This is a genomic window from Rhodococcus sp. IEGM1339 (assembly GCF_050321925.1).
Taxonomy (GTDB): domain Bacteria; phylum Actinomycetota; class Actinomycetes; order Mycobacteriales; family Mycobacteriaceae; genus Rhodococcus; species Rhodococcus pyridinivorans.
Genome location: NZ_JBNQFT010000001.1, coordinates 114,279 through 228,578 on the forward strand (window position 1 = coordinate 114,279; position 114,300 = coordinate 228,578).

Below are 114,300 nucleotides of genomic sequence, written 5' to 3' on the forward strand. Positions count from 1 at the left end.
TTCGACGGTGGCGGCGAGGGTTCCGCCGGTCGCAAGGACGTCGTCGACGACGAGCACCTTGCGGCCCTGCAGGGCCATCCAGTCGCCCGGGATCTCGATCGCGGCGGTGCCGTATTCGAGGCTGTATTCACAGGTCTGGACGGGCGGCGGGAGTTTGCCCGCCTTGCGGACGGCGAGCACGCCCACCCCCAGGGTGCGGGCGATGCCGCCGCCGAGGAGGAAGCCGCGCGCATCGATACCGGCGACGAGTTCGGCGTCGGGTGCCGCGGAGGCCAGCGCCGCGATCACGGCCGAGAAGGACGGTCCGTCGGCGAAGACGGGCGTCAGGTCGGCGAAACGGACACCCGCGGTCGGGAAATCGTCGACCCATCGGGTGTGTTCGGCCACGGCCACGGCAGCTTCTTCGACGAGCCGCGTATCGCCGATCCGTTGAGCGCTCATCCTCCGAGTATCCACCGGTCCATGTTCCAGCCCGCACCCGCGGTCGTCGGGTTGGGCACCCCTGCATGCATTCCCGCCGCGAACCCGATCGTGCGGGGCTGCGCGAACAGGGGCAGGGTGGGGACGTCGCCCCACAGGATGCGTTCGGCCTCGGTCGCGAGTCCCGCGATGGCTGCGTTGTCCTTCGCCACGAGCAGGCCGTCGAGCAGTTCGTCGACGCGCCCGATCGAATAACCGCCGACGTTGCTGCCGGCCCCGGAGTGCAGTGCGTCGCGGGCGTGCTCCATGTCGGCGGCGCCACCGGCACCGGCGGCCGTGGCCGTCCCGACGAGGATCGCGTCGACCTCCCCCGCCGTCAGCTGCGACGGCGTGAAGGTGTCGGAGCCGGCGTCGACGATCTCGATGCCCGCCTCGCGGCAGGATTCGCCGATCAACTCGACGGTGCGCGCGCGGCGCTCGTCCGGTCCGAGATAGCCGATGCGGACCTGCATGCGGTCCTGACCGGAGGCCTCACGTTCGGAACGCGCGGCGTCGATGTCGACCTCGGCGTAGCCTTCGGCGGTCGGCACGGTCTGCGGGTACAGCGGCGAGTCGGGCGCCAGGAGCCGCGAGGTGATCGGGCCCGTGACGCCGTTCGACTCGTCGGACACGCCGAGTTCGTCGAACAGCTGTGTGCGAGGCGTGCACAGGGCGACGGCGCGGCGCGCCGCCGGGTCCTGGAAGACACCGCTCGTGGCGAACACCAGTTGTTCGAGGTTGCGTGAGACGACGGTGGAGACGTCGGCGCCGTCGCCGAGGTTGCTGTGGCCGACGGATCCCTCGGCCACGTCGACGACGTGGATGCGGCCGTCCTCCGCGGCCGCGGACGTGTCGGTGCCGCGCGGCCAGACGACGATGCGGTCGGTGCCCGGGGCGTTCCCCCACCACCGCTCGTTCGCGACGAGCGTCAGGCCGTCCTCGGCGGTGTACGACTCGAGGCGGTACGGGCCCGCGGACGGGAACAGCGCCGGATCGATCTCACCCGGGGTGAGGGTCCAGCCGGTGTTCCAGAACTCCGCGATGCGCCGGACGGCCTCGGTGTCGTTCGCCGTGATCGCTCCGACCAGGTCGGACACACCCGACCTTCCTGCCGCCACGTGGGCCGGCATCAGCTCGGTGGCCCCGAACAGCGCCTTCCAGTTCGTGTCCTCGCGGCCGGGTCGGAAGACGACGGTGGCCTCCTTCGACCCGGGCTGACAGTCGACCCGGTCGATGTCGGCGTAACCACCACGATGGGCAGCGTCGAACAGCGGGACCTGCTCGCCGGACTCGTCGGGAGCGGTGAAGCGTCCGCTCGACGCAGCCCAGGCCAGGACGAGGTCGTCGCAGGACATGGGCACACCGTCGGAGTAGACCGCGTCCGGCGACAGGCGGTACTGCACGGTGAGCCCCTCACCGGGCACGACCGAGGCAGTGCCGATGTCGGTGTCCGCGATCACCCGGCCCTGCGGACCGACGTAGCCGAAGCCCGGCAGCACCCGGGCGAACGCCTGGCGCGCGCCCGAGGCCGCACCGTCGACGGTGTTCGCGTTGTAGGTCGTCACCGTGTTGTCGATCGCGTACCCGATCGAGTGCACCGGTTCCTCGTCCGTGCCGCACGCGACGGTGGAGAACGCGAGTGTCGAGGCCACCGCCGCGCACGCGAGGAGCGTGCCGCGGCGCCTCGGCGACCGCCTCGTCGTCGGGTCGTTCCGCTCGCTCACCGCCATGTCAGGACCTTCTCTTGCCGCGCTTTCCGGTGGGTCGTGCCCCGGGGGCAGGGCCGCGACGGACCGTCGCCCGGTCGGGCAGGGGTCCGGCGCCCTGCACCGTCGGCACCACCTTTGCGTCGACCGCGTCGGCCGACTGTGATCCGGCCGTCGTCCCGGCCTTCGCCGCGCGGGCGGCGGCCTCCTCCCGCTTGGCGAGCACCTTGCGGGTGTGCTTCGCGACCGGACCACGCCATTCCTCGAGCGTAACCAGCAACGGGGTCGCGAAGAAGATCGACGAGAAGGTACCGACGACGATGCCGACCAACTGGACGAGGGCGAGGTCCTTGAGCGTGCCCACACCGAGGAGCCACACCGCGATGACCATCAGCGCCAGCACCGGCAACACCGAGATGATCGTGGTGTTGATCGAGCGCATGAGCGTCTGGTTGACGGCGAGGTTGGCCTGCTCGGCGTAGGTGCGGCGGTGCAGGTGCAGGATGCCGCGGGTGTTCTCCTCGACCTTGTCGAAGACGACGACCGTGTCGTAGAGCGAGAAACCGAGGATCGTGAGCAGACCGATGACGGTCGCAGGACTGACCTCGAAGCCGACGAGGGCGTAGACACCCGCTGTCACGATGATGTCGAAGAACAGGGCGGTGATCGCTGCGATCGCCATGTTCCGCTGGTATCGGATCGTGATGTAGATGCTGACGATGACGAGGAAGACCACCAGCGCGATGAGCGCCTTGTTGGTGATCTGGCTTCCCCACGTCTCGCTGACGTCGGCGACGCTGATCGAGTTGCGGGACGGCTCACCGTCCGGCCCGGCGGGCTGGAACTCCTCGAACAGCGCGGTCTGCAGCTCGGCGACCTGCTCGCCGTCGAGGGTCTCCGACCGGATCTGGACGGTCGCTCCGTCGCCGGCGCCGACAGTCTGCACCGCCTCGGGTTCGAAGCCGATGGTGTCGCTGAAGACGGTCTCGACTTCCTCGACGGAGACGCCCGGCACGGCCGGCATCTGGATGCGGGTGCCGCCCTCGAAGTCGATACCCCAGCTGAATCCGCGCAGCAGCATGCTGAGCAGGGCGATCAACACGATCACCGCGGTGACGATGTACCACCGCTTGCGGCGTCCGACGATCTCGAAGGCGCCCGTGCCGGTGTACAGACGGGACAGTCGGCTGTGCTGCGGCGCGGCCGTCGTCGTGGTCGTGTCGGTCATCGTCACGCCTCCTTCGCAGCGGTCGCGGCGACGAGACGACGCTCGTCGGCCACCTGCTGGATCGCGCCCAGACCGTTCACGCTCGGCTTGGACCAGAACTTCGACTTCGAGGCCAGGAACACCAGCGGCCAGGTCACCAGGAACACGACGACGACGTCGAGGATCGTGGTGAGGCCGAGGGTGAACGCGAAGCCGCGGACCTGACCGACGGCCAGGACGTAGAGCACGGCGGCGGCGATGAAGCTGACCGCGTTACCGGAGAGAATCGTGCGGCGGGCCCGTGCCCAGCCGCGCGGCACCGCGGAACGGAAACTCCGCCCCTCGCGGATCTCGTCCTTGATCCGTTCGAAGAACACGACGAACGAGTCGGCGGTCATGCCGATACCGATGATCAGACCGGCGACGCCGGCGAGGTCGAGCGTGAACCCGATGTATCTGCCGAGCAGCACCATGACCGCGTAGACCGCCATTCCCGAGAGAACGAGCGACAGCGCGGTGAGCAGTCCGAGCATCCGGTAGTACGCGAGGCAGAACAGGAGCACCAGCGCCAGACCCACCGCACCGGCGATCAGCCCGGCCTCGAGCGAAGCCAGACCCAGAGTGGCGGAGACGGTCTCGGCTTCGGATGCCACGAACGACAGCGGCAACGACCCGTACTTGAGGGTGTTCGCCAGCTCTGCGGCCTGCGTATTCGTGAACTGGCCGGTGATCGAGGTGGCGCTGCCGGCGGGGGTGGCGCCCTGGATCACGGGCGCGCTGACGACCTTCGAGTCGAGCACGAAGGCGACCTGCTGACCGATGTTCGCGGCGGTGAACTGCGCCCACGTATTGCTGCCCTCGCTGTCGAAGGTCAGGCTGACCTCGTAGCGCGACTGCTGCTGATTGAAACCGGAGGTCGCGTCCTCGATCTGCTGGCCGTCGATGATGCTCGGGCCCAGCAGGTAGATCGCGGTGCCGTCGGTCGAGCACGCGACCAGCGGAAGCGCCGGGTCGTCGTTGCCGGCGAGCGGGTCGGCCGCGGAGCAGTCGAGGGCGAGAGCCGCCGCCTGCTGCACGGCGGGGTCCTCGCTCTGACGGGTGGCCTTGGCCGTGGCGATGTCTGCAGCCGCCTGTTCCTGCGGCGTGAGCGAGCCGTCGTTCTCGGGAGCGTCGGGTGCTCCGGAGGGCTCGGCCGGAGCCTGGGGCGCCTCGACGGGGGCCTCGGGCGTCTCGGCCGGTGCCGGGGCATCGGTGGGCGCGGTGGGATCCTGCGCCGGGAACGGACGTCCCTGCGGTTCGGGTGCGTCGGCGGGCGGAGCCTGGTCGGCCGGCGCGGGTTCACCGGGTGCCGGTTCGGCAGGGGCCGGTTCTGCGGGCAGCCCGCCCTCGGGGGTACCGGCACCGGGCTGCTCGGCGAGATCCTCGGCGGTCATGTTCGCGTCGATCGGTCCCCCGATCACCGGCCTGATGTACAGCCGGGCGGTCTGGCCCAGCGTCCTGGCCTGGGCGCTGTCCTCACCCGGGACGGTGATCACGAGGTTGTCGCCCTCGACGATCACCTCCGAACCCGACACACCGAGCCCGTTGACGCGGGTCTCGATGATCTGCTGGGCCTGGCGGAGGCTGTCCGGACTCGGGCTGCTCCCGTCGGGGGTTCGCGCGGTGAGGGTGACGCGGGTGCCACCCTGCAGGTCGATGCCCAGCTTCGGGGTGGGCGACTTGTCCCCGGTGAAGAAGACCAGTGCATACAACGCGGCGAGAATCACCCCGAACAGGGCGAGAGCGCGCACGGGATGCACCGATCCGTTGGAAGGTGCCACGGTCTGTCAGTCTCCTCGATGCGAGTGAGTGGTGGTCGGGTGCAGTCGCGCGGCGCTCGGCACCGGCACCGGAGACTCCGGTGCCGAAACCGTGCGTCGCGAATCGGCTGTCAGTACTCGGTCGGACGTCCCTCCGGCGGGTTCGCATCGTCGTCCTTGCGGAGCAGATCCGGATCCTGCGGGGTCTCGGTCTCGACGCGCTCCCGGATGACCAGACGCGACCAGGTCGTGACGACACCCGGCGCGATCTCGAGATCGACGGTGTCGTCGGCGAGGGCGGCCACCGTGGCGTGCAGACCCGCGGTGGTCATCACGCGGTCGCCGATGCGCAGGGAGTCCTGCAGCGCCGTCACCTTCTGCATCTCCTTCTTCTGACGCCGCACGCCCAGAAAGGTCGGGACGAGCAGTGCCAGGATCAGGAGAGGGAAGAGCAGTTCCATCGTTGAAGTCAGTCCTCGGTCGTTGTCGGTGGGTGGTGACGCGAGCGACACCAGCGGGTCGTGGTGACGCATGCGGCACCACGACGTCGGGATCGGCCTCCACGGACCGACGCAGTAGACCAGTGTGCCATTCCCCGGGCGAGGGCCCTACCTCCGTACGTCCGGATCGTCCGGGTCGGACGGATCGACACCGCCCTCGAGGGTCGTGTCCGGGTCGTCCTCGAACAGCTCGAGCTGTGGTTCGCGCGCACGCACCTCGATGCCCCCGGTGGCGGCCTCCGGCGGCGGGGTGAGGCCGAGCTGCAACCAAGCGGCCTGCGTGGCCACACGTCCGCGCGGAGTGCGCGCGACCATGCCGGCACGGACCAGGAACGGCTCGCACACCTCCTCGACGGTGGCGGGCTCCTCCCCCACGGCCACCGCGAGTGTCGACACGCCGACCGGGCCACCACCGAAACTGCGGACGAGTGCGCCGAGAACGGCGCGATCGAGACGATCGAGACCGATCGGGTCGACGTCGTACACCTCGAGCGCGGCCTGGGCCACGGCCCGGGTCACGACACCGTCGGCGCGCACGTCGGCGTAGTCGCGGACGCGGCGCAGCAACCGGTTGGCGATACGCGGCGTGCCGCGGGAGCGACCGGCGATCTCCGCGGCGGCGTCGTCGCGGAGAGCGATCCCGAGGATCGATGCGGAGCGGTGCAGGATGCGCTGCAGCTCGGGGGGCTCGTAGAAGTCCATGTGCGCAGTGAAACCGAACCGGTCGCGCAGCGGGCCGGTGAGGGCACCGGAACGGGTGGTCGCGCCGACGAGGGTGAAGGGTGCGACCTCGAGCGGGATGGACGTCGCGCCGGGCCCCTTGCCCACCACGACGTCGACGCGGAAGTCCTCCATCGCCAGATACAGCATCTCCTCGGCCGGTCGGGCGATGCGGTGGATCTCGTCGATGAACAGCACGTCGCCCTCCGCGAGGTTCGACAGCATCGCAGCGAGATCACCGGCGCGTTCGAGCGCGGGACCGGAGGTCAGTCTCAGTGACGTGCCGAGTTCGGCGGCGATGATCATCGCCATCGACGTCTTGCCGAGACCGGGCGGACCGGACAGGAGGATGTGATCGGGAGTGCCGCCGCGCAGCTTCGCTCCTCGCAGAACGAGCTGCAGCTGTTCGCGGACCCGCGGTTGCCCGATGAAGTCGTCGAGACTGGTCGGGCGCAGACTGGTCTCGATGTCGCTGTCGGAGGGCAGATGCTCCGCCGTGACCGGCGACCGCTCGCGGTCGGCCGATGCAGCATCGAATTCGCGGGCCGCTCCTGAGGCCTCGAACTCACGGTACTCGTCGGTCACCGCGACCTACCCAGCAGCTTGAGCGCCGAGCGCAGTGCCGTCGAGACGTCGGCGCCCGGCTCCTCGGCAAGGACCTTGTCGGCGGCCGGTTCGGCCTGACGCGGCGTGAATCCGAGGCCGACCAGCGCCTCGACGATCTGGTCGCGCAGCGGCGAGGCACCGGCCGCGACAGGCGACGATCCCGTGGCGCCGAAGGCCGCGACCTTGTCGCGCAGTTCGACGATCATGCGTTCGGCGCCACGCTTGCCGATCCCGGGTACCCGCGTCAGCGCTGCGGTGTTGCCGTCGGCGAGAGCCGCACGCAGCGCATCGGGTTCGAGGACGGCGAGCGTGGCCATGGCGAGCCGGGGCCCGACGCCGCTGACCGTCTGCAGCAGGCCGAACAGTTCGCGCGCCTCGGCGTCCACGAAGCCGTACAGCGTCATGGAGTCCTCGCGCACGATCATCGCGGTGGCGAGTCTGGCCTGCTCGCCGCGCCGGAGACCGGCGAGGGTCGCAGGTGTGGTGTTGATCCGATAGCCGATCCCACCCGCCTCGATCACCACGTGGTCGAGGGCTATGTCGAGTACCTCGCCGTGTACCGAGGCGATCACCGGATACCTGCCTTCCGTGCGGCCGACTGTTCGCGCAGCCGCTCCTCGTAGCGTTTCTTCTGCTGGGCGGCCGCAGCTTCGGCGGCCGCGAGTCTGGCGATCAGCGGGGCCCGCCAACAGTGTGCGACGGCCAGCGCGAGCGCGTCGGCGGCGTCGGCGGGCTTCGGCGCGGCGTCGAGCTTGAGGATGCGGGTGATCATCGTGGTCACCTGCTTCTTGTCGGCCGTGCCACTGCCGGTGACCGCGGCCTTCACCTCGCTCGGCGTGTGGAACACGACCGGGATCGAGCGACGCGCCGCAGCCAGGGCGACGACGCCGCCGGCCTGCGCGGTGCCCATCGCGGTGCGCACGTTGTGCTGGGAGAACACGCGCTCGATCGCGACGACGTCGGGCTTGTAGCGGTCCATCCACTCCTCGACCGAGTCGGAGACCTTGAGGAGCCGGTGCTCGAGGTCGAGTTCGGGCGAGGTGCGGATGACACCGACGGCGACGGGGATCACGTCGCGTCCGCGTCCCGTGTCGACCATCCCCAGACCACATCGGGTCAGACCGGGGTCGACACCCATCACGCGCACCCGACTCACCTCTCGACACCCGAATACGGCCGGGTTTCCGACGCCTTCGACGGACCCGACCTTGCTTCGCACGATTGCGAACGCCTGTTCGAGAGCATAGCGGCCGGGATCGGGTGCCGGGAGACCGACACGCGACCCCGGCCGCTGTGACAAGTACGACGAGCGTCGCTCGTGGACGACTACGACGAGAGCGTCGCTCAGGCGTCGAGTTCGGCGAGGACGTCGTCGGAGATGTCGACGTTCGTGTAGACGTTCTGCACGTCGTCGCAGTCTTCGAGCGCGTCGACCAGCTTCATGACCTTGCGTGCACCCTCGGCGTCGACCGGCACCTCGACGGACGCCCGGAAATCGGGGTCGGCCGAGTCGTAGTCGATGCCGGCGTCGACGAGAGCCGTACGCACGGCGATCAGGTCGGACGCCTCGGAGACGATCTCGAAGGAGTCGCCGAGATCGTTGATCTCCTCGGCACCCGCTTCGAGGACGACCTCGAGGATCTCGTCCTCGGAGCGGCCGTTCTTCTCGAGCACGACGACGCCCTTGCGGGTGAACAGGTAGGCGACCGAACCCGGATCGGCCATGTTGCCGCCGTTGCGGGTCATCGCCGTGCGGACCTCGCCCGCGGCGCGGTTGCGGTTGTCGGTCAGACACTCGATGAGCAGCGCGACACCGTTGGGGCCGTAGCCCTCGTAGGTGATGGTCTGCCAGTCGGCACCGCCGGCTTCCTCACCGCCGCCACGCTTGCGGGCACGCTCGATGTTGTCGTTCGGGACCGAGCTCTTCTTCGCCTTCTGGATGGCGTCGAACAGGGTCGGGTTACCCGCCGGGTCGCCACCACCGGTCCGAGCCGCCACCTCGATGTTCTTGATGAGCTTCGCGAACATCTTGCCGCGCTTGGCATCGATGACCGCCTTCTTGTGCTTGGTGGTGGCCCATTTGGAGTGGCCGCTCATTCGCTTCGAGCCCCTTCCGGAGAAGTGTGGTCGGCGTCAACCGACAGGTCGGAGAGTCGATTCTACTCGCTCCCGGTGTGGGCCACCGGCACGGTGGCCGTGTCGTCATGTCGCCGAGGCCGTCGGGCGCACCCGAGGTCGGGTCGCGGAGCGCACGGTCTCCACGAACAGCCGATGCACGCGATGGTCACCGGTGATCTCGGGGTGGAAGGACGTCGCGATCACAGCGCCCTGCCGCACTGCGACCACCCGACCCGCCGCCGGCCCGTCCGGAACCGTGGCCAGGACCTCCACGTCGGGCCCGATCTCCTCCACCCACGGGGCTCGGATGAACACCGCGCGCACCGGCCCGTCGCCGAGACCCGTCATCGGCAGGTCGGTCTCGAACGAGTCGACCTGCCGGCCGAAGGCGTTGCGGCGCACCGCGATGTCGAGGGCGTCGAGGTGTTCGGCGTCCTCGGTGGTGTCGAGCACCCGGGAGGCGAGCAGGATCATGCCGGCACACGAACCGTAGGCGGGCAGCCCGGCCTCCAACCGGGCCCGCAGCGGTTCGAGCAGATCGAACACACGCAGCAGACGGCTGACCGTAGTGGATTCGCCTCCCGGAAGGACGATGCCGTCGACCTCGTCGAGTTCGCGTTCGCGACGCACCGCGATCGTCCGCGCGCCTGCCTCCTCGAGAGCGCTGCGATGTTCGCGGACGTCGCCCTGCAATGCCAGGACGCCGATCGTGGGAGAGGAAATGGTCACCGTTGCCTGCCTGTCCGTTCGGGGTCGCCGATGCGCAGGCACTTTGTAGGGACGTCTTCGTCGGGGACGCCCTCGTTCAGGACTCGCGCAGGTACCGCGTGAGTCCTTCCTGCACCACCGCCGCGACCATGTTGCCGTTGCGATCGAAGATCCGCCCCTGGGTCAGTGCGCGCCCCAGCCCGGCGGAGGGTGACGTCTGGTCGTAAAGCAGCCAGTCGTCGGCGCGGAACGGCCGCAGGAACCACATCGCGTGGTCCAGCGATGCACCCTGCGTCCGTTCGTCGTCGTGGCCGACACTCGCCGAGCCGAGCAACGTCATGTCGCTCATGTACGCGAGCGTGCACACGTGGAAGACCGGGTCGTCGGGGAGGATCTCGCGGGACTTGAACCACAGCTGCTGCTGTGCAGCCATCCTGCTCGACGAGTCCATCCGGTCGCGGGGAACGAACCGGAAATCCCATTCGGCCCATTCCTTCTTCGCCCACAGCAGGGTCGCGTCGTCGACCACAGTCTCCGGATCGGGCAGTTCCTCCGGAGCCGGCACCCGCGGAATCGTGTCCTGGTGCTCGATCCCCTCGTCGCGTACGTGGAACGACGCCGACATCGTGAAGATCGCCTTGCCGTCCTGGACGGCCGTCACGCGCCGGGTGCAGAAGGAGCGGCCGTCGCGGATCCGGTCGACGAGGTAGACGATCTGCATCGTCGGGTTCCCCGGCCGGAGGAAGTAGCCGTGCAGCGAGTGGACCCCGAATGCGGGATCGACGGTGCGGACCGCCGACACGAGCGCCTGACCGGCCACCTGACCACCGAACGTCCGCGGCAGCAACGTCTCCGTCGCTATGCCCCGGAAGATGTCGTTCTCGATCTGTTCGAGCGCCAGGATCTGCTCGATCTTCGCCATGGGAACTCCTTCTGTGCACCGTACGCAAGAAGGCTAGCTGCACGGAGGTGTGCCGAACGCCGTGTCCCCGGAAGGTGGCGAGAGAACCGGGATCGCTATCGAGTAGCGAATATGACACCCTCGGGAGAACGGAGGGGGTGCAATGCGACAAGTCACCGATATGGTGCGCAGGAACAGCGTGACGATCACGGGCAACCGACAGGGCCCGGTGGTCGTCCTCGCGCACGGTTTCGGCTGCGACCAGCACCTGTGGCGCCTGATGATCCCGCTGCTCGAACCCGACGTCACCGTGGTGCGGTTCGACCACGTCGGCTCCGGGCGTTCCGATGCGACCGCCTGGGACTCCCAGCGCTACTCGCGGATGGAGACCTACGCCGAGGACGTCGTGGACCTGTGCCGGAGCCTGGAGCTCGGGCAGGTGCTCTTCGTCGGCCACTCGGTGAGCGCATCGATCGGTGTCCTCGCGGCGGCCGCTGCCCCGGAGGTCTTCTCCGGTCTCGTGCTGCTCGCGCCGTCCCCGCGCTTCATCGACGATCCGGCCAGCGGATACCGAGGTGGGTTCAGCACCGGCGACATCGACGAGCTGCTCGAATCCCTCGAGGCGAACTATCTGGGCTGGACCGAGTCGATGGCGCAGGTCATCATGGGCAATCCCGAGCGACCGGAGCTCGGCGACGAACTCGCCGAGATTTTCTGCCGCACGGATCCCGAGGTGGCGCGCGTCTTCGCCCGGGTGACCTTCCTGTCCGACAACCGCTCCGACCTGGCCGCGGTGTCGGTGCCCACGCTCGTCGCCCAGTGCGCCCACGATGCGATCGCTCCGCGCGAGGTCGGTGCCTTCGTTCACGAGCAGATCCCCGGGAGCGAACTCGTGACCCTGAACGCGACCGGCCACTGCCCGCAGCTCAGCGCACCCGAAGAGACAGCAGCCGCGATCGCGGCGTTCGCGCGCCGATCGGGGTGACGGCGACGACCGATCGAACCCTCGATCCCCGTATCCGACACGGCGATGCGCTGTACGACAACGCGCCGTGCGGATTCCTGACGACGCTCCCGGACGGCCGGATCACGGAGATCAACCGGACCTTGACGGACCGGCTCGGGTTCACGAGCGACGAACTGGTCGGCAAGCGGTACTTCTCGGACCTTCTCAGCGTGGGCGGCCGCATCTACCACGAGACCCACTACGCGCCGCTCCTCCTCATGCACGGACAGATCAACGGGATCGCCCTCGAACTCGTCCGTGCCGACCGGACCCGGCTGCCGGTCCTGGCCGCCTCGGTGGTCGAGCCGGACGCCGAGGGCAGGCCCACGCTGATCCGCACGATGCTGTTCGATGCCCGCGAGCGCCGCGCCTACGAGACGGAACTGCTCCGTGCCCGTCGCGAGGCCGAACTCGAGCGTGAGCGGCTCCGCACGATCAACGCCACACTCCAGGCGACCCTTCTTCCGCCGAGCCTGCCCGCGGTACCGGGACTCGAGGTCGACGCGTACTACCACATCGCGTCCCCCGACGAGGTCGGCGGCGACTTCTACGACCTGTTCCCCGCGCGCGCCGGCACGTGGGGGCTGTTCCTCGGCGATGTGCGCGGAAAGGGCGCTCGCGCAGCGGCGGTGACGTCGATCGTCCGCTACACGCTGCGCGCCGCGGCGGTCCACGAGACGGTCCCGTCCGCGGCGCTCAGGACGCTCAACACCACCCTGCTCGACGAACGCGACAGCGAAACGCGAGCCCCCTTCTGCACGCTCACCTTCGGCACGGTCGCGCCCGATCCGGACACCGGACGGGTCGACATCCGTCTCGCCTCGGGTGGGCATCCGCCGCCGCTCCTCGTGCGCGCGAACGGCAACGTCGACTATCTCCCCACGATCGGCGGACAGCTGATCGGAATGCTGCCCACGCCGCGGCTCGTCGAGCACACCTTCGCGCTGCGCCCCGGCGACACGCTGCTGCTGTACACCGACGGGGTGACCGAGGCTCTCGTCTCCGGTGAGACCCGTGAACGCTTCGGGGAGGACCGACTCCTCGAGCACGTCCTCGCATCGAAACCGACGAGCGCGGCGGAAGCGGTCGGGGCCGTCCGCGAGGCGCTCGCGACGCTCGGGGCGGGCGTGCAGGACGACGTCGCCCTGCTCGCCCTGCACGCGCCCCGGTAGAACGATCACCAGCCGCGTTCGGCGAGCCGGTGGGGCTGCGGGATCTCGTCGACGTTGATACCGACCATCGCCTCGCCGAGGCCCCGCGAGACCTTCGCGAGCACGTCGGGATCGTCGTGGAAGGTGGTGGCCTTGACGATCGCGGCCGCACGCTGGGCGGGGTTGCCCGACTTGAAGATTCCGGATCCGACGAACACGCCCTCGGCCCCGAGCTGCATCATCATCGCGGCGTCGGCGGGGGTGGCGATGCCACCGGCGGTGAAGAGGGTGACGGGCAGCTTGCCGGCGCGGGCGACCTCGACGACGAGGTCGTAGGGGGCCTGCAATTCCTTGGCGGCGACGTAGAGCTCGTCCTCGGGAAGCGAGCTCAGGCGCCGGATCTCCTGGCGGATCCGGCGCATGTGGGTCGTGGCGTTCGAGACGTCGCCGGTGCCGGCCTCGCCCTTGGAGCGGATCATCGCCGCGCCTTCGTTGATACGGCGCAGTGCCTCACCGAGATTCGTTGCGCCGCACACGAACGGCACGGTGAACGCGAACTTGTCGATGTGGTTCTCGTAGTCGGCGGGGGTGAGCACCTCCGACTCGTCGATGTAGTCGACCCCGAGGGCCTGCAGGACCTGCGCTTCGACGAAGTGGCCGATGCGCGCCTTGGCCATGACTGGGATCGAGACGGCCTCGATGATGCCGTCGATCATGTCGGGATCGCTCATGCGCGACACGCCGCCCTGCGCGCGGATGTCGGCGGGCACGCGTTCGAGGGCCATGACCGCCACCGCGCCGGCGTCCTCGGCGATCTTAGCCTGTTCGGGGGTCACCACGTCCATGATCACCCCGCCCTTGAGCATCTCGGCCATGCCACGCTTGACGCGGGCGGTACCGGTGACGGGGGCGGTGTCGGGGCTGGTCACGATGGGAGTCCTCCTCGGTGGACGGATCGGCGAAAGCTGCCGGCGCACGGGCGACGGGCAGCGGAACCGAGCCTAGGGGCGCAGCCGAACCGGTCCTATAGCCAGTTCGGAACAACTGGACTGCCGCACACCGGTCCACTCCTCGGACGGGGACTGAAGATCCTGCGCATTCCCGAAAGGTACCGTCCAGTTTCGCGAACTGGATCTCTACGTGAGAGGCCCTGCGGCCGGACCGAAAGGGTTCAAAATTTCACCGGATCGCGCGGATCTCCGGCTCCAGCCGCCGCGTCGCGACCTGCCTCGCCTCATCGAGGAGCTCGGGCAGATCGTGCGGGTAGACCGGGTTCCCGGACCGCACCAGCGCCTGCAGTTCGACGTCGTCGAACCAGCGATGGTCGAGGCGCATGCTCCGTTCGAGATCGGTGAAGCCGTCTGCAGCGGGTTCGAAGGACGGCACCCGCACCGAGAAGAACAGCTCCTCCGAGTGCAGGACCTCACCGTTGAACGGGAAGACGGCCACGCGCCGCCACATCGGCCCGCACAGGAGGTCGCGCTCGACCCGCAGACCGGTCTCCTCGGCGAGCTCCCGGAGCGCGGCCGTCGCCAGGTCCTCGCCGGGCTCGACGGCGCCACCGATCGTGAACCAGAAGTGCCGCTCGGGCACCGCGGGGTCGTGTCCGCGCAGCAGCAGGACCCGGCCGTCCTCGTCGAGCACGACGACGCGAGCCGACGTGCGTGCCCGATCCGGCACCGAGGTGGTCCGCGAAGCGGGAGCAGGGGCCGCTCCTGAGGAAGGGGACGTGCCGGGAACGGCCGGAGGCGCGGTGGCGACCGCACCCGCCCGCTCGGCAATCTCGAAATAGGTGGGCAGCGGCGCGGTTCCCCCGAGGTGCAACCAGCGGACCGGCCGTCGGGTGCGCAACGCCAGGGTGTCGCGCACCGCGTCGTTGTGGAAACGACGGGCGATGAGCACCCGCGCCTCCGCGTCGGCGAGCTCGGCCACGAGTTGGGGGCGCAGCCGGCCGGTCTCGAGCCGTGCCAAGGAGGCCGACAACGCGTTCTCGGCCTCCTCGCGCCGGGCGCGGTCCGCACGTTCGGCAGTATCGGCGAGCAGGGCGAGAGTGCGTCCCTCCGGGACCGGGATCGACGCCACGATGCTCCGCACGACCGCCGCGCGACGCGCCAGGGCCGCATCGAGTGCCTGCCAGGACAGATCCGAGCGCATATGGAGGCGGTCGAGTCGGTTGGCGGTGGAATAGGCCCACACACCGATCGCCACGACCACGGCGGCGATCAGCGACAGGACGAGGATCGTCACCGCGCTGACGGTCACGACCGGACCTCCCGCACCGGGCCGGCACCGACGGTGACGGTCTCGTAGACCCGCAGGATCTGATCTGCGACCACCGGCCAGTCGTACGCTTCGACCACCGTGGATCCGAAGTCGACCAATGCCTGCCGGCGGTCGTCGTCGTCGAGGACCTCGAGGAGTCCACGCGCGAGCGCATCGGCATCGGCGACCGGGACGAGGACCCCGGCCTGCCCGTCGCGCAGTACCCGGCGGAAGGCGTCGAGCTGGGAGGCGACGACCGCCGTCCCCGCGGCCATGGCCTCGACGAGCACGATGCCGAAGCTCTCACCACCGAGGTTCGGCGCGCAGTACACGTCGGCGCTGCGCATCGCGGACGCCTTCTCGTCGTCGTCGACCTGCCCGAGCAGCCGCAAGTGTCGGAAGTAGCGTCCCGCTTCCTTCCGCAAGCGGTCCTCGTCACCGCGCCCGACCACGAGGATCTCGATGTCGGGATGTCGGGCGACGAGCGCCGGCAACGCGCCGAGCAGGATCTCCATGCCCTTGCGAGGTTCGTCGTACCGGCCGAGGAAGAGCACCGTGCGGCCCGCTCGCGGGTAGCCCGGCAGCAGCGGGGCGTGCCGGAAGAACGGCACGTCCACACCGTTGGGGATCTCGACCGCATCGGCACCGAGAGAGGTGACCTGCCACCGCCGGGCCAGCTCGGACACCGCGATCCGGCCGCTGATCTTCTCGAGATAGGGCTGCAGGACACCCTGGAAGGTGCTGAGCACCAGCGATCTCGTCGTCGACGTGTGGAAGGTCGCGACGATCGGTCCTTCCGCCACCTTGAGCGCGAGCATCGACAGGCTCGGCGCGTTCGGTTCGTGGATGTGGAGGACGTCGAAATCGTTGTCGTTGATCCAGCGGCGGACCCGGGCATAGGAGACCGGACCGAAACTCAGGCGCGCGACGGACCCGTTGTACGGGATCGCGACGGCGCGACCGGCGGAGACGACGAAGTCGGGCAGGGGCGTCGTCTCCGACGCGGGTGCCAGCACACTCACCTCGTGCCCGCGGCCGATGAGGACCTCCGCGAGATCCACGACGTGTGCCTGTACTCCACCGGGAACGTCGAAGGAGTACGGGCAGACCATCCCGATCCTCACCTACGCCTCCATCCGGGCGCGGCGAGCCTCCGACAAGTCGTCGAGCCACAACGGCTGCAGCATGTGCCAGTCCTCGGGGTGGGCGGCGATGTTGGCGGCGAACCGGTCGGCGAGGGCCTGTGTGGCAGCGTCGATCCCGACACTCACGTCGAGCTCCGGATCCACGCGGAACCCCCAGCCGTCCTCGGTGAACCAGCAGTGCACCGGCAACAGTGCCGCACCGGTGTCGATGGCCAGTTTCGCCGGTCCGGCGGGCATGCGGGTGGGTTCGCCGAAGAAGGTGACCGGCACTCCCTTGCGGGCGAGGTCGCGTTCGCCGAGCAGGCACACGATCCGGTTGTCGCGCAACCGCGCGGCAAGCTTCCCGAACGGCGGCGTCTCCCCGCCGCTCGAGGGGAAGATCTCGAAACCGAGACCCTCGCGGTAGTCCACGAAACGGCGGTAGAGGGACTCCGGACGCAGGCGCTCGGCGACCGTGGTCAATCCGCCGAAGTAGCGGACGCACCACACGCCGGCGAGATCCCAGTTCCCACTGTGGGGCAGCGCCAGGATCGCGCCGCGACCGGCGGCGAGCGCCGCCTCGATGTGCTCACGGCCCTCGATGGACGAATCGATCGACTTCGCGGTCGCGTCGAGATCCATCGACGGCAGGCGGAACGCCTCGCGCCAGTAGCGCGCGTAGGACCGGACCGACCGGCGGATCAGATCGTCGGGCACCTCGTGCGGCTGCACCCCGAGCACCCGCGCGAGGTTGCGGCGCAGTTGCTGCGGTCCGCCGCCACGGCGCGCCGCATGGTCGGCGCCGGCGTCGAACAACCGTCGCGCGACGCCGTCGGGCAGTGCCCGGACCAGGCGCCAGCCACCCGCGTACGCGAGATCGGACGCCTTCTCGCCGACACTCACTGTGCTCCCCCGTCGTCCCGGGTCTCCGTCGTCCCCCCGGCCGGGGGCGTGATGGGAAGCAGTTCGCGCGCACCCGCGGAGTTGCGGACGGCGAGCACCCGCTGGAAGACGGTGATCACCGATCCGACGACGAGCAGCCACATGGCGATGTGGATCGCCCAGTCGAGTCCGAGGCCGGTGAGACCGGCGCCGACGAGCACGATCACGAGCCGGTCGGGTCGTTCGATCAGACCGCCGTCGGCGGACAGTCCACTCGCTTCGGCCCGCGCCTTCGCGTACGAGATGACCTGCGAGGTCACCAGACAGAGCAGGGTGGCGACGAACAGCGGACGGCTCTGCTCGTGGTAGACGGCCCACCACGCGAGACCGGCGAAGATCGCGCCGTCGGCGACCCGGTCGCAGGTCGCGTCGAGAACCGCGCCGAAGCGCGTTCCGCCACCGCGGGCCCGGGCCATGGCTCCGTCGAGCATGTCGAACATGACGAAGAGCCAGATGACCATCGCACCCCAGAACAGGTGTCCCATGGGGAACAGGGTCACGGCGGCGGCGATCGTGGCGACGGTGCCGACGAGTGTGACGGCGTCCGGAGTCAGGCCGGTACGGATCAGCGCCTTGCCGAGCGGCGCGGTGACCTTCGACACCGACGCACGCCCGAAGAAGCTCAGCATCCCGCGACCCCTGTCTTCCTGTCCGACCGTTGTGTCCGGAATCCGATCCTGCCACGAGTAGGGCCGGAAATGCGCAGTCGGCCCGCAGCGGATCGACACGCGAACGGCACCACGGCCGTACGATGCGATCGCGACGACTCGGGGAAGGCTGTCACTCGTCCCATGCCGAGGCGAGCAGTGCACGGGTGTCGCGCAGCAACTGCACCATGACCTTCGACCCACCGAGGACGGTGATGAAGTTGGCGTCGCCGCCCCAGCGCGGCACGACGTGCAGGTGGAGATGCTCGGCCAGCGAGCCTCCCGCCGCGGCACCGAGGTTGAGGCCGACGTTGAAGCCGTGCGGACGCGAGACGCGCTTGATGACGCGGAGCGCCCGCTGCGCGAACTGCATGAGTTCGGTGCTCTCCTCGGGCGTCAGGTCCTCGAGGTTGGCCACCCGGCGATACGGTACGACCATCAGGTGCCCCGGGTTGTACGGGTACAGGTTGAGCACCGCGTACACCGTTTCACCGCGAGCGACGACGAGACCTTCCTCGTCGGACATCTTCGGGATATCGGTAAAGGGTTCGTACGGCTCGTCGCGACCTCGCGGGGACTCGGTGATGTACGACATCCGGTGCGGCGACCACAGGCGCTGCAGGTGGTCGGACTCCCCCACACCGCGATCGACCATCGACGCGGGACTGTCGTCGGTCGCGGGGATGTCGGCCGGCCCCGGAGTGCGATCGCCCGTCACGACGGGCTGCCTTCCCCACCGGAACCGACGAGCTCGGCGGTGGGCGAGGCGTTCTCGCGGCGACGGACCCATTCGGTCACGATCCGCACGGCCTCGTCGACCGGCACGCCGTTGACCTGCGTGCCGTCGCGGAAACGGAAACTGACCGCGCCCGCCGCGACGTCGCGCTCACCGGCGAGCAGCATGAACGGCACCTTCTGCGTGGTGTGGGTGCGGATCTTCTTCTGCATACGGTCGTCGGAGACGTCGACCTCGGCCCGGATCCCCTGAGCCTTCAGCTTGCCCACGACGTCGAACAAGTGGTCCTCGAAGTCCGCGGCCACAGGAATGCCCACGACCTGGACGGGCGAGAGCCACGCCGGGAAGGCACCGGCGTAGTGCTCGGTGAGCACGCCGAAGAACCTCTCGATCGACCCGAAGAGCGCCCGGTGGATCATGACGGGCCGGTGTTTCGCCCCGTCGGTGCCGGTGTACTCGAGCTCGAATCGCTCCGGCAGATTGAAGTCGAGCTGGATCGTCGACATCTGCCAGCTGCGGCCCAGGGCGTCCTTGACCTGCACCGAGATTTTCGGACCGTAGAAGGCCGCACCGCCCGGATCCGGGACGAGGTGCAGACCCGAGGCCTCGGCGACCTCACGCAGGGTGTCGGTCGCGACGTCCCACAGCTCGTCGCTGCCGACGAACTTCTTGGGATTCTTCGTCGACAGTTCGAGGTAGTAGTCGTCGAGCCCGTAATCCTTCAGCAGGTCGAGGATGAACTTCAGGACGCTGGTGAGCTCGTCGCGCATCTGCTCCGGGGTGCAGAAGATGTGCGCGTCGTCCTGCGTCATGCCGCGCACACGGGTGAGCCCGTGGATCACACCGGACTTCTCGTAGCGGTAGACGGATCCGAACTCGAACATGCGAAGCGGCAGCTCGCGGTACGAGCGGCCTCGCGACCGGAAGATCAGGTCGTGCATCGGGCAGTTCATCGGCTTGAGGTAGTAGTCCTGACCCGGCTTGCGAACCGTGCCGTCCTCGTTGAGCTCCTCGTCGATGTGCATCGCCGGGAACATGCCGTCGCGGTACCAGTCGAGGTGACCGGAGACCTCGTAGAGGTGGCCCTTGGTGATGTGCGGCGAGTACACGAACTCGTAGCCGGCCTCGACGTGCCGCTGACGCGAGTAGTTCTCCATCTCCTGGCGGATGATGCCGCCCTTCGGATGGAAGACCGGCAGTCCCGAGCCGAGCTCGTCGGGAAACGAGAACAGGTCGAGTTCGGTGCCGAGCTTGCGGTGGTCGCGGCGCTCGGCCTCGGCGAGGAGTTCGAGGTGCGCGTCGAGCGCCTCGGTGGACTCCCAGGCCGTGCCGTAGATGCGCTGCAGGCCGGCGTTGTCCTGGTCGCCGCGCCAGTAGGCCGCGGAACTGCGCGTGAGCTTGAATGCCGGGATGAACTTGGTGGTGGGCACGTGCGGGCCGCGGCACAGGTCCTTCCAGACGAGCTCACCCGTGCGGGGGTTGAGGTTGTCGTAGATGGTCAGTTCCTTGCCGCCGACCTCCATCACCTCGGGGTCCGGCTCGAAGTCACTGCTTCCTGCCTTGTCGTCGATGAGTTCGAGTTTGAACGGTTCGTCCTTCAATTCCTCGCGGGCGTCCTCGAGGCTGTCGACGACGCGACGCGAGAAGCGCTGGGCATCCTTGACGATCTTCTTCATCCGCTTCTCGAGCTTCGCGAGATCTTCGGGCGTGAAGGGACGCTCGACCTGGAAGTCGTAGTAGAAGCCGTCGCAGATGGGCGGGCCGATGCCGAGCTTCGCCTCTGGAAACTCCTGCTGCACGGCCTGTGCGAGCACGTGGGCGGCCGAGTGGCGGATGACGCTGCGACCGTCCTCGGTGTCGGCGCCGACGGCCTCGACCTCGACGTCCGATTCCGGCGTCCACGAAAGATCGTGCAGCGTGCCTTCGGAGTCGCGGACGACCACGATCGTCTCGGGTCCCTTGGTGGGCAGACCCGCGTCACGGACCGCCGCGCCCGCAGTGGTCCCCGCGGGCACCCGGACGATCGTGGCTGGTTTCGCGGATGCGGGCGTGGTCACTGTGACGGACTCCTCGGCTCGATGCCTGATACGTGGTCGTCGCCGGACGCGTGCTGCGGTCGACGATCGCGAGCACACGGCAACTTCATCATGCTATCGACATCCGCCCGGGCAGCGAACACAGGGAGCCGAGCGGAGAAACTCAGAGGTGGTTGAGACCCGTGAGCACCCGTTCGAGCAGTTCGACGTTCGGTCCCACCTTGTCGGCCGTGCGGTGCACGGTGATCTCGCCGGTCGCCGCGAGATCCCCGACGAGCACGCGCGCGACACCGAGCGGGATCTGCGCGAGGGCCGCGATCTCCATGATCGATCTCGGCTGGGCGCACAACGCCAGCACGAGGCGATGCTCGTCCATCGCCGGACCGGACTCACTGCCCATCGCGGAGGGGACGGCCGACACGAGCACTTCGAGAGGCAGCTCCACCTCGGCTCGGGTGCGTCCCCCGCTCCGCACGAACGGGCGCACGAACGACGACGTCTCTGGCTGGTTCATGTCCTCGATTCCCACACTGGTCCCGGTGCCCGCATTCCGGCCGGCCGGCTGCGCTGCACCGCCCGACAACACTCTGTCGACCGGCTGCGCTGTGTCGACCGGCTGCGCTGCGGGACGGTACATCTCGGCTGCCGTGACCTCGTCCACGACGGGGCCCGGCTCGCGGTGATTCCGTACCGGCACGGCGTGATCCGCCGGCCGCCGACGTCGACGGGACCGACCGGATCCGAATCTCGCTCCGGTCGCCCCCACGACCGGCCATTCGCTGTCCGCAACGCTCATCCGGACGTGCCCTCCTCGACGACCACGATCCTGCCATCACTACGCGCACTTCGGCCACAAGCACCACAGCTGTGCCCACACGACACGCGTGGTCGGGCCCGAGGGGGCCGTTGCGGTTCGAAGGAAACAAGCGCTCGCGGGCGACCACCCGACCGGGCGCCACGCACGCTCAACGATTTCATCAAGGTACGAAAAAAGGCACCCCTGCGGGGGTGCCTTTCGTCACTGCCGATCTCGGTGGTCCCGGCTGGGATCGAACCAGCGACCTCCCCGGTGTGAACGGGACGCTCTTCCACTGAGCCACGGGACCGGGCCGCTCCGCAGCGGCTCGAACGAGATGGAACACTAACACGCTCCCGCCATGAAGACGAATCGCCTGGTCCCAGCGTTTCGACGCGGATGTTCCGTGTAGCGCGTTCGGGTGGCGCCTCTCGCGCGCGTACGCGAGCGGGCAGGAGACCGTGCTCGTAGAGACGAGAAGGCGCACCCGGAGCCCCGGGACGTGGACGGCCCTCGACTCGGGAGGACCGGGGAACGCAAGTGTCGGCCGGAGCGACACGAGCGGGGGACGCGGGCTCGGCCTCCGAAGCCCTATTCGTCGCCTCCCGCAGGGGTCATCAGCCCGTCACCTTCGCGAAATCTGCCGGTTTTCTGCCGTTGACCTGCGGATTTGTGCGTTTCGTAGATGCTCGGCTACTGTTTTGAACCGCACCACGGAGAGCACGACGCCGAACGGTGCGAATGCGGATGTAGCGCAGCTGGTAGCGCATCACCTTGCCAAGGTGAGGGTCGCGGGTTCGAATCCCGTCATCCGCTCGAGAGGTTGGACTCGACCTTTTACGGTGGAGTGGCCGAGTGGTGAGGCAACGGCCTGCAAAGCCGTGCACACGGGTTCGATTCCCGTCTCCACCTCGCGCGATTAGCTCAGCGGGAGAGCGCTTCCCTGACACGGAAGAGGTCACTGGTTCAATCCCAGTATCGCGCACCAGGTTCGACCAGCACGTGGGCCGAGCCGGTTCACCGAAAGAACGTGCACATGCGGATGTAGCGCAGCTGGTAGCGCATCACCTTGCCAAGGTGAGGGTCGCGGGTTCGAATCCCGTCATCCGCTCCATTCCGGCGATCACCATGCCGGCGCGATTAGCTCAGCGGGAGAGCGCTTCCCTGACACGGAAGAGGTCACTGGTTCAATCCCAGTATCGCGCACAGAAGATGAAGGCTCCCTTCGAATTTCGAAGGGAGCCTTCATTCGTTCGTGGAGACGCATTCGTTCGTGGAGACCGCCGATCGTCCGGGCCACCCGGTGAGAATCCGGCAACGGGTGATCCGGTGCGGAGGTATTCCCCCGCACCGGACCGGCGCGTCACGCGCCGAGCGTGTTGATCCCCGCGATCATCGCCCGCAGCGACGACTCGTTGCCGGTCTCGCCCGTGCCCATCACCCAGGTCGTGCGCTCGCCGGAGCGGCACAGCAGGAAGGTCGCGGACATCTCACCGAGGTCGTGGCGGTGGAACGACAGGATCTCGATGTTCAGCCCGAGGTCGTACAGCATCGCGGTCATCGCGGCGATCGGTCCGCAGGTCGTGGCGGATGCCGTATGGATCGTGTCGCCGATCGCGATCGTCGCCTCGAAGGCGCTGCGTCCCGCACCCAGGGCCGTCGCGGTCCAGCCACCGAGGCGGACCGGGCCGTGCTGCGCACCGTAGGTGGATTCGAACTCCGTCCAACTCATGCCGGAGGCTTCCTCGCGCAATCCCCGAGGAAGGCCGCGTCCGTAGCGGGCGAAGAACGGATCGGCATCAGGGGTGCCAGAGGGGAACATCGGAGCGAAACCCGAGAAGGAGGTGAAGGCGTTCATCGTTCGTAGTGGTCTTCCACGAGAAGGAAGGACCGACGCGTAGCTCAACGACCCGCAGCGAGGGGTCGGTCCGAATCAGACCCCGCTACGGCGGTGAACTACGAGTACGCGCTTCATAGCCGCGACGGTACAACGCACCGACATTTCGTGCAAGTCGCATCCACGGGACCGTGTGACGCAACCGTGACCACGGTCGCTGGAACCTGAGGGATCCCTCATGTAGCGTGGATGTTGCCATCCCCCCGATGGTGTCGAACCCCAGCCATGACCCCCCATCCAAGGCTGGGGTTCAGCCATATCCGGACCCTTCTCCGTCTCGCGTCCGGGCTCGTGTCTCCGTCTCGCATCGACACGCGGGGCACCTGCCGTATCGTCCCGTCCGAGTGCTTCACTGGTGTGCATGTCCATGCCACCACTCGAAGAAGCAGTCTCCGTCGACGAGGCGGGCATCTGGGACGCCGAGGCGATCGCTCAGGTCGCCGCCGCGACCTTCCCGCTCGCCTGCCCTCAGGACGCCGCCGAGGACGACATCGCCGACTTCATCGAGCGCACCCTCAGCGCGGAGAAGTTCGCCGAGTACCTGTCCTCCCCCGAACGCATCGTTCTCGAGGCGCGCGCGGGTGAGGAGATCGTCGGTTATCTGATGGCAGTGGACGCCGCTCCCGAGGATCCGGCGATCGACGCGATGATCACGGCGCGGCCGGCGATCGAGATCAGCAAGCTGTACGTGATGCCGGGCCATCACGGTTCCGGAATCTCTGCGGCGCTCATGGATGCGATCGTCGCGCGGGCCCACACACTCGGGCGTGTGGGCCTGTGGCTCGGCGTCAACCAGGAGAACACCCGCGCCCGGCGCTTCTACGAGAAGCAGGGCTTCGAGGTGGTGGGCACGCGCACGTTCGTCGTGGGGGCGCAGACGCACGACGATTTCGTCATGCAGCGCACCCTCCGAAGGGATGCCGGCCGGTGAGCCGGTGATGGGGTGAAGGTCGACCCGGCGCGCATGAGCGCCGGGTATCCGATCAGCCCGCGGCAACCTCGAATCGGGACAGCGCCAGCAGACGGGACGTCGCGCGCAGGTACTTCTTGCGGTAGCCGCCCGCGAGCATCTCGGGCGTGAAGATCTCGTCGAGCTTGGCGCCGGAGACCGTCACGGGGATGCTCGCGTCGTACATGCGGTCGGCGAGGACCACCAGACGCAGGGCCACCGACTGGTCCTTCGCCGGGTGCACACCCTCGAGGAAGACGGCGGGGACACCCTCGACGAGCTTGCCGTAACGGGACGGGTGCAGCGTGCTCAGGTGCGCGCACAGCTCGTCGAAGTCGTCGAGCGTCGCACCCGGGATCGCGTCGGCGCGCTCGGTGAGCTCTGCCGAGTCGACCGGATCGGGTGCAGGCGGCAGGTCGCGGTGACGGTAGTCGGGGCCGTCGACGCGGATGGTCTCGAAGATCGACGCGAGCTTCTTGATCTCGCGCAGGAAGTCCTGTGCCGCGAACCGTCCCTCACCCAGCTGGCCGGGGAGCGTATTGGAGGTCGCGACGATCGAGACGCCGCGGGCCGACAGTTCGGTCAGCAGGCGCGAGACGAGCATGGTGTCGCCCGGATCGTCGAGTTCGAACTCGTCGATGCACAGCACGCTGTGGTTCGACAGCTCCTCGACGGCCTTGTTGAACCCGAGGGCGCCGACGACGTGGGTGAGCTCGACGAACGTGCCGAAGGCCTTGGGCGCGGGTGCGCTGTGGAAGATCGAGGCGAGCAGGTGGGTCTTGCCCACGCCGAAGCCGCCGTCGAGGTAGAGGCCGGCCCCCTGCGGCTGGGAGCGGCGGCCGAACAGGCCGCGCTTGCCGCCGCGGATCTTCCCGATCTTGCCGACGAACTCCGCAGCGGTCGTCACCGCGGCCGCCTGGCTCGGCTCGTTCGGATCCGGAATGTACGACTCGAAGCTCACCTCGTCGAACATCGCGGGGGGCACCATCTGCGCCACCAACTGGTCTGCAGGCACCACCGGATTGCGGTCGACGAGACGTTCGTGCATCAGCCCAGGGTACGACCGCATCATGCTCGGATCCTCACTCGAATCCGGAATGCGACCTACTTCACACGGCGTTCACCTCCGCGTCATGCACCGGGAGGACACTTCGGATCGGCCGCTCGACCACCGGTTGCGCGCGGCCGCCGGTGAACCTGGCAGGCTGTGCGCATGCGCAGATCGGGAGTGATCGCCGCGATGTTGATCACGGTTGCCGCGGCGTCGACCGCGTGCGGAGCAGGACCGTCGATACGTCCCGACGTCGCCGTGGTGCGCGACGATCCCGGTGTCGCCGTCGACGGGACCCCGCAGGACGAGACCGAGGTACCCGAACTTCCGGTGCCGTCGGCCGAACCGGCGTGGCGGAACTGCACGGACGAGACGCTCTCCTCGTTCGACGCACCGCCGGGTGCCCAGGGCCTCGTTCTCGAGTGCGCGGAGGTCGTCGCCCCGATCGATGCGGCCGGCACCGTGACGGGCACCTTCCCGCTGGCAGTCATGCGCGCACGACTGCCCGACACCCCCACCGACGTGGCGCCGCTGGTTCTCACGACCGGCGCCGACGTCGCGTCGACGCGCGCACTGACCGCCATGGCGACCGGCGCGATGTCGGGTGCACTGGCGATGCGTCCGATCGTCGCGGTGGATCGGCGCGGGATCGGCAACTCGCTCGCGATCGACTGCATCTTTCCTGCTGATCGTCGCGGTCTCGGCGATCTCGGACAATTCGGCCGCACCGGCGATGCACCCGAACGCGTCGCCGATCTGGGTCGTCAGGCGACCGTCTCGTGCACCGACTACCTGCAGCCGCAGCAGCTGATGTTCGGCGCATCACACGCCGCCGACGACATCGAACGCCTCCGGCAGGCATGGGGCGTGGACCGGATCGGTCTCCTCGGGGTGGGGAACGGTGCGACGGTCGCGCTCGCCTACGCCGCCGCCTATCCGGGCGCGGTCGGCCGTCTCGTCCTCGACTCCCCCGCCGCGGCCACCGCCGACGCCGAACTCATGGCCGAGTCGCAGGCCCGCGGCGCGGAGGCCGCCGTCGATGCCTTCGCCCGGCAGTGCACCGCCCTCGACTGCGCCCTGGGCGACGATCCGCGCGCGGCGATCGAGGATCTGCACGAGCAGGCCACCGAGGGTGAACTCGCGCCGGTCTCGGCCAATTCCTTCCTCACGGCGCTGACGGGTGTCCTCGGCACGCCGCGCGCCGATCTGCAGGCCCGCGTCCGTGAGGTGGCGGACGTCCTCGCAGCCGCGCGGGACGGCGATGTCATGCCGCTCATCGAACTGGTCGGTGTGGCCGAGGAGAGGCTCTCGACGGACGGTCAGTTCGTCGCCCGGTGCAGCGACGGACAGCGCTGGCCGACCCCGACCCACGCGGGCGATCTCGCCCGGAGTTGGTCCACCCTCTATCCGCTGTACGGCGCGGATCTGGCGACGGGCCTGACGGCATGTGCGGCGTGGCCGAGCCTGCCTCCCCCGCCGCTGCCGGCGGCGCTCGACGTGCCCGTGCTCGTCTCCTCGGGGGCCGCGGACCCGGTCGTGGGCAATGCCGGCGTGGAGTCGGTGACCGGTGTGCTCACCGCAGGCGGTATCGCCTGGGCGTCACTGTCGTGGCAAGGTGCCGGTTACTCGGCGGTCCTGCACTCGGGATGCGTGCAGGCGCGGGTGGAGACCTATCTGTCCGACGGAGAACTTCCACCCAACGGGAGCCTGTGCCCCGCGTGACGTTCCCCGGTCGGGGGCAGGGCGTGTGCACGGGTCCGCAGGCCCGCGGTGTACCGTGCCGTAGTGTTCCTCAGAAGTCTCGAACCCCGGACCGCACGCACGACCGCCGAGGTGGTCAAGGCTGTGGTGTGGCCCCTGGCCATACTGACGGTTCTGCACCGGGTCGTAATCAAAGCGGTCAACGGGTTCCGGACGGACGACTTCACCCCGGTCTACAACGCCGCGCTGGCCTTCCTCAACCGCCGGCCGGTGTACACCGCCGAGTTCCAGTGGGTCGATCCCCACTACCTCTATCCGCCTTCCGGCACGTTGTTGATCGCCCCGATCGCGGTGATCGACCCCGAGCGGTCGCGGTGGTTGTTCATCCTCGCCAATGCGATCGCGATCCTCGTCGCGCTCTACCTGTTGCTGCGCATGTTCGGTCTGCGACTCGATTCGCCGATCGCGCCGGTGCTGGTCTTCGCCGCGTTCGCGTCCGAGACGGTGACGAACACGCTCGTCTTCACGAACATCAACGGTCTCGTCCTGCTCGGCGAGATCGCGTTCCTGACGCTGCTGCTCAAACGACGTGATCTGTGGGCGGGGGCTGCGCTCGGCCTGACCTTCGCCGTCAAACCGATCCTCGCTCCCCTGCTGTTGCTCCCGCTCGTGCGCGGACAGTGGAAGGTCTTCATCACCGCCGCGGGTGTCCCGATCGCGCTGACGATCATCGCGTGGCCCCTGTCGGTCGACGCGTGGCAGTTCGTCGAGCACACCGTGCCGTACCTGCTCGAGTCCCGCGACTACTTCAACAGCGCGATCGTCGGCAACGGCATGTACTACGGGCTCCCGGCCTGGCTGATCTTCGGTCTGCGGGCGGTGCTCGCGGTGATGGTCGCGGTGTCGGTGTGGTTGCTCTACCGCTACTGCCGCCACGACGAGGTGTTCTTCGTGTGCACCGCCGGCGGTGTGTTGCTCGCGGCTTCGTTCCTGCTCGGATCGCTCGGCCAGATGTACTACTCGATGATGCTGTTCCCTCTGCTGATGACGGTGCTGCTGCCGAACTCCGTGATGCGGAACTGGCCCGCCTGGCTCGCCGTCTACGGCTTCCTGAGCTACGACTCGTGGCTGTCGAACCGGTGGGTGGAGGCCGGGCGCGCGGCGGAGTACATGAAGACAACCTTCGGCTGGTCGCTGCTGCTCATCGTCGTCTTCGCCGTCCTGCTCGACCGTTACCTCGTCGCGAAGCGCGAAGGGCGCCTGGCGGACGGCATCGAGCCGTCGCACCTGCTCGAGGAGAAGCAGCCCGCACGGACGTGATCGTCCGTGCCGGTGCAGACGTGACGCGCGCGCCGAGCGCGGTTAGCGTGGAGATCATGACGTCTGCTCCTCGATCCGAACCCGCACCCAAGGTCGTCCACACCGACGAGGAATGGCGCGCGAAGCTCACTCCCGCCGAATTCGCCGTGTTGCGTCAGGCCGGCACCGAGCGCCCCTTCGTCGGCGAGTACACCGACACCGAGACCGAGGGCATCTACGAATGCCGCGCGTGCGGTGCCGAACTGTTCCGCAGCACCGAGAAGTTCCACTCCCACTGCGGGTGGCCGTCGTTCTTCGACCCCGCCGACTCCGACGCCGTGATCCTGCGCGAGGACAACTCGCTGGGCATGCGGCGCATCGAGGTGGTGTGCGCGACGTGCCACAGCCATCTCGGGCACGTCTTCGAGGGCGAGGGTTACCCGACGCCCACCGACAAGCGGTACTGCATCAACTCGATCTCCCTGCGCCTGGTTCGGTCGGAGTGATCCCGGCCGCGGCCAGCGCGGTCCACAGTGCGTCGTGCCGCTCGGTGGTCGGTGTCGGTTCGACGAGTTCGAACGCGCATCCGATCGACCGGGCGGCACCGTCCGCCTTCTCGCTGTCGCCGATCATCAGCGTCCGTCGCGGGTCGACACCGAGTCTGTCGACGGCGTGGCGGAAGATCTCCGGTTCGGGCTTGACGGCGCCCACCTCGAAGGACAGCGCGAACACCGACACGAGGTCGTCGATACCGAGCCGCGCGAAGGCCGGCCGCAGGTCGAAGGCGATGTTGCTCACCACGCCGACGGCGATCCCGTCTCCAGCGAGCGCCTCGATGACGGGGACGGTGTCGGGATAGACGGTCCAGCAGTCGGGGTCGGTCACCTTCTCGTAGAGCGCCTGTGCCTGTTCGGGATCGGCCACGCCCGATCTGCGCAGCACCGTCAGGTAGGCCTCGCGGTGCCAGCGCGGTTCGCGGTCGCGGTTGGTCCACGCGTGGTGCTCGTCGGCGTCCATCTCGACGGGCTGCCCGACGGGTTGCGTCAGCCGCCGCATGAGTTCGGCCTGCCAGTGCACGTCGAAGGGTCTGCCCTCGTGGTCGGTGACGTCCGCGAGCCAGCTCTCGTCCTCCTCGAGCCGGAACAGGGTGCCGGAGAAGTCGAACAGGACGGCATCGAAGGGGGTCTCGGCCATGTCCCGAGGCTAACGGCTGAGCGACAGTGGCAGGTCGGCTCGGCTCGATCTCCTCGAGCAGTCGCATCGCCGCCATCGCGGCGGGCCGGCCGCTCGCAGGGAATGTCCCGATGCGGACCGAGTCATGTGGCGCGAGGCTACCGACCGAGGGGCCGGTTTGCCACAATGTCTCGCATGGCTGAGACGGGTACGAGAATCCGGCGACACACGAAGCTGTCCGTCGTCGGCGCCGGGAGCGTCGGTACCGCGGTGGCGTATGCATGTCTACTCAGGGGTTCGGCAGACGCGATCGCGCTGTTCGACACGAACTCCGCGAAGGTGCGCGCGGAGGTCCTGGACCTGAACCACGGCACGCAGTTCGCGCCGTCGTGCCGGATCGAGGGCAGCGACGACATCGCGGTCACCGCCGGTTCCGATCTGATCGTCGTGACCGCGGGGGCCAAGCAGCATCCCGGCCAGTCGCGTCTGGATCTCGCGGCGGCGAACGTCGCCCTGACACGGGACCTGACTCCCGGCCTGCTGTCCGTCTCCCCCGATGCAGTGATCGTCTTCGTCAGTAATCCGGTCGACATCGTCACCCGCGCCGCGATCGCGGCGACCGGCGTCTCGGACGGCCGGATCTTCGGGTCGGGCACGGTGCTCGATTCCGGCCGGCTGCGGTATCTGCTCGCCCACCGCGCCGACGTCGCGGTCGAGAACGTTCACGCGTTCGTCGTGGGGGAACACGGCGACTCGGAGGTCGCCCTGTGGTCGAGTGCGACGATCGGCGGCGTGCCGGTGGAGTCCTTCGCCGTCGACGGACGACCCGTCTTCGGACCGGACACCCGCGCCGAACTCTTCGAGGAGGTCGTGCGCAGCGCCTACGAGATCATCCGCGGCAAGGGCGCCACGAATCTCGCGATCGGACTGTCGAGTGCCCGCATCGTGGAGGCCGTGCTGCGGAACCAGCGCCGGGTGCTCGCGGTGTCGACGCTGCAAACCGGGCGGCACGGCCTGCAGGACGTCTGCCTCTCGCTTCCCACCGTCGTCGACGCGCGCGGCGCGCACACCGTGCTCGATGTGCCGTTGTCGTCGGAGGAGGAAGCGGGGCTGGCCGCCTCCGCGGCCACCCTGCGTGAGGTCCAGTCGTCACTCGGACTGTGACCGCTCAGCGCTGCCGGACGACCGGCGGATCGTAGGCCCGGATGGGCGGCAACTCGCCGTCGAACCGCTCGACGTCGACGAGCACGTGCTGCCCCGTGCATCCGTGCGACAGCGACGACGTGCCGACGTCGGGGGTGAGCACGTTCGCGTTCCCGTGCACGCACATCGATCCGGGATCGGACGGATCCAGCGGGTCGTACCAGGCTCCCGTCGCGAGCTGGACGACGTTCGGCAGCAGACCGTCGTCGAGGACCACCCCGGCGAGGCACGAACCACGATCGTTGAAGACGCGGACGATGTCGCCGGCTTCCAGACCTCGCGCGACAGCGTCGTCGGGACGCATCCGGATCGGTTCACGGCCACGGATCTTCGACGCCTGGCTCACCGGGCCGTGATCGAGCTGCCCGTGCAGGCGCGTGGCCGGCTGATTGGCGATCAGGTGCAGCGGGAACCGCTCGACCCGCGGGGAGCCGAGCCATTCGTCGGGTTCGTACCAGGTGGGGTGCCCGGCGCAGTCGTCGTAGCCGAACGAGTCGATATCGGCGGAGAAGATCTCGAGCAGTCCGCTGGGAGTCCGCAGCGGGTTCGCCGCGGGATCGGACCGGAAGTCCTCGAAGAGGGTCAGATCGTCCTCGGTCCGCATCCGGACCGGTCCGCCGTACCAGAAGTCGTCGAAGGGCGGCGGGTCCTCGATGCGCCGGTCGTCGGCGAGGACGAAACCGCGCCACTGCTCGTAGAGGTGTTCGAGCCACTCCCGGGAGGTCCGGCCCTCGGTGAACTGCTCGCCGAAGCCGAGGCGGTGGGCGAGAGCGGTGTAGGTGTCGTAGTCGTCGCGGGCGTCGGCGAAGCGTGGGACGGCAGCCTGCATCGCGACGAGCAGCGGATCGTTGCGCGTGCACGTCAGGTCGTCGCGCTCGAGCGCCGTGGTCGACGGCACGACGATGTCGGCGTGCTTGGCCATCGGCGTCCAGTACGGGTCGTGGACGACGATCGTGTCGGGCCGCTGCAGGGCGCGGCGGAGCCGGCCGATGTCCTGGTGGTGGTGGAAGGGATTGCCACCCGCCCAGTACACGAGCCGGATGTCCGGGAAGGTCAGGCGACGGCCGTCGTAGTCGAACTGCTCCCCCGGTCGCAACAGCAGGTCGGAGATCGCGGCGACGGGGATGAAGTCCTCGACGTCGTTGTTGCCCTGGAACAGGGTGGGCAGCGGATACGGGACGGGCGCGAGACCGGGTTCGTTCATCGAACCGTAGCCGTGGCCGAAACCGCCCCCGGGAACGCCGAGTTGGCCGAGCATCGCGGCGAGGGTCACGCCCGCCCAGGGCGCCTGCTCGCCGTGCCGCACGCGTTGCAGCGACCATGTGACCGACACCAGGGTGCGGCCACGGGCCATGCGTCGCGCGAGGTCGACGAGGGTTCCGGCCGGGATGCCCGACAGTCCGGCGGCCCACTCGGGGGTCTTCGGGACGCCGTCGGTGCGGCCGAGCAGGTACTCCTCGAAGCGGTCGTAACCGGTGCAGTAGCGGTCGAGGAACTCACGGTCGGCCAGACCCTCGGTGGCCAGGACATAACCGAGGGCGAGCATGATCGCGACGTCGGTGCCCGGCCGGGGCGCGAGCCACTCGTGCTCACCGTACACGTCGCTGCGGATCGGGCTGAACGAGACGATCCGTCCGCCGCGGGCCCGCATCCGGTCGAGGGCGTCGCGGGTGGGGTGATCGCTCGTGCCGCCGTCGTTGACGGCGGTGTTCTTCAGCGGGATCCCGCCGCAGCACACCATCAGATCGGTCTCGCGGGCGATGACCCCCCAGGAGGTCGAGCGCGCGAACAGTTTCCAGTGGGTGCCTACGACGTGCGGCATGATCACGCCGGTCGCGCCGAGCGAGTAGGAGTGCACCGAGCGGGTGTAGCCGCCGAACATCTTCAGGAAGCGGTGCACCTGGCTCTGTGCGTGGTGGAACCGGCCCGGGGCGGACCAGCCGTAGGAGCCACCGAAGATCGCCCGGTTGCCGTGCCGGTCCTTTACGCGCTGCAGGTCGCCCGCGAGGATCTCGGTGAGTTCGTCCCACGAGACCGCGACGTACTCGTCGTCGCCGCGTCGTGTGCTCGGTCCCGGTCCGTTCTCGAGCCAGCCGCGACGGACGGCCGGACCGGCGATGCGAGCACGGTGCCGCACCGATCCGGGGATGTTCCCCAGGATCGGTGAGGGGTCGCGGTCCCCGGCGTAGGGCCGCACGGCGACGACCTCGCCGTCGCGTGCCTGCGCCGAGAACATCCCCCAGTGCGCCATCTGGGAGAACAGACGACCTTCTCCCTCGGGTGGCACCGCGCTCGTCGAGGTCACGTCAGGGCAGCGACGCGACGAGGGCTTCGACGTCGACCCGCGGTCCGGTGAAGAAGGGGGTCTCCTCCCGGACGTGCAGGCGCGCGTCGGTGGCACGCAGGTCGCGCATGAGATCGACGATGCGGTGCAGTTCCGGCGCCTCGAAGGCGAGGATCCACTCGTAGTCGCCGAGCGCGAAGGCCGGAACGGTGTTGGCGCGGACATCGGGGTAGCCGCGGGCCGCCATGCCGTGGTCGGCGAGCATCTTGCGACGCTGCTCGTCGGGCAGGAGGTACCACTCGTAGGACCGCACGAAGGGGTACACGCACACGTAGTTGCCCGGCTCCTCCCCCGCGATGAAGGCGGGCAGGTGGCTCTTGTTGAACTCCGCGGGTCGGTGCAGTGCGGTGTTCGACCAGACCGGGGTGCTCGCGCGGCCGAGGATCGTGGTGCGCCGGAAGTCGGCGTACAGCTTCTGCAGATCCTCGATGTGCTCGGCGTGCGTCCAGATCATGAAATCGGCGTCCGCGCGGGTGCCGGCCACATCGTAGATACCGCGCACGATCACGTCGGTGTCGTCGAAGCGGGCGAAGAACGCTTTCGCGTCCTCGATCGCCGCGGCGCGGTCGTCGCCGAGGACGCCGGGCCGGACCTGGAAGACCGACCACATCGTGTAACGGAGGGTGGAATTGAGCTTGTCGTAGTCGAGACGTGCCATGACGTTCATCCTTCCATTCGTGCAGTCAGGCGTGCGGCTGCAGCCGTGCCTGTTGCGACACATGCGGGTACACCCACACCGTGCAGCATCGCGCCGGCGACCTCGAGTCCGTCGATCCCTGCGATCTCGGCCTCGAAGGCGGCGACGATCTCGCCGTGGTGTTCGCGGTACTGCGGCAGCCCGCCGTGCCACCGCTGCACGAAGGCGGCCACCGGTTCGGCGTCGACTCCGGTGACGGTCGCGAGATCCGCGCGGGCCAGCGCAATCAGGTCGGCCTCGGACGCGTCGACGAGCGCGTCGTCGCCGAACCGTCCGAACGACGCACGCGCGAGTGCGACGGGGCGTTCGGCGAGGTGCGGCCACTTGCGGCTCGACAGCGTGAAGGCCTTCGCCGACAGTTCCTCCCCCGTCGCGACGAGGATCCCGGAGTTCTGCGGCAGGCCGGCGTCGTGCGGCAACGCGAGCGCGACCACCACCGACGAGGCGAGCGGGATCTGCGCGACGCACTGCGCGGCGGATCGGACACTGTCGGAGAGCAGCCGGGCGGCGTCCGGGGCGGGCACGGCGAGCACCACACCGTCGACCTCGCCGAGCGGATCGACCGACCACCGGCCACCGCTGCGCTTCAGTCCGGATGCGGCTGTGCCGTAGAGGAACTCGGCGTCGGCCTCGCGGACGAGAGCTTGGATCAGCACGCCGTAGCCCTCGCGCAGCGTCCCGAAGACCGGGGCGTCCGACTTCGGGGGCAGAGCGCGGGCGACGGCGTCGCTCAGGCTCGTCGCGCCGGCGTCGAGGGCCGCGGCGAGCGTCGGGACGGTGGCACGGACACCCGCGGTGTCGGACAGCCCCGAGTACACCCCACCGAGCAGCGGGTCGACGCTGCGCTGCACCACCTGCTCACCGAAGCGTGATCGGACGAGATCCGCGACGGAGACGTCGGAGTCCCGGTCCCAGTGGAACGGCACTGTGGGTTCGGCGGCAATGCGCGCCAGGGTCTCGTCGTCGACGAGACCCTCCACGGCCTGCGCCGAGGCGGGGATGCCCATGAGCGTGCCCGCCGGCAGCGGATGCAGTCGCGCGTCGGCGTACAGGAGCGGACGGGCAGCCGAGGGGTGGACGATGTGGGCGCTCAGGCCGAGTTCCTCGACGAGCGCGACCACCTCGGGTCGGCGTGCGATGAACGCCTCGGCGCCGACGTCGACAGGATCACCCGCGAGCGGGACCGTGCGGAGCTTGCCGCCGAGCCGCGACGATCGCTCGAGCACGACGATGCGGGCGGCGGCGCCGAGCGAACGACGCAGCCGATACGCGGCGACGAGCCCGCTGATCCCACCGCCGACGACCGCGACCGTCGGCGGGGTCACAGCGAATGCACCAGCTCGACCACTCGGGTGATGGCATCGGGATCGGTGTCGGGCAGCACGCCGTGACCGAGATTGAAGATGTGTCCGATGGCGCCGGCCTCGAGAGCACGGTCGGCCTCGGCGACGATGCGGCGCACCTCGCGTTCGACGACCTCCCGGCCCGCGAACAGAATCGCGGGGTCGAGGTTGCCCTGCAGGGCCTTGCCGGGGCCGACGCGGGTCGCGGCGACGTCGAGCGGGATGCGCCAGTCGACGCCGACCACGTCGGCGCCCGCCTCACCCATGGCGCCGAGGAGCTCACCGGTGCCGACACCGAAGTGGATGCGCGGCACCCCCGCACCGGCGATCTCGGCGAAGACACGCTCGGAGTGCGGCAGGACGTACTCGCGGTAGTCGGCGAGCGAGAGGGCGCCCGCCCACGAGTCGAAGAGCTGGACGGCGTCGACACCGGCGCCGATCTGCGCGCGCAGGAAGCCGATAGCGACATCGGTGAGCTTGCCGAGGAGCGCGTGCCAGGTCTTCGGGTCGGCGTGCATGAGCGCCTTGGTGTGCTCGTGGTTGCGGCTGGGTCCGCCCTCGACGAGATAGGACGCCAAGGTGAAGGGCGCCCCCGCGAAGCCGATGAGCGGGGTGTCGCCGAGTTCGCGGGTCAGCAGACCGACCGCGCGGGCGACCGCCCCGACCTCCTCGGCCTCGAGGGACGGCAGCGCGGCGACATCGGCGGCGGTACGGACGGGGTTCGCGACGACCGGGCCCGTCCCGGCGACGATGTCGAGGTCGATACCTGCCGCCTTGAGCGGGACGACGATGTCGGAGAACAGGATGGCAGCGTCGGCCTTGTGCCGCCGCACCGGCTGCATCGTGATCTCGCAGACGAGCTCGGGGTCGAAGCACGATTCGAGCATGCCGACGCCGGCCCGGATCTCCCGGTACTCGGGCAGGGAGCGGCCGGCCTGGCGCATGAACCACACGGGCCGGTGGACGGGCCGCTCACCGCGCGCGGCCGCCAGCAGGGGCGCATGCGGCAGGATCCTTCGCGCGGGGTACTCCGCGGGCACCGCAGAGCCGACGTTCGTGTTCTCCAAGCCGGTCATCGATCCTCGTTCTTCGGGCACTGCGCGCCGTCGCGCAGGGCAGCGTCTGTCGGGTCCCGGACCGAGACGTGTGGCGCGGACCCGCTGCCCATGCTGCCACGACCGCGCCGCCCACCGGAATCGGCGCGCCTCCCGCGTGCGGTGCGTCACCGGCACTAACCTCCGCTCGGTGACCACCTCGCCCGCCGAGCCGGCCCGCTTCCGTTCCGCAGTCGATGCGATGAACGCGGCTACCGTGCGCCCGGAGATCGAGGTCGGGCCGATCCGACCCCCGCAACGGCTCGCTCCCTACAGCTATGCACTGGGCGCCGAGGTCCTGCACGACGAGACGGAGGGGGTGCCCGAGCAGTCGGAGGGCGACGCGTTCGGCCGTCTCATCCTGCTCTACGACCCCGACGGCGACGAGGCGTGGCACGGGACCACCCGGCTCGTCTCGTACATCCAGGCCGACGTCGACGAGAGCCTGGCAGCGGACTCGCTGCTGCCGGAGGTCGCGTGGAGTTGGCTCGTCGACGCCCTCGCCGCGCACGGTGAACCGCTCACGGCGCTGGGCGGCACGGTGACGGCGACGACCTCCGTGCGGTTCGGGGACATCGCGGGCCCGGGACGCGCCCACCAACTGGAACTGCGCGCGTCGTGGACTCCGCAGTCCGACATGCTGACCCTGCACGTGGAGGCGTTCTGTGACGTCCTCGCATATGCCGCGGGTCTGCCTCCGGCGGGGGTTGCGCGACTCCAGCGGTGAAAACCGCTGCAATCCGACCGGATTTCTAGAACCTGTTCTACTCTTGATTCCATGCAGCGTCTCAGCGGGCTCGATGCCGGTTTCCTCTACCTCGAGACCCCCAGTCAGCTCCTCCACATCTGCGGGCTGATCGTGCTGGATCCGTCCACCGTCCCGGGCGGCTACGACTACGTGAGACTGCGCAACGAACTCGAAGCGCGCCTCACCGCCGTACCCCAGTTCCGGATGAAGCTCGCCGACAGCAGGTTCAACCTCGACCATCCGGTCTGGGTCGACGACCACGACTTCGACCTCGACCGGCACGTCCACCACGTCGGCGTGCCCGCCCCGGGCGGCCGGACCGAGCTCGCGGAGCTGTGCGGACACATCGCCGCGCAACCCCTGGATCGCTCCCGGCCACTATGGGAGATGTGGTTCGTCGACGGTCTCGACGACGGCAGGATCGCCGTCATCGCGAAAATGCATCACGCCGGAGTGGACGGGGTCTCCGGTGCCGCACTCATCGCGCAGCTGTGCAGCCTCGACCCGGCCGATCCCCGGCCCGAACCGGTGCAGTGGGGTGCCGGCGACGCGAACGATCTCGCCATCGCGATCGCCGGAGCCCTCAACGTCGCCCGCCGGCCTCTCCACCTGCTGCGGATCCTTCCCGGCGCGGTCACATCGCTGACCTCCTGGATCGCCCGCGCCCGACGCGGCGACGCCATGCCCGCGCCGTTCACGGCGCCGCGCACCCCGTTCAACTCCACCATCACCGGACACCGCACCGTCGGCTTCGCCGAGCTGAACCTCGACGACGTGAAGCTGGTGAAGAACGTCTTCGGCGTCACCGTCAACGACGTGGTGATGGCGGTGTGCGCCGGCGCGCTACGCCGATATCTGGAGCGGCGCAGCGAGCTGCCCGACTCCCCGCTCATCGGGATGATCCCGGTCTCGGTCCACGGCAGGTCGGATCGGCCGGGACGCAACCAGGTCTCGGCGATGTTCGCCGACCTCCACACACACATCGCCGACCCCGCAGAGCGGCTGCGGGCACTCTCGGAAGCGAACGCGGTGGCCAAGGAACACAACGCCGACCTCGGCGCGAACCTGCTGCAGGACTGGTCCCAGTTCCTCGGCGCGGCCGTGTTCGCCCCCGCGATGCGCGCCTACGCCGGACTGCGGCTCGCCGACCGGCACCCGGTGATCCACAACCTCGTTATCTCCAACGTGCCCGGACCTCCCGTGCCGCTGTACTTCCTGGGCGCCCGCATGACGGCGATGTACCCCTTCGGCCCGATCTTCCACGGCGCAGCGCTCAACATCACGGTGCTCTCCCTCGACGGCAGGCTCGACATCGGTCTGATCTCGTGTCCCGATCTCGTCCCCGACCTGTGGAAACTCGTCGACGACTTCTCCCCCGCCCTCGAGGACCTCATCCTCGCGGCCGGCGCGGAGAACGACGACATCCTCACATCGGATGTGGAGCGCGACGATGTCGTCTCGCAGGAGAGGTGACGGTGTTCTGAGGGGAGTTCGCGAGGCGTCGAGCGGGTCCGTGCGTGTCCACCGATCGGACGTTCCGGACAGGAACGGAATTGCACACGGGGACGACACCGCTAGAGTCACGCCCATGCCGGCACAGAACGACGAGGACGAGCAGAAGAGCACGAGCGTGACCACGGTGCCGCTCCTCGAACCCCGCGACGGCGTCCCGAAGGTCGTCACCACGGCGCGCGGGGTCGCCGACGCGGCAGCGATGCTCGCGCAGGGACACGGCCCGCTCGCCGTCGACGCCGAACGCGCATCGGGCTACCGCTACTCCGGGCGCGCCTATCTCGTACAGCTCCGTCGTGACGGCGCCGGCACGGTGCTGCTCGATCCCATTCCCACGCGGGACGACCTCGCTCCCCTGACCGAGGTGATCAACGACCTCGAATGGGTCCTGCATTCCGCCGACCAGGATCTCCCCGGCCTGGCCGAACTCGGACTCCGTCCGGCGAAGTTGTACGACACCGAACTCGCCGGTCGTCTCGCCGGATTCCCCCGCGTCGGTCTCGCCGCGATCGTGGCCGAGACCCTCGGCCTCGAACTGCGCAAGGGCCACGGTGCGGCGGACTGGTCGACGCGACCGCTTCCCGACTCGTGGCTCAACTACGCCGCGCTCGACGTCGAACCGCTCGTCGAACTCCGCGACGCGATGGCGCGCGAACTCGAGCGGCAGAACAAGACCGAGTGGGCCGCTCAGGAATTCGAGCACATCCGGCTCGCGGGGCCGCCCGCTCCGAAGCCCGATCGGTGGCGGCGCACGTCCAAGATCCACGCGATCAAGGACCGACGCCGCCTGGCGATCGTCCGGGAACTGTGGACCACCCGCGACGAGATCGCCGCCCGGCGTGACATCGCCCCGGGGCGCATCCTTCCCGACTCCGCAATCATCGCCGCCGCGGAGGCGAATCCCACGAGCGTCGAACAGTTGCAGGAGCTTCCGGTTTTCGGCGGTCCGCGGCAGCGGCGTTCCTCCCGTGCGTGGTTCAACGCGATCGAGCGGGCCCGTGCACTGCCGGAGGACCGGCTCCCACCTCTCACGCCGCCCCTGACCGGGCCTCCCCCAGCCGGCCGGTGGTCGCGTCACCACCCTGAGGAGGCCGCACGTCTCGCCCTCGCGCGCGGCGAACTCACCGCTCTGAGCCAGGAAGTCGCCGTTCCCGTCGAGAACCTGATCAGTCCCGAACTCGTTCGGCGCCTGTGCTGGGACTGGGACGTCTCCGACGGGGCCGACGTCGAGGAGTACATCGACGGCCGCTTCGCCGAGGGCGGGGCACGGCCGTGGCAGCGCGCGCTGACCGTGCCGCGACTCGCGAAGGCCCTGACGGCGGAGAACTGATCTCCGCCGTCTGCTCTGCGTGCCATCTACTTCCGGCGGCTGCCGCGTCCTGGACATCACATCGAGGCCGAAGAACCGCTCGTACACGTCGCGGCCGCCGTGGAACATCACCGCGGCGATCCACAACTGGAGCCTCGGATCGAAGGCGTTGTATCCGTCGGAGCGGACCGGTGCGTGGGCGCGGTTGACGAAACGCACCACCCTGCGCCGTTCCTCGTCGTCGCCGAACGCCACGAGGAAGATGTACGCGCTCGTGTTCCGGAAACGTGTGACGGGATCGATGAGCGCCCTGCTGTGTTCCACCACCCCGTGCTCTACCGGAGGCAGAGCGATTTCCATGAGGAACCTCCGGGTGAGGTCGGCGGGAACGCCGCTTCACCCACCACACCCCGTACGGTCGCGTCCGGTCGTCGCCGAGCCATGGAACGGGACTGCATTTCCAGATCGCACGGTGTCAAGCGGAGGTCCTCACCGCTCGGGCAGGTCGCAGACAGAGCGACGGCGCGGAGAGAATATTTCTTAACTTCTTACCCACTCGGAGGCGTCGCCACACTCCATGCCGCGTTCGAAGTCCGCCTTGTGGGCGAGTTCTCGCCGGAAACGTCGAGTCGGCCGTTCACCCCGGCGTAATGTTCCCCTGAAGAAAACACACTGTGTCCAACCCTTTTCCCGCTCTCGCGGCCAGTCCGATCCAGGAGTTCCTCGGTGACCCAACCATCGACCGCACACGCCGCGAAAGTCATCGCCGTGACCGTCGCGGCGGCCGTGGGCGGTTTCCTGTTCGGCTTCGACAGCTCGGTCATCAACGGCGCCGTCGACTCCATCCAGGACAACTTCGCGCTCAGTTCGTTCGTGACCGGTTTCGCCGTCGCCATCGCCCTGCTCGGTTGTGCCGTCGGCGCGTGGTTCGCCGGACGCCTCGCCGACAGTTGGGGCCGCAAGCGGGTGATGCTCCTCGGCTCCGCCCTGTTCGTCATCTCGTCGATCGGGTCCGGTCTGGCCTTCAGCGTTCCCGATCTCATGCTGTGGCGTGTGCTCGGCGGCCTCGGCATCGGTATCGCGTCGGTCATCGCACCGACCTACATCTCCGAGATCGCACCCGCTCGCTACCGTGGCGCCCTCGCATCACTGCAGCAGCTCGCCATCACTCTCGGCATCTTCGCGGCCCTGCTGTCCGACGCGGTGCTGCAGAACGCCGCCGGTGGAGCGTCGAACGAGCTGTGGTGGAATCTCGAGGCCTGGCGGTGGATGTTCCTCGTCGGCGTCGCGCCTGCCGTCCTCTACGGTGTACTGGCGCTGACGATCCCGGAGTCCCCCCGCTATCTCGTCGGCAAGGACATGGACGAAGAGGCTGCGGCCGTCCTGGCCAACGTCACGGGCGAGCTCCGGCCCGACGAGCGTGTCCGCGAGATCCGGCTGACGCTGCGACGCGAGTCGAAGGCGTCCTTCGGCGACATCCGCGGCCCGGTCTTCGGTCTGCAGCCGCTGGTGTGGGTCGGCATCACGATGGCCGTCTTCCAGCAGTTCGTCGGTATCAACGCGATCTTCTACTACTCGACGACACTGTGGAAGTCGGTGGGCTTCACCGAGAACCAGTCGTTCACGACCTCGGTGATCACCGCCGTGATCAACGTGGTCATGACGTTCGTCGCGATCCTGTTCGTCGACAAGATCGGTCGCCGTCCGCTGTTGATGACCGGTTCGATCGGCATGTTCGTCAGCCTGCTGCTCGCCGCGATCGCCTTCTCGCAGGCGGTCGGCAGCGGTGAGGACGTCGAACTTCCGGCACCGTGGGGTGCGCTCGCCCTCGTCGGCGCGAACGCCTTCGTGATCTTCTTCGCCGCCACCTGGGGTCCGATCATGTGGGTGATGCTCGGCGAGATGTTCCCGAACCGCATGCGCGCGGTGGCCCTCGGTATCAGCACCGCCGCCAACTGGATCGCGAATTTCACGGTGACACTGGCGTTCCCACCACTCACCTCCGCGGTCGGCCTGTGGTTCCTGTACGGACTGTTCGCGTTCTTCGCCCTGCTGTCGTTCTTCTTCGTCAAGGCCAAGATCCCCGAGACCAAGGGCATGGAGCTCGAGGAGATGCAGAGCTAGCCGATACAGACGCCAGGGGCGGTATCCGGATCACCGGATACCGCCCCTGGCGTTTGCTCACCTGCGTCGGTCGGACTCAGCCCGCTTCGCGGTCGGACTGCTCGACCGCCGACGGTCGCGATCGCTCCTCGGGTTCGCTGTCGAGGCCGGCGACCCAGCCGGTGACCTGACGCGCCACGTCCTGGGCAGTCAGACCGAGTTCGGCGTGGATCTCGTTGCGGGAGGCGTGATCGAGGAACTTCTGCGGCACCCCGAGATCGCGGGCGGGCACGTCGACGCCGTTGCGGCGCAACGCGGCGGAGACCGCCGAGCCGACACCACCGTGGAGGCCGCTGTCCTCGATTGTGACGACGATCCGGAAGCCGCGTGCGAGGTCGACCACCGCGTCGGGCACGGGGAACACCCATCGCGGGTCGACGACCGCGGCGTCGATGCCCTGCCTGGAAAGACGATCGGCGACGTCGAGCGCGAGACCGGCGAAGGCGCCGACCGCGACGATCAGTGCGTCGCCGCACCGCGACGGCGGCATCCGCAGCACGTCGACCGTGCCGTCGAGACGCTCGATCGCCGGGATATCTTCTCCCACCGAGCCTTTGGGGAACCGGAGGACGGTCGGGCCGTCGGAGACGTCGAGCGCCTCACCGAGTTCCTCTCGCAGCGTCGCCCCGTCGCGCGGAGCGGCGACCCGGATGCCGGGAACGATTCCCAGCAGGGACAGATCCCACATGCCGTTGTGACTGGCCCCGTCGGAACCCGTGACGCCCGCCCGGTCGAGCACCACGGTGACCGGCTGCCGAAGCAGTGCGACGTCCATGAGCAACTGGTCGAAGGCGCGGTTGAGGAAGGTCGAGTAGACGGCGACGACGGGATGCATTCCGCCGAGCGCGAGACCCGCCGCCGACGTCACCGCGTGCTGTTCGGCAATGCCGACGTCGAAGGTGCGCTCGGGGAACCGTTCGCCGAACTTGGCGAGGCCGGTCGGTCCGGGCATCGCGGCGGTGATCGCCACGACGTCCTCCCGCTTCTCCCCCAGCGCGATGAGTTCGTCGGAGAAGACCGACGTCCAGTCGGGAGCGGAGGCGGACTTCGCCCGGCCCGTGCGCGGATCCATCACGCCGGTGGCGTGCATCTGATCGGCGAGGTGGTTCTCGGCGGGCGCGTAGCCCGCTCCCTTGCGGGTGACGGCGTGGACGAGGACCGGACCGGCGTACGCCTTCGCGCGACGCAGCGCCGATTCCATCGCCTGCTCGTCGTGCCCGTCGACCGGGCCGAGATACTTGATGCCCAGATCGGTGAAGAGCACCTGCGGGCTGACCGCGTCCTTCACACCGGCCTTCATGCCGTGCAGCACCGAGTAGGCCGCCGAGCCGATCCAGGGGATCCGCTTGACGATGCGCCGACTGTTGTCGAGCACCTTCTCGTAGCCGGGCTTGAGGCGCAGCGCCGCGAGGTGCTCGGCGAGACCGCCGATCGTGGGCGCGTAGGAGCGGCCGTTGTCGTTGACGACGATCACCATCGAACGGTTCTGCCCGGCGGCGATGTTGTTGAGCGCCTCCCAGCACATACCGCCGGTCAGCGCGCCGTCGCCCACCACGGCCACCACAGTCCGATCGGACTGTCCGGACAGCGAATAGGCCTTGGCGAGTCCGTCGGCGTACGACAGGGCCGCCGAGGCGTGCGACGACTCGATCCAGTCGTGTTCGCTCTCCGCGCGGCACGGGTAGCCGGACAACCCGCCTTTCTGCCGGAGACCGTCGAACTCGTCGCGACGACCGGTGAGGATCTTGTGGACGTAGGCCTGGTGACCGGTGTCGAAGAGGATCGGATCGCGTGGCGAATCGAACACCCGGTGCAGAGCGATGGTCAGCTCGACGACGCCGAGATTGGGACCGAGGTGACCGCCGGTCGCCGCGACCTTCTCGACCAGGAATTCCCGGATCTCCCCCGCGAGCTCGGTGAGCTCCACAGGAGAGAGTCGACGTAGATCGTCGGGCGACTGGATGCGGGACAGAACACCCAACTTGAACAGCTCCCTCCGGCTCGTGCCTCACGCTCGTCGCGCGAGTGATTTCCTCAGTCTACGGAGCGCGGGAACGGAGCGTCTCCCGCCACCGCCTCGCTTCCGCGTGATCTCCTGGTCACCGGCGGACGGATCGTCCGCCGGTGAGCGAGGTCACCCTCACGAGGAGATGTCGGCGCGATCGGCCGGCGACTTCTCCTCGACGAGGTCGATGGTGGTGCGCAACGCCTGGTTCGGGATCAGCACCACTGCCACCAGGGTAACGACCGCGAACGCCGCCGCCACGAGGAAGAGGGTCGCCGTCGCGTCGCCGTAGGCGGCACGGATGACTTCGGCCACCGGCTCGGGCAGCTGGGAGAAGTCGAGGCTTCCACCCGATCCGCCGCCGGAGGTGTCCACACCGAGCTTCGCGAGACCGTCGGCGGAGATCGTCGCGACACGGGACGCGAGGATCGAACCGAGCACCGACACACCGATCGCGCCACCGAAGGTGCGGAAGAAGGCGACCGAACTGCTTGCGGCGCCGATGTTGCGCACGCTCACGGTGTTCTGCACGGCGAGGACGAGGTTCTGCATCAGCATGCCGGTGCCCAGACCCACGATCGCGATGTACACGCTGATCAGCGTGAGCGAGGTGAGGTGGTCGACCGTGCCGAGCAGGCCGAAACCGACCATCTGCAGGATCGCGCCGCCGATCAGGAAGCCCTTCCACTTGCCGAAGCGCGTGATGAGCCCACCGGAGAGCATCGACGAGACGAGCGTGCCGGCGACCATCGGGATGGTGAGCAGACCGGCGACCGTCGGGCTGTAGGCCCGCGAGGTCTGGAAGTACTGGCCGAGGAAGGTGGTGGCGCCGAACAGACCGATACCGACGGCCACGGACGCGATGATCGCGAGACCGGTGGTGCGTTCGGTGACGATCTTCAGCGGGATGATCGGATCGGCGACCTTCGTCTCGACGATCAACGTCGCGACGAGCAGGACGATGCCGGCACCGACGTACAGGGCGGACTCGACCGAGATCCACTCGTAGTAGCCGGCCTTGCCGGCGAAGGACACCCAGACGAGCAGGACGCTCACCGCGGCGGTGATGAGCGTGGCGCCGAACCAGTCGATGCTCACGTTCTCCTTGCGGACGGTCGTGACATGCAGCGTGCGCTGCAGCAGGATCAGCGCGACAACGGCGATCGGAACGCAGACGTAGAAGCACCAGCGCCAGCCGAGGAGGTCGACGATGACACCACCGAGCACGGGTCCACCCGACATGGCGACGGCCATGACGGCGCCCATGTAGCCGGAGTACCGGCCACGCTGGCGGGGCGGGATGATGCTGCCGATGATCGCGACGACGAGAGCGGTCAGACCACCCATGCCGATGCCCTGGATCACGCGGGCGGCGAGCAGGACCGGCACGTTGTGCGCGATACCGGCCAGGACCGAGCCGATCACGAAGACCAGGATCCCGAGCTGGACGAGCAGCTTCTTGTTGAACAGGTCGGCGAACTTGCCCCAGATGGGCGTCGACGCGGCGTTCGCCAGCAGCGCCGTCGTGATGACCCAGGCGTACTGGGTCTGCGTGCCGTTCAGATCCGCGATGATCGTCGGCAGGGCGGTCGAGACAATGGTGCTGCTCAGCAGCGCCGTGAAGAGGGCGGCGAGGAGGCCCGACAGCACGACGAGGATCTCGCGGTGCGTCATCTGCTCCTCGGCTGCCGGAGCATCCGGCTGCGCTCCCTGTCCGGAGACTGTGGTCATGAATTGGTCCTTCGAGTATCGATGACGAGCGGAGCCAGGGAGGAGGTGAGACGTTCGAGCGTCGTGATGGCGCCTGCGATCTCGTCCTCGTGCCAGTCCGAGAGTTCTGCGGAGAGCCGTTCGGTCCGGCGCTTCTTCACGATGTCGAGGATCTCGATACCCGCGACCGAACAACTCACCCGATGAGCACGACGATCGTCGGGATCGGGATGTCGATCCACGAGGCCTCGCTCGACGAGTTCGGCGATCTGTCTGCTCAACGACGACTGGCTGACGCACATTTCGACGGCGAGCTCGCTGGGCCGGCACTCCCCCATCCGTGCGAGCACGAACAGCACCGCGACGAGCGCGGAAGGAAGCACATCGGTGTCGTGGTGCACGAGTGCACCGCGCAGCGTGCGACCGAACATGAAGATGGCGTCGGCGAGTTCGTGGGCCTGGGCCTTTTCCGGCACAGCGAACCTCCGTCGGAGTGAACTAATTGATTACGTCATGCAACTATACAGATTAGTTGCGTACTACAAGCAATCTCTTTTCACGTCACACCAACTGTTGGATGCGGCCCTCGTCACACCTCGCCCCGAGCGGGTGCGACGGGAACCCGGTTCAACGGGTGAACAGTCCGATGCACTCCACGTGATGGGTGGAGGGGAACGCCGCGAAGGCCCGGACGTCCGCCAACTCGAATCCGTGGTCCCGGTACAGCCCCACGTCACGACCGAAGGACGCGGGATCGCAGCCCACGTGGACGATCCGGCGCGGTCCCGCGGCGGCCACGGCGACCACCACGTCCTTGCCCGCCCCCGCCCGCGGCGGGTCGAGGACGACCACCTCGGGAGCCGGCAGATCGGGAATCACCCGCTCCACGCGCCCGTGACGGAAGGACACCCGGCCGAGGTCGGCGAGCGCCTCGATCCCGTCGTCCACGGCGGTCTTCGACGACTCGACCGACACCACCCGACCGGACGGACCGACCTGCTCTGCGAGCACGGCCGCGAAGACCCCCACTCCGCCGTACAGATCCCATGCCGTCGCACCCTCCGAGGTCTGCGCCCAGTCGGCCACCGCAGCCGAATAGGTCGACGCGGCACCGCGGTGGGCCTGCCAGAAACCGGTCGGCGCCAACCGCCACTCGCGTTCGCCGACCCGCTCGACCACACGTCCCGAGCCTTCGATCACCTTCTCCGGACGGCGCGCGTTCACCGCCGCCCGCCGCGACGCCGCGCCGCGCCGGCCCTGCCGTCGCGCACCACCCGAGAGGACCGGAGGTGCGATCTCCACCACGTGACGCCGGCCGTCCGCGTCGAGTACGACCTGCAGCTCCGCTCCCGGCTGCCACACACGATCGGTGAGGCGGACGTAGGCGTGCGGATCGATCTGCGGGCACGCCAGTTCCGGGACGACCTCGTTGCTGCGGTACCGGCGGTATCCCGGGTTCCCCACCACGTCCACCGCGAGCCGGACCCGGGTGCGCCACAGGGTGCCGTTGGACGCACCGCCCGGCACCTCCTCGACCGTCACCTCGCGGTCCACCCCACCGAGCCGGCGCAGCTGCTCGGCCACCACCGCGCCCGTGAAACGGCGTTGCGCCTCGACGGTCATGTGCGCGAGGTCGCAGCAACCCGCCCCTCCAGGACCGGAGATCGGGCAGACCCGATCGACGCGGTCCTCGGACGCCTCGAGCACGTCCTCCACGTCGGCGAAGCAGAACGACCCGCCCCGATCCTCGGTGACCCGAGCGAAGACACGCTCCCCCGGCAGTCCGTGCCGCACGAACACGACGCGCTCTTCGAACCGCGCGACACACGCACCACCGTGGGCGGGATTGCCGAGGATCACCTCGATCCTCCGGCCGGACCAATCCGTACGCGGGTGTGCCTGACGATTCACCGCGGTTCCTCCTCGTTGTCCAACTGTCGATCCTGCCCGTTGGGGGCGGCCCGCCCCACCGCACCGGCGTCCGCGGACGAGCGCAGCTGCCAGGGCACACTCGTCACCATCACTCCCGGCTGGAAGAGGAGCCGGCTCTTGAGCCGCAGGGCGCTCTGGTTGTGGAGCAGTTGCTCCCACCAGTGCCCCACCACGTACTCGGGGATGAAGACGGTCACGACGTCGCGGGGAGAATCGCGCCGCACCCGGCGGACGTAGTCGAGGACGGGCCGCGTGATCTCCCGGTAGGGCGACTCGACGACCTTCAACGGCACGGTGAGATCGCTCTTCTCCCATTCGAGTACGAGACGCCGGGTGCTCTCGTCGTCGACGTTCACGGTGATCGCCTCGAGGGTGTCGGGGCGGGTCGCCCGCGCGTAGGCGAGGGCGCGCATCGTGGGCAGGTGCAAGGTCGAGACGAGCACGATCGAATGGGTGCGGCTGGGCAACACCCCGTCCCAGTCCGCCCTCTCGAGTTCGGCGGCGACCGTGTCGTAGTGGTGCCGGATCGCCTTCATGAGCCCGAACGCGACGACCATGGTCACCACTGCGATCCACGCCCCGGCGGCGAACTTGCCCGTCAGCACGACCAGCAGCACCACCGACGTGGAGACGCACCCGACGCCGTTGATCAGCCGCGACCGCGCCATGCGGCCCAGCGCCGACGGATCCGTCTCGGTGCTCAGTTCCCGCGTCCAGTGCCGCACCATGCCGGCCTGCCCCAAGCTGAACGCGACGAACACACCCACGATGTACAGCTGGATGAGCCGGGTGACCTCGGCCTCGAAGACCCACACGAAGACGACGGCGATCCCGGCGAGGAAGAGGATGCCGTTGCTGAAGGCGAGCCGGTCGCCGCGGGTGTGGAACTGGCGCGGCAGGTAACGGTTCTGCGCGAGAACCGAACCGAGCACCGGGAATCCGTTGAAGGCCGTGTTGGCGGCGAGCACGAGGATCACGGCGGTGACGATCGTGATCAGGACGAACGCGGCCGGCACCCCCTCGAAGACGGTGTGCGCCAGCTGGGAGAGCAGCGTCTTCTGCTCGTAACCCTCGGGTGCACCGCGCAGCTGGGTGTCGGGATGCTCGGCCACCACCACACCGAGCCGCTCGGCGAGGAAGACCACCCCGAGGAACAGCGTGACGGCGATGCCACCGAGCACCAGCAGGGTCGTCGCGGCGTTGCGTGCCTTCGGCTTCTTGAAGGCCGGCACCCCCGTGCTGATCGCCTCGACACCCGTCAGCGCCGCGCAACCGGACGAGAAGGCGCGCGCGAGTAGGAGGACGAAGGCGAGCGCGGTCAGATCCGTCTGCTCGGCGACGAGTTCGAAGTCCGCCGACTCCGCACTTAGGTCGTCGCCGAGGACGAAGATCCGGAACATCCCGGCCCCGAGCATCACCAGCATGCAGCCCACGAAGGTGTAGGTGAGCACGGCGAACGCCCGGCCGGCGCGCCGGAGTCCGCGCAGGTTCACCGCGGTGAGCAGCACGATCGCGACGACGACGAAGAGCACCTTGTGCCGGGCGACGAACGGGACGGCCGATCCGACCGTCGCCGCCGCGGACGACAGCGACACCGCGACCGTCAGGACGTAGTCGACGAGCAGCGCACTGCCGACGGTCAGCCCTGCCGTGGGCCCGAGATTCTTCGTGGCGACCTCGTAGTCGCCGCCGCCGGACGGGTAGGCGCGCACGGTCTGGCGGTAGCCGGCGACCACGATCACGAGCACGAAGGCGACAGCGAGTCCGATCCACGGCGAGAAGGCGTAGGCGGACAACCCCGCGACGGAGAGGACGAGGAAGATCTCCTCGGGTGCGTAGGCGACCGACGACAGCGCGTCGGAGGCGAAGACCGGCAGTGCGGTGCGCTTGGGCAGCAACTCGTGCCCGAGAGTGTCGCTGCGGAAGGGGCGACCCAGCACGAGCCGCTTCGCCGCGGTGGAAAGCTTGGACACGCGCAAAGCCTATGCGGTTCCGGCCCCGAAGTACCCCTCGGCCGGGTCACGACCCCTCGAAGATCGTCACGCGGTACCGTTCGGATCGGCGGTCCACAGCGGTCCGTCTCGGAAAGATCGACCGGAACGGAGTCCACTGGGGTGTACGTGGTGGTGATGGGGTGCGGTCGGGTCGGTTCGGCGGTGGCCACCGCACTCGTCCGGCTCGGCCACGAGGTCGCGGTCATCGACCGCGATGAGAGCGCGTTCGGACGACTCGGCCCGGACTTCCCCGGGCGCACCGTGCTCGGCATGGGGTTCGACCGCGACGTCCTGATCTCTGCCGGCATCGAACACGCCGACGCCTTCGCGGCGGTCTCGTCCGGCGACAACTCGAACATCATCTCGACGCGCGTGGCCCGCGAGACCTTCGGCGTCGAACGCGTCGTCGCGAGAATCTACGACGCCAAGCGGGCCGCCGCGTACGAGCGGCTCGGCATCCCCACCGTGGCGACTGTGCCGTGGACCACCGACCGTTTCCTGCATGCGCTCACGCACGACAGCGAGACCGCCCGCTGGCGCGATCCCACCGGATCCGTCGCCATCGCCGAGGTGAACGTGCACGAGGGGTGGGTCGGACGACGCGTCACCGACCTCGAGGATGCCACGGGTTCGCGCGTCGCGTTCCTGATCCGGTTCGGCACCGGGTTGCTGCCCGACCGCAGGACGGTGCTGCAGGCCGACGACTCCGTCTATATCGCGGCCGTGGCCGGTTCGGTCTCGGAGGCGATCACACACGCCGAGAACCCGCCGGTCGACGAGAACTGACCCGTCTACCCGAGAGGAAGCCCACATGAAGGTGGCGATCGCCGGCGCCGGAGCGGTGGGGCGCTCGATAGCGCGGGAACTGCTGCGCAACGCCCACGAGGTGATGCTCATCGAGCGCAAACTCGACCACGTAGAACCCGAGTCCGTGCCGGACGCGACGTGGGTACACGCCGATGCCTGCGAACTCAGCTCGCTCGAATCCACCGGACTCGAGCAGTACGACGTCGTGATCGCGGCGACGGGCGACGACAAGGCCAACCTGGTCCTCAGCCTGCTCGCGACCACCGAGTTCGGTGTTCCACGGGTCGTAGCCCGCGTCAACGATCCGCGCAACGAGTGGCTGTTCGACGAATCGTGGGGTGTGGACGTCGCGGTGTCCACACCGCGCATGCTCGCGGCGCTGGTCGAGGAAGCCGTCACCGTGGGCGAATTGGTGCGGCTGATGACGCTGCGCAAGGGCGCGAACCTGGTGGAGGTCACCCTGCGCGACACCACCGCCCTCGCCGGGAAACCGGTCCGGAAACTGGAACTGCCGCGCGATACGGCACTCGTGGCGATCCTGCGCGGCGGGCGGGTGATCGTCCCTCAGCCGGACGATCCGCTCGAGGGCGGGGACGAACTGCTGTTCGTCACGGCGGAGGACGTCGAGGACGATCTCCGGCACGCGGTGAACCGCTAGTCGCGGAGCCGGTGCCGACCGGGGAGCCGAGGCTGCCCGTCGTGCGTGCCGTGCTCGTCGCGGGGCTTGTTCGACAGCCCGTCGTCCGTCGCCGGATCGTCGGCCGGCGCGTCACCGACCGTCTCCGAGGGCGCGGCTTCGACGATGCGGTCGGCACGCCGGACCGCCCAGAGGGTCACGAGCAGGGCAAGAGCAGTAAGCGGCCAGCCCATGCCGATCCGGGCCACCGCGAGCCAGCCGGTGCGGTCCTCGTCGTAGAGGTGGTTCTGCACGAGATAGCGACCGAGGAAGACCAGGGTCCACGCGAGGGTCGCGACGTCGTAGGCGCGCACCGCGGTGGTATGCGAACGCCACCGCGATCCCTGGCCGTTGAGCATCCCCCAGATCACGCCCACGAGCGGTCTGCGGACGAGCACGGACAACAGGAATGCGCCCCCGTAGACCAGGCTCGCGTAGATCCCGAAGAGGAAGTACCCCTTCGCGTCGCCGGTGCGATGAGCGATGAAGGCACACAGGGCGACTCCGAAGAAGCCCGAGATCGCGGGCTGGATGGGGGTGCGCTGGATCAGGCGCCACACGAGCACCGCGAGGGCGACGCCCAGCGCGGACCAGATGGCGACGGTGAGGCCCCACAGGCTGTTGACGGGGACGAACACCAGCACCGGCAGCGTCGAATAGACCAACCCGCTGATCCCACCGAGTTGTTCGAGCATCGTCTGCTGGTTGGTGTCGCTCACTCCTACGAGCCTGCCACATCCGGCACAGGGGTACGACCCTGCGTGCACCAGGGGCACCACTCCGCGCGCACAGAGGTCAGGCGGGCTCGCGCAGCTCGTAGTAGGGGTTGTAGATCACCTTGCGTCCGTCGCGTTCGCCGACACGACCGCGGACCATCAACGTACGCCCGGGCTCGATCCCCGGAATGCGCCGACGACCGATCCACACGAGCTGGATCGAGTCGGTCCCGTCGAAGAACTCCGCCTCGACGACGGCGGCAGCGGCACGCGAACACGACTCGACACTGCGAAGACGTCCGTACATGGTCACTTCCTGACCGCGGGCACATTCGACGACGGGTAGGGCGCCCGTGGAGTGCGAGGATTCGGCCATCTGCTCGGCATCGAGTTCTTCGATGTCCTCGGTGAGCCGCCGTGTGAGCCGACGCAGGTAGCCGGCCGGGGAAGCCATAACACGCTCCTGTACGGAAGGGGCACGGATCTCGCGCCACCGAACTCTTCTTCGCCCGCCACTGTAGACCCATTCTCGCCGGATACAAGTTGCACGGTGCACACGCGCGTGCAGCCGTCGGTCGTCCTGCTGTGCGGGCAGGTGAGCGCGGTCTCCGGGGTTCGATGGTGCAGGATCGTCCGCATGTCCCACAGCGAATCCCCGGTCCCCCCGACCGCCGGCACCGCGGTCGTGCTTCCCGGCACGGGTTCGGACGCATGCTTCGCCGAGAAGGCGTTCGGCGCCGAACTCCGACGGCGGAGCATCATCCCGATCGCCGTCGATCCGGATCCGCGCGGTGTGGTGGCGAGCTATCTCACCGCGCTCGACGAGGCGGCCGAGAACGGGCCGATCCTCGTCGGAGGGGTGTCGATCGGTGCAGCCGTCGCGTTGAGGTGGGCATACGACAATCCGGACCGGGTCGTCGGCGTCCTCGCTGCCCTACCTGCATGGACCGGCGATCCGCGGGAGGCGCCGGCCGCCGCGAGCGCGCGGTGGACGGCCTCCGAACTGCGCGCCCACGGGCTCGATACGGTCACCGCTGCGATGACGGCGTCGAGTCCGCCCTGGCTCGCCCGGGAATTGACGCGTTCGTGGAGCGCCCAGTGGCCCGATCTCCCGTCCGCGCTGGACGAGGCCGCACACTACCGGGCACTCGACGTCGACGAACTGCGTGCCGTGACCGTGCCGGTCGGTATCGCCGCCGCGGTGGACGACGCGGTTCATCCGCTCGCAGTGGGGCGGCAATGGTCGCGGGAGATCCCTCACGCGGAACTCGCGACGGTGACACTCGAACAGGTCGGGGACGACCCCTCCGTGCTCGGGAGGTTGTGCCTCGCCGCGCTCGACAGGATCGTCCCCGTCCCGAACCGATGATCGGTACCGGCCTCAGAAGCCGAGTTGCTGCATCGCCGAACCGGATTCGCCGCGGCGCGGCGGCGTCTGCCGGGCGGGCGGGACCTGCCGCGTCTGCTGGGCGGGCTGTTCCGGCGGGGCCGTCCGCGGAGCGGGCTGCGCCGGAGCTGCGCCCTGTTGCTGCTGCGCCGCGCCCTGCTGCGCGGCGGCCTGCTGTTGCTGCTGCGCGGCGGCCTGCTGTTGCTGCTCCTGCGCCGCGACGAGCTGACGGGTGAGTGCCTCGGGCAACACGATCGGCAGCGGTGTACGGACCGGATGGGGTTCGGATCCGCGACGGACGACGGTGCCGGAGATCACCGACCGTGCGATCCCGACGAGTTCGGAGTCGGCTCCGGCGTTCCCCGAGGGCGCCGCGACGACGCAGCGGATCATCCAGCGGAAGCCGTCGACACCGATGAACCGGAGATCCGCGTTCGCGGTCCTGCCGTGCAGTTCGCGACCCCACGGCCCCGATTCGATGCTGACCTCGGCCTTGTCGTTGCGCAGCGTCTCCGCGAGCTCGGCGGCGACCTCACGCCACTGTCCCGGCGACTTCGGTGCGGCGTACGCGGAGACCGTGATGCGCCCGAACTGGGTCACGAGATGGACGTTCTGCGGCGTCCCGTTCGGAGCCATCTCGACCTGGATCTGACCACCGGCCGGCAGCGGTACGAGCACGGATCCGAGGTCGAGACGGGAGGCGGTCACCGTCTCCTCGTCGACCTCGTCGATGTCGTACGGGCCGGAATCGGCCGCACTTCCGGTGGCGTACTCGTCGTACTCCTCGTCGGCGGGCTCGTCGTACGCGCCGAGGTCGCCGGCGGAAGCGGCGTCGGTCGCCTCGATGTTCGACCCGCGGTCCTTGCGGCGTCGTCCGAACATGTCAGGAACCCTCCTTCACGAGGCCGGCGTGCCCGCCGCTCGATCCGTATCCGCCGCTGCCCCGCGCCGTGTCGTCGAGCTCGTCCACTTCGACGAATTCGACGAGTTCGACACGCTGGACGAGCAGCTGCGCGATGCGGTCGCCTCGGCGGAGTTCGACGGCGCGCTCGGTGTCGTGGTTGATCAGACACACCTTGATCTCTCCACGGTAGCCCGCGTCGACCGTCCCGGGAGTGTTCACGACGGACAGACCGAACTTGGCGGCGAGGCCCGAACGCGGGTGGATCAGGCCGACCGTGCCCACGGGCAGCGCGACGGCGATGCCGGTGCCGACGAGCGCCCGCTCCCCCGGGCCGAGGGTCACGTCGACCGACGTGCACAGGTCCACACCGGCGTCACCGGGGTGGGCACGAGTGGGCACGGGGAGCTCCGGATCGAGCCGGCGCAGCGGTATCGGGGGAAGATCGGTCACGTCGTCCGAGACTACTCGCGTGCCGGGTCGCTCCGCCGAGGCGACTATCCTTACGGTGTGTCCCGTTCCTCGCGCACCTCACCGACTACACCTCCGACGGCCGACGCTCCGACCTTCTCGGAGCGGATGTGGGTGCCGTGGTGGTGGTGGCCGATCGGGCTCGGTGTGGCCGCCCTGCTCGCGGCCGAGCTGCACATGGGTGCCCCGGGGATGTACGCGTGGCTTCCCTACGTCCTTCTGCTCCCGGTCCCGATCTGGGTCCTGACCTGGCTCTCACGCAGCCGGGTCGAGGTGGTCGACGGCGAACTCGTCGTCGGTCGCGCACATCTGCCCGTCGACGTGATCTCGCGGGGTGTGGTGGTTCCGGCGTCGGCCAAGAGCGCCGCGATGGGCCGCCAGCTCGATCCGGCGGCGTTCGTCCAGCACCGTCCCTGGGTGCGGGCCATGGCGCTCGTCGTGCTCGACGACCCGGAGGATCCGACACCCTACTGGCTGGTGAGCACGCGGCGGCCTGCCGAACTGCTCGCGGCGCTGGGTTGCGACGAGTCGGGCCGCAAGGACGATCCGACCCGCAAGTAGGGCTGTTCGAACGGGCACCGGGTCCCCGGATACGACACGGCCCCGGATGCCGGGAACAGCAGAGGCTGCCGCGGCGCCGGGGCACGCAGGAGGGAGACGCGGGTGACCACGGCGCATCGTCGTCACCCGGCCTCGTTTCGCACCTATGTCCTCACGCTGCCCTATGTCCTCACGCTGCGCAGTCCCGGCAGATCATGACACCGTTCTCCTCGCTCGCGAGTCTGCTCCGGTGATGTACCAGGAAACAGCTCGAGCAGGTGAATTCGTCGGCCTGCTTCGGGACGACACGCACCGACAGCTCTTCGCCGGACAGATCCGCCCCGGGCAGCTCGAAGGACTCGGCGGTGTCCGATTCGTCGACGTCCACCACAGCGGACTGGGCCTCGTTGCGCCGGGCCTTCAGTTCCTCGAGTGAATCCTCCGACACATCGTCGCTGTCGGTCCGCCGGGGTGCGTCGTAGTCAGTCGCCATTTCCTCTTACCTTCTAGTACTCGTACCGGTAGCCGGCCGGGACACGGACGGTGCTCCCGGCCAGGGCAACGCACGGCCGTCCGTTGGAGTTCCCGACGGGTGTGCCATTGCTGTGGCATACCCGAATTGACTCTGTTTTCGCGCCGCACCGCCCATTCTTGGACGGTTCGGCCGCCGAACAATAGCCGACCTCACGCACGAATATGCAATCGATGCGTGGAAACGCCGGGAATTGTCTGGCAATCGTCATCAACAACACAACGGCTCGTGACATTTCCTCGGGTCGGCGGTTCCACCGACCACGTCCGCGACCTCTACAGTGAGTGCGACGAACACGGCATGACACGAGAGGCAGGGCCGCGTGGTTTCCCTGATCACCGAAGGAAGCGCAACCGATGACCGCGGCCGCCCGTTCCGTCGGCGCCGGGTGGTCCCGGCCGCCGTGGCGGGTGCCGTCCTCGCCGCAGGCACGATCGTCGTGTGGTCCTCCGTGTTCACCTCGTCCGAGCCCGTCACGACCACCGTGGCGTGCAACGCTCCCCCGACCGAGGCCACCGACCCCGAAGGCCCGCAACCGGCTCCGCTCGGCGAGGTCGTGGACCGGTCGACGCTGCTCGAGGTCGAACCCGCTCCCCTGACGGCCACCCGGGTGCGCGTCTACAACGCCAACGGCGAACGCGGCCAGGCCACGCACGTGGCCGCTCAGCTGAGCGATTACGGTTTCTCGAGCCCGCCCGACGTGCAGGCCGGCAACGATCCGGTCTACGTCGACCAGAACATGCAGTGCCAGGGGCAGATCCGCTTCGGCGAGGCCGGGCGCGCTGCTGCGTCCTCGGTGTGGTTGCTCGCCCCGTGCGCCGAGTTGGTGCAGGACACACGCGAGGACGACACCGTCGACCTCGCGCTGGGAACCTACTTCCGGGACATCTCCCCCGGGGCGGATGCCGAAGAGGTCCTGCGGGCACTACGCGAGGTCCCGGCGGGCGAGGAGACGGCTCCGCTCGACCTCGATCTACTCACGGCCGCACGCAATGCCCGGTGCTGAATCTCTTTTCACAGACCGTGCATCCTGTTTTTCGTCACTGTTGCGGTAAAAGGTGACGAACCACAATTCATGATGTGACGAAACGGTCAATTCGGAATTGCGTCGAGCGCTCCGATTTCGGCGAGCAGAGTTTCGAAATCGGCCGCGATCCCCGGCGCGGCCGCGACCGTGAGTTCCCCGTCGTCCCCGGTGCCGCTCGGGACACGCACCACCGCACCGGCTTCCGCAGCGACGAGCGCCCCCGCCGCCCAGTCCCAGGGACCGAGTCCGTGTTCGTAGTGGGCGTCGACCCTGCCGGCCGCGACCATGCACAGGTCCAGGGCGGCCGCTCCGACACGCCGGATGTCGCGCACCCTCGGTAGCAGCGCCGCCACCAGCTCACCCTGACGTGCGCGTCGTGCCGGCGAGTACGAGAAGCCGGTCGCCACGAGCGCCAGTCGCGGATCCGTCACGGGATTGCATCGCAACGGCACCCGCGTGCCGTCGACGTCCAGATGGGCACCGAGACCCTCTGCCGCCGAGAACGTCTCCCCCGAGGCGATGTCGACGACGGCACCGGCCACCGAGCGTCCGTCGACCCGCGCGGCCACCGAGACCGCCGAGGCGGGGAGTCCGTAGACGAAGTTGACGGTGCCGTCGATGGGATCGACCACCCAGACGACTCCGCTCGCGGCAGTCGCCGTCCCGCCGTCGGCCCCGGTCTCCTCGCCGAGGAAGGCGTCGCCCGGACGCAGTTCCGTGAGCCGACGCCGGATGAGTTCCTCACTCTCGGTGTCGGCGGCGGTGACGGGATCGGTCACCGTCGATTTCGTCCCCACGCTGGCGGCCTCCCCCGAGCCCGGAGGACCGAACAGCTCGACCCGGCGTACACGGACGTAGGACGCGGCCTCACGGGCGACGGTCACCGCTACATCCCTCAGCGCGGACAACTCGGATTCGGGGATTGTTCTCTGTGCGTGCACGAACCGATCCGAACACAGTGCCGACGGTTTCGCCACCGACCCCGCACCCGGTGACACCGGGCACTATCGTTTCCACGAGCGGAGCAGCCGGCCCCACCCAGCGAGAGGAAGTACGCAATGGCACAGGACGTCCCCACGGACCGAGCGACTCCCGTCAACCACGGATTCGGAGTCGACATCGGGGGAAGTGGCGTCAAGGGTGCCGTGGTGGATCTCGACACGGGCCGCTTGGTCGGCGACCGCATCAAGATCCTCACTCCGCAACCGTCCACTCCCGAGGCCGTGGCGAAGACGGTGGCGCAGATCGTCGAACAAGCCGGCTGGACGGGCCCCGTCGGCGTGACCCTGCCGAGCGTGGTCACCGGAGGTGTCGCCCGCACCGCCGCCAACATCGACAAGTCGTGGATCGGGACCGACGCCGGATCCCTCTTCTCGCGGGTGCTCGGCGGCCGGGACGTCTCGGTGCTCAACGACGCCGACGCCGCGGGAATCGCCGAGGACAGCTTCGGTGCCGCCAAGGACACCGACGGCGTGGTGATCCTCCTGACCTTCGGCACCGGGATCGGTTCGGCCGTGCTGCACAACGGTGTACTGCTGCCCAACACCGAGTTCGGGCACATGGAGGTCGACGGCAAGGAGGCCGAGCACCGCGCCGCCTCGTCGGTCAAGGAGCGCAACGACCTGTCGTACAATCAGTGGGCCAAGGAGGTCTCGCGCGTCCTCGCCCGCTTCGAGAATCTGCTCTGGCCCGACCTGTTCATCGCGGGCGGCGGCATCAGCCGCAAGCACGAGAAGTGGATCCCGCTCCTGACCAACCGCACCCCGGTGGTCCCCGCCGAACTGCGCAACGCGGCGGGAATCGTAGGGGCTGCTTATGCTGCGAAAACAGGTGTCACTCCCTGAGTCCGGCGCATCGGCCGCCCGAGGGATCGTTACAATGGTCCCCAGCAGGCCGGAACCGGCCCTCATCCCGACAGACCTCTCCGCCGGAATCACTCTGGCGCGACGCCGCACTACCTCGTCACGAAAGGGCGTACGTGGCAGCCACCGACATCCACACCGCTGATTCCGCCAACGAATCGGCACCCGTTGCGGACGCTTCGAGCGTCGCAGGCGCTGCGGACTCCGCGGAGGGCACCGCTCCCGGTGCCAAGCCGCCGGCGAAGAAGACCGCTGCGAAGAAGGCCCCCGCGAAGAAGGCGGCCGCCAGGAAGGCTCCTGCGAAGAAGGCAGCCGCCAAGAAGACCACCGCGAAGAAGGCAGCAAAGAAGGCCACGAAGGCTGCGGGTTCGGGTGACGAGGACTTCGACGCCACCGAGGAAGCGGACCTCGCAGACCTCGAGGTCTCGGAGGGTGATCTCGCCGGCGCCGAGGATGTGGTGGTCGAGGATAACGAGCCCAGCGAGAAGGACAAGGCCTCGGGCGACTTCGTCTGGGACGAGGAGGAGTCCGAGGCGCTGCGTCAGGCACGCAAGGACGCCGAGCTCACCGCCTCGGCCGACTCCGTGCGCGCCTACCTCAAGCAGATCGGCAAGGTCGCCCTCCTCAACGCCGAGGAGGAAGTCGAACTCGCCAAGCGCATCGAGGCCGGTCTGTACGCGACCCACATGCTGCAGCAGCTGGCGGCGAAGGGCGAGAAGCTTCCCGTCGCGCAGCGCCGCGATCTGAACTGGATCTGCCGCGACGGCAACCGGGCCAAGAACCACCTGCTCGAGGCGAACCTCCGTCTCGTCGTCTCGCTCGCCAAGCGCTACACCGGCCGCGGCATGGCGTTCCTGGACCTGATCCAGGAAGGCAACCTCGGTCTGATCCGCGCGGTCGAGAAGTTCGACTACACCAAGGGTTACAAGTTCTCCACCTACGCGACCTGGTGGATCCGTCAGGCCATCACCCGTGCCATGGCCGACCAGGCCCGCACCATCCGTATCCCGGTGCACATGGTCGAGGTCATCAACAAGCTCGGTCGTATCCAGCGCGAGTTGCTCCAGGATCTGGGCCGCGAGCCCACGCCCGAGGAGCTCGCCAAGGAAATGGACATCACGCCGGAGAAGGTGCTGGAGATCCAGCAGTACGCGCGTGAGCCCATCTCCCTCGACCAGACGATCGGCGACGAGGGCGACAGCCAGCTCGGCGACTTCATCGAGGACTCCGAGGCCGTCGTGGCCGTCGACGCCGTCTCCTTCACCCTGCTGCAGGATCAGCTGCAGTCGGTGCTCGAGACCCTGTCCGAGCGTGAAGCGGGCGTCGTGCGTCTGCGCTTCGGCCTCACCGACGGCCAGCCGCGTACCCTCGACGAGATCGGTCAGGTCTACGGCGTGACGCGCGAGCGCATCCGTCAGATCGAGTCGAAGACCATGTCGAAGCTGCGCCACCCGTCGCGGTCGCAGGTGCTGCGCGACTACCTCGACTGACATCCGTCACGAAGAACGAGGGCCATCCGATCGGGTGGCCCTCGTTCTTCGTTCCGTACCCCGAGGTCAGCAGAAGAAGGCCGCTGGAGAAGGGGCCGCTAGAGAAGCTCCGGTTCGTCTCCGGGAAGGCGCTGTCGCTCGTCACCTCCGGGGAGTCGTGTGGATGCGAACCGCATCACCGGTTCGACGACCCGCGCGGCCACCGGACCGAGCACGGCGGTGATCATCACGTATGCCGAAGCGATCGCCGCGAGGCGACTGTCGACGTGTCCGGAGGCGACGGCCAGCCCGGCGATCACGATGGAGAACTCTCCCCGGGCGATGAGTGCCGCGCCGGCGCGCGCCCGGCCCATCACGGCGATACCGTGACGGGCCGCCGCGATCCATCCGGTGACGAGCTTCGTCAGCGCGGTCAGCACGGCCAGCAGGATCGCCCAGCCGAGCACCGGCGGTATCGCCGTCGGATCGGTGTTCAGCCCGAAGAAGACGAAGAAGATGGCGGCGAACAGGTCGCGGAGCGGTTCGAGGACCCGGACCGCGTTGTGTGCCGTCGAACCGGAGATGGCGATGCCCAGCAGGAAGGCGCCCACGGCCGCGGACACCTGCAGGGCCGACGCGATCCCCGCCACCAGCAGCGCTGCGCCGAGCAGCTTGAGCAACAGCGTTTCCCGATCGGGGCTGTCGAGCACGACCGAGACGTAGCGCCCGTATCGCACCACCAGCACCAACACCACGGTGACGAGACCGAGTGAGATCGCGACGGCTTCGAGGCCGCCGAGCAGACTCACGCCCGCCAGGATCGCAGTGAGGATCGGGAGGTAGACGGCCATCGCGAGATCCTCGAAGACGAGGATCGACAGGACGACCGGTGTCTCGCGGTTGCCGAGGCGCCCCAGATCGGCGAGGACCTTCGCCACGATCCCGGACGACGAGATGTAGGTGACACCCGCAAGCACGAAGGAGCCGATGGGTCCGAGACCCAGGATCAGCGCGATGGCGGCTCCCGGCACCGCGTTCAGGGCGAGGTCGAGCAGGCCTGCCATCCGGGAGCGTCGCAGGCCGCTGATCAACTCGTTCGCGGTGTACTCGAGACCGAGCAGCAACAGCAGCAGGACCACGCCGATCTCGCTGGCGATGTGACTGAACGCCCCGATATCGCCGAGCTGGATGAAGCCACCATTGCCGAAGCACAGGCCGCCGATCAGATAGAACGGGATCGGCGACATGCCGATCCACGCCGCGAGCCGTCCGAGGACGCCGAGTCCGAAGAACACCGCACCCAGTTCGATGAGTGCGAGTGTCGTCGTGTCCATTCTGCGGGATCAGCCGTTGCGCAGGATCCTGGCGGCCGCGTCGAGACCGTCGGCCGTTCCGACCGTCACCAGGATGTCCCCACCGGTGAGAACGAAGTCGGGTGTCGGGGACGGCATGACCTGACCGGCACGCATCACGGCCACGACGGACACACCGGTGCGGGTGCGCAACGCGGTGTCGCCCAGTACCGCTCCGTCGAACCGCGAATCCTCGTGGATGTGGAGCTGGCGGGTGAGGATTCCGGGCAGGTCGCGGTGGTCCTCACGCAACTGGGCGACGAGCTGTGGGGCACCGAGCAGATTGCTGAGCGTCGCCGCCTCCTCGACGGTGAGAGGCAGGGAGGCCGCACACGCGTCGGGGTCGCCCGCCTTCGAGATGATGAGGTCGCTGTGACCGTCCCGATGGGTGATCACCCCGATGCGGCGCCCGGAGGCCAGTTCGAAGTCCTTGCGTACACCGATCCCGGGAAGCGGCGTCACGTCGACGATCATGGTCGAAAGACTAGTCCTCCAGACCGACGGCGTCCGCTCGCTCCCGGTCGAGGGGCGGGAACCGACCGTCCGGTCCCGGCAGGTAGGGCGTCACCTCCACAACGACGTCGACGGGCAGGGGCCCGTAGAGGTGCGGAAAGCGCATCGACTCCGGGTCCTCCGGTACGCCGGGTTCGAAACGGAGCGGGTCGACGAGGCGCGTCGGGTCGACGCGCAGCAGGAGGAGGTCCGTGCGGCCTGCGTACAACCGGTCGGCGGGCAGGTGCACCTGGTGCGGGGTCGACAGGTGGACGAAACCCTGGGTCCCGAGGGAGTCCGGCACGACCGCCCCGAGGGGTCGGAAGTGGTCCCAGTCGTCGCGGGAGATGATGTGCAGCAGGGTCTCGGTCATGGCGTCATTGTGCGTCGGACAGCCCGTCCGGGGCGTTTCCGGCCCCCTCGGGCTCTGCGCTGTGAGCGAACACACCGTGCGGAAAACGGCCATGTCGAAGCATTTTCGCTGTTCGATACGTGAAACACGCCACCATTGGGCATCCAGGGGAACAACACGTGAATACGAATCGTCTGTCAGAGTAGATCCACCGCGCCGGCCGGTGCGGCGGACCAGACCCCGGCACCCGATATGAGCGGTGGCCAGTTTGGAGGAGTCATGCCCGGTACGTTGACCAGCCCGAAATTGACCGCTGCAGATCGCTGCGATCGGTGCAATGCCGCCGCTCGTGTCCGCGCCGTCCTTCCGACCGGCGGAGAACTGTTGTTCTGCGGGCACCACGCGAACGAGCACACCGACCGCCTCCGTGAACTCGGAGCGACGATCGTGAGCGAGTCCGACGCCACCGTGTGATCCGCCGTCCGGAACCACGGTTCCGAGACCCGACCGAACGGGCGACCACCTCGAGGTGGTCGCCCGTTCTCGTCGTCACCAACTGCGCAGGATCGCGATCCGGTCGCGCAGTTGCTCGGCGGTCGCCATCGCCGTCGGCGGACCACCGCACTGGCGACGCAGTTCGCCGTGGATCACCCCGTGCGGCTTCCTGGTCCGGTGGTGCACGACCGCGACGAGCGAGTTGAGTTCGCGACGGAGCTGGGCGAGGGTGTCGGCGGTCTCGACACGCTCGGTCACCTGGGGCGGCGGCGTGGGTGCCGGTTCGGCCTTCGGCTTGTTCAGCTGCTGTTCCTGACGCTGACGCAGCAGCGCCCGCATCTGTTCCGCGTCGAGCAGACCCGGGAGCCCCAGATAATCGGCCTCCTCGTCGGAACCCGCGAATGTCGCGGTGCCGAACGAGGATCCGTCGTAGATGACCTGATCGAGTTCGGCGTCCGCCCCGAGCGAGTGGTAGGCCTTCTCGTCCTCGCCGGGCTCGTCCTTGCGCCGGTTCGCGTCGGCGAGCAGCTCGTCGTCGAAGCCCTCCTTGACCCGGTGCGGCTTGCCGAGGACGTGGTCGCGCTGGGCCTCGAGCTGGCTGGCGAGCTCGAGCAGCACCGGTACGGACGGCAGGAAGACACTGGCCGTCTCCCCCTTGCGGCGCGACCGCACGAAGCGGCCGATGGCCTGCGCGAAGAACAACGGGGTCGAGGCGCTGGTCGCGTACACACCCACCGCCAGTCGCGGGACGTCGACGCCCTCGGACACCATGCGCACGGCGACCATCCACCTCTGGTTGCCCTCGCTGAACTGCGAGATGCGGTCGGAGGCGGTGGGATCGTCCGAGAGCACGACGGTCGGCATCTCGCCGGTGATCGACTCGAGGATCTTCGCGTACGCACGCGCGGTGGTCTGGTCGGTGGCGATGACGAGCCCACCGGCGTCCGGCATGCCGCCGGCACGCAGCTGCTGCAGACGGGTGTTCGCCGCCCCCAGCACCGCAGGAATCCAGTCGCCTTGGGGGTCGAGGGCCGTCCGCCACGCCCGCGCCGTCTGCTCGGCGCTGAGAGGCTCTCCCAGTCGCGCGGTGAACTCCTCCCCCGCACTCGTGCGCCAGCGCGCCTCGCCCGAGTACGCGAGGAATACGACGGGGCGCACGACGCCGTCGGCGAGTGCGTCGGCGTAGCCGTAGGCGTGGTCGGCCTTGGACTGCAGCAGACCGTCCTCGTTCGGTTCGTAGCTCACGAACGGGATCGCACTGTCGTCGCTGCGGAAGGGCGTACCGGTCAGTGCCAGACGGCGGGTCGCGTCCCCGAACGCCTCGAGAATGCCCTCACCCCAGCTCTTCGCGTCGCCACCGTGGTGGATCTCGTCGAGGATCACCAGGGTGCGACGCGCCTCCGTGCGCACACGGTGCTTGAACGGGTGCGAGGCGATCTGCGCGTAGGTGACCACGACGCCCTGGTAGTCGCTCGATGTCTGCCCGGTGGAGTTCGTGAAGTTCGAGTCGAGCGCGATGCCGATGCGGGCCGCAGCACCCGCCCACTGGTGCTTGAGGTGCTCCGTGGGGGCGACCACCGTGATCTGGTCGACCGTCCGGTCGCGCAGCAGCTCCGACGCCACCCGGAGGGCGAAGGTCGTCTTACCGGCGCCGGGGGTCGCGACGGCGAGGAAGTCGCGCGGCTTCGTCGCGAGGTACTTGGTGAGGGCGCGGCGCTGCCAGGCACGTAGCTGGGCCACAGGGGCGGAGGTCGTAGCTTGTCCGACGGTTTCGGTGCTCACCGGTTTCTCGTGCTCCTTGTCCGCTTCGCTCGGGTCGGTGCCACCGCACTCGTCCGGGCGCCGACCGTCATGCAGCCTATCGTCTCGGAGCCCGCGAACCCGCCGAAGCCGCGGCGTCGGCGGGTTCTCCGAGGACTGCGTGGCAGAATTCGAGAGGCCCTCACCTGCCTGTGCGCGCACGCGAGCGTGTCTTCAGGAATTCTGGAAGTAGATGAACGACACACCACGATCCCCCGCACAGGCACCCTCCGGCCGCGTTCGCCGCGCGGTCGGAAAGGGCTGGAAGGTCGTGACGCACACCCTGTCGTCGGCCTGGGACCACTCGATCTTCAGCAAGGCGGCGACCGCGGCCTTCTGGCAGACCCTCTCACTGCCGCCCCTGTTGCTCGGTCTGCTCGGCAGTCTCGGTTACGTAGGTGGCTGGTTCGGTCCCGACACGGTGGAGATCATCACGTCGAAGACCGTCACCTTCCTCCGCTCGGTCTTCAGCGACAGCGTGGTCGACCAGATCATCGAGCCCACGGTCGAGGACGTCCTCCGTCGGGGTCGCGCCGACGTGATGTCGTTGGGCTTCGTGTTGTCGCTGTGGGCAGGATCGTCGGCGATCTCGACGTTCGTGGATTCGATCGTCGAAGCGCACCACCAGCAGGACCATCGCCACCCGGTGTGGCAGCGGATCTTCGGGCTGCTCCTCTACGTGATCTTCCTGATCCTGGCGGTGTTCACGATGCCGCTCGTCGCGCTCGGACCCACTCTGATCGGCCGGTTGCTGCCCGACGCCTGGTTCGATGTCGGCTCACGGATCATCGACACCTTCTACTTCCCCGCGGTGGGTCTGCTCCTACTGATCGGTCTGACGACCCTGTACAAGGTGGCGCTGCCGAAGTCACTGCCGTGGCACCGACTGCTCGGTGGCGCGGTGCTGGCCGGGGTGTTCTTCCTCGCGTCGAGCGTGATCCTGCGGTGGTACCTGACGTGGGTCGCGGCCACGGGCTACACCTACGGTGCGCTCGCCGCCCCGATCGCGTTCCTGTTGTTCACGTTCTTCCTGGGGTTCGCCGTGGTCCTCGGAGCGGAGTTCAACGCCACGGTGCAACAGTTCTGGCCGGCGCGCGCCACGCGTCTGGAGCAGTGGCGGATCTGGCTCGCGGAGCAGTCGGCCCGTGATCCGTCGCCCGACAGCGGACCGGTGACGAACCTCACCCGCCGGTTGACGAGCTCCACGACCATCCGGCTGTCGGACCTGATCCGGCCCGGGGATCGCCAACCCGAGTCGTGGCCGATCGACGGGAAACCCGTCGAGTCGGATGCGGCGCCGGACGATCGGCCTGCTCCCCACGACGACACTGCTCCCCACGACGACACTGCTCCCCACGACGACACTGCTCCCCACGACGACACTGCTCCCCACGACGACACTGCTCCCCACGACGACAAGGCCGGGGGATCCGAAGTTCCCCCGGCCCAGACCGAACTGTTGACGGTGGAGGCAGTATCACCGTCTTCGCCGGCAGCAAGACCGTCGCCGGAATCACCCGACGCCGCGGCGGACGACGAGGTATTCCACCAGGTGTCTCAGTCGCCCTTGCGCAAACCGTCGTAGACTTTCTTGCATTCGGGGCACACCGGCGAGCCGGGCTTCGGCGACCGGGTCACCGGAAAGACCTCACCGCACAGCGCGACCACATGGGTACCCATGACCGCACTCTCGGCGATCTTGTTCTTCTTCACGTAGTGGAAGAACTTCGGGGTGTCGTCGTCGGTCGTTTCGTCGGTGGTGGTATCCGGCCGTTCCTTGATATCCGTGCTCACGTGTCCATGATGCCGCACGGAAGGGCCGGATGTGTATGTGCGTGCGACGGCCCGGCGTGGGAAGGTGGAAGACATGGCGAGAACTCACGGTTTCGGCGGATCCCCCGAGAACGGATCGCCCGACAACCCGGTTCTGATCACCGCGGCGGAGGCGTCGCTCGAGGATCAGCACCGAGCACGGGTTCGCAAGTACCTCACCATCATGTCGGTCCGCATCCCCGCCCTGCTGCTGGCGGCGATCGCGTACGGCGTATGGGCCAATCCCTGGATCTCGATGGCGATCATCGGGGTGTCGATCCCGCTGCCGTGGATCGCCGTCCTCATCGCCAACGACCGGCCGCCGCGCCGCAAGGACGAACCGAGCCGCTGGGACGGCCGCTTCGACGATGCCCCGGCGATCGAGTCGTCCCGCCATCATGTGATCGACGGCTGACAGGGACCCCGGACGGGACGCTTGCGAGAATGTCGTAGTGGACCGCGACCTTCTCCTGTCTCTCTGCCCGGCTCTGCGCACCGCACTGATCCGGTGCCGCTACGACCTCGACACCGTCCGGGAACTGCTCGGCCCCGAGGCGCACGCCGCCCTCGGGCGTAGCGAACCCGTCCCTGCTCGGCGCATCGCGCGCGGTGCGGGCGATCTCGGCGTGCTCGTGCGGCTGTTCCTCCTCCAGGACACCTGCCCCGAGGACGAGGTCGCGCAGGCTCTCGCTCCGGTGACGACGGAGCAGGCCGTGCAGGCGGGACTCGTCGAACGCGACGGCGACGGCGTGCGGGCCGCTCTCGACCTGCGGCCCCTCGACGCCGGGACCGGCAGCCGCTGGGTGCTGTCCGATCTCGACGGCTCGATCCGGCCCGTCCCGACCCGCCCCGATCACGTCCTCGGCGTCGGTCAGGCCTCCCTGTCGCTGCTGCAGGCCACCCCGACCGATCGGGTCGGTTCGGTGCTCGATCTCGGCACCGGTTGCGGGGTGCAGGCGATCCGCGCCGCGGACCACGCGGACGAGGTCACCGCGACCGACATCAACCCCCGCTGCCTGACCCTGGCCGCCGCGAGCGCCGCGTTGAACGAGATCGACATCGATCTTCTCGAGGGGTCGTGGTTCGAGCCGGTCGCCGGCCGGACCTTCGACCGCATCGTCGCGAATCCACCGTTCGTGGTGAGCGCCGGACGTGTCGAGCACAGCTACCGCGATTCCGGTCTCGACCTCGACGGCGCCAGCCGGCTCATGATCTCGCAGGCCGCCGAACACCTGAATCCCGGCGGCACCGCCGCGATGCTCGCGTCCTGGGTGCACGTCGAGGGCGAGGACTGGCGGACCCGCGTCGCATCGTGGCTGCCGTCACACGGCGTCGACGCCTGGATCGTGCAGCGCGATGTCGCCGATCCGGCCCTCTACGTCGGGACGTGGCTGCGAGACGGTGACGCCGATCAACGCGAGCCGGAGGTCGCGGTGCGTGCCGAGCAGTGGCTCGACCACTTCGAGGAGCAGGGCGTCGAGGGCGTCGGGTTCGGGTTCGTCTACCTGCGCCGCACCGACCTGCCGTCCGATGTGATGGCCGAGGACCTGCGGCACGCGTTCACCGACGCGCTGGGTGACGAGGCGATCGACTACTTCCGGCGCCTCGACTGGCTGCGTACGCACGAGGTGCTCGACGCCCGTTTCGCGGTGCGGCCCGACACGGCCCTCGAGCGGGTGCACCTGCCCGGCGAGGACGGGTGGGACCAGGTGGTCGTGCGGGTGCACCGCAGTGGCGGTCCGGCCTGGCAGCACGAGGTGGACGACCTCGCGGCCGCCCTGCTCGGCGGCATGCGCGCCGACGGTCTTCCGCTCGGGGATCTCGTGTCGCTGCTCGCGGCCGCGCACGGCGAGGACGAGGACGACCTCCTCACGCAATCGGTGGGCCTCGTGCACGGCTTGGTGCGGCACGGGTTGATCGAGCCCGTCTGACCCCCTCCGGGGCGTTCCTGAGGTTCCACGATTCGGTTCTCTCAGCAACTTCTCAGGAGCTCATCGGGTTAGTGCAGGTCAGCGCGGTGGTACTCCGAGACCGACGGGAACTCCAGCGCTTCGCCGGTCGTTGAACCCTGTGAGACACCACCGATGAGGAGGCACGTCATGGCACGCCCCGAAACCACCGCTCGCTTCGATTCCGACCTGGACGGTCAGAGCCCCGCAGCCGATCTCGTTCGCGTCTACCTGAACGGCATCGGACGGACCGCTCTGCTCACCGCAGCCGACGAGGTGGAATTGGCCAAGCGGATCGAGGCCGGCCTGTATGCCAAGCACCTGCTCGAGACGAAGAAGCGTCTGTCGGCGGCGAAGAAGCGCGACCTCGCGATCATCGTCCGCGAAGGACAGGCCGCTCGTAGCCACCTGCTCGAGGCGAACCTGCGCCTCGTCGTCTCGCTGGCGAAGCGTTACACCGGACGCGGTATGCCCCTGCTGGACCTCATCCAGGAGGGCAACCTCGGCCTGATCCGCGCGATGGAGAAGTTCGACTACGCGAAGGGCTTCAAGTTCTCGACCTACGCGACGTGGTGGATCCGTCAGGCCATCACCCGCGGAATGGCCGACCAGAGCCGCACGATCCGGCTCCCCGTCCACCTCGTCGAACAGGTCAACAAGCTCGCCCGCATCAAGCGTGAGCTGCACCAGCAGCTCGGCCGCGAGGCGACCGACGAGGAACTCGCCAACGAGTCGGGTATCCCCGTCGAGAAGATCGCCGACCTGCTCGACCACAGCCGCGACCCGGTGAGCCTCGACATGCCCGTCGGCAACGACGAGGAGGCCCCGCTGGGCGACTTCATCGAGGACGCCGAGGCGACGTCCGCCGAGACCGCCGTCATCGCCGGACTCCTGCACAGCGACGTCCGCAGCGTCCTCGCGACGCTCGACGAGCGCGAACAGCAGGTCATCCGGCTGCGCTACGGCCTCGACGACGGCCAGCCCCGCACCCTCGATCAGATCGGCAAGCTCTTCGGGCTGTCCCGTGAGCGTGTCCGGCAGATCGAACGCGAAGTGATGGTCAAGCTCCGCGAAGGAGACCGCGCCGAGCGCCTTCGCGCCTACGCCAGCTGACCGGGCGCGTCAGCGGTATCCGATCCCCGAGAACCGGGCTGGGTTCTCGGGGATCGTTGCCGTTCGGGTGCCTTCTCCGGCAGGTGTTCGGCCGCCGGACTGCCGTCAGCGCAGACGGCGCGGTCCGAGGTCGAGCGGGTGCGGTTCGGGCCCGATCCGCACGTGCGCGTCGGTGAGTTCGGCTCCCACCACCGAGGCCAGGACCGGTTCGCACACCAGTTCGCGCACCTCGGGCAGGTCGTCGGCGAGCGCCGAGATCCTCTGGACGAAGTCGACGAGTGCCGGCTTGTTCACCGGTGCGGCATTGCGATAGCCCGAGAGCAACGGCGCCGCCTTCGGCGCGTCGATCAACTCGACCGCCTCGTCCTCCGTGAGCGGAAGAACCCGGTAGGCGCGGTCGCCGAGCAGGTCGGAGATCACACCGGCGAGACCGAACGAGATGAGCGAACCGAACGACGGGTCGTCCTGCACACGGATCGCGCAACCGATGCCCTTGTGGGCCATCCGCTGCACATGCATCAACGGCTCCCCCGACACCGCGGCCAGGTCGCAATAGGCGATCCGTACCGAATCGGCGTCGACGAGATCGAGCCGGACCCCGGTCAGATCGGGCCGGTGCCGCCACTGCGCACCGGTGGCCTTGACCGCCACGGGGAAGCCGATCTCGTCCGCCGCCTCGACCGCCTCCTCCTCGGTGGTGACGGCGCGGAAGTCCGCGACCTCGACTCCGTAGCAGGACAGCAGCAGGGCCGCCTCGGTATCCGACAGGTAGCGACCCTCGGGAGTCGTCTCGAGCCAGCCGTCCACGAGCGTACGGGCGCGCTCGGGATCGATGCCCGCCGGTCGCACGACCTGCGAGGGCGGACGACTGCGCCATTTCGCGTACCGCCACGCCCGCCCCAGGGCGAGCGCCGCTCGTTCCGGACCGGGATAGGACGGCACGGATCCGCGGGTCGGGTTGCCGTCCGGTCCGCGCACGGCCAGGACGTCGGGGATACCCTCGGTCGCCAGGAAGGTCGTGACCACCGGCTTCTCCGACCCGGCGACGGCGTCGCGCAGGGCCTGCGCGTAGGGCTGGACGTCGACGGCGACCGGCGGGACGAAGACCGCGATCACCGAGTCGACATCGGGTGAGTCGAGCGCCCGGGCGACGGCTTCGGCGAATTCCTCGGGCGACGCCTGCGCGCCGAGATCCACCGCGTCCGGTGCCTGCAGACCCTGGCCGCGGGCGGCGTCGACGGCGAGCAGACCCAGGGCGGTGGAGTTGCCGACCACGGCGACGCGGGGACCCGCGGGCAGCGGCTGGTAACCGAACAGCAGGGCCGAGTCGAAGAGCTGGCCGATGGACTCGACCTGGACGACACCGGCCTGCTCGAACAGGTATCGCACGATGGTGTCGTCCATCTCCCCCGTCCGGGCGGCGAGCGCCGGCGGCACCGCGTGGCGGCCGCTCTTGACGGCGACGATCGGTTTGCTGCGCGCCACCCGCCGCGCGATGCGCGAGAACTTGCGCGGGTTGCCGAAACTCTCCAGATACAGCAGCACCACTTCGGTGGCAGGATCGGTGTCCCAGTACTGCAGCAGGTCGTTGCCGGACAGGTCGGCGCGGTTGCCGGCCGAGACGAAGGACGACAGTCCGACACCCGTCTTGGCGGCCTCGTCGAGGATCGCGATGCCGAGGGCGCCGGACTGGCAGAAGAAACCGACGTTGCCGGACGCCGGGAGCACGGGCGCGAGGGTCGCGTTGAGTCGGATGGCGGGATCGTTGTTGGCGACACCGAGAGCATTCGGCCCGATGAGTCGCATACCGTGCGACCGCGCGGCCAGCGTGAGCCGCCGCTCGGCGTCGCGACCCTCCGGTCCGGTCTCGCCGAAACCGGACGAGACGACGAGCAGGGCCTTGACACCCTTCGCGAGACAGTCGTCGAGCACCGAGTCGATCGATTCGGCGGGGACGGCGGCGACCGCGAGATCGATCTCATCGGGGATGTCGCGGACGGTCGGGTAGGCGCGGACACCTCGGACGGACCGGTGTTCGGCGTTGACCGGGTAGACCGGCCCGGTGAACCCGCTGCGCAGCATGTTCACCAGGACGGCGTTGCCCACCTTGCGGCTGTCGGTGGAGGCACCGATGACGGCGACACTACCGGGACCGAGGATGTTGCGCACGCTGCGCGCCTCGGCGGCGCGTTCGCGGGCGTTGCGGACCGAGACGAGGGCTTCGGTGGGGTCGATCGCGAACTCGAGCCGGACGACTCCCCCTTCGAAGCTGCGGCTGACCTGGTAGCCGGCTTCCCGGAAGACCGTGATCATGTGCCGGTTCTCGGCGAGGACCTCGGCGACGAAGGTGTGCAGTCCGTTCTCGGCGGCCGCGCCGGCGAGATGTTCGAGCAGGATCGGACCGAGACCGCGTCCCTGGTGAGCGTCGGCGACGGTGAAGGCCACCTCGGCGGAGAGACCGTCGCCCTCGTGCGAGAGTCCCTCGTACCGCCCGACGGCGATGATCTCGTCGCCGAGCACCGCGACGAACGCCACCCGGGACTTGTGGTCGACGACCGTGAAGTTGAACAGGTCCTTCTTCGAGATCGTCGGGTACGGACCGAAGTACCGCAGATAGCGGGTGCGTTCGGACAGTTTGCTGTGAAAGGCGACGATCGCGTCAGCGTCCTCGGGGACGATCGGCCGCAGGTGTACGACACCGCCGTCCGAGGCCAGCACGTCGGCGACCCAGTGCCGCGGATAGTCGCGGGCGCGCGCCAGCGCCGCCTCGCGCGCGGGGTCGGTCTCCCCTGTCGTCCCGGCACCCTGCGCGGGGGCCGCGCCCGTCGCAGACGCGGAGTCCGGTGCCGCCGAGGGATTCTGCCGGTCAGTCACGGGGGTCCTCCGGGTCCAGGCCGAGCAGCGGGAAGGCCGCCCGCCTCGTGGCGATGATCGCCGAATCGATGCGGGTCAGTGCGCGGTCCAGGGACGCGATCCCCGTTTCCGGTGTGCCACCGGGACCGTCCCACGGCAGGTACGAGACGTCGGAGCCCTCCCCCATGACCGTGGGCAGTTCGACGCTCGGGGCGAGAGCGCCGACGCGCTCGCTCCAGTCCGCCGGAACCGGGGTGCTCAGGTCGATCTCGCGGTCCAGCGCCGCGGCGATCAGGTGGGTCCACGCGCGCGGCACCACCCGCACGAGGCCGTAACCGCCGCCGCCCACGGCGAGCCAGCGACCCTCGCAGTAGCGGTCGGCGAGATCGCGCATCGCGAGATACGACGCGCGCTGGCCGTCGACGGTCAGGGAGAGATCGGCCAGAGGGTCCTCGCGGTGGCTGTCGGCACCGCACTGACTGATGAGTATCTGGGGGCGGAACGCCGCGACCGCGCCCGGCACGACGGCATGGAAGGCGCGCAACCACAACGCGTCCACGGTGCCCGGCAGTACCGGCAGATTGATCGCGGTGCCCTCGGCCGGACCCGAACCGACCTCGCTGGACCACCCGGTGTTGGGCCACAGCGTCGCGGGATGCTGGTGCAGGGAGATGGTCAGGACGCGGGGATCGCCGAGGAATGCGTGCTGCACACCGTCGCCGTGGTGGGCGTCGACGTCGATGTAGGCGATGCGGTCGTAGCCGTGGTCGAGCAGCCACGAGATCGCGATGGCGGCGTCGTTGTAGACGCAGAACCCGGCGGCCCAGTCGGCCATCGCGTGGTGCATGCCGCCCCCGATGCTCACCGCACGGCGGGCCCGGCCGCTCGCGATCTCGCGTGCGGCCGCGAGGGTTCCCCCGGCGAGCGTCGCGCTGGCCTCGTGCATACGGGGGAAGATCGGGTTGTCCTCGGTGCCGAGACCGTGGGGTGCGTCGGCCGGGGGTGCCGCTCCCTCCGGAGCGGAGCCCGCGCGCTTGACCGCGTCGACGTAGGACGAGGTGTGGATGCGCAGCAGATCGGTGTCGTCCGCAGGGGACGGGCGGACCGTCTCGACGCCTTCGAGGAGACCGAGACTGCGGGACAGCGCCATCGTGAGATCGAGACGCGTGGGGTTCATCGGATGTGTCGGACCCCACCGGTAGTCGAGGTAGTCGGGGCTCCACACCACTATCCGATCGCCGCTCAGCTGTGTCGTACCGCCCGCCGCGGTGGAGCTCGTGGTCATGGATACAGACGCTACTGGTCCACCCACGGACATGCGAGCCTCGGAGGGCGCCCCACCGTCCTGTTCGCACGGTTAGAATCGGCCCAGACGAAGGGGTGTGAGAGTGAAGGACCTGGTCGATACAACGGAGATGTATCTCCGGACCATCTACGACTTGGAAGAGGAAGGTGTGGTGCCGCTGCGCGCGCGTATCGCCGAGCGCCTCGAACAGAGCGGACCGACGGTCAGCCAGACCGTGGCCCGCATGGAACGCGACGGCCTGCTCCGGGTCGCCGGCGACCGCCACCTGCAGCTCACCGAGAAGGGCCGCGATCTCGCGGTCTCGGTCATGCGCAAGCACCGGCTCGCGGAACGGCTTCTCGTGGACGTGATCGGTCTCGACTGGGAGAACGTGCACGCCGAGGCCTGCCGCTGGGAACACGTGATGAGCGAGGAGGTCGAGCGCCGTCTCGTGGAGGTGCTCAACAACCCGACCACCTCCCCCTACGGCAACCCCATTCCAGGACTGGCCCAGCTCGGCCTCGACCGCACGGCGGTCCTCGACGAGAAGCTGGTGCGGTTGACGGACATCCCGCACGGCAAGCCGACCGCGGTCGTGGTACGCCGGCTCGCGGAGTACGTCCAGTCCGACCCCGAGGTCATCGCGCGACTGCGTGAGGCCGGTGTGGTCCCGGACGCGCGGGTTACAGTCGAGACGCGACCGGGCTCGGTGTCCATCACCGTGGCCGGTCACGACAGCTTCGAGCTTTCCGACGAGATGGCCCACGCCGTGCAGGTGAAGCAGGTCTGACCCAGGCCCCTTTTCGCATGTCCGGTACGGGCGTGCGAAAAGGGGATGTCCAGCGTGAGACTTCTGGTGACCGGCGGCGCCGGCTACGTGGGCAGCGTGTGCACAACCGTGTTGCTCGAGCAGGGCCACGACGTCGTGGTCGTCGACGACCTATCCACCGGGAACGCCGAAGCGGTGCCCACCGGTGCCGAGTTCGTCGAGGGCGACATCGCGGCCGTCGCCGACGAACTGCTCTCCGGATCCCGTTTCGACGGCGTCCTCCACTTCGGTGCACAGTCCCTCGTCGGCGAGTCGGTGGAGTTCCCCGAGAAGTACTGGCAAGGCAACGTGGTGACCACCCTGGCCCTGCTCGAGGCCGTCCGCCGCTCGGGTACCCCACGGTTGGTGTTCTCCTCCACCGCCGCGACCTACGGCGAACCCGACAGCGTGCCGATCACCGAGGACGCGCCCACCCGGCCGACCAACCCGTACGGTGCGTCGAAGCTCGCCATCGATCATGCGATCTCCTCGTACGCGCACGCTCACGGTCTCGCGGCGACGAGTCTGCGGTACTTCAACGTCGCCGGCGCCTACGGCGGTGCCGGGGAGAACCGGGTCGTCGAGACGCATCTGATCCCACTCGTGCTGCAGGTCGCTCTCGGTGTGCGCGATCACATCTCGGTCTTCGGCACCGACTGGCCGACCAAGGACGGCACCGCGGTGCGCGACTACATCCACGTCAAGGATCTCGCCGACGCCCACGTACTGGCACTGACGAAGTCCGAACCCGGCCGCCACGGGATCTACAACCTCGGCAGCGGAGAGGGCTTCACCGTCCGCGAGGTCATCTCGGCGTGCGAGCGAGTCACGGGCCTGCCGATCGCAGCGGTCGACGCGCCGCGCCGTGCCGGTGATCCGGCCGTGCTCATCGCCTCGAGCAGCCGCGCGATCTCCGAGCTCGGGTGGAACCCCCAGCACACCGATCTCGACGAGATCGTCTCCGATGCGTGGGAGTTCACCCGGTCTCTCGGCGACCGGCTGCACGCTGCTCGACGCTGATCGAGGACACGGCTCCGGTTCAGGACGGTTCGTCGCCGCGCGGCAGTTCGAGTCCCAGCCGCGCCGCGATCTCGTGTCCGGTCTCCGCGAGGCCACGGATCGACTCGGGACGCAGTCCCGCCTGCAGGGCCTGGTCGAGCAGATCCGAAAGCCGGTGGCGGGGATCGGATTCGAGGGCCGCTGCGAGCGCGACCCCGGCGAGCGGACCGTCGCCGCGCACGTAAGCGCCGAAGCCGACAAGCGCGGCGGCATCGGCCCGCTCGGGATCGGGCAGAGCCCGGGCGAGTTCGGTCCACAGACGCTCCGCCGGCCGTGCGAGCGGTCCGGTCGCAAGTCCCATGGCGGCGTCGCGCACCGTGCGGTTGGCGAGCAGGACGGCCAGCTCGGCGATGTCGGACGCGCTGGGATCCGTTCCGCCGGCGTACGTCTCGATGTGTGCGAGCACGGTTTCGAGTTCGAGACGGTCGGCGCGTTCGCCGCCGCCCTCGCGGGCACAGCGTTCGTACTCGCGGTCGCGGGTCTCGACGACCTCGTCGATACACCGCGCGACTTCCTGCCTCACCGCCGGCGGATACGGCGCGAGCAGTGCGGCGAGCTCGGTGCGGGAGCCGCGGATCGGGCTGCCCTCGAACACCCGGGCCACCGCGACCACCGAGGACCCGGGATCGGCCACGCTGCCGGTGATGTTCTGGCCGGGCACGAACCAGGTCGCTCCACCGGTGATCTCCGGTAGCGCGTACACCCCCGCCAGGTCGATGCCGACGGCGTCGAGATGGTCGGCGAAGTCGTCGACGAGCCTGCACACGTCGGCGATCACCGGATCGTGCCGGTCGATGAGGTCGTCGTCCACGAGAACGGCCACCACAGATTCCGCGCCCTCGCGGGCACAGACGGCGCAGAAGCGCCGGAACGCCGCGCGCATGGGTTCCGGGACCGACTCTCCGGGCCGGGGCAGGACGAGGTCGTGTCGCATCACGGCGCCGATACTCGCCACCTTCCCGTTCGGGCGGGTCGGAGCGTCACCAGTCGGGGTCAGGCACATCACGACGATCGAACGCATCGGCGGGAAGCCCATGAGGGCGGGCAGGGCGGCGATCACGTCACCGACATCGGTGAGACGGAGGGGATGCGACGACGAAGGCGTGGAAGTTGTCATGCTCGAACCGTGGCCCATCGGCCCGAGCGGAAAGCGACTCCCGGGGTCGTTCCGCGGCCTTCTGGGGATGAACCGGCCGGCTGTGGACAACTCCGCGACCGGCATCGTCGACCCGTGCCGAACGGACGATCCCGTCGGTGAACGCTGTTAGGGTGCGCGCCTGACCCCGTCAGGGGCGGGCGGCGAAGTCGACGGCCTCCCGGAACACGAGGTCGAGATTGTCGGCGTCGGGCGGCGCCGCGTCGAAGGACAGGTACGTGACCGTCACACGCACGTCCCCGATCTGCGCGATCCGCGCGGCCATCGACTGCGTCATGCCACCCGATCCCCTGCCGGAGTCGACCGTGCGGGTCAGGGCCAGCGTCTCGGCCCCATCGACGGCTATGGCGGGATCGTCGCCGAGGACGGTCGAGACGGTCGAGGTGATCCCCCGCACGGTGGCGTCCACCTGCGAGCACTCGGTGAGATAGGTGCGGTACTCGCCGACGTCCGGAGCGGAACGGGTGACCTCGACACTGATCGTCGCGCGACTGGCGTTGTCGGTACCGACCACCATGGCGGTGCTCTCGGGGCCGTAATTCTGCGCGGGCGGCAGACATCCGCCCGGATCGACCTTCGAGCCGGGCTGGATCCCGGTCAGGTCGGGCGCTGCCTGCGCCACGGCCTCCGGTGGGAGGACCACCGCGACGTACGGTTCGGGAAAACGTTCGGGAGGAAGCACCAGCTCGCCCGGTGCCCGGACAATCGCGGGTGCAGGTGCAGGCGCGGTTCCCGTCAGGGCTGCCGGTTCGGGCCGGGGGTCGCCGGAGACGGCCTGGGAGCAGGCGGATGCGAGCATCAGGCACGCTGTCGCCACCGCGCTTCGGGCGGCCGATGCGCGGCGCCTCGGACGAGTGTCGCGTCGGGTCACCCGAACCTCCCTCGGTCGTCGACGTCGGGCAGGATGTGCGCCCCGGAATCGGTCGTCGTAGCGTCGATTAGACTCGAACACCACCATGCCACGTCGGGTGACCCCGGCGGAGATGCCGAGACGAAGTGTGATCGGAGTGGTTCGCAGATGGACGAACAGTCCCGCATGTACGAGCTGGAATTCCCGGCTCCGCAGCTCACCTCCCCGGAAGGTGAGGGGCCGGTCCTCGTGCACGGTCTCGAAGGTTTCGCCGACGCGGGACACGCGGTGCGCCTGGCGACCACGCACCTGCGCGAGAGTCTGGAGACCGAGCTCGTCGCGTCGTTCGCCGTCGACGAACTGATCGACTACCGGTCGCGTCGGCCGCTCATGACGTTCGAGGCCGACCACTTCTCGGACTACGCCGAGCCCGAACTGAACCTGTACGCGCTCATCGATGAGGCCGGCACCCCGTTCCTACTGCTCGCGGGTGCCGAGCCGGATCTGAAGTGGGAGCGTTTCATCACCGCGGTGCGGTTGCTCGCCGAGCAGTTCGGGGTGCGGCGGACCATCGGACTCAACGCGATCCCCATGGCGATCCCGCACACCCGGCCGTTGGCGGTCACCGCGCACTCGACGAACAAGGACCTCATCGCGGGGCACCACCGTTGGTCGGGCGAGCTCCAGGTGCCCGCGGGAGTGTCGTCGCTGCTCGAATACCGCATGGGCCAGCACGGGCACGAGTCCGTAGGCTTCTCCGTGCACGTGCCGCACTATCTCGCCCAGACCGACTATCCGGCGGCCGCCGAGACGCTGCTGACGAACGTCGCAGAGGTCGGCGGCCTCGAGCTGTCTCTGCAGGCGCTCGGTGAGGCCGCGGCGCGGGTGCGGGAGCAGATCGACGAGCACATCGAGGACAATGCCGAGGTCCTCGGCGTGGTACACGCGCTCGAGCGGCAATACGACAGCTACGTCGCCGCCCAGGAACAGCAGACCTCTCCCCTGCCGACCGACGAGAGTCTGCCGACGGGTGAGGAGATCGGGGCGGAGTTCGAGCGGTTCCTCGCCGAATACGACCGGCGCGGCGCCGGTCCCGGCGGCGATCTCCCCGGTCCGGACGACGGAAGAACCGGCGACGGCGAATTCGGCGAGTTCGACCCGGACGACGGGGACGATTCCGCTCCGCGTTGACACCACGGCGGGTTCGCCGGATGTTTCATGATCATCACAATCGTCGTTGTCGACGTCACATACAGACATGTACGCTTCGGCGACATGCCACAGTGGTAGTTGTGTCCGGCTCTCGGCCACGGGTCGGGCAGCCTGACTACCACCACGCGATCACCGACGTCGCAGGAGACGCTCATGGTTCCACCGCGCGCCCGGACACTCCGCCCGGTTCCGGACAACGAACCCCGCATCGTGTTCCGCACGATCCACGGTTACCGACGCGCGTTCCGCCTGGCCGGAAGCGGTCCCGCACTGCTGCTCGTACACGGAATCGGTGACGACTCGTCGACCTGGCAGGACGTGATCCCGCACCTGGCGGAGAAGTACACCGTGATCGCCCCCGACCTGCTCGGGCACGGTCGATCCGACAAGCCGCGGGCCGACTACTCGGTGGCCGCCTACGCGAACGGTATGCGCGACCTGCTGTCGGTCCTCGGGATCGAATCGGTCACGGTGATCGGCCATTCGCTCGGCGGCGGGGTGGCGATGCAGTTCGCCTACCAGTTCCCGCACATGGTCGAGCGTCTGGTGCTCGTCGCGTCCGGCGGGGTCACCAAGGACGTCCATCTTGCCCTGCGGCTGATCTCGGTGCCGATCGTCAGCGAAGCGCTGCGGGTCCTGCGACTGCCCGGGGCGATGCCCGTCCTGCGCGCTGCCGGCGCGATGCTGAACCGGGTCAACGGATCGCCACTGAGGCCCGGTGCCCTGCTGCACGACACCTCGGATCTGGTGCGCGTACTGGGGAACCTCCCCGACCCCACGGCCTACGAAGCGTATTTGCGCACGCTGCGCGCGGTGGTCGACTGGCGCGGTCAGGTGGTGACCATGCTCGACCGCTGTTATCTGACGGAGAACCTTCCCGTCCAGCTCATCTGGGGCGATCACGACAGCGTCATCCCCATCGCCCACGCCTATCTCGCGCATTCGGCCATGCCCGGTTCACGTCTCGAGATCTTCCGGGGCTCCGGCCACTTCCCGTTCCGCGACGACCCGCTGCGCTTCCTGCGGGTGGTCGAGAACTTCCTGGAGACCACCGCTCCCCTGGAGTTCGACCTCGACCGCTGGCGCCGGCTCCTCGTATCGGGTGTGAGCGAGTCGCAGATCAGCGGTGGCCCGGAGACCCGCATGGCGGTGCTCGGCGCGATGGGTTCGGACGAGCGCAGCGCCACCTGACCTGCACTACACGCCGGGCCACGCGACCCGCGGCGGTGGGTCGGGTCCTTCCGACTAGCCTGGAGAAGTGCTGCTTCCCGATCTGATACCCGACCCCGTCGACGACGACGCGCTGTTCGACGCGTTCACCACCTGGACGACGGATCGTGGCATCTCGCTGTATCCGGCGCAGGAGGAAGCGCTCATGGAGCTCGTCGCCGGCTCCAACGTCATCCTCGCCACGCCCACCGGCTCGGGAAAGTCGATGGTAGCGCTCGGCGCGCACTTCTTCGCGCTCGCTGCCGGGAAGCGCACCTTCTACACCGCCCCGATCAAGGCGCTCGTGAGCGAGAAGTTCTTCGCCCTGTGTGACGTCTTCGGTGCCGACAAGGTCGGCATGATGACCGGCGACGCATCGGTCAACGCCGGAGCGCCGATCATCTGCGCGACCGCCGAGATCGTCGCGAATCTCGCGTTGCGCGAGGGACCGGACTCCGACATCGGCCAGGTCGTGATGGACGAGTTCCACTTCTACTCCGAACCCGACCGCGGGTGGGCGTGGCAGGTTCCGCTCATCGAGTTGCCGCACGCGCAGTTCCTGCTCATGTCCGCGACGCTCGGCGACGTGACCTTCCTACAGAAGGATCTGACCCGCCGCACCGGACGGCCGACGGTGGAGGTCTCGGGCTCCGAACGACCCGTCCCGTTGACCTTCTCGTACTCGCAGGCACCCATCGGTGAAGCGATCGAAGAACTTGTCACCACCCATCAGGCACCCGTCTACGTCGTGCACTTCACCCAGGCCGCGGCCCTCGAGCGCGCCCAGGCCCTGACCAGCGTGAACATGTGCACGAAGGCCGAGAAGGAGGCGATCGCCACCGCGCTGGGCGACTTCCGGTTCTCCACCGGCTTCGGCAAGACCCTCTCGCGTCTCGTCCGGCACGGTATCGGTGTGCACCATGCGGGCATGCTGCCGAAGTACCGGCGCCTGATCGAGAAGCTCGCGCAGGACGGGCTCCTGAAGGTCATCTGCGGAACCGACACGCTCGGCGTCGGCATCAACGTGCCGATCCGCACCGTGTTGCTCACGGGCCTGACGAAGTTCGACGGCACCCGCACCCGGCAGCTCAAGGCGCGCGAGTTCCACCAGATCGCCGGTCGCGCAGGCCGCGCGGGATACGACACGATGGGCACCGTCGTCGTACAGGCCCCCGAGCACGAGATCGAGAACGTCCGGGCCCTCGCCAAGGCCGGGGACGACCCGAAGAAGCGCCGGAAGGTGCAGCGCAAGAAGGCACCCGAAGGGTTCGTCTCGTGGGGCGAGGGCACCTTCGACAAGCTGATCGCGGCGTCGCCCGAACCGCTGCAGTCACGGTTCTCGGTGAGCAACTCGATGCTGCTCAACGTCATTGCGCGACCGGGCAACTGCTTCGACGCGATGCGGCATCTGCTCGAGGACAACCACGAACCCCGTCAGGCGCAGCGCAAGCACATCCTCAAGACGATCTCGCTGTACCGGGGCCTGCTCCAAGCGGGTGTGGTGCAGCAACTCGACGAGCCCGACGAGTTCGGGCGCCGGGCCCGCCTCACCGTCGACCTGCAGCGCGACTTCGCGCTCAACCAGCCGCTGTCGCCGTTCGCCCTCGCAGCGATCGAACTACTCGACGTCGACTCCCCCACCTACGCGCTCGATGTGGTGTCGGTCATCGAATCGACCCTCGACGATCCCCGTCAGGTGCTCATGGCGCAGCAGCATGCCGCACGCGGTGAGGCCGTCGCACAGATGAAGGCCGACGGCATCGAGTACGACGAGCGGATGGAACTGCTCGAGGAGATCACCTGGCCCAAGCCGCTCGTGGAGCTGCTCGAGCCGGCCTTCGAGACGTACCGGGGTGGGCATCCCTGGGTGTCGGAGTTCCCCCTCTCCCCGAAGTCGGTGGTGCGCGACATGATCGAGCGCAGCATGACCTTCTCCGAGATGGTCTCGCACTACGGCCTGGCCCGCTCCGAGGGGCTGGTCCTGCGCTATCTCGCCGACGCCTACCGCGCGCTGCGGCAGACGGTGCCGGACGCCGCGCGCACGGAGGAACTCGAGGACATCATCGAGTGGCTCGGCGAGCTGATCCGGCAGGTCGACTCATCGTTGCTCGACGAGTGGGAGTCCCTCACCCATCCCGGGGTGGAATCCGACGACCAGCAGATCGCGTTCGGCGTCGACTCCCCTCGCCCGTTGTCCGCGAACGTCCGCGCGTTCAAGGTCATGGTCCGCAACGCGATGTTCAAGCGGGTCGAACTGGCCTCGCGTCGACGCTGGGACGAACTCGCGGCCCTCGGCGACGGTCTCGACGCCGAGGACTGGGAAGACCTGCTCGAGCTGTACTTCGACGAGTACGACGAGATCGGTACCGGCCCCGACGCGCGTGGACCGCTGCTGTTCACCGTCGAGATGGGTCCCGAGTTGTGGCGGGTGCGTCAGACCCTGCACGATCCGCAGGGCGATCACGGCTGGGCGTTGATCGGCGAGGTGAACCTCCGCGAGTCCGATGCGGCCGGTGAAGTGGTGTTCGACGAGTTCGAGATCGTCGAGGGCTGATCGTCGCAGGCGGCGGACCTCGGGAGCGGTAGCCTGACTCGGTGAGCGAACCGACCGTGCAACCCTTCCGCTTGGCCTACGTCCCGGGTGTCACCCCCGCGAAGTGGGTGCGGGTGTGGAACGAGCGGATGCCGGACGTCCCGATCGAACTGGTCCCCGTCGAACCCACGGGCGGTGCGGATCCGCTACGCGAGGACGTCGCCGACATCGCGCTGCTGCGCCTGCCGCTGCAGCGGGACGGCCTGTCGGTCATCCCGCTCTACACCGAGGTCTCCGTCGTAGTGGTGCCCAAGGAGCACGTGTTCGCGGCGGTCGACGAGGTGTCGGTGTCCGACCTCGCCGACGAGACGGTGCTGCATCCGCTCGACGACGTGCTCGACTGGGTCGCCCTACCCGGTGAGGAGGCGTTCGAGCGGCCCGCGACCACCGAGGACGCGATCTCGCACGTCGCCTCGGAGGTGGGTGTGCTCGTCACGCCGCAGTCGCTCGCCCGCCTGCACCACCGCCGCGACCTGACCTACCGTCCCGTCGTCGACGCGCCCGCGTCCCAGGTGGGTCTCGTGTGGGTCACCGACCGGACGACCGATCACGTCGACGAGTTCGTGGGCATCGTCCGGGGACGGACGGCCAACAGTTCCCGTGGCCGCAGCGATTCCGAGCCGGACGCCGAGTCGGGCGGCACCTCGCGTCGTGGCGAACGCAAGGGCTCGACCCCGAAGCGCCGCGCGCCCGAGCCCAAGACGTCCCGCCGGGCGGGGACGTCCGCGCGGAAGCGCCCCGGAAAGCCTCGGCGCGGTAAGCGCTGATCGATACCGCCGCGGTAAGCATTGATCGACACTGCCGCGGTCGGCGCTGATCGGGGTCTTCGTCAGGAAACGGGGCGGCAGGTCGGCGGGACGCAGCCACGGATGGTGTCGGCGAGGATGCGGTAGTCGACTCCGCGTGGGGACGACGAGCGGAACACCAGCCCGATCCGGCGGCCGGGTGCCGGGTCCGCGAAGTGCGCGACCTCGAGGTCTCCCCGGGCAGTTTCGACGGCGACCGCGGAGGCCGGGACGAGGGTGATGCCCAATCGTCCTGCGACGCAGCGCACCACGGTGGACAGGGAGGTCGCGCGGGTGTCGCCGAGTGCCGGTCGCGCGTCGATGGACCGGCACAGGTCGAGTGTCTGGTCGCGCAGGCAGTGGCCTTCGTCGAGCAGCAGCAGTTGTGCGTCGTCGAGCGCGGAGAGCGGGAGGTCGGTGCGCCCGGCGAGTTCGTGTCCGGTCGGCAGGACGAGGACGAAATCCTCGTCGTACAGCGGCACTTCGATGACACCCGAGACGTCTGCGGGCAGGGCGAGGACGGCGACGTCGAGGGTTCCGGCGCGCAGGGCGTCGAGGAGACGCGCGGTCTGGTCCTCGACGACCTGCAGCGACAGCGCCGGCATCGCCCGGTCGAGTGCGGGCAGGATCTCGGGCAGGACGTAGGGCGCGACGGTGGGGATCAGGCCCACCCGCAGCGGGCCCGAGAGTCCGTCGGACACTCCTGCAGCCGCGTCGACGAAGCCGTCGGCGGCGTCGAGTACCACCTCCGCGTAGGGAAGCAGGCGCGCTCCCACCGGTGTCACGAGCACGCGGCGGGTGCTCCGCTCGATGAGCTGGACGCCGAGGCCGTTCTCGAGAGCCGCCAGCCCCTGGGACAGGGTGGGCTGGCTGACCTCGAGTCGCGCTGCTGCCGTGCCGAAGTGGCGGTAGGTGGCCACCGCGACGAAGGCACGCAGCTGCGAGAGGGTGGGCTGGTAGCTCTGATCGGTCACGCCTATCAGTGTAGTGCGACCTATCGTCTCTACCTTTCGCAGCTATCGGACGGTCGTGCGTCGACCACGAGACGGGCGCTCGCTGCGCCGACTGCCAGGTCCTACGACGCCGAGCCCGCCGCTCTTCCGGCAGCGAGGTCGTCCTCGTCCAGCACGACCTCGATCTCGCCACCGAACTCCACACCGGGAGCGAGCGGCAGCCGGTCGCCGCTCCAGAACCGGCCGGGGTCGTACCAGTTGCTCCCCCGGTGCCGTTGCCGCAGCAACCCCATCTCCTCCAGCGTCAGCCCCACCACTTCGGCGCAGTACGCGCTCTCGAGCCCACCGGACGGTACGGCCGCCCGGCGACGGCGCGGGAGCCGGCCCGCGAACCATCGCCCCGTGAGTTTCGTCGTCGACGGGAACGGTGTGCCGTCGAGCCGCGCGATCGTGCGCAGCAGCTGGTCCTCCTGGTCCGGGGTGACCGCCACCGAGACCTGCCGCAGCCAGCCGCGCTGGCCGTAACGCGCGGCCCACACCTGCACCGCACTGCGCAGGTCGTGCAACTGCACGCCGCGCTGGTGCCGCCCGGTCCACATGTCCGGGAGACTGCGTCCGAGCTCGGCGTGCCACATCAGCGGCGGCAGGTCCTCGAGCGCGACCGTCATCCCCACGTGGTTCACCGGTGCGTTGGTCAGCGTCTGGATTGCTCGGTCGGCCGGGGTGGCGCCGCGGAAGATCCACAGGTCCCCCGTGCGGGTCGTCGCCACGGCCTCGTCGAGGGTGAGACGCGAGCGCGCACCGGCGGACCGATCTGCCGACGAAGTGTCCATGCCGTCAGCCTGCCATGCCCGACGGCCGCTGGGGTCGTCCCCATGACCCCGACGGACCGCTAGGGTCGCCCCATGGCACTGCGCGGTGGCAAGTGGTGGAAGCTCGTCGGACTCGCCGGGATCGTGGGAGTCGCGGCGACCGGTGCTGTCGCCGCCCGCAACGAGCGACAGCGACGGAACTACAGCCCCGACGAGGTGCGTTCGGTGTTGCACGAGCGCTATGCCCGTTCACTCGCCGCACGCGACGGCAGCGCCGAACTCCCCCTCGCCGAGGTACCGATCGGGCCGAAGGAACGGATCAGCCGAGTGCTGCGGCGATTCCGTCGGCGAGATCGGTGATCTGCTCGTCGGTCATCACGAACGACGGGGAGATCTGCATCGCGCCCTGACCGGCCGCGCGTCCCGAGATCCCATGCTGTCGCAGGGTTTTGACGAAACCGAGAGCTTCGGACGGATCGGCGAGCTGCACGGCCGCCACCGCACCGAGGCCGCTGCGCACCTCGGCCACCCGCGGGTGGTCCGCCAGCGGAGCGAGCTTCTCGTGCAGAGTCCGCTCGATCCGCGCCGCCTCGGCGAGCAGATTCTCACGCTCGATGATGTCGAGGTTGGCGAGCGCGGCCGCCGCAGCAGCGGCGTGCCCACCGTAGGTGTAGCCGTGGCGCCACCACACGTCTCCGGCGAAGAACGGTTCGGCGACGCGCGGAGCGACGAACAGGGCGCCCATCGGCAGGTAGCCGGAGGTGAGTCCCTTGGCCGTGGTGACCATGTCGGGAGCCAGGTCGAATCGCGACGACGCGAACCACGAACCACCGATACGACCGAAGCCGGTGACGACCTCGTCGACGACGAACAGGATGTCGTGGTCGCGGCAGATGTCGCGGATCTCGGCGAGATAGCCGTCCGGCGGCAGGTACACCCCGCCCGCACCGATGACGGGTTCGCAGAAGAAGGCCGCGATAGAGTCGGCACTGACCGAATCGATGAGTTCGAGCAGCGCCTTGGCGTCGTCCCAGGCAACCCGCGCGGTGTCCTCCCACAGGCGGCCGTAGCCCTCACCGTTGACGGGGATACCGGCGAGCGAGGTGCCGCCGACATGCATGCCGTGGTACGCCTTCTCGCGCGAGACCAGCAGCCGCTTGCCGGGCTTCCCGACCTCCTGCCAGTACCGCCGCGCGAGCTTGGCCGCCGAGTCGACGGAGTCGGATCCGCCCGAGGTGAAGAAGATCTTGCTGCCCGGAACCGGGGCGACCCCCGCGAGACGCTCGGCGAGTTCGACGGCGGGCTCGGAGGTCAGGTCGCCGAAGTTCGAGTAGTGGGCGAGTTTGGCGACCTGCGCCGCGATCGCCTCGCCGATCTCGGTGCGGCCGTGACCGACATTGGTGAACCACAGTCCGGCGGTGGCGTCGAGGTAGCGTTTGCCGGCGTCGTCCCAGATGTACGCGCCTTCCCCGCGCGACACGACGAATGCGCCGTCCCGTTCGATCGCGCCCATATCGGCGAATCCGTGCCACAACGCACCCACGACCAACTCCCGTCCACGACGATCACGACACCCGTCATCGTATGCGGAGGAAACGACTCTGGCGCCGGAGGCCCGTACCCGCCACCCGGGTGCCATGACCGAGTTCCGCTTCTCCGTCAACATCTTCGAGGTCGGGTCTCCCGATGCGTTCGTTCGCTGGTGCCGCGCCGTCGAGGACGCGGGCTTCGACGCGGTGTACGCGGCCGACCATCTCGGTGTCCCCACGTCGTTCCCCGTCCTGGTCACCGCCGCCGGTGCCACCGAGCGTCTGCGGGTCGGCACGATGGTGCTCGATGCCGGTTTCTGGAATCGGGCACTGCTCGCTCGCGAGATCGCGAACACCGATCTGCTCACCGGCGGCCGGCTCGAGGTCGGCCTCGGAGCAGGGGCCACATGAGATGGGAGTTCGAGGCGGCCGGGATCGAGTGGGAACGCTTCGACGAGCGCGCCGAGCGTCTCGAATCCACCGTGCAGGAACTGCAGCGATCGTTCACCGGGCCCGGTTTCGACGAGCAGGCGGCGTTGCGCGAAGCATTCGACCTGCCCGTGCTCCGTCCGGTGCAGCGGCGCGGATTCGGCGGCTACGGCCCGCCCCTGATCGTCGGAGGCACCGCGACCGGATCTTTTCCGTCGTCGCCGCCCACGCCGACATCGTGAGTGTCGCGGGTGCCGTCCTGCTGCCGGGGAGGCCACCGGGGACGTTCCGCATCGCCACCGCGGCCGAGGCCGACGACCTGCTCGACTCGCCGTTCGTGCTGATCGGCACGGTCGACGAGATGGCCGGGCAGATCCTGCACAGCCGGGAGCGCTACGGGTTCACCCACTTCACGGTCCACGCCCCGTACCGGGAGACCTTCGGTGAAGTGATCGGCCGGGTGCGTGCTCTGGCGGGCTGACCACCTGGCCTGCCTGCCCTCCCCGACCGGCCCCGACCGGGTCGTTTCGCTAGGCTGTGTGATCAGCATGTCCATCTCCCCCGCCCCGAATCGTCGCGAACTGCGCGCTGCCCTGTCCGAGGTCTCCCTCCGCGACGAGAACCGCCTCCGTCGCAGGCTCGACCGGGCGCGGGGCGGCGAGGCGCTGACCGAGGTCGCCGCCGAGATCGAGACCGCCCGCGCCCGGCTCACGTCCCGTGCGTCGTCGGTCCCGGAGATCCGTTATCCCGAGGACCTACCGGTCTCGCAGCGCAAGGACGACATCGCCGCCGCGATCCGCGACCACCAGGTCGTAGTGGTCGCCGGTGAGACCGGTTCGGGCAAGACGACGCAGATCCCGAAGATCTGCCTCGAACTCGGGCGCGGGGTTCGCGGCCTGATCGGCCACACCCAGCCGCGCCGTATCGCCGCGCGCGCCGTCGCCGAGCGACTCGCGGAGGAACTGGACACCGAGCTCGGCGACGCCGTCGGATACACGGTGCGCTTCAACGATCAGGTCACCGAGTCGACACTCGTCAAGCTGATGACCGACGGCATCCTCCTCGCCGAGATCCAGCGCGACCGCCTGCTGCGCCAGTACGACACGCTCATCATCGACGAGGCGCACGAGCGCAGCCTCAACATCGACTTCCTGCTCGGCTACCTCGCGCAGCTGCTTCCGCGTCGCCCCGACCTGAAGGTGATCATCACCTCGGCGACGATCGACCCCGAACGTTTCGCGCGCCACTTCGCCGACGCGAACGGCACGCCTGCCCCCATCGTGGAGGTCTCCGGCCGCACCTATCCCGTCGAGGTGCGTTACCGGCCGCTGACCGTCGAGGTGGGCGACACGCTGGTCGACCGCGACCCCGTCGACGCGGTGTGCGAGGCCGTCGAGGAACTCCAGCGCGAGGGCGACGGCGACATCCTGGTCTTCCTCTCCGGCGAGCGCGAGATCCGCGACACCGCCGACGCACTGCGCGACCGCAAGCTCCGCAACACCGAGATCCTCCCGCTCTACGGACGCCTGTCGGCGGCCGAACAGCACCGGGTCTTCGCACCGCACACGGGCCGGCGGGTCGTGTTGTCCACCAACGTCGCCGAGACGTCCCTGACGGTTCCCGGTATCCGCTACGTCGTCGACCCCGGCACCGCACGTATCTCGCGGTACTCGGTGCGGACGAAGGTGCAGCGACTGCCGATCGAGCCGATCTCGCAGGCCTCGGCGCGGCAGCGCGCCGGACGGTGCGGTCGTGTCGCCGACGGCATCTGCATCCGTCTGTACTCGGAGGACGACTTCGACGGCCGGCCGGAGTTCACCGAGCCCGAGATCCTGCGCACCAACCTCGCGTCGGTAGTGTTGCAGATGACGGCGCTCGGTCTCGGCGAGATCGAGGCGTTCCCGTTCGTGGAGGCCCCGGATCCCCGCGCGATCCGCGACGGCATCGCTCTGCTCGAGGAGCTCGGCGCGCTCGAACCCGCCAAGAAGGGCGAGACGCCGCGCCTGACCGCGACGGGCCGCGAGATCGCCCGCCTGCCCGTCGATCCGCGCATGGCCCGCATGATCGTCGAGGGCCACCGGAACGGATGTCTGCGCGAGGTGCTCATCATCGTCGCGGCCCTGTCGATCCAGGACGTGCGCGAACGCCCGACCGAGTTCCAGCAGGCCGCCGACGAGAAGCACGCCCGGTTCGCGGTCGAGGGCTCGGACTTCCTGGCCTTCCTGCGATTGTGGGACTACCTGAAGGAGCAACGGCGGGAACTGTCGTCGAGCAGGTTCCGCAGGTTGTGCCGCGACGAGTTCCTGCACTGGTTGCGGATCCGTGAGTGGCAGGACCTGCAGGGGCAGCTCCGTCAGATCACTGTCGACATGGGCTGGCAGACGCACCACCGCGACGTGAATCCCGACGACGTCCACAAGTCCCTGCTTGCAGGTCTGCTGTCGCACATCGGTCTTCGCGAGGGCGACAAGCGCGACTTCCTCGGTGCCCGCGGCGCACGGTTCGCCGTCTTCCCGGGATCGTCGTTGTTCAAGAAGCCTCCGCGCTGGGTCATGGCCGCCGAACTCGTGGAGACCTCACGGCTGTGGGCGCGGACGGCCGCGCGCATCGAACCCGAATGGGTCGAGAAGCTCGCTCCGCACCTGGTCAAGCGCACCTACTCGGAGCCGCACTGGTCGACGCGCCGCGAGTCGGCGATGGTCTACGAACGCGTCACGCTCTACGGCATCCCCCTGGTCGCCCAGCGTCCCGTGCCGTACGGACGGATCGATCCGGAGGTCTCGCGCGAACTGTTCATCCGCCACGCCCTCGTGCAAGGCGAATGGCGCACGCAGCACAAGTTCTTCCACGACAACCGGGCGCTGCTCGAGGACGTCGAGGAACTCGAACACCGTGCGCGCCGGCGCGACATCGTCGTCGACGACGAGACCCTGTTCGACTTCTACGACCAGCGGGTCGGCCCGGAGGCGATCTCGGCCCGGCACTTCGACACGTGGTGGAAGAAGACCCGCAGGCAGCAACCCGACCTGCTGACGTTCACGCCGGACACCGTGGTGAACCAGGACGCCGCCTCGGTGCTCGAGGGCGACTATCCGGACGCGTGGCGCCAGGGCGAGATCCAGTTCCCCCTCACCTACCAGTTCGAGCCGGGCACGGAGGAGGACGGTGTCACCGCCCGCGTCCCCGTCGCGCTGCTCGCGAACCTCAAGTCCGTCGGTTTCGACTGGCTGGTACCCGGGATGCGGACCGAGCTGGTCACGGCCCTCATCAAGACCCTGCCGAAACACCTTCGGAGGCAGGTCGTACCGGCTCCCGATTTCGCAGCGGCCGCCCTCGCCTCGGTGACGCCGCGCTCCGAACCGCTCGTCAATGCGATGGCCCGCGAGCTGTCCCGGCTCGGCCGGTGCACGATCGAGTCCTCGGACTTCGATACCGGTGCGTTGCCCGACCATCTGCGGATGACCTTCGCCGCGGTCGACGAGCGCGGCACCGTGCTCGGCCGCAGCAAGAGCCTGGCGGCCCTGCGGAAGAAGTTGGCTCCGCGGGTCGAAGCGGAGGTCTCGCGCGCCGCTGCGGGCACCGAACGTCCCGCGGCGGTGGTGTGGACGGCCGAGACCCTCGGGAACCTGCCGGAGACCGTCACCCGCGAGGTCGGTGGCCGGAAGGTCACCGGTTACCCTGCCCTGGTCGCGGAGAAGGACGGCGTCGCGGTGCGCGTGCTCAGCACACCGCAGGCCCAGCAGAACGCGACGCGTCAGGGGTTGCGTGCCCTGCTTCTGTCGTCGGCACCGACGAAGGCGAAGGCCGTGACCTCGGGGCTGACCAACATGGAGCGGCTCGCGCTCGGGCGGAACCCCGACGGATCGTTCGAAGCGCTGATCGAGGACTGCCGTGCCTGCGCGGTGGACGAACTTATCGCCGCACACGGCGCACCCGTGCGCACGCCCGACGAGTTCGAGGCGCTCGCGTCCACGGTGCGGTCACACCTGCCGGGGCGCGTGGCCCGTCTGTTGAAAGCGGTTGTGCCCGTGCTGTCCCGCGCCCACGAGGTGGGTGTGCTCCTCGATCGGTCGGACGGCGAAGCTGCCGACGACGTACGCGAACAGCTGCAGTCGTTGCTGTTCCCCGGCTTCGTCACCGATCTGGGGTCGCGGCGGATCGCCGACCTGCCGCGCTATCTCACCGCGGCCGCGCAACGCCTGGAGGCGTTGCCGGCGAGTGCGCATCGCGATGCCGCGGGAATGGATGTGCTCGATCGCGTCTACGGCGCCTACGACAAGCTACTCGCACGACTGCCGGAGGAACGGCGCGCCGCGCCCGAGGTGGTCGAGATCTACTGGATGATCGAGGAACTGCGCGTGAGCCTGTTCGCGCAGAGTCTCGGAACGCGGATCCCAGTGTCGGAGAAGCGCGTCCTGAAGGCGATCGACGGGATCCGGTAGCGACCGGACCGGCCGGCGTGCGGTCGGCTTCGACCGGGTCGCTCAGTCGGTCTCGACCGAGCAGGACTTCTTGTGCTCGCGCAGTTCCTGGATCTCGCGTTCGAAATCCTCTGCAGAACTGAAGGAACGGTAGACCGAGGCGAATCGAAGATAGGCAACCTCGTCGAGATCGCGTAGGGGTCCGAGGATCGCCAGTCCGACCTCGTGGCTCGGGACCTCGGGTGAGCCCTTCGCCCGCACCGCGTCCTCGACCTGCTGCGCGAGCTTGTTGAGTGCGTCGTTGTCGACATCGCGCCCCTGGCAGGCGCGGGCCACGCCGCGCACGACCTTCTCGCGGCTGAACGGCTCGGTCACGCCGCTGCGCTTGACGACGGACAGCACGGCCGTCTCGACTGTGGTGAAGCGGCGTCCGCATTCGGGACACGCCCGCCGACGACGGATCGCGGCACCCTCGTCTGCCTCGCGCGAATCGACCACCCGGGAATCGGGATGGCGGCAATACGGGCAGTACATGTCGGTTCCTTCGTCGTGCCCGTGCGGGTCGCGACGTCGGCGCCGAAGCGATGTCTCCCGACCGGAACCGTCTCCACCCGCGAGTGGGCCGACACCGCCGCAACCACACGGAGTGGTGTGACTGACAGTGTTAGACAATACCCGCCTGTCCGGCTCGGGAGCGGATCGCGGGTCCGGCGGGGCCACGACGCCCTCATTCCCGGCTGGAATCCGGCAAGAGGAGGCGGCTTCCGGCCTGCACGGCCGTACCGTCGAGCGAGTTGAGGTCGGCGATCCTCGCGACCGTGACGTCGACCGGGACGTCGGGCCACACGCGAGCGGCCAAGGCCTCCAAACTCTCGCCCTCTCGCACGACCGTGGTGCCGACGCTCTGCGAGATCACCTCATCGGTGCGCACGTGGGCGAGCACGAGGAGCATCGTGGTCGCGAGCGCGGTGAGGAGCACCGTCGTGGCCATCTGCCGCCAACTCGTCCCCTCCGCAGGCCGGCGACTGCGCGGTGCGATCTCCGAACGGCGGTGCAGGGGTTCCCGCGAGGGCGCGGCGACGCGCGGTCTCGGCCGCACCGGGACACGGGTGCGATGGTGCAGCGTCGACGTCGCGATCGGCCGGATGCGATATGCCGCCGCCCCGGGCGCACCTGCTCCCGGCGGGCCCACGACGGTCCGCCCTGCCGTGCTCGTCCGGACTGAGGCACCGGTTCGGACCACCGCGCCCTGTCGCGCCGTACCCACCGGAACCGCCGTGTCGATCCGAACCGCTCTGCTCATCGGAAATCCTCCGTGTCGCTGTGCGTGGTCTTCCGACCCCGTCCGTGTCGCTGTGCGTGGTCTTCCGACCCCGTCCGAGAACTCGATCATGTGTTCGAACGAAAGTCTGTTCGAATGTTCTATCACGAGTCACAGCCTGACGGCAGCTCCTCGGAGGGTGAATCTCGAACATCTGTTTGATATACGCGCGGGATCTCGATAGATTCGAAAGGCAACTTGCAACCCATCCGACACTCGCCGCACGGAGGTCACGATGAAGGCGGACGGAACATCCACAGCCCGCCGGGCCGGACCCGCGACCGACGATCCCACCGCGAGCCTCACCGAACGTCAGCGTCGTGTGCTCGAGGTCATCCGCGATTCCGTCAGCGAACGGGGGTACCCGCCGAGCATCCGTGAGATCGGCGACGCCGTCGGCCTCAACTCCACATCCTCCGTCGCACACCAGCTGCGCACGCTCGAACGGAAGGGCTTCCTGCGCAGGGATCCGAACCGTCCGCGTGCCGTGGACGTCCGCGGTCTCGAGCCCACCCCCGCACCCGAGTCCTCGCCCGAGGTGGTCGCCGGCTCGTCGACCGACGACATCCCTTCGGCGGCAATGGTTCCCGTCGTCGGCCGGATCGCTGCCGGTGGTCCGATCCTGGCCGAGGAATCGGTCGAGGATGTCTTCCCGCTGCCGCGCGAACTCGTCGGTCAGGGCTCGCTGTTCCTGCTCAAGGTCGTCGGCCAGTCGATGATCGACGCGGCCATCTGCGACGGCGACTGGGTGGTCGTCCGGCAGCAGAACGTCGCCGACAACGGCGATATCGTCGCCGCGATGCTCGACGGCGAGGCCACCGTCAAGACGTTCAAGCGGGTCGACGGCGACGTCTGGCTCATGCCGCACAACCCGATGTTCGAACCCATCCCGGGCAACGACGCAGTCGTCCTCGGCAAGGTCGTCACGGTCGTCCGCAAGATCTGATCCCCGGGCCACCGGCGACGAACGAGGCCTGGGTGGCTCCGCACCGCGAAGCCACCCAGGCCTTCTCGTACGTGCCTCAGACGTTGAGGCCGCGCCCGATGACTTCCTTCATGATCTCGTTCGTGCCGCCGTAGATCTTCTGCACGCGGGCATCGAGGTACGCCTTGGCGACCGGGTACTCGCGCATGTAGCCGTAGCCACCGTGCAGCTGCAGGCAGCGGTCGATCAGCTCGACCTGCTTGTCGGTGGTCCAGTACTTGGCCATCGCGGCCTCCTGGACGGTGAGCTTCTTCTCGTTGAGCAGCTCGATGCACCGGTCCACGAACACCCGGGCCAGCTGGGTCTCGGTGGCGAGCTCGGCGAGCTCGAAGCGGGTGTTCTGGAACTTGCCGATCGGCTTGCCGAACGCCTTGCGGTCGCGGCAGTACTGGATCGTGTCGTCGAGCACGCGCTCCATCGCAGCAGCGGCGACGACGGCGATCGCGAGACGTTCCTGCGGCAGGTTCTGCATCAGGTAGATGAAGCCCATGCCCTCCTGGCCGAGGAGGTTGGCCGCCGGGACGCGAACGTCGTTGAAGCTGAGCTCCGCCGTGTCCTGAGCGTCGAGGCCGATCTTGTCGAGGTTGCGTCCCCGCTCGAAGCCCGGCATGCCGCGCTCGACGACGAGCAGCGAGAAGCCCTGGGCGCCCTTCTCCGGGTCGGTGCATGCGACGACGATCACCAGATCGGAGTGGATGCCGTTGGTGATGAACGTCTTGGCGCCGTTGAGGACCCAGTCGTCACCGTCGCGCACCGCGCGGGTCTTGATGCCCTGCAGGTCGCTGCCGGTGCCCGGCTCGGTCATCGCGATGGCCGTGATCAGCTCACCCGAACAGAAGCCCGGGAGCCAACGCTTCTTCTGCTCCTCGTTGGCGAGCTCGAGCAGGTAGGGAGCGACGACATCGTTGTGCAGCATGAAGCCCAGACCGCTGAAGCCCAGCTTGGTGGTCTCCTCGGCCATGATGGCGTTGTAGCAGAAGTCGTCCATGCCACCGCCGCCGTACTCCTCCGGCACCGCCATGCCGAGGAAGCCCTGCGCGCCGGCCTTCTTCCACACCTCACGGTCGACGATCTTGTCCTTCTCCCACTGCTCGTGGAAGGGGGCCACCTCCTGTTCGAGGAACTTCCGGTACGACTCCCGGAAGAGGTCGTGCTCGGGCTCGAAAAGGGTGCGTTGCATCTGCGCTCCTGTGTGAGACGTCGTTCGACATACTCACGGTATGCAGACGAGGGCGCGGTGACGCTGACACAACCGAGCGCATTTTGTGACCCGGACGACCCCGGCGGGTACGCGTCGGTATCGAACGACCCGCGGGCACGGGTCGGTGTCGGCCGATGCGCCGGGTTCCGGTCAGCGGCGCAGATCCGCGAGTCTGCGCAGCAGCGGGTACGCGACGAGGATGCCGATCGAACCCCAGGCGATACCGCCGAGTTCGACCGAGCCGATCGACAGGGTCAGGTCGCCGATGCCGGCGACGAGCGCCGCGGCCGCGACCGTGAGGTTGACCGGATCCGTGAAGTCGACCTTCGCCTCCGTCCAGATGCGGACACCGAGGATGCCGATCAGGCCGTAGAGCACGAGGGTCGCGCCGCCGAGGACGCCCTCGGGCACGGTGAACACCAGCGCACCGAACTTCGGCGAGAAGGCCAGCACGACGGCGGTGATCGCCGCAACGGCGTATGCAGCGGTCGAGTACACGCGCGTGGCCGCCATGACGCCGATGTTCTCGGCATAGGTGGTCGTGCCCGAGCCGCCGCCCGCACCCGCGAGGGTGGTCGCAAGGCCGTCGGCGATGAGCGCATTGCCGGCCATGTCGTCGAGGTTTCGACCGGTCATCGCGGCGACCGCCTTGACGTGGCCTACGTTCTCCGCGACCAGCACGACGACGACGGGCAGCGCCAACAGCACGACCGACAGTTCGAAGGTGGGGCCGTGCAGATCGGGCAGACCGAACCACGCCGCGTCGCGCATGGCGTCGATGCGCTCGGACGCGATCGCCCCGGTGAACGCCGCGAAGATCCATCCGACGATCACACCGACGAGGATGCCGAGGCGGCCGAGCATGCCCGGGCCGACCACCGTCACGAGCAGTGTGACCACGAGCGTGATCGTGGCGACGAGCGGTTGGGCTTCGAACGATCCGGTGGCCGTCGGCGCGAGGTTGAGGCCGATGAGGGCGACGATCGCCCCGGTGACCACCGGCGGCATGACCGCGTCGATGATGCGCGAACCCGCCGCCTTGACCACGAGGCCGACAAGCACCAGCACGATGCCGACGGCGACGATCCCGCCGAGCTGCGCTGCCGGACCGGAACCGGCCGAGGCGCTGAGCGGCGCGATGAACGCGAAAGACGAACCGAGATAGCTGGGCACCCGGCCGCGCGTGATGATCAGGAACAGCGCGGTGCCGATACCGGAGAACAGCAGCGTGGTCGTGACGGGGAAGCCCGTGATCGTCGGCACGAGCAGGGTGGCGCCGAACATCGCGATGACGTGCTGCATCCCGATGCCGATGGTGCGCGGCCACGACAGTCGCTCGTGCGGTGCGACCACCGCACCGGGGTTGATGCGACGTCCGTCGCCGTGCAGGGTCCAGCCGCGGCGTGTGGTCGTGCGTCCGGTCGTGTTCGCTCGTTCGGTCACGACAGGTCATCGTAGAACCGGCAGCCTCATCGGCGTAGAACAGACCGCCCCGGCCGCGTAGAACAGGCCGTCCCGGCCGCGTAGAACAGGCCGTCCCGGCCGCGTAGAACAGGCCGTCCCGGCCGCGCCGCTCAGTCCAGCAGTTTCGCTGCCGCGGCACGTGCCGCGACGGGGTCGTCACTCGCGAGGACCGCCTCGGCCGCCTCACGGCAACGGTCCATCGGGACCGAGGAGAGCCGGGCGCCGACACCCGTCACCGCCGACGCGGCGCACGACAGGGACGTCACGCCCATTCCGGTCAGGACGCAGGCGAGGAGCGGGTCGGCCGCCGCCTCGCCGCACACCCCCACCGGCTTGCTCGCGGCCGCCCCGGCCTGCGCCGCGCGGGCCACGAGTGCGAGCACCGCGGGCTGCCACGGGTCGGTGAGTGCGGCCAGCTTCGGCGACATCCGATCGGCCGCCATCGTGTACTGGGCGAGGTCGTTGGTGCCGATCGACAGGAAGTCCAGGTGTTCGAGCAACCGATCGGCGAGCAGCGCCGCGGACGGAACCTCGATCATGACGCCGGGTGACAGCCCGCGCTCGCGCACCCGCGCGGCGAAATCGGCCGCCTCCGAGACGGTCGCCACCATCGGTGCCATGACCCACGGCGTGGCGCCGGTGCGCGAGGCCGCGGCGGCCACCGCGTCGAGCTGACGATCGAGGACTCCCGGCGCCGTGGTCGTGATGCGGATACCGCGGACGCCGAGGGCGGGATTGTGTTCGTCGGGGTGGTTGGCGAACCGGAGGGGCTTGTCGGAGCCGGCGTCGAGGGTCCGCAGGACGACCTTCCGTCCCTCGAACGCCTCGAAGACCTCCGCATAGATGTCGGCCTGCTCGTCCACCGTCGGTTCGGTGTCGCGGTCGAGGAAACACAACTCGGTGCGGAACAGTCCGACGCCCTGCGCTGGCGTCCGGCGCGCCGCGCGGGCACCCGATCCGTCCTGCACGTTGGCGAGGATCTCGACCGGGTGACCGTCGGCGGTGGCGCCGGGACCGGACCAGCCCGCCACCCGCTCGCGCTCGACGCGGTCGCGTTCGACCTCGGCTGCGGCCTCGGCGCTGTCCGGGGAGATCACGATCCGGCCCGTCGCGCCGTCGACCAGCACCTCGGTGCCGGCAGGGACGTCGTCGAGACCTGCCACCGCGACGACACACGGGATGCCGAGCTGGCGCGCGATGATCGCGGTGTGGCTCGTGGGTCCTCCGAGGGAGGTGGCCAGCGCGACGACGACGGACGGGTCGAGTCCGGCGGTGTCGGCGGGTGCGAGATCGGCCGCGAGGAGCACGGACGGCGAATCGGGCATCTCGAGACCGGGTTCGGGGGCGCCCTGCAGTTCGGCGATCACGCGGTCGCGGATGTCGAGCAGGTCGGTGACCCGCTCGGACTGCAGCCCGCCCATCTTCTCGAACAGGGCCGCGAACTGGTCGGTGGCGGCGACGGTGGCACCGACCGCGTCGGATCCGGACCGGATCTTCGTCGCGGTCGCCCCGCGCCAGGCGCGGTCCTCGACCAGCACAGCGGTGGCTTGGAGCACTTCTGCCGCGGCACCCGATGCACGCGAGGCGCGGGCGCGCAGCCGCTCGGCCACGACCTTCGCGGCGTCCTCGAACCGGCCCACCTCGGCCTCGCGCGCCGTGTCGGGGATCGAGGCGCCCTGCGCCGGGACCACAGGACGCGCGACGGGACGGATGACCGGCCCGTATCCGATACCGGGGACGACGGGGGTGCCGTACAGGACGGACGCCGACTGCTCCATGGAGATCTCCTCACCGCAGTAGTTCGTTGTGACTCAGATTACTCGGAAGCCTTGACATGTCAACACAGACGGGCGTAAAACAACATGAACCAACATTGTTTTCCCCACAGATCGGGGTACCCCCAGGAGTGTCGGTGTACGCAGAGGAACGGCAGCAGGCGATCGCAGCACTGGTGGCGGCACGTGGCCGCGTGTCGGTCGCAGTGCTCGCCGACCGGTACGGCGTCACCACCGAGACCGTGCGCCGCGACCTCGCACACCTCGAACGCCTGGGCCTCGTGCGGCGGGTTCACGGCGGCGCGATCCCGGCCGCCTCGCTCTCGGTGGCCGAGCCTGCCCTCTCCGAGCGCGAACACACCCGCGCCGAACACAAGGACCGCATCGCCGCCGCCGCGACGTCCTTCCTCCCGCCGTCCGGCGGAAGCGTGCTCTTCGACGCCGGCACCACGACCGGCAGGATCGTCGGAGCGCTGCCGCCCGAGGTCGACCTCACCGTCGTCACCAACTCGGTGCCGATCGCCGCGCGCCTCGCCGCAATGAGCACCGTGCAACTGCACCTGCTCGGCGGTCGCGTCCGCGGTGTCACGCAGGCCGCGGTGGGTGCCGAGGCCCTCGCCACCTTGTCGACGGTGCACGTCGACGTGGCCTTCATCGGCACCAACGCGCTGAGCATCGACCACGGCCTGTCCACCCCCGACGCCGACGAGGCCGCGGTCAAGCGCGCGATGGTGCGCACCGCCGACCGGGTCGTCGTGGTCGCCGATTCGTCGAAGGTCGGTCGGCGCAATCTGCTGAGCTTCGCGTCGCTCGAACCGATCGACGTTCTGGTCACCGACACCGATCTCGACGACACCGACCGTCGGCAACTCATCGAACACGGAATCGAGGTGGTGACGACATGATCGTCACGCTCACGGCCAACCCCAGTCTCGATCGCACGGTCGGGCTGACGGGCCCGCTCGAGCGCGGGAAGGTGCATCGCACCGAGCGATCCACCGTCGATCCGGGCGGCAAGGGGATCAACGTCGCGCGTGTGCTGCACGCCGCGACGACCGAGGTCGTCGCCGTTCTCCCGGCCAACGCCGGCGATCCTCTGCTCGCCGCGCTGGACGAGCAGGGCATCGCCCATCGGGCCGTGCCCACCTCCGGGCCGACGCGCAACAACATCACCGTCGCCGAACCCGACGGCACCACGACCAAACTCAACGAACCCGGAACCCCCTGCACCGGACGCACACTCGGCGAGTTGCACGCAGTCCTGCTGGAATGCGCGCAGGGAGCCGCGTGGACCGTCCTGTCCGGTTCTCTTCCTCCCGGTGTGCCCGAGTCGTGGTATGCCGATCTCGTGGGTGCCCTGCGCGGTCTCGGATGCCGCATCGCGGTCGACACCTCCGAGCGGCCACTGCTCGCCCTCGCCGAGCGGTTCCCCGCGGCGGCCCCGGACGTGATCAAGCCGAACGCCGACGAACTGGCCCAGCTCACCGGCGCGGACGCCCACGAACTCGAATCCGGCGCCGCCGCAGGAGACGTCGGCGCCGTGGTCGACGCGGGACGGGTGCTGGTGGAACGCGGGGTCGGCGCGGTACTCGCGACCCTCGGCGGTGCGGGCGCGGTGCTGGTCACCGCCACCGGCGCGTGGCGGGCCACCGCCGACGACGTCGCGGTCCGCAGCACGGTCGGCGCGGGCGACTCGTCGCTCGCCGGATATCTGCTCGCCGAGCAGGCCGGTCACACCCCCGACGAGTGCCTGCGCCTCGCCGTGGCGTACGGAACCGCAGCCGTCACGCTCCCCGGAACAGCCCTGCCCACACCCGATTCCGTCGATCCATCCCGAGTGCACGTCACCGACGTCCACCGCCGACCCCGACCGCTCCCCTCCCACTCCTAAGGAACGTCATGTCCGACACCAACTCCGGCTCCGCAGGCGGTTCCTCGATCATCGGCACGGAACTCGTCTCGCTCGATGTAGACCTGGGATCCGACAAGAACTCCGTCATCGCCGCGCTCGCCGAGCGTCTCGCAGCGAACGGTCGCGCATCCGACGCCGACGCACTCACCGCGGCCGTTCTCGAACGGGAGGCCAAGTCCGCCACCGGCCTTCCCGGCGGGATCGCGATCCCGCACGCACGCAGCGAAGCGGTGACCACGCCGTCGCTCGGTTTCGCCCGGCTGTCCCCGAAGGCCGACTTCGGTGCGCCCGACGGACCCGCCGACCTCGTCTTCCTCATTGCCGCGCCCGAAGGTGCGGGCGGCGACCACATGAAGCTGCTCACGGCTCTCGCTCGTGCACTCGTGCGCCCGGACTTCGTCGCGTCGCTGCGCGCGGCCGCGTCCGCGGACGAGGTCATCGCGCTGGTCGAGGACGTCCTCCCGCCCCGACCGGAGTCGTCGGGCAGCGCTCCTGCCGGCTCGACCGCAGCGCCGGAACAGCCGTCACCGACAGCCGCTGCGAAGCCGGCGGTCGCGTCTCCGCAGAGCGCGGAACAGCCCGGAGGCCGCACGATCGTCGCGGTCACCGCGTGCCCGACCGGTATCGCGCACACCTACATGGCCGCCGATGCGCTGGCCGCCGCCGGTGAACGCGCGGGCGTGACGGTCCGGGTGGAGACGCAGGGATCGAGCGGCAGCACTCCCCTGCCCCCCGACGTGATCGCCGGCGCCGACGCCGTCATCTTCGCCACCGACGTGGGGGTCAAGGGCCGCGAACGGTTCGCCGGGAAGCCCGTGATCGCATCGGGCGTCAAGCGCGCGATCAACGAACCGGACACCATGGTCGACGAGGCCCTGCGGGCCGCCACCGATCCGTCCGCACGCACCGTCGAGGGCACCGCGGGCGCCCCGGCGGGTGAGTCGGAGAGCGGCAGCGACCTCGGTTGGGGTACCCGGCTGCGGCAGATCCTGCTCACCGGTGTGAGTTACATGATCCCGTTCGTCGCGGCCGGTGGTCTGCTCATCGCTCTGGGCTTCCTGCTCGCCGGTCCCAACATCACCGACTCGGCCGCCGACATCGTCCTCGACAACACGCTCACCAACCTTCCCGAGGGTGGGCTCGGCACTTATCTCGGTGCGGTGCTGTACCAGATCGGCTCGTTGGCGTTCTCGTTCCTCGTCCCGGCACTGGCCGGGTACATCGCCTTCGCGATCGCGGACCGTCCGGGTCTGGCTCCGGGCTTCACCGCCGGTGCGGTGGCCGTCTTCGTCGGCGCCGGTTTCATCGGCGGTCTGGTCGGTGGCATCATCGCCGGCTTCGCGGCCCTGTGGGTCGGCCGTATCCCGCTGCCCACTTGGGCTCGTGGCCTGATGCCTGTGGTGATCATCCCGCTGCTCGCGAGCCTGATCGTCGGTGGGCTCATGTTCCTGCTGCTCGGTCGCCCGCTCGCCGCGATCACGACCGGTCTCACCGACTGGCTCAACGGCCTGTCCGGTGGTTCCGCGGTGCTGCTCGGTGCGATCCTCGGCCTGATGATGTGCTTCGACCTCGGCGGACCGGTCAACAAGGCCGCCTACGCCTTCGCGGTCGCGGGTCTCGACGTCGCCAACACCGGTTCGCTCGAGATCATGGCGGCGGTCATGGCCGCCGGTATGGTTCCGCCGCTCGCCATGGCGCTGTCGTCGCTGGTGCGTCCGCGTCTCTACAGCACGGCCGAACGCGAGAACGGCAAGGCCGCCTGGCTGCTCGGTGCATCGTTCATCTCGGAGGGCGCCATCCCGTTCGCGGCGGCCGACCCGTTCCGGGTCATCCCGTCGATGATGCTCGGCGGCGCCGTGACCGGCGGCATCGTCATGGCGACGGGTGTCACGCTCACCGCTCCCCACGGCGGATTGTTCGTGCTGTTCGCGATGGACCGCGTCGTGTGGTTCCTGATCGCACTGGCAGCCGGTACGGTGGTCGCCGCACTCGCGGTCAGTATCGCCAAGTCGATCACGCGTCCCGCCCGGGTTGCCGCCGACGAGGCGAACCCCCAGCCCGTAGCGGCACGCTCCTGATCACAGCGGCACGCTCCTGATCACAGCGGCACGCGCCTGATCTACCCGACTTCCTGCACTTCCCCACCACGAAGGAGATTCCCATGCCCAGCACCACCGTTGCCGTCGGCTCGTCCATCGGCCTGCACGCCCGTCCTGCAGGGATCATCGCCGAGGCCGTGGTCGCGGCCGGTGTCCCCGTGACCCTCGCGGTCGACGGCGGCGAGCCCGTCGACGCCGGTTCGGCCCTGATGATCATGACGCTCGGCGCAGAAAAGGGCACGCAGGTCACGATCTCGTGCGATGACGACGCGGTCCTCGCGCAGGTCGCGGAGCTGGTCGCCGCGGACCTCGACGCCTGATCTCAGCCGCGGTCGCGGCGTCTGATCTCGGCCGCGGTCGCGGCGTCTGATCTCGGCCGCGGTCGCGGCGTCTGATCTCAGCGGCGGGCGCGGCGCCGGACGACGAGTCCGAGCACCCCGAGGGCGATGACTCCGGCGGCCACGCTCGCACCGACGACCGGCAGTGCCGCGGGCGACATCTCGTCCGCGGCATCGTCGTCCGCGGGTGCGAAGAGATCGGTCGCACCGCGACGGATATGGATCGGTGGATTCTCCGTGCCTGCCGCGCCGCGCTCGGACGCGGTGACCAGGTCACCGTCGGCGGTGAATGCGACGGCTTCGCCCTGCGGTTCGTCCGGGACCGGGACGCGGAAGCGCGGACCGGCGACCAGAGCGGACGCGAGATCGCCGTCGGGGACGTGGAACAGGTAGACGTCGGTGTAGGTGCGGACCGCCGCGACCGTCCCGTCGGCGTTGACCGCACCGCCGGTGATCATCGAGGAGGACGCACCGGGAATGGGACCGCCGGGGGTGTCCGACGGTCCGAGTGCCAGCGACCCGACCCTCTCGAGGGGGGCAGGTCCCGGGACGGGGAGGCCGTCGATCGTGAGTCCGCGTGCGGGCCGGTAGACATTGCTCGAGCCGAACAGCGCCTTCGTCACGATCACAGGTTCGCCTGTCGCGGAGACGAGCACGGTCTCGGCGTCGCGGGGACCGTCTGGATAGGTCAGCCGGTGCAGATCTCCCTGCCCGGTGTCGGGGTCGAGGGAGATGAGCGCGATCGTCTCGCGGACGCGGGTGTTGTCGCCGAGATCCCCGAGCCACAACCGGCCGTCGGGCCCCGCGGCGAGATCCTCGACGTCGTAGGGATCGACGGGCGACGGAACGCGTTGCAGCACCGAGCAATCGTCGTCGAGTTCGACGATGCGTTCGTCCTCCCCGGCATCGGGCGTCGCGAACAGCCGGTCGCCGATCGTCGCGAGGCCGGACAGTTCGGTGAGCACGGGATCGTCGGGGGTACACAGCATCTCGGTCGGCAAATCCGCGACCGGAGTCTCGGTGTCCTGCGCGCCTGCGTGCGAGACCGGCACGAACGCCGCGACGGCAGCGAGCAGCGCCGCCCGGCGTACGACCCGCATCAGGCCGCGAAGTCGACCAATGCCGACGCCAGCGCTGCCGGCACCTTCGCGTGCACCCGCGTGCCGTCCACCTCGTGCTCGGACGACAGGATCTGACCGTCCGAATGGATGCGCGCGAGCAAATCACCGCGGGTGTACGGCAGGAGCAGCTTCACCTCGACGTCGGGATCCTCGAGCAGACCCGCGAGCTGGGTCTGCAACTCCTCGACGCCCACGCCGGTGTGCGCGGAGACGAACACCGCGCCGGGGATCGCGCTGCGCAACTGCGTCAGGGTGACCGGGTCGGCGGCATCGATCTTGTTGACGACGATCAGTTCCGGCGGCGGCGGTGCGTCCGATTCGCGGAGCACCTCGGTGACGACTTCGCGCACCGCCTTGATCTGCTCTGTGGGCATGGGGTCGGAGCCGTCGACGACGTGGAGCAGCACATCGGCGTCGGCGACCTCCTCGAGAGTCGACCGGAACGCCTCGACCAGCTGGGTCGGGAGGTGCCGGACGAAACCGACGGTGTCGGTGAGCACGTACTCGCGGCCGTCGGGCAGCGCCGACCGGCGGGTCGTCGGGTCGAGGGTCGCGAACAGTGCGTTCTGCACCAGGACACCGGAGCCGGTGAGCTTGTTGAGCAGGCTCGACTTACCGGCGTTGGTGTATCCCACGATCGCGACGGACGGGATCTTGTTGCGCAGACGCCGGGTGCGCTTGGTGTCGCGCGCGGCCTTCATCGCCTTGATCTCGCGACGGAGCTTGGCCATCCGCTCACGGATCCGGCGACGGTCGGTCTCGATCTTCGTCTCACCGGGACCGCGCAGGCCCACACCGCCGTTGCTGCCGGCACGGCCACCGGCCTGCCGCGACATCGATTCGCCCCAGCCACGCAGACGCGGGAGCATGTACTCCATCTGTGCGAGGGAGACCTGTGCCTTGCCCTCACGCGAGGTGGCGTGCTGGGCGAAGATGTCGAGGATCAGCGCGGTCCGGTCGATGACCTTGACCTTGACGACCTTCTCCAGCGCGGTGAGCTGGGCGGGGGTGAGTTCGCCGTCGCAGATCACGGTGTCTGCGCCGGTGGACAGGACGATCTCCCGGAGTTCGTCGGCTTTGCCGGAGCCGATGTAGGTGGAGGCATCGGGCCGGTCACGACGTTGGACCAGGCCTTCGAGGACCTCGGAGCCCGCAGTCTCGGCGAGCGCGGCCAGCTCGGCCAGGCTCGCTTCCGCCTGGGCGGCCGTTCCGCCCGTCCAGACACCGACGAGCACGACACGCTCGAGTCGGAGCTGGCGGTATTCGACCTCGGTGATGTCCTCGAGTTCGGTGGACAGACCGGCCACACGCCGCAACGCGCTACGGTCTTCGAGTTGCATCTCGCCGACGGACGGATCCTCGGCGGTCCAGCCTCCGGATGCGTCGTACGCGGTCGGAGTGCTGTCATCTGTGGTTGCGCGATGCATGCGCTGTGTGTTCGTCATACACCTCCATGGTGTCACGAAGCCCGAATCGGTGCATTCGAGTTTTTCTGCCGCATCCGCGCGGGGGGTACCCAAGTGCGCGCCGGCCGGGCCGAGCGGCGCCGATCAGATCGGCGCCGACCACCAGGTGTCGTCGAGTTCACCCGTCGCGACCAGCACAGACGGCCCGCGCAACCAGGCGCGACCGTTCTCGATGCGCACCTCGACCGAGCCACCGGGGATCCGCACCTGCACCGCGCCGTCGGATGCGCCGTCGAAGCGCAGGGCCGCAGCAGCCGCGGCCACCGTGCCGGTTCCGCACGAGCGGGTCTCCCCCACGCCGCGTTCGTGGACGCGCATGTGGACCGTCCCGGCCGCGATCGGGGTCAGGAACTCGATGTTGACCCCGTGCGGGAAGAAGCCCGGGTCGAAGCCGGGCGAGGTGAGGTCGAGACCGGCAAGGCTCGTGTCGTTCAGGTGCGGGTCCACGCACGCGAGGTGCGGGTTGCCGACGTCGATGCCGATGCCCGGATAGACCCGCCCGTCGATGGTCGCCGCCGACTCGCCGAGGGTGCGCACCGTCCCCATGTCCACGGTCACCTCGCCGAGGACCGGTCCTGTCTCGTGCACGGTGACGGGCTTGCCTCCCGCCCGGCTGCCGACGACGAACTCGCGGCGGTCCTCGAACCCGTGCGCGGTCAGATAGTGCGCGAACACCCGCACACCGTTGCCGCACATCTCGGCGATGGATCCGTCGCCGTTGCGGTAGTCCATGAACCAGTCGTCGGCGTCGGTGCCCTCGGGCAGTTCTCCGAGCGCGCCGGCCGACACCAGTGCCCCGGCCCGGGCCACGCGGAGCACACCGTCGGCGCCGAGCCCGCGACGCCGGTCGCACAGGGCCGCGATCCGGCCTGCGCCGAGGTCAAGGCGGGCGTCGGGATCCGGAAGGATCACGAAGTCGTTCTCGGTTCCGTGCCCTTTGCTGAACTCCATGCGCGCTACCTTATCGGGCTGGTGAGGCCGGTGATGTGCGTGCGTCCCGGACGGCCCGCAACGCGACGTCGAGCAGGTGGGGGTCGGCGCCGTCGAGCCAGTGGATGCGCGGGTCGCGGCGGAACCACGAGCGTTGCCGTCGCACGTAGCGCCGGGTCCCGATGAACGTCCGCTCGCGTGCGTGGTCGAGGTCGTACTCCCCGTCGATGTACGCGAGCACCTGTGCGTAGCCGATCGCGCGACGTGCGGTGACGCCCTCGCGCAGCCCGACTTCGAGGAGTCCGTGCACCTCGTCGACGAGGCCGCGTTCGAACATCAGGTCGGTGCGCCGCGCGATGCGGTCGTCGAGTTCGGCGGTGTCGCGGTCGACGCCCAGGATCACGGTGCCCCAGCGGGGCTCACCGATCGTCGGCTGCGACGCCGCGAACGGTTGCCCGGTCAGCTCGACGACCTCGAGCGCGCGGACCATGCGGCGGCCGTCGGTGGGCAGGATCGTCGCCGCTGCGGCGGGATCGGCGCTCTGCAGCGCCCGGTGGACCGCGGCGGGCCCCTCGGTCTCGAGCACCGCCTCCCACTTGGCACGGACCTGCGGATCCGTCGCCGGGAACTGCCATTCGTCGAGCAGTGCCTGCACGTACATCATCGATCCGCCGACGACGATCGGGAGGCGGCCGCGGCCGAGGATCGCCTCGACGTCGGCGATCGCGGCCTGCTGGTAGCGGGCGACCGTCGCCGTCTCGGTGACGTCGAGGACGTCGAGTTGATGGTGCGGGATCCCGCGACGCTCGTCCGGTGCCAGCTTGGCCGTCCCGATGTCCATCCCGCGGTACTGCTGCATCGCGTCGATGTTGACGATCTCGCCGCCGAGCGCTTCGGCGAGGTCCAGTCCGAGATCGGACTTGCCCGTGGCGGTGGGGCCCACCACCGCGATCGGTACGAGCGTGTCGGCGGGACCGGTGCTTTCTGCGCTCACGGTGTCCAGATCCCCACGTGGTAGCCCACGCCGTAGGGCGCGGCGGAGTAGGTGACGGACGCCGAGCGCGGGCGCGCTCCGAGGGTGGCCGCCAGGACGTGCCAGGCAGCGCGGCCGGTCAGCTTGATGTCCGAACACAGGTCGGGGTCGAGCGCCGCGAGCACCTCCGTGTCGCCGGCGCCGAGCGCTGCGGCCAGGGCCGCCTCGACCTCCTCCGAGCGCGGATCGTAGGCGCCGGGCGCCTTTGCGGTGAGGGTCGTCGCTCCGTCCGCGACGACGAGCAGTGCTCGCGGCAGATCGTCGCGGTCGAGCTCCGCACGCAGGTCGCGGCCGAGATCGGCGCAGTGGGCGGCGTCGGCGTCGGCGGCCACCACGTGGGTCGTCACGTGGGTGCCGGGTGCCGTGCCGTCGCGGATCCAGCCGGCCACCAGCGCGGTCAACGCGAGCGCGGGATCGGGTTCACCGGCGGCCTCAGGACCGAGCTGCACCGTGACGTCGACACCGAACCCGAGGAAGGTTCCGCGCGCGGTGGAAGGAACGGTCTGTTCGGCCGTCTCGGCTCCCACGACCACCCATTCCGCGGCACCGGACAGGCTGCGACCGACCTCGAGAACCGCCTCGCGCAGATCGCCGGTCTCGGAGACGGCGAGACCGGTGAGCTCGGGGACGAGCAGCGGTGGGGACGGCACGAACGCCGCGGCGGTCAACACATCGGCAACCGTAGTCCACCGGACCCGGCGCCCTGCATGGACACGACCTGTTTCAATAGTGAGCGGACACGATCGCGGAGCCCCGGGATCGACCGGCGGTAGACCCATGCGACCAGGCAGCCGTGCCGCGCGGCAGAGATGAGGTATCGATGAGCGACCCGAACGCACAGGACCGAACCGGCGAGTCGACGCAGGAGCGGACCCCGCGTCCCGGTCCCGCCACACCCCGAGCCCATGCTGCGACGCCCGGCCCCGCGGGCCGAGAGAACGGCAGTTCCACCGCAGCACCCCCGAAGCCGCATCCCGTCGCGGCCCAGACGCACCCCCACGTCCCGGCGGTGCCCGCGAGCGATCCGAGTCGGTTCGGACGCGTCGACGAGGACGGCACCGCATGGGTCCGCACGAGCGAGGGCGAGCGGTGCATCGGATCGTGGCAGGCAGGCGACGCCGCCGAGGGCCTCGCGCACTTCGGACGCCGTTACGACGATCTCGTCACCGAGGTGGCGATCCTCGAGACCCGGTTGACCTCCGGCACCGCCGACGTGAAGAAGACCCGCGCGGCCGCCGAGGCACTGGCCGAGTCGCTGCCGACCGCCGCCGTCATCGGTGATCTCGATGCGCTCGCCGCCCGGCTCACCGCGATCATCGAGCACTCCGAGGAGGCTGCGGCTCTCGCCAAGCAGGAAAAGGAGCGTCGGCGCGCCGAGAGCACGGCCCGCAAGGAGGCCCTCGCGGCCGAGTCCGAGACGATCGCCGCCGAATCCACCCAATGGAAGGCCGCGGGCGACCGGCTGCGCGAGATCCTCGAGGAGTGGAAGACCATCCGCGGGGTCGACCGGAAGGTCGACGACGTGTTGTGGCGTCGCTATTCGAAGGCACGCGAGGCGTTCAACCGGCGTCGCGGAGCCCACTTCGCCGAACTCGACCGCGAGCGCGCCGCGGCGAAGAGCCGCAAGGAAGAACTCGTCGCCCTGGCGGAGGAGCTGCAGAACTCCACCGACTGGGGTGCCACCGCCGCGGCCTTCCGCGACCTGCTCGCCGAGTGGAAGGCGGCCGGACGGGCACCGAACGACGCCGACGACCAGCTGTGGAAGCGGTTCAAGGGCGCCCAGGACGTCTTCTTCGCCGCACGCAACGCCGCGAACGCCGAGCGCGACGCCGAGTTCGAGGAGAATGCCCGCGCGAAGGAGGCCCTGCTCGAGGTGGCCTCCTCGATCGACCCGTCGGCCGATCTCGAAGGTGCCCGGGCGCGCCTGCGCGAGCTGCAGGACCAGTGGGAGGCGATCGGCAAGGTGCCGCGCGAGCGCATGCACGATCTCGAAGGCCGTCTGCGGGCCATCGAGAAGAAGGTGCGCGAGGCCGCGGATTCCGAGTGGCGCCGCTCCGATCCCGAGGCCCTCGCGCGTGCGGCCCAGTTCCGTGAGCGGGTGCGTCAGTTCGAGGAGCAGGCCGCCAAGGCGACCGCCGCCGGCCGGGCGAAGGAGGCCGAGAAGGCTCTCGCCCAGGCCGCGCAGTGGCGCGAGTGGGCCGACGCGGCCGAAGGTGCCGTCGGCGAGCGCTGACCCCGCGACATCCGAGACGGACGATCCCCCTCTCCCGGTCCGGGAGAGGGGGATCGTCGTGTTCGTGCCGGAGGCGTCAGGCCTCGGGGTCGTCGCGCATCAGGCGGGGCCGCTCGTGCTGTGCTGCGACCTTCCGCAACTCGGCCTCGGCTTCGAGCTGGGCCGAGGTCCGCGCCCACACCACGCGGGCCCAGTGGAAGACGATCACCATGACGGCGAACCAACCGATCACGAGACCGAATCCCGGTCCCGCGGCGGACGACTCGACGGGCAGGGTCTGGCGCGACCAGATCGCGAGCATGCCGAAGACGATGGTCACCGCCGAGCCGGCCAGGGACACCCACGCCAACGCCCACTTGCGGGTGACGAGCGCGAGAATCGAGCCCAGCCCGGCGAAGACCACTGCGAAGCCGACGAACAGCCGCGACGGCAGACCGATCTCCTCGGTGGTCGCGTCCGGGGCGAAGGACAGCACCTCCCACCCGTTGGCGGATCCGGCGTGGGGCAGGCTGAAGGTCGCCAGCAGGATCAGGACGGCGATCGCGACGAACATCGCCCGGGCGCCCGGGTCGATGTCGCTCGCCACCTTCCGTTCGGCGGCTTCGAGTTCGGCGCGTACGTCACCCGTCGCGTGGTGATCGTGCGGCTTGTCGGTGGTCATGCGTTGCATCCCATCTGAGGCGGCAGCGGGTCGGGGACGCCGATGCTCGGCAGTCCGAGTCCGACACCGATCGGCGGTGTCTTGGGCAACCGGCCCTGTTCGAAGTGGTCGCCCGCACGTGTACGGCGGTGCGTGAGGATCGGGGTGTCCGCGACGAGGTGGTGCGGCGCGGCGTCGCTGACGACGATCGTGATGACGTCGCCGGGACGCACCGCGGTGTCGATCGCGCCCTCGGGACGGAAGTGGACGAGGCGGCCGTCGCGGGCACGCCCGCTCATCCGGGCGGTCTCGGCGTTCTTGCGACCCTCCCCCGCCGCGACGAGCAATTCGACCTCCGTGCCGACGAGCTTGCGGTTCTCCTCGAGGGTGATGCGTTCCTGCAGCGCGATCAGACGGTTGTAGCGCTCCTGCACTACGGCCTTGGGGACCTGACCCTCCATGTCTGCTGCGGGCGTGCCGGGACGCTTCGAGTACTGGAAGGTGAACGCGCTGGTGAAACGCGCCTTCTCGACGACCTCGAGGGTCTGCTGGAAGTCCTCCTCGGTCTCACCGGGGAAACCGACGATGATGTCGGTGGTGATCGCGGCGTGCGGCATCGCGGCCCGAACCCGCTCGATGATGCCAAGGAAGCGTTCCTTGCGGTACGAGCGGCGCATGGCGCGCAGGATCCGGTCGCTGCCGGACTGCAGCGGCATGTGCAGTTGCGGGCACACGTTGGGGGTCTGCGCCATCGCGTCGATGACGTCGTCGGTGAATTCCGCCGGATGCGGGGACGTGAAGCGCACCCGCTCGAGGCCCTCGATGTCGCCGCACGCGCGCAGCAGCGACGCGAAGGCGCCCCGGTCGCGGGGCTGCTCCGGATCGGCGAAGGACCGGCCGTAGGAGTTGACGTTCTGGCCGAGCAGTGTCACCTCGAGCACGCCCTCGTCGACGAGCGCCTGCACCTCGGCGAGGATGTCACCCGGGCGCCGGTCGACCTCCTTGCCGCGCAGCGACGGCACGATGCAGAAGGTGCACGTGTTGTTGCAGCCGACGGAGATCGACACCCATCCGGCGTACGACGACTCGCGCTTGGCGGGCAGCGTCGAGGGGAACGCCTCGAGGGCGTCGAGGATCTCGACCTCGGCACGGCGATTGTGCCGCGCGCGTTCGAGCAGTGCGGGGAGATTGCCGATGTTGTGCGTGCCGAAGACCACGTCGACCCAGGGCGCCTTCTTCACGACCGTGTCGCGGTCCTTCTGGGCGAGGCAGCCTCCGACGGCGATCTGCATGTCGGGGTTGTCGTCCTTGACCGGACGCAGATGACTCAGATTGCCGTACAGCTTGTTGTCGGCGTTCTCCCGCACCGCGCAGGTGTTGAAGACCACCAGATCTGGTGACGCGCCGGGCACGGCCTTGGTGAAGCCGGCGTCCTCCAACAACCCCGACAGACGCTCGGAGTCATGTACGTTCATCTGGCAGCCGTAGGTGCGGACCTCGTAGGTCCGGGCACCGGTACGGGGGGCTTCTTCGTCGATCAGTGACACGTCTCAGGGTATCTCACCTCGGCGGGTCCCCTTTCCTCGCGCCGACCGCGCGTGCCCCGTCGAGGTATCCGATACTGCTCGTGCAGTAAAAATCCCGTGACGCGCGTGTCGAAGGTGTCCCGAAATGCGAAGTCTCGGGCGTCGGACGGCATAGGGTCTGCAGATATGACATCAGCGGCCGCCGGAACGGATCGTCCGTCCGAGAAGTCGGACACCAGCTCGTCCATGATCTCCATGAACGGGGTGAACAAGCATTTCGGATCCCTGCACGTACTGCAGGACATCAACCTCGAGATTCCGCGAGGACAGGTCGTCATCGTCGTCGGCCCGTCGGGTTCGGGCAAATCGACCCTCTGCCGCACCATCAACCGGCTCGAACCGATCGATTCGGGAGAGATCCACGTCGACGGCACCCTGCTGCCGGAGGAGGGCAAGGCACTCGCCCGCCTTCGTTCGGACGTCGGCATGGTGTTCCAATCGTTCAACCTCTTCGCCCACAAGACGATCCTCGAGAACGTCATGCTCGGCCCCCTCAAGGTGCGCAGGATCAAGAAGGACAAGGTCCGCGAGTCGGCGATGCAGCTGCTCGACCGGGTCGGGATCGCCAATCAGGCCGACAAATACCCGGCGCAGCTGTCGGGCGGCCAGCAGCAGCGCGTGGCGATCGCACGCGCGCTCGCGATGAATCCCAAGGTCATGCTGTTCGACGAGCCCACCTCCGCCCTCGACCCCGAGATGGTCCAGGAGGTCCTCGACGTGATGACCTCCCTCGCGAAAGAGGGCATGACGATGGTCGTGGTCACCCACGAGATGGGATTCGCCCGCAAGGCCGGCGACCGCGTTCTGTTCATGGCCGACGGTCGCATCGTCGAGGACACCGATCCCGAGACCTTCTTCACCACACCGAAATCCGATCGCGCCAAGGACTTCCTCGGCAAGATCCTCAGTCACTGACCTGATTCCCGCACCGACGGGCCACCCGGTCCGTCGGACGTAGTTCCGAACCGCACCGGAGGTATTCGATGAAATTGTCCCGCTCCATCCGCCTGGGCATCGGCGCCGTCGCCGTGGCAGTGGTCGCCACGGCGTGCGGTGGCGACGAGACGCGCAGTGTCTCGCAGTCCGCGGACAACGGCACCCTGACGGTCGGTATCAAGTTCGACCAGCCGGGCCTGGGCCTGCGCAACCCGGATGGTTCGTTCAGCGGGTTCGACGTCGAGGTCGCCAAGTATGTCGCCGGTCAGCTCGGTGTGTCCGAGGAGAACATCGAATTCAAGGAAGCTCCGTCCGCCCAGCGCGAGACCCTCATCCAGAACGGTGAGGTCGACTACATCGTCGCGACCTACTCGATCACCGATTCCCGCAAGGAGAAGGTGGACTTCGCCGGCCCGTACTTCATTGCGGGACAGTCGCTCCTCGTGCGCGCGGACGACACCGAGATCACCGGACCCGACTCGCTCAACGGCGGCAAGCGCCTGTGCTCGGTGGCGGGTTCGACCCCGGCCCAGAACGTGAAGGACAACTACGCGCAGGACGTCCAGCTCCAGGAGTTCGACACCTACTCGCTGTGTGTCGAGGCGCTGCGCAACGGCGCGGTCGACGCGGTGACCACCGACGACATCATCCTCGCCGGCTACGCCGCGCAGAGCCCGGGCGACTTCAAGGTCGTCGGTGAGCCGTTCACCACCGAGCGCTACGGCATCGGTCTCGCCAAGGGCGACGACGAGTCGCGCAATGCGATCAACGACGCGATCGAGGAGATGATCGCCAGCGGTGCGTGGGAGGCCGCATTCCAGGAGACGGTCGGCGCCTCGGGCTACGAGCTCCCGGAGCAGCCGAGCGTCGATCGCTACTGAGTGTCGATCGTCACCGAGTACGGGTACCACCCGTCACGTCCGGCGGTGCGGCCGGTCCGTAATCCCACGGACCGGCCGGACCGTTCCGGACTCCCACCCGTCCCCTCGATCCCGGAGTGACCTGTGGATCTGTTGAGCAAGTACAGCAGCCAGCTACTCGACGCGTTCTGGACCACGATCCAGTTGACCGTCATCTCGGCGATCGGTGCACTGATCCTCGGAACGATCCTCGCCGCGATGCGCGTGTCCCCCATCCCGGTGGCGCGTGCCGTCGGCGCCGCCTACGTGACGATCTTCCGGAACACCCCGCTGACCCTCATCATCATCTTTTGCCTGTTCGGTCTGTCCCAGACGCTCGGCATCAAGCTGGCCTCCGAGTCGTCGCCGACCTTCCTGGTGGACAACAACTTCCGGCTCGCTGTGCTCGGCCTGAGCGTCTACACGGCGGCCTTCGTGTGCGAGTCGCTCCGCTCGGGCATCAACACGGTCTCGCTCGGACAGTCGGAGGCCGGCCGCTCGCTGGGTCTGACCTTCAGCCAGAATCTGCGCCTGATCGTCCTCCCCCAGGCTTTCCGCGCGGTCATCGCCCCGCTCGGTTCGGTGCTCATCGCGTTGACCAAGAACTCGACGATCGCCTCCGTCATCGGCGTGTCCGAGGCCTCGCTGCTGATGAAGACGATGATCGAGAACGAAGCGGCCATCTTCGTCGTCGGTGGCATCTTCGCGCTCGGATTCGTCATCCTCACCCTTCCCACCGGCCTGCTCTTCGGCCGGCTCAGCAAGCGATACGAGGTCGCCCGATGAGTGCACACGGAACCGTTCTCTACGACGCACCCGGGCCCCGCGCCAAGGCGCTCTACCGGATCCTGTCGGTGGTCGTGGTCGCGCTCCTCGTCCTGGTCGGCTGGATCGTCTACCGCGCGCTCGACGCCAACGGACAGCTGACGGCCGCCAAGTGGGAGCCGTTCGTCGAATCGTCCAGCTGGACCACCTATCTGCTGCCCGGCATCCGCGGCACGATCATCGCGGCCGTCGCGTCGATCGTGCTGGCACTCGTGCTCGGCACGGTCCTGGGTATCGCGCGTCTGTCCGACCACCGGTGGGTCCGCTGGATCGCCGGCACG

Annotated in this window: 102 protein-coding genes, 6 tRNA genes and 2 pseudogenes (2 of these 110 running past the window's edge); 47 read left to right on the plus strand and 63 right to left on the minus strand. The window is 68.9% G+C overall.

The annotated features are described in order from the left end of the window. The 11 genes from ACQR3U_RS00550 to ACQR3U_RS00600 form a co-directional block, all read right to left on the minus strand. Nucleotides 1-441 carry the 5' portion of an adenine phosphoribosyltransferase gene (locus ACQR3U_RS00550; RefSeq protein ID WP_006551396.1) on the minus strand. Its footprint begins 117 nt before the window's first position, so 441 of the gene's 558 nt are visible here — the first part of the coding sequence; its start codon is at nucleotides 439-441; the stop codon falls past the left edge of the window. Continuing rightward, the gene (locus tag ACQR3U_RS00555; protein WP_006551395.1) at nucleotides 438-2,189 is read right to left on the minus strand and encodes an ABC transporter substrate-binding protein; all 1,752 of its coding nucleotides are present in this window, start codon (nucleotides 2,187-2,189) and stop codon (nucleotides 438-440) included. The genes ACQR3U_RS00550 and ACQR3U_RS00555 overlap by 4 nt, the downstream gene beginning before the upstream one ends. 1 nt (nucleotide 2,190) lies before the next feature. Continuing rightward, nucleotides 2,191-3,393: a protein translocase subunit SecF gene (secF, locus tag ACQR3U_RS00560; protein ID WP_230809464.1), complete on the minus strand. Its 1,203-nt coding sequence runs from the start codon at nucleotides 3,391-3,393 to the stop codon at nucleotides 2,191-2,193. A 2-nt stretch (nucleotides 3,394-3,395) separates the two neighbouring features. Continuing rightward, nucleotides 3,396-5,192 (minus strand): protein translocase subunit SecD, encoded by a 1,797-nt coding sequence (gene secD, locus ACQR3U_RS00565; protein ID WP_006551393.1) that lies wholly within the window; start codon nucleotides 5,190-5,192, stop codon nucleotides 3,396-3,398. Between the two features lie 110 nt (nucleotides 5,193-5,302). Beyond that, the gene (gene yajC / locus ACQR3U_RS00570; RefSeq protein WP_006551392.1) at nucleotides 5,303-5,632 is read right to left on the minus strand and encodes a preprotein translocase subunit YajC; all 330 of its coding nucleotides are present in this window, start codon (nucleotides 5,630-5,632) and stop codon (nucleotides 5,303-5,305) included. Between the two features lie 147 nt (nucleotides 5,633-5,779). After that, nucleotides 5,780-6,877 carry a Holliday junction branch migration DNA helicase RuvB gene (gene ruvB, locus ACQR3U_RS00575; RefSeq protein WP_230809613.1) on the minus strand — a complete coding sequence of 366 codons (1,098 nt, stop codon included), beginning with the start codon at nucleotides 6,875-6,877 and terminating at the stop codon, nucleotides 5,780-5,782. Nucleotides 6,878-6,972: 95 nt separating this feature from the next. Beyond that, complete coding sequence (gene ruvA / locus ACQR3U_RS00580) at nucleotides 6,973-7,569, minus strand: Holliday junction branch migration protein RuvA (RefSeq protein WP_006551390.1); 597 nt, start codon at nucleotides 7,567-7,569, stop codon at nucleotides 6,973-6,975. Then, on the minus strand, nucleotides 7,566-8,144 hold the full coding sequence (gene ruvC / locus ACQR3U_RS00585) for a crossover junction endodeoxyribonuclease RuvC (RefSeq protein ID WP_230809614.1): 579 nt from the start codon (nucleotides 8,142-8,144) through the stop codon (nucleotides 7,566-7,568). Before ruvC ends, ruvA begins: the two co-directional genes overlap by 4 nt. Nucleotides 8,145-8,341: 197 nt before the next feature. After that, on the minus strand, nucleotides 8,342-9,094 hold the full coding sequence (locus tag ACQR3U_RS00590) for a YebC/PmpR family DNA-binding transcriptional regulator (protein ID WP_006551388.1): 753 nt from the start codon (nucleotides 9,092-9,094) through the stop codon (nucleotides 8,342-8,344). Between the two features lie 105 nt (nucleotides 9,095-9,199). Beyond that, nucleotides 9,200-9,838 carry a pyridoxal 5'-phosphate synthase glutaminase subunit PdxT gene (gene pdxT, locus ACQR3U_RS00595; RefSeq protein WP_230809615.1) on the minus strand — a complete coding sequence of 213 codons (639 nt, stop codon included), beginning with the start codon at nucleotides 9,836-9,838 and terminating at the stop codon, nucleotides 9,200-9,202. 82 nt (nucleotides 9,839-9,920) lie between these two features. Next, nucleotides 9,921-10,745 (minus strand): acyl-CoA thioesterase, encoded by an 825-nt coding sequence (locus ACQR3U_RS00600; protein WP_006551386.1) that lies wholly within the window; start codon nucleotides 10,743-10,745, stop codon nucleotides 9,921-9,923. Nucleotides 10,746-10,887: 142 nt separating this feature from the next. Here ACQR3U_RS00600 and ACQR3U_RS00605 point away from each other — a divergent pair, with 142 nt between their 5' ends. After that, the gene (locus tag ACQR3U_RS00605) at nucleotides 10,888-11,709 is read left to right on the plus strand and encodes an alpha/beta fold hydrolase (RefSeq protein WP_230809465.1); all 822 of its coding nucleotides are present in this window, start codon (nucleotides 10,888-10,890) and stop codon (nucleotides 11,707-11,709) included. After that, nucleotides 11,706-12,902, plus strand: a complete 1,197-nt coding sequence (locus ACQR3U_RS00610) for a SpoIIE family protein phosphatase (protein WP_230809466.1) — start codon at nucleotides 11,706-11,708, stop codon at nucleotides 12,900-12,902. Before ACQR3U_RS00605 ends, ACQR3U_RS00610 begins: the two co-directional genes overlap by 4 nt. Before the next feature lie 5 nt (nucleotides 12,903-12,907). On the opposite strand, the gene pdxS is transcribed toward ACQR3U_RS00610, so the two are convergent. From pdxS to ACQR3U_RS00655, 9 genes are all read right to left on the minus strand, one after another. Beyond that, nucleotides 12,908-13,810 (minus strand): pyridoxal 5'-phosphate synthase lyase subunit PdxS, encoded by a 903-nt coding sequence (pdxS, locus tag ACQR3U_RS00615; RefSeq protein WP_006551383.1) that lies wholly within the window; start codon nucleotides 13,808-13,810, stop codon nucleotides 12,908-12,910. Between the two features lie 250 nt (nucleotides 13,811-14,060). Continuing rightward, a complete protein-coding gene (locus tag ACQR3U_RS00620; RefSeq protein WP_230809467.1) occupies nucleotides 14,061-15,143 on the minus strand; it encodes an NUDIX hydrolase in 1,083 nt (360 codons plus the stop codon). Next, the gene (locus ACQR3U_RS00625) at nucleotides 15,140-16,267 is read right to left on the minus strand and encodes a glycosyltransferase family 4 protein (protein WP_230809468.1); all 1,128 of its coding nucleotides are present in this window, start codon (nucleotides 16,265-16,267) and stop codon (nucleotides 15,140-15,142) included. Before ACQR3U_RS00625 ends, ACQR3U_RS00620 begins: the two co-directional genes overlap by 4 nt. Next, complete coding sequence (locus ACQR3U_RS00630) at nucleotides 16,268-17,170, minus strand: phosphatidylinositol mannoside acyltransferase (protein ID WP_019289236.1); 903 nt, start codon at nucleotides 17,168-17,170, stop codon at nucleotides 16,268-16,270. Further along, nucleotides 17,167-17,838 carry a phosphatidylinositol phosphate synthase gene (gene pgsA / locus ACQR3U_RS00635; protein ID WP_019289235.1) on the minus strand — a complete coding sequence of 224 codons (672 nt, stop codon included), beginning with the start codon at nucleotides 17,836-17,838 and terminating at the stop codon, nucleotides 17,167-17,169. The genes ACQR3U_RS00630 and pgsA overlap by 4 nt, the downstream gene beginning before the upstream one ends. A gap of 151 nt (nucleotides 17,839-17,989) precedes the next feature. Beyond that, entirely contained in the window at nucleotides 17,990-18,511 is a 522-nt protein-coding gene (locus tag ACQR3U_RS00640; protein ID WP_050993481.1) for an HIT family protein, read from the minus strand. Between the two features lie 59 nt (nucleotides 18,512-18,570). Further along, nucleotides 18,571-20,649 (minus strand): threonine--tRNA ligase, encoded by a 2,079-nt coding sequence (gene thrS, locus ACQR3U_RS00645; protein ID WP_230809469.1) that lies wholly within the window; start codon nucleotides 20,647-20,649, stop codon nucleotides 18,571-18,573. A gap of 142 nt (nucleotides 20,650-20,791) precedes the next feature. Beyond that, a complete protein-coding gene (locus tag ACQR3U_RS00650; protein ID WP_230809470.1) occupies nucleotides 20,792-21,424 on the minus strand; it encodes a DUF742 domain-containing protein in 633 nt (210 codons plus the stop codon). A gap of 238 nt (nucleotides 21,425-21,662) precedes the next feature. Continuing rightward, a tRNA-Val gene (locus ACQR3U_RS00655) sits at nucleotides 21,663-21,734 on the minus strand. A 433-nt stretch (nucleotides 21,735-22,167) separates the two neighbouring features. On the opposite strand from ACQR3U_RS00655, the gene ACQR3U_RS00660 reads away from it, so the two are divergent. From ACQR3U_RS00660 to ACQR3U_RS00680, 5 genes are all read left to right on the plus strand, one after another. Further along, nucleotides 22,168-22,240, plus strand: a tRNA-Gly gene (locus ACQR3U_RS00660). A gap of 25 nt (nucleotides 22,241-22,265) precedes the next feature. After that, nucleotides 22,266-22,336: transfer RNA gene (locus tag ACQR3U_RS00665), tRNA-Cys, on the plus strand. Nucleotide 22,337: 1 nt separating this feature from the next. Continuing rightward, nucleotides 22,338-22,412: transfer RNA gene (locus ACQR3U_RS00670), tRNA-Val, on the plus strand. A gap of 50 nt (nucleotides 22,413-22,462) precedes the next feature. Beyond that, a tRNA-Gly gene (locus tag ACQR3U_RS00675) sits at nucleotides 22,463-22,538 on the plus strand. A gap of 20 nt (nucleotides 22,539-22,558) precedes the next feature. Next, a tRNA-Val gene (locus tag ACQR3U_RS00680) sits at nucleotides 22,559-22,630 on the plus strand. A gap of 157 nt (nucleotides 22,631-22,787) precedes the next feature. Here the strand turns inward: ACQR3U_RS00680 and ACQR3U_RS00685 are convergent. Beyond that, a complete protein-coding gene (locus tag ACQR3U_RS00685) occupies nucleotides 22,788-23,282 on the minus strand; it encodes a 2-isopropylmalate synthase (protein ID WP_006551375.1) in 495 nt (164 codons plus the stop codon). A 400-nt stretch (nucleotides 23,283-23,682) separates the two neighbouring features. On the opposite strand from ACQR3U_RS00685, the gene ACQR3U_RS00690 reads away from it, so the two are divergent. Next, the gene (locus tag ACQR3U_RS00690; RefSeq protein ID WP_006551374.1) at nucleotides 23,683-24,252 is read left to right on the plus strand and encodes a GNAT family N-acetyltransferase; all 570 of its coding nucleotides are present in this window, start codon (nucleotides 23,683-23,685) and stop codon (nucleotides 24,250-24,252) included. 52 nt (nucleotides 24,253-24,304) lie between these two features. On the opposite strand, the gene zapE is transcribed toward ACQR3U_RS00690, so the two are convergent. Next, complete coding sequence (gene zapE, locus ACQR3U_RS00695; RefSeq protein WP_006551373.1) at nucleotides 24,305-25,318, minus strand: cell division protein ZapE; 1,014 nt, start codon at nucleotides 25,316-25,318, stop codon at nucleotides 24,305-24,307. 165 nt (nucleotides 25,319-25,483) lie between these two features. On the opposite strand from zapE, the gene ACQR3U_RS00700 reads away from it, so the two are divergent. The 3 genes from ACQR3U_RS00700 (at nucleotide 25,484) to msrB (ending at nucleotide 28,827) form a co-directional block, all read left to right on the plus strand. After that, on the plus strand, nucleotides 25,484-27,043 hold the full coding sequence (locus tag ACQR3U_RS00700) for an alpha/beta fold hydrolase (RefSeq protein WP_033096718.1): 1,560 nt from the start codon (nucleotides 25,484-25,486) through the stop codon (nucleotides 27,041-27,043). A gap of 63 nt (nucleotides 27,044-27,106) precedes the next feature. Next, nucleotides 27,107-28,342 carry a glycosyltransferase family 87 protein gene (locus ACQR3U_RS00705; protein WP_230809471.1) on the plus strand — a complete coding sequence of 412 codons (1,236 nt, stop codon included), beginning with the start codon at nucleotides 27,107-27,109 and terminating at the stop codon, nucleotides 28,340-28,342. Between the two features lie 56 nt (nucleotides 28,343-28,398). After that, entirely contained in the window at nucleotides 28,399-28,827 is a 429-nt protein-coding gene (msrB, locus tag ACQR3U_RS00710) for a peptide-methionine (R)-S-oxide reductase MsrB (RefSeq protein ID WP_033096717.1), read from the plus strand. Here msrB and ACQR3U_RS00715 read toward each other — a convergent pair. Next, nucleotides 28,790-29,515 carry an HAD family hydrolase gene (locus tag ACQR3U_RS00715; protein WP_230809472.1) on the minus strand — a complete coding sequence of 242 codons (726 nt, stop codon included), beginning with the start codon at nucleotides 29,513-29,515 and terminating at the stop codon, nucleotides 28,790-28,792. The two genes, msrB and ACQR3U_RS00715, sit on opposite strands and share 38 nt — an antisense overlap. 174 nt (nucleotides 29,516-29,689) lie before the next feature. Between ACQR3U_RS00715 and ACQR3U_RS00720 the strand changes: the two genes are divergently transcribed. Continuing rightward, entirely contained in the window at nucleotides 29,690-30,658 is a 969-nt protein-coding gene (locus ACQR3U_RS00720) for an L-lactate dehydrogenase (protein ID WP_006551368.1), read from the plus strand. Between the two features lie 4 nt (nucleotides 30,659-30,662). On the opposite strand, the gene ACQR3U_RS00725 is transcribed toward ACQR3U_RS00720, so the two are convergent. The 4 genes from ACQR3U_RS00725 to hemE are packed head-to-tail and all read right to left on the minus strand — an operon-like array spanning nucleotide 30,663 to nucleotide 36,157. Then, the gene (locus tag ACQR3U_RS00725) at nucleotides 30,663-32,948 is read right to left on the minus strand and encodes a molybdopterin-dependent oxidoreductase (protein ID WP_230809617.1); all 2,286 of its coding nucleotides are present in this window, start codon (nucleotides 32,946-32,948) and stop codon (nucleotides 30,663-30,665) included. Between the two features lie 55 nt (nucleotides 32,949-33,003). Further along, nucleotides 33,004-33,699: a hydrogen peroxide-dependent heme synthase gene (gene hemQ / locus ACQR3U_RS00730; RefSeq protein WP_024100734.1), complete on the minus strand. Its 696-nt coding sequence runs from the start codon at nucleotides 33,697-33,699 to the stop codon at nucleotides 33,004-33,006. Between the two features lie 5 nt (nucleotides 33,700-33,704). Further along, a complete protein-coding gene (locus ACQR3U_RS00735; RefSeq protein WP_019289226.1) occupies nucleotides 33,705-35,063 on the minus strand; it encodes a protoporphyrinogen oxidase in 1,359 nt (452 codons plus the stop codon). Next, on the minus strand, nucleotides 35,060-36,157 hold the full coding sequence (hemE, locus tag ACQR3U_RS00740) for a uroporphyrinogen decarboxylase (protein WP_230809473.1): 1,098 nt from the start codon (nucleotides 36,155-36,157) through the stop codon (nucleotides 35,060-35,062). Before hemE ends, ACQR3U_RS00735 begins: the two co-directional genes overlap by 4 nt. A gap of 169 nt (nucleotides 36,158-36,326) precedes the next feature. On the opposite strand from hemE, the gene ACQR3U_RS00745 reads away from it, so the two are divergent. From ACQR3U_RS00745 to ACQR3U_RS00755, 3 genes are all read left to right on the plus strand, one after another. Continuing rightward, nucleotides 36,327-36,902 (plus strand): DUF3000 domain-containing protein, encoded by a 576-nt coding sequence (locus tag ACQR3U_RS00745; protein ID WP_024100732.1) that lies wholly within the window; start codon nucleotides 36,327-36,329, stop codon nucleotides 36,900-36,902. Between the two features lie 51 nt (nucleotides 36,903-36,953). Continuing rightward, nucleotides 36,954-38,396: a WS/DGAT/MGAT family O-acyltransferase gene (locus ACQR3U_RS00750; protein WP_019289223.1), complete on the plus strand. Its 1,443-nt coding sequence runs from the start codon at nucleotides 36,954-36,956 to the stop codon at nucleotides 38,394-38,396. 115 nt (nucleotides 38,397-38,511) lie between these two features. Continuing rightward, nucleotides 38,512-39,765, plus strand: coding sequence for an HRDC domain-containing protein (locus tag ACQR3U_RS00755; protein ID WP_006551361.1), 1,254 nt, complete (start codon nucleotides 38,512-38,514; stop codon nucleotides 39,763-39,765). A gap of 123 nt (nucleotides 39,766-39,888) precedes the next feature. Here ACQR3U_RS00755 and ACQR3U_RS00760 read toward each other — a convergent pair. Next, nucleotides 39,889-40,104, minus strand: a pseudogene (locus ACQR3U_RS00760) (oxygenase MpaB family protein); the annotation flags it as partial. A gap of 366 nt (nucleotides 40,105-40,470) precedes the next feature. Here ACQR3U_RS00760 and ACQR3U_RS00765 point away from each other — a divergent pair. After that, on the plus strand, nucleotides 40,471-41,868 hold the full coding sequence (locus tag ACQR3U_RS00765; RefSeq protein ID WP_024100730.1) for a sugar porter family MFS transporter: 1,398 nt from the start codon (nucleotides 40,471-40,473) through the stop codon (nucleotides 41,866-41,868). Nucleotides 41,869-41,944: 76 nt separating this feature from the next. On the opposite strand, the gene dxs is transcribed toward ACQR3U_RS00765, so the two are convergent. The 5 genes from dxs to ACQR3U_RS00790 form a co-directional block, all read right to left on the minus strand. After that, the gene (gene dxs / locus ACQR3U_RS00770) at nucleotides 41,945-43,888 is read right to left on the minus strand and encodes a 1-deoxy-D-xylulose-5-phosphate synthase (protein ID WP_230809474.1); all 1,944 of its coding nucleotides are present in this window, start codon (nucleotides 43,886-43,888) and stop codon (nucleotides 41,945-41,947) included. Nucleotides 43,889-44,047: 159 nt separating this feature from the next. After that, the gene (locus ACQR3U_RS00775; protein WP_006551358.1) at nucleotides 44,048-45,643 is read right to left on the minus strand and encodes an MDR family MFS transporter; all 1,596 of its coding nucleotides are present in this window, start codon (nucleotides 45,641-45,643) and stop codon (nucleotides 44,048-44,050) included. Beyond that, on the minus strand, nucleotides 45,640-46,098 hold the full coding sequence (locus tag ACQR3U_RS00780; protein ID WP_006551357.1) for a MarR family winged helix-turn-helix transcriptional regulator: 459 nt from the start codon (nucleotides 46,096-46,098) through the stop codon (nucleotides 45,640-45,642). Before ACQR3U_RS00780 ends, ACQR3U_RS00775 begins: the two co-directional genes overlap by 4 nt. A 151-nt stretch (nucleotides 46,099-46,249) precedes the next feature. After that, complete coding sequence (locus ACQR3U_RS00785) at nucleotides 46,250-47,533, minus strand: class I SAM-dependent RNA methyltransferase (RefSeq protein WP_230809475.1); 1,284 nt, start codon at nucleotides 47,531-47,533, stop codon at nucleotides 46,250-46,252. Continuing rightward, nucleotides 47,530-49,527 (minus strand): APC family permease, encoded by a 1,998-nt coding sequence (locus ACQR3U_RS00790; RefSeq protein WP_230809476.1) that lies wholly within the window; start codon nucleotides 49,525-49,527, stop codon nucleotides 47,530-47,532. Before ACQR3U_RS00790 ends, ACQR3U_RS00785 begins: the two co-directional genes overlap by 4 nt. Nucleotides 49,528-49,668: 141 nt before the next feature. Here ACQR3U_RS00790 and ACQR3U_RS00795 point away from each other — a divergent pair, with 141 nt between their 5' ends. Next, the gene (locus tag ACQR3U_RS00795; RefSeq protein ID WP_064060807.1) at nucleotides 49,669-50,334 is read left to right on the plus strand and encodes a potassium channel family protein; all 666 of its coding nucleotides are present in this window, start codon (nucleotides 49,669-49,671) and stop codon (nucleotides 50,332-50,334) included. Nucleotides 50,335-50,359: 25 nt separating this feature from the next. Beyond that, nucleotides 50,360-51,013, plus strand: coding sequence for a potassium channel family protein (locus tag ACQR3U_RS00800; protein ID WP_230809477.1), 654 nt, complete (start codon nucleotides 50,360-50,362; stop codon nucleotides 51,011-51,013). Here the strand turns inward: ACQR3U_RS00800 and ACQR3U_RS00805 are convergent. Both ACQR3U_RS00805 and ACQR3U_RS00810 read right to left on the minus strand, forming a co-directional pair. Next, on the minus strand, nucleotides 51,010-51,750 hold the full coding sequence (locus ACQR3U_RS00805) for a DUF3159 domain-containing protein (protein ID WP_230809478.1): 741 nt from the start codon (nucleotides 51,748-51,750) through the stop codon (nucleotides 51,010-51,012). The genes ACQR3U_RS00800 and ACQR3U_RS00805 overlap by 4 nt on opposite strands. 76 nt (nucleotides 51,751-51,826) lie before the next feature. After that, nucleotides 51,827-52,201, minus strand: coding sequence for an OB-fold nucleic acid binding domain-containing protein (locus tag ACQR3U_RS00810; RefSeq protein WP_006551351.1), 375 nt, complete (start codon nucleotides 52,199-52,201; stop codon nucleotides 51,827-51,829). 183 nt (nucleotides 52,202-52,384) lie between these two features. On the opposite strand from ACQR3U_RS00810, the gene ACQR3U_RS00815 reads away from it, so the two are divergent. Beyond that, nucleotides 52,385-53,116, plus strand: a complete 732-nt coding sequence (locus ACQR3U_RS00815) for an alpha/beta fold hydrolase (protein WP_063714178.1) — start codon at nucleotides 52,385-52,387, stop codon at nucleotides 53,114-53,116. Nucleotides 53,117-53,128: 12 nt separating this feature from the next. On the opposite strand, the gene ACQR3U_RS00820 is transcribed toward ACQR3U_RS00815, so the two are convergent. Beyond that, nucleotides 53,129-54,016, minus strand: a complete 888-nt coding sequence (locus tag ACQR3U_RS00820; protein ID WP_230809479.1) for a DUF3710 domain-containing protein — start codon at nucleotides 54,014-54,016, stop codon at nucleotides 53,129-53,131. Nucleotide 54,017: 1 nt separating this feature from the next. Further along, nucleotides 54,018-54,488, minus strand: coding sequence for a dUTP diphosphatase (dut, locus tag ACQR3U_RS00825; protein WP_006551348.1), 471 nt, complete (start codon nucleotides 54,486-54,488; stop codon nucleotides 54,018-54,020). 126 nt (nucleotides 54,489-54,614) lie between these two features. Here dut and ACQR3U_RS00830 point away from each other — a divergent pair, with 126 nt between their 5' ends. Next, entirely contained in the window at nucleotides 54,615-55,067 is a 453-nt protein-coding gene (locus ACQR3U_RS00830; RefSeq protein ID WP_230809618.1) for a DUF3093 domain-containing protein, read from the plus strand. Between the two features lie 169 nt (nucleotides 55,068-55,236). Here the strand turns inward: ACQR3U_RS00830 and ACQR3U_RS00835 are convergent, their stop codons facing one another. After that, nucleotides 55,237-55,539, minus strand: a complete 303-nt coding sequence (locus ACQR3U_RS00835; RefSeq protein WP_006551346.1) for a DUF4193 domain-containing protein — start codon at nucleotides 55,537-55,539, stop codon at nucleotides 55,237-55,239. Between the two features lie 361 nt (nucleotides 55,540-55,900). Between ACQR3U_RS00835 and cei the strand changes: the two genes are divergently transcribed. Next, nucleotides 55,901-56,584: an envelope integrity protein Cei gene (gene cei, locus ACQR3U_RS00840; RefSeq protein WP_006551345.1), complete on the plus strand. Its 684-nt coding sequence runs from the start codon at nucleotides 55,901-55,903 to the stop codon at nucleotides 56,582-56,584. 86 nt (nucleotides 56,585-56,670) lie between these two features. Here the strand turns inward: cei and ACQR3U_RS00845 are convergent, their stop codons facing one another. Beyond that, nucleotides 56,671-57,564, minus strand: coding sequence for an inositol monophosphatase family protein (locus ACQR3U_RS00845; RefSeq protein WP_051121554.1), 894 nt, complete (start codon nucleotides 57,562-57,564; stop codon nucleotides 56,671-56,673). 99 nt (nucleotides 57,565-57,663) lie between these two features. Here ACQR3U_RS00845 and ppgK point away from each other — a divergent pair, with 99 nt between their 5' ends. Then, entirely contained in the window at nucleotides 57,664-58,449 is a 786-nt protein-coding gene (ppgK, locus tag ACQR3U_RS00850; protein ID WP_230809480.1) for a polyphosphate--glucose phosphotransferase, read from the plus strand. A 134-nt stretch (nucleotides 58,450-58,583) separates the two neighbouring features. Then, a complete protein-coding gene (locus ACQR3U_RS00855) occupies nucleotides 58,584-59,957 on the plus strand; it encodes an RNA polymerase sigma factor (protein WP_230809481.1) in 1,374 nt (457 codons plus the stop codon). Nucleotides 59,958-60,055: 98 nt separating this feature from the next. On the opposite strand, the gene ACQR3U_RS00860 is transcribed toward ACQR3U_RS00855, so the two are convergent. Genes ACQR3U_RS00860 through ACQR3U_RS00870 form a run of 3 tightly spaced genes read right to left on the minus strand, consistent with a single transcriptional unit; the run spans nucleotide 60,056 to nucleotide 62,153 of the window. Further along, complete coding sequence (locus ACQR3U_RS00860) at nucleotides 60,056-61,270, minus strand: cation:proton antiporter (RefSeq protein ID WP_230809482.1); 1,215 nt, start codon at nucleotides 61,268-61,270, stop codon at nucleotides 60,056-60,058. Nucleotides 61,271-61,279: 9 nt separating this feature from the next. Then, the gene (locus ACQR3U_RS00865; protein WP_006551340.1) at nucleotides 61,280-61,762 is read right to left on the minus strand and encodes a cation:proton antiporter regulatory subunit; all 483 of its coding nucleotides are present in this window, start codon (nucleotides 61,760-61,762) and stop codon (nucleotides 61,280-61,282) included. A 10-nt stretch (nucleotides 61,763-61,772) separates the two neighbouring features. Beyond that, on the minus strand, nucleotides 61,773-62,153 hold the full coding sequence (locus ACQR3U_RS00870; protein ID WP_230809483.1) for a DUF952 domain-containing protein: 381 nt from the start codon (nucleotides 62,151-62,153) through the stop codon (nucleotides 61,773-61,775). Nucleotides 62,154-62,411: 258 nt separating this feature from the next. On the opposite strand from ACQR3U_RS00870, the gene ACQR3U_RS00875 reads away from it, so the two are divergent. Further along, nucleotides 62,412-62,606, plus strand: a complete 195-nt coding sequence (locus tag ACQR3U_RS00875; RefSeq protein WP_006551338.1) for a DUF7455 domain-containing protein — start codon at nucleotides 62,412-62,414, stop codon at nucleotides 62,604-62,606. 75 nt (nucleotides 62,607-62,681) lie between these two features. Here the strand turns inward: ACQR3U_RS00875 and ACQR3U_RS00880 are convergent, their stop codons facing one another. Continuing rightward, the gene (locus ACQR3U_RS00880; protein ID WP_024100707.1) at nucleotides 62,682-64,409 is read right to left on the minus strand and encodes a DEAD/DEAH box helicase; all 1,728 of its coding nucleotides are present in this window, start codon (nucleotides 64,407-64,409) and stop codon (nucleotides 62,682-62,684) included. A gap of 211 nt (nucleotides 64,410-64,620) precedes the next feature. Here ACQR3U_RS00880 and ACQR3U_RS00885 point away from each other — a divergent pair, with 211 nt between their 5' ends. Next, the gene (locus ACQR3U_RS00885) at nucleotides 64,621-66,012 is read left to right on the plus strand and encodes a YihY/virulence factor BrkB family protein (RefSeq protein ID WP_428692113.1); all 1,392 of its coding nucleotides are present in this window, start codon (nucleotides 64,621-64,623) and stop codon (nucleotides 66,010-66,012) included. Here ACQR3U_RS00885 and ACQR3U_RS00890 read toward each other — a convergent pair. Beyond that, entirely contained in the window at nucleotides 65,985-66,221 is a 237-nt protein-coding gene (locus ACQR3U_RS00890) for a DUF3039 domain-containing protein (protein WP_006551335.1), read from the minus strand. The two genes, ACQR3U_RS00885 and ACQR3U_RS00890, sit on opposite strands and share 28 nt — an antisense overlap. Before the next feature lie 73 nt (nucleotides 66,222-66,294). Between ACQR3U_RS00890 and ACQR3U_RS00895 the strand changes: the two genes are divergently transcribed. From ACQR3U_RS00895 to ACQR3U_RS00905, 3 genes are all read left to right on the plus strand, one after another. After that, nucleotides 66,295-66,654, plus strand: a complete 360-nt coding sequence (locus tag ACQR3U_RS00895) for a DUF3099 domain-containing protein (protein WP_006551334.1) — start codon at nucleotides 66,295-66,297, stop codon at nucleotides 66,652-66,654. Between the two features lie 37 nt (nucleotides 66,655-66,691). Continuing rightward, nucleotides 66,692-68,170: a DUF7059 domain-containing protein gene (locus ACQR3U_RS00900; protein WP_064852460.1), complete on the plus strand. Its 1,479-nt coding sequence runs from the start codon at nucleotides 66,692-66,694 to the stop codon at nucleotides 68,168-68,170. Between the two features lie 168 nt (nucleotides 68,171-68,338). Then, entirely contained in the window at nucleotides 68,339-69,301 is a 963-nt protein-coding gene (locus tag ACQR3U_RS00905; protein WP_006551332.1) for a sigma-70 family RNA polymerase sigma factor, read from the plus strand. 105 nt (nucleotides 69,302-69,406) lie between these two features. On the opposite strand, the gene ACQR3U_RS00910 is transcribed toward ACQR3U_RS00905, so the two are convergent. Both ACQR3U_RS00910 and ACQR3U_RS00915 read right to left on the minus strand, forming a co-directional pair. Continuing rightward, nucleotides 69,407-72,061, minus strand: a complete 2,655-nt coding sequence (locus tag ACQR3U_RS00910) for a bifunctional GNAT family N-acetyltransferase/acetate--CoA ligase family protein (RefSeq protein WP_230809619.1) — start codon at nucleotides 72,059-72,061, stop codon at nucleotides 69,407-69,409. Between the two features lie 106 nt (nucleotides 72,062-72,167). Then, the gene (locus tag ACQR3U_RS00915) at nucleotides 72,168-73,439 is read right to left on the minus strand and encodes an acetoin utilization protein AcuC (RefSeq protein WP_006551331.1); all 1,272 of its coding nucleotides are present in this window, start codon (nucleotides 73,437-73,439) and stop codon (nucleotides 72,168-72,170) included. A 103-nt stretch (nucleotides 73,440-73,542) separates the two neighbouring features. Between ACQR3U_RS00915 and ACQR3U_RS00920 the strand changes: the two genes are divergently transcribed. Then, the gene (locus tag ACQR3U_RS00920; RefSeq protein WP_006551330.1) at nucleotides 73,543-74,229 is read left to right on the plus strand and encodes a metal-dependent transcriptional regulator; all 687 of its coding nucleotides are present in this window, start codon (nucleotides 73,543-73,545) and stop codon (nucleotides 74,227-74,229) included. Nucleotides 74,230-74,274: 45 nt separating this feature from the next. Further along, complete coding sequence (gene galE, locus ACQR3U_RS00925; RefSeq protein WP_175427942.1) at nucleotides 74,275-75,267, plus strand: UDP-glucose 4-epimerase GalE; 993 nt, start codon at nucleotides 74,275-74,277, stop codon at nucleotides 75,265-75,267. Nucleotides 75,268-75,286: 19 nt separating this feature from the next. Here galE and ACQR3U_RS00930 read toward each other — a convergent pair whose 3' ends face one another. Both ACQR3U_RS00930 and ACQR3U_RS00935 read right to left on the minus strand, forming a co-directional pair. Further along, nucleotides 75,287-76,423: a DUF4192 domain-containing protein gene (locus ACQR3U_RS00930; RefSeq protein WP_024100702.1), complete on the minus strand. Its 1,137-nt coding sequence runs from the start codon at nucleotides 76,421-76,423 to the stop codon at nucleotides 75,287-75,289. Between the two features lie 169 nt (nucleotides 76,424-76,592). Continuing rightward, the gene (locus ACQR3U_RS00935) at nucleotides 76,593-77,261 is read right to left on the minus strand and encodes a DUF5642 family protein (protein ID WP_230809485.1); all 669 of its coding nucleotides are present in this window, start codon (nucleotides 77,259-77,261) and stop codon (nucleotides 76,593-76,595) included. Between the two features lie 219 nt (nucleotides 77,262-77,480). Here ACQR3U_RS00935 and ACQR3U_RS00940 point away from each other — a divergent pair, with 219 nt between their 5' ends. From ACQR3U_RS00940 to ACQR3U_RS00955, 4 genes are all read left to right on the plus strand, one after another. Next, nucleotides 77,481-78,503, plus strand: coding sequence for a proteasome assembly chaperone family protein (locus ACQR3U_RS00940; protein WP_219130261.1), 1,023 nt, complete (start codon nucleotides 77,481-77,483; stop codon nucleotides 78,501-78,503). Between the two features lie 174 nt (nucleotides 78,504-78,677). Further along, on the plus strand, nucleotides 78,678-79,715 hold the full coding sequence (locus tag ACQR3U_RS00945) for an alpha/beta fold hydrolase (protein WP_006551325.1): 1,038 nt from the start codon (nucleotides 78,678-78,680) through the stop codon (nucleotides 79,713-79,715). A gap of 67 nt (nucleotides 79,716-79,782) precedes the next feature. Next, the gene (locus ACQR3U_RS00950) at nucleotides 79,783-82,287 is read left to right on the plus strand and encodes a DEAD/DEAH box helicase (protein WP_230809486.1); all 2,505 of its coding nucleotides are present in this window, start codon (nucleotides 79,783-79,785) and stop codon (nucleotides 82,285-82,287) included. A gap of 41 nt (nucleotides 82,288-82,328) precedes the next feature. Continuing rightward, nucleotides 82,329-83,093: a LysR substrate-binding domain-containing protein gene (locus tag ACQR3U_RS00955; protein ID WP_006551323.1), complete on the plus strand. Its 765-nt coding sequence runs from the start codon at nucleotides 82,329-82,331 to the stop codon at nucleotides 83,091-83,093. A 62-nt stretch (nucleotides 83,094-83,155) separates the two neighbouring features. Here the strand turns inward: ACQR3U_RS00955 and ACQR3U_RS00960 are convergent, their stop codons facing one another. Both ACQR3U_RS00960 and ACQR3U_RS00965 read right to left on the minus strand, forming a co-directional pair. Continuing rightward, on the minus strand, nucleotides 83,156-84,085 hold the full coding sequence (locus ACQR3U_RS00960) for a hydrogen peroxide-inducible genes activator (RefSeq protein ID WP_230809487.1): 930 nt from the start codon (nucleotides 84,083-84,085) through the stop codon (nucleotides 83,156-83,158). A gap of 101 nt (nucleotides 84,086-84,186) precedes the next feature. Next, the gene (locus ACQR3U_RS00965) at nucleotides 84,187-84,897 is read right to left on the minus strand and encodes a hypothetical protein (RefSeq protein ID WP_006551321.1); all 711 of its coding nucleotides are present in this window, start codon (nucleotides 84,895-84,897) and stop codon (nucleotides 84,187-84,189) included. Nucleotides 84,898-84,969: 72 nt separating this feature from the next. On the opposite strand from ACQR3U_RS00965, the gene ACQR3U_RS00970 reads away from it, so the two are divergent. Further along, nucleotides 84,970-85,236, plus strand: a complete 267-nt coding sequence (locus ACQR3U_RS00970; protein WP_006551320.1) for a hypothetical protein — start codon at nucleotides 84,970-84,972, stop codon at nucleotides 85,234-85,236. On the opposite strand, the gene ACQR3U_RS00975 is transcribed toward ACQR3U_RS00970, so the two are convergent. After that, nucleotides 85,196-86,389: an aspartate aminotransferase family protein gene (locus ACQR3U_RS00975; protein WP_230809620.1), complete on the minus strand. Its 1,194-nt coding sequence runs from the start codon at nucleotides 86,387-86,389 to the stop codon at nucleotides 85,196-85,198. The genes ACQR3U_RS00970 and ACQR3U_RS00975 overlap by 41 nt on opposite strands. A 124-nt stretch (nucleotides 86,390-86,513) precedes the next feature. Between ACQR3U_RS00975 and ACQR3U_RS00980 the strand changes: the two are divergent. Beyond that, a pseudogene (locus tag ACQR3U_RS00980) lies at nucleotides 86,514-87,315 on the plus strand (LLM class flavin-dependent oxidoreductase). 67 nt (nucleotides 87,316-87,382) lie between these two features. Continuing rightward, entirely contained in the window at nucleotides 87,383-91,276 is a 3,894-nt protein-coding gene (gene hrpA, locus ACQR3U_RS00985; protein ID WP_230809488.1) for an ATP-dependent RNA helicase HrpA, read from the plus strand. Nucleotides 91,277-91,318: 42 nt separating this feature from the next. On the opposite strand, the gene nrdR is transcribed toward hrpA, so the two are convergent. Continuing rightward, nucleotides 91,319-91,789 (minus strand): transcriptional regulator NrdR, encoded by a 471-nt coding sequence (nrdR, locus tag ACQR3U_RS00990; RefSeq protein WP_006551317.1) that lies wholly within the window; start codon nucleotides 91,787-91,789, stop codon nucleotides 91,319-91,321. A 193-nt stretch (nucleotides 91,790-91,982) separates the two neighbouring features. Beyond that, nucleotides 91,983-92,246, minus strand: a complete 264-nt coding sequence (locus ACQR3U_RS00995; RefSeq protein ID WP_230809489.1) for a LysM peptidoglycan-binding domain-containing protein — start codon at nucleotides 92,244-92,246, stop codon at nucleotides 91,983-91,985. Nucleotides 92,247-92,811: 565 nt separating this feature from the next. On the opposite strand from ACQR3U_RS00995, the gene lexA reads away from it, so the two are divergent. Beyond that, nucleotides 92,812-93,522, plus strand: coding sequence for a transcriptional repressor LexA (gene lexA / locus ACQR3U_RS01000; protein ID WP_230809490.1), 711 nt, complete (start codon nucleotides 92,812-92,814; stop codon nucleotides 93,520-93,522). A gap of 76 nt (nucleotides 93,523-93,598) precedes the next feature. On the opposite strand, the gene ACQR3U_RS01005 is transcribed toward lexA, so the two are convergent. The 3 genes from ACQR3U_RS01005 to ptsP all read right to left on the minus strand — a co-directional run bounded on the left by ACQR3U_RS01005 (nucleotide 93,599) and on the right by ptsP (nucleotide 98,004). After that, nucleotides 93,599-94,741, minus strand: a complete 1,143-nt coding sequence (locus tag ACQR3U_RS01005) for an acyl-CoA dehydrogenase family protein (RefSeq protein WP_230809491.1) — start codon at nucleotides 94,739-94,741, stop codon at nucleotides 93,599-93,601. Nucleotides 94,742-94,912: 171 nt separating this feature from the next. Further along, nucleotides 94,913-96,205 carry a solute carrier family 23 protein gene (locus ACQR3U_RS01010; RefSeq protein WP_230809492.1) on the minus strand — a complete coding sequence of 431 codons (1,293 nt, stop codon included), beginning with the start codon at nucleotides 96,203-96,205 and terminating at the stop codon, nucleotides 94,913-94,915. A gap of 131 nt (nucleotides 96,206-96,336) precedes the next feature. Then, the gene (gene ptsP / locus ACQR3U_RS01015; RefSeq protein ID WP_230809493.1) at nucleotides 96,337-98,004 is read right to left on the minus strand and encodes a phosphoenolpyruvate--protein phosphotransferase; all 1,668 of its coding nucleotides are present in this window, start codon (nucleotides 98,002-98,004) and stop codon (nucleotides 96,337-96,339) included. Between the two features lie 134 nt (nucleotides 98,005-98,138). Between ptsP and ACQR3U_RS01020 the strand changes: the two genes are divergently transcribed. From ACQR3U_RS01020 to ACQR3U_RS01035, 4 genes are all read left to right on the plus strand, one after another. After that, nucleotides 98,139-98,906, plus strand: a complete 768-nt coding sequence (locus ACQR3U_RS01020) for a DeoR/GlpR family DNA-binding transcription regulator (protein WP_019289185.1) — start codon at nucleotides 98,139-98,141, stop codon at nucleotides 98,904-98,906. Further along, on the plus strand, nucleotides 98,903-99,892 hold the full coding sequence (gene pfkB / locus ACQR3U_RS01025; protein ID WP_230809494.1) for a 1-phosphofructokinase: 990 nt from the start codon (nucleotides 98,903-98,905) through the stop codon (nucleotides 99,890-99,892). The genes ACQR3U_RS01020 and pfkB overlap by 4 nt, the downstream gene beginning before the upstream one ends. Nucleotides 99,893-99,900: 8 nt before the next feature. After that, entirely contained in the window at nucleotides 99,901-101,991 is a 2,091-nt protein-coding gene (locus ACQR3U_RS01030) for a PTS fructose transporter subunit IIABC (protein WP_230809495.1), read from the plus strand. A gap of 83 nt (nucleotides 101,992-102,074) precedes the next feature. Beyond that, nucleotides 102,075-102,332 carry an HPr family phosphocarrier protein gene (locus ACQR3U_RS01035; protein WP_006551308.1) on the plus strand — a complete coding sequence of 86 codons (258 nt, stop codon included), beginning with the start codon at nucleotides 102,075-102,077 and terminating at the stop codon, nucleotides 102,330-102,332. A 77-nt stretch (nucleotides 102,333-102,409) separates the two neighbouring features. Here ACQR3U_RS01035 and ACQR3U_RS01040 read toward each other — a convergent pair whose 3' ends face one another. The 5 genes from ACQR3U_RS01040 to ACQR3U_RS01060 all read right to left on the minus strand — a co-directional run bounded on the left by ACQR3U_RS01040 (nucleotide 102,410) and on the right by ACQR3U_RS01060 (nucleotide 107,571). Beyond that, complete coding sequence (locus tag ACQR3U_RS01040; RefSeq protein ID WP_230809496.1) at nucleotides 102,410-103,450, minus strand: hypothetical protein; 1,041 nt, start codon at nucleotides 103,448-103,450, stop codon at nucleotides 102,410-102,412. Then, complete coding sequence (gene hflX / locus ACQR3U_RS01045; RefSeq protein WP_006551306.1) at nucleotides 103,450-104,916, minus strand: GTPase HflX; 1,467 nt, start codon at nucleotides 104,914-104,916, stop codon at nucleotides 103,450-103,452. The genes ACQR3U_RS01040 and hflX overlap by 1 nt, the downstream gene beginning before the upstream one ends. A 105-nt stretch (nucleotides 104,917-105,021) precedes the next feature. Continuing rightward, complete coding sequence (gene dapF, locus ACQR3U_RS01050; protein ID WP_230809497.1) at nucleotides 105,022-105,888, minus strand: diaminopimelate epimerase; 867 nt, start codon at nucleotides 105,886-105,888, stop codon at nucleotides 105,022-105,024. A 10-nt stretch (nucleotides 105,889-105,898) separates the two neighbouring features. Further along, nucleotides 105,899-106,861, minus strand: a complete 963-nt coding sequence (miaA, locus tag ACQR3U_RS01055; RefSeq protein WP_019289178.1) for a tRNA (adenosine(37)-N6)-dimethylallyltransferase MiaA — start codon at nucleotides 106,859-106,861, stop codon at nucleotides 105,899-105,901. Then, nucleotides 106,858-107,571: a hypothetical protein gene (locus tag ACQR3U_RS01060; protein ID WP_230809498.1), complete on the minus strand. Its 714-nt coding sequence runs from the start codon at nucleotides 107,569-107,571 to the stop codon at nucleotides 106,858-106,860. Before ACQR3U_RS01060 ends, miaA begins: the two co-directional genes overlap by 4 nt. Nucleotides 107,572-107,720: 149 nt before the next feature. Here ACQR3U_RS01060 and ACQR3U_RS01065 point away from each other — a divergent pair, with 149 nt between their 5' ends. Then, nucleotides 107,721-109,133, plus strand: a complete 1,413-nt coding sequence (locus ACQR3U_RS01065) for a DUF349 domain-containing protein (protein ID WP_230809499.1) — start codon at nucleotides 107,721-107,723, stop codon at nucleotides 109,131-109,133. 76 nt (nucleotides 109,134-109,209) lie between these two features. On the opposite strand, the gene ACQR3U_RS01070 is transcribed toward ACQR3U_RS01065, so the two are convergent. Further along, complete coding sequence (locus ACQR3U_RS01070; RefSeq protein WP_016692697.1) at nucleotides 109,210-109,803, minus strand: Rv2732c family membrane protein; 594 nt, start codon at nucleotides 109,801-109,803, stop codon at nucleotides 109,210-109,212. Next, the gene (miaB, locus tag ACQR3U_RS01075) at nucleotides 109,791-111,320 is read right to left on the minus strand and encodes a tRNA (N6-isopentenyl adenosine(37)-C2)-methylthiotransferase MiaB (protein ID WP_033096540.1); all 1,530 of its coding nucleotides are present in this window, start codon (nucleotides 111,318-111,320) and stop codon (nucleotides 109,791-109,793) included. The genes ACQR3U_RS01070 and miaB overlap by 13 nt, the downstream gene beginning before the upstream one ends. Before the next feature lie 225 nt (nucleotides 111,321-111,545). On the opposite strand from miaB, the gene ACQR3U_RS01080 reads away from it, so the two are divergent. The 4 genes from ACQR3U_RS01080 to ACQR3U_RS01095 all read left to right on the plus strand — a co-directional run. Next, nucleotides 111,546-112,274 (plus strand): amino acid ABC transporter ATP-binding protein, encoded by a 729-nt coding sequence (locus ACQR3U_RS01080; protein ID WP_174556276.1) that lies wholly within the window; start codon nucleotides 111,546-111,548, stop codon nucleotides 112,272-112,274. Nucleotides 112,275-112,342: 68 nt separating this feature from the next. Continuing rightward, complete coding sequence (locus tag ACQR3U_RS01085) at nucleotides 112,343-113,176, plus strand: glutamate ABC transporter substrate-binding protein (protein WP_064060786.1); 834 nt, start codon at nucleotides 112,343-112,345, stop codon at nucleotides 113,174-113,176. A gap of 123 nt (nucleotides 113,177-113,299) precedes the next feature. After that, complete coding sequence (locus ACQR3U_RS01090) at nucleotides 113,300-113,980, plus strand: amino acid ABC transporter permease (RefSeq protein WP_006551296.1); 681 nt, start codon at nucleotides 113,300-113,302, stop codon at nucleotides 113,978-113,980. Continuing rightward, on the plus strand, nucleotides 113,977-114,300 hold the start of the coding sequence (locus ACQR3U_RS01095) for an amino acid ABC transporter permease (RefSeq protein WP_006551295.1). 585 nt of this gene lie beyond the right edge of the window; 324 of the gene's 909 nt are visible here — the first part of the coding sequence; it begins with the start codon at nucleotides 113,977-113,979; its stop codon lies beyond the right edge, outside the window. Before ACQR3U_RS01090 ends, ACQR3U_RS01095 begins: the two co-directional genes overlap by 4 nt.

Bases quoted from the DNA above. Each gene is read 5' to 3' on its own strand.
- hemQ (WP_024100734.1), bottom strand. From the start codon at position 33,699: ATGGCACGTCTCGACTACGACAAGCTCAATTCCACCCTCCGTTACACG.
- lexA (WP_230809490.1), top strand. From the start codon at position 92,812: ATGAAGGCGGACGGAACATCCACAGCCCGCCGGGCCGGACCCGCGACC.
- ACQR3U_RS01080 (WP_174556276.1), top strand. From the start codon at position 111,546: ATGATCTCCATGAACGGGGTGAACAAGCATTTCGGATCCCTGCACGTA.
- ACQR3U_RS00555 (WP_006551395.1), bottom strand. From the start codon at position 2,189: ATGGCGGTGAGCGAGCGGAACGACCCGACGACGAGGCGGTCGCCGAGG.
- ACQR3U_RS00965 (WP_006551321.1), bottom strand. From the start codon at position 84,897: ATGGACACTTCGTCGGCAGATCGGTCCGCCGGTGCGCGCTCGCGTCTC.
- ACQR3U_RS01035 (WP_006551308.1), top strand. From the start codon at position 102,075: ATGCCCAGCACCACCGTTGCCGTCGGCTCGTCCATCGGCCTGCACGCC.
- ACQR3U_RS01005 (WP_230809491.1), bottom strand. From the start codon at position 94,741: ATGCAACGCACCCTTTTCGAGCCCGAGCACGACCTCTTCCGGGAGTCG.
- ACQR3U_RS01030 (WP_230809495.1), top strand. From the start codon at position 99,901: ATGTCCGACACCAACTCCGGCTCCGCAGGCGGTTCCTCGATCATCGGC.
- ACQR3U_RS00930 (WP_024100702.1), bottom strand. From the start codon at position 76,423: ATGACAACTTCCACGCCTTCGTCGTCGCATCCCCTCCGTCTCACCGAT.
- yajC (WP_006551392.1), bottom strand. From the start codon at position 5,632: ATGGAACTGCTCTTCCCTCTCCTGATCCTGGCACTGCTCGTCCCGACC.
- ACQR3U_RS00905 (WP_006551332.1), top strand. From the start codon at position 68,339: ATGGCACGCCCCGAAACCACCGCTCGCTTCGATTCCGACCTGGACGGT.
- ACQR3U_RS00820 (WP_230809479.1), bottom strand. From the start codon at position 54,016: ATGTTCGGACGACGCCGCAAGGACCGCGGGTCGAACATCGAGGCGACC.
- ACQR3U_RS00835 (WP_006551346.1), bottom strand. From the start codon at position 55,539: ATGGCGACTGACTACGACGCACCCCGGCGGACCGACAGCGACGATGTG.
- secF (WP_230809464.1), bottom strand. From the start codon at position 3,393: ATGACCGACACGACCACGACGACGGCCGCGCCGCAGCACAGCCGACTG.
- msrB (WP_033096717.1), top strand. From the start codon at position 28,399: ATGACGTCTGCTCCTCGATCCGAACCCGCACCCAAGGTCGTCCACACC.
- ACQR3U_RS01065 (WP_230809499.1), top strand. From the start codon at position 107,721: ATGAGCGACCCGAACGCACAGGACCGAACCGGCGAGTCGACGCAGGAG.
- ACQR3U_RS00750 (WP_019289223.1), top strand. From the start codon at position 36,954: ATGCAGCGTCTCAGCGGGCTCGATGCCGGTTTCCTCTACCTCGAGACC.
- ACQR3U_RS00755 (WP_006551361.1), top strand. From the start codon at position 38,512: ATGCCGGCACAGAACGACGAGGACGAGCAGAAGAGCACGAGCGTGACC.
- ACQR3U_RS00945 (WP_006551325.1), top strand. From the start codon at position 78,678: ATGGTTCCACCGCGCGCCCGGACACTCCGCCCGGTTCCGGACAACGAA.
- ACQR3U_RS00875 (WP_006551338.1), top strand. From the start codon at position 62,412: ATGCCCGGTACGTTGACCAGCCCGAAATTGACCGCTGCAGATCGCTGC.
- ACQR3U_RS00800 (WP_230809477.1), top strand. From the start codon at position 50,360: ATGAAGGTGGCGATCGCCGGCGCCGGAGCGGTGGGGCGCTCGATAGCG.
- ACQR3U_RS00685 (WP_006551375.1), bottom strand. From the start codon at position 23,282: ATGAACGCCTTCACCTCCTTCTCGGGTTTCGCTCCGATGTTCCCCTCT.
- ACQR3U_RS00975 (WP_230809620.1), bottom strand. From the start codon at position 86,389: ATGGGCGCGATCGAACGGGACGGCGCATTCGTCGTGTCGCGCGGGGAA.
- ACQR3U_RS00895 (WP_006551334.1), top strand. From the start codon at position 66,295: ATGGCGAGAACTCACGGTTTCGGCGGATCCCCCGAGAACGGATCGCCC.
- ACQR3U_RS00775 (WP_006551358.1), bottom strand. From the start codon at position 45,643: ATGACCACAGTCTCCGGACAGGGAGCGCAGCCGGATGCTCCGGCAGCC.
- ACQR3U_RS00815 (WP_063714178.1), top strand. From the start codon at position 52,385: ATGTCCCACAGCGAATCCCCGGTCCCCCCGACCGCCGGCACCGCGGTC.
- ACQR3U_RS00690 (WP_006551374.1), top strand. From the start codon at position 23,683: ATGTCCATGCCACCACTCGAAGAAGCAGTCTCCGTCGACGAGGCGGGC.
- dapF (WP_230809497.1), bottom strand. From the start codon at position 105,888: ATGGAGTTCAGCAAAGGGCACGGAACCGAGAACGACTTCGTGATCCTT.
- ACQR3U_RS00885 (WP_428692113.1), top strand. From the start codon at position 64,621: ATGAACGACACACCACGATCCCCCGCACAGGCACCCTCCGGCCGCGTT.
- hemE (WP_230809473.1), bottom strand. From the start codon at position 36,157: ATGACCGGCTTGGAGAACACGAACGTCGGCTCTGCGGTGCCCGCGGAG.
- ACQR3U_RS00720 (WP_006551368.1), top strand. From the start codon at position 29,690: ATGGCTGAGACGGGTACGAGAATCCGGCGACACACGAAGCTGTCCGTC.
- ptsP (WP_230809493.1), bottom strand. From the start codon at position 98,004: ATGGAGCAGTCGGCGTCCGTCCTGTACGGCACCCCCGTCGTCCCCGGT.
- ACQR3U_RS00650 (WP_230809470.1), bottom strand. From the start codon at position 21,424: ATGAGCGTTGCGGACAGCGAATGGCCGGTCGTGGGGGCGACCGGAGCG.
- ACQR3U_RS00935 (WP_230809485.1), bottom strand. From the start codon at position 77,261: ATGCTCGCATCCGCCTGCTCCCAGGCCGTCTCCGGCGACCCCCGGCCC.
- ACQR3U_RS00940 (WP_219130261.1), top strand. From the start codon at position 77,481: ATGGACGAACAGTCCCGCATGTACGAGCTGGAATTCCCGGCTCCGCAG.
- ACQR3U_RS01085 (WP_064060786.1), top strand. From the start codon at position 112,343: ATGAAATTGTCCCGCTCCATCCGCCTGGGCATCGGCGCCGTCGCCGTG.
- zapE (WP_006551373.1), bottom strand. From the start codon at position 25,318: ATGCACGAACGTCTCGTCGACCGCAATCCGGTGGTGCCTGCAGACCAG.
- ACQR3U_RS00860 (WP_230809482.1), bottom strand. From the start codon at position 61,270: ATGGACACGACGACACTCGCACTCATCGAACTGGGTGCGGTGTTCTTC.
- hrpA (WP_230809488.1), top strand. From the start codon at position 87,383: ATGTCCATCTCCCCCGCCCCGAATCGTCGCGAACTGCGCGCTGCCCTG.
- ACQR3U_RS00995 (WP_230809489.1), bottom strand. From the start codon at position 92,246: ATGGCCACGACGGTGCTCCTCACCGCGCTCGCGACCACGATGCTCCTC.
- ACQR3U_RS00715 (WP_230809472.1), bottom strand. From the start codon at position 29,515: ATGGCCGAGACCCCCTTCGATGCCGTCCTGTTCGACTTCTCCGGCACC.
- ACQR3U_RS00970 (WP_006551320.1), top strand. From the start codon at position 84,970: ATGGCACTGCGCGGTGGCAAGTGGTGGAAGCTCGTCGGACTCGCCGGG.
- ACQR3U_RS00830 (WP_230809618.1), top strand. From the start codon at position 54,615: ATGTGGGTGCCGTGGTGGTGGTGGCCGATCGGGCTCGGTGTGGCCGCC.
- ACQR3U_RS00640 (WP_050993481.1), bottom strand. From the start codon at position 18,511: ATGGTCGATCGCGGTGTGGGGGAGTCCGACCACCTGCAGCGCCTGTGG.
- hflX (WP_006551306.1), bottom strand. From the start codon at position 104,916: ATGACGAACACACAGCGCATGCATCGCGCAACCACAGATGACAGCACT.
- ACQR3U_RS00865 (WP_006551340.1), bottom strand. From the start codon at position 61,762: ATGATCGTCGACGTGACGCCGCTTCCCGGGATCGGTGTACGCAAGGAC.
- ACQR3U_RS00605 (WP_230809465.1), top strand. From the start codon at position 10,888: ATGCGACAAGTCACCGATATGGTGCGCAGGAACAGCGTGACGATCACG.
- pfkB (WP_230809494.1), top strand. From the start codon at position 98,903: ATGATCGTCACGCTCACGGCCAACCCCAGTCTCGATCGCACGGTCGGG.
- pgsA (WP_019289235.1), bottom strand. From the start codon at position 17,838: ATGCTGAGCTTCTTCGGGCGTGCGTCGGTGTCGAAGGTCACCGCGCCG.
- nrdR (WP_006551317.1), bottom strand. From the start codon at position 91,789: ATGTACTGCCCGTATTGCCGCCATCCCGATTCCCGGGTGGTCGATTCG.
- ACQR3U_RS00590 (WP_006551388.1), bottom strand. From the start codon at position 9,094: ATGAGCGGCCACTCCAAATGGGCCACCACCAAGCACAAGAAGGCGGTC.
- galE (WP_175427942.1), top strand. From the start codon at position 74,275: ATGTCCAGCGTGAGACTTCTGGTGACCGGCGGCGCCGGCTACGTGGGC.
- ACQR3U_RS00870 (WP_230809483.1), bottom strand. From the start codon at position 62,153: ATGACCGAGACCCTGCTGCACATCATCTCCCGCGACGACTGGGACCAC.
- ACQR3U_RS00810 (WP_006551351.1), bottom strand. From the start codon at position 52,201: ATGGCTTCCCCGGCCGGCTACCTGCGTCGGCTCACACGGCGGCTCACC.
- ACQR3U_RS00700 (WP_033096718.1), top strand. From the start codon at position 25,484: ATGCGCAGATCGGGAGTGATCGCCGCGATGTTGATCACGGTTGCCGCG.
- ACQR3U_RS01070 (WP_016692697.1), bottom strand. From the start codon at position 109,803: ATGCAACGCATGACCACCGACAAGCCGCACGATCACCACGCGACGGGT.
- ACQR3U_RS00600 (WP_006551386.1), bottom strand. From the start codon at position 10,745: ATGGCGAAGATCGAGCAGATCCTGGCGCTCGAACAGATCGAGAACGAC.
- ACQR3U_RS00915 (WP_006551331.1), bottom strand. From the start codon at position 73,439: ATGACCACGAGCTCCACCGCGGCGGGCGGTACGACACAGCTGAGCGGC.
- ppgK (WP_230809480.1), top strand. From the start codon at position 57,664: ATGGCACAGGACGTCCCCACGGACCGAGCGACTCCCGTCAACCACGGA.
- ACQR3U_RS00725 (WP_230809617.1), bottom strand. From the start codon at position 32,948: ATGGCGCACTGGGGGATGTTCTCGGCGCAGGCACGCGACGGCGAGGTC.
- ACQR3U_RS01040 (WP_230809496.1), bottom strand. From the start codon at position 103,450: ATGCGGGTCGTACGCCGGGCGGCGCTGCTCGCTGCCGTCGCGGCGTTC.